Raw genomic sequence first — 115,343 nt, forward strand, 5'->3', positions numbered from 1 at the left:
AAATGGCAGGTTAGTTCAATAAAAAATCACATAATTATGGTAAAATATACCAAAGAGGTGATGGGAAATTATGAAAAAGAATTATACAGTTTTCTTTTTGTTATTGTTTGTTGCATCTATTGCTGGGGGTATGGCACTTAAAGATTATTTAGATTATTCAATGATTATAGGAGTTGGATTAGCTATGATATTTCTTTTTGCTTCAGTTTATTCTCTCGGAAAAAAGAATAGGGATAATAACTTTAATAACTAAATAGTTTATGCAATTAACGCAGTGCCTTAGTTGTATATCGGTAGGGGTTCATAATTTTACTAAATAGGGGTGAGAAAGTGGATAATATATCTTCATATTTTATCAGTTTATTAATTCCTTTTCTTATGGTTATTATTGGAGTTGTAAATAAAGTAAGGGCTCCCAAAAAAATCAATCATTTTTATGGTTATCGCACTTTTCGTTCTATGGCATCACAAAAAGCTTGGGATCATGCTCAAAAATTGTTAGGTTATTATTCCGTTAGATTTGGCATCTGTAATATTGCGATTGTGATATTACTTTTGTATCTTTTACCTTTTTCAGTGGATGTAGTTACGTTTATTAATATGGGGTTAAGTATAATTTTTTTATTTATTCCTATTTTCTTTATCGAAAAAAATTTAAAGAAAAACTTTCAGTAACATAACTTAGATTTTAAAAGTTCTTATTCAACTAAAGCATGCGTTAGTTGCATAAGGAAAAGCAAAGACCACAAATTTTTGTGGTCTTTTTTTCGCTCAAAAATCAACAATTTGCTATAACAGAGCTAAAAAATAAAAAAGAAAACGTAAAAGATAATCTATCTAATACGTTTTCTGTATTTAAACTTTATTTATTATTGATCACAAGCAATTCCGTCTCGATCACGATCTAACTTAGTACTATAACCTGGTTCTCCTCTATGAATCGGTGCTGCTCCAGCTGCTTCTACAGCCGAACAGTTAGGATAATAGACATCAGCTGCTGCTTGAGCAGCTTCCTCTTCTTTTTGACGCTTTTCTTCTGCAATTCGGGCTGCTTCTTCTTTTTTACGTTTTTCTTCTGCTATTCGAGCTGCTTCTTCTTTCTGACGTTTTTCCTCTGCAATTCTTACTTCTTCTTTTTTACGTTTTTCTTCTGCTATTCGAGCTGCCTCTTCTTGCTTTTGTTTTTCTTTATCTATATCTTTAGTTGATGTTGATGTCTTCTCACTTGAGGCTTCTTTAACTTGAGTAGTATTAGAATCTTCACCAAAGATCATTGTTAGAATAATTAGTAATGAAAAAGCATAGAAGACTGATGCAATTGATTTCTTCCATATTTTACCACTACGGAATCCAAGTATTTTTTGATACCATTTACGTTTTTTAATAATAAAATTAATATCATCGCTTGATAGGGTTGAAACAAAATCTTTACCTGAGTTAGTAAAAATCAGCTTACCCTCACCCGTTACAATTTCAGTCTTCATCGCAAAATAATCTACAACCGAATTATTAAACTTTGCTAATGGCCATGATAATATTTTTTTAGCTTTTCGTCCTGAATTATCATATTCATATAGCCATACAAGTTTGTCAACGACAATAAAATTACCCTTCTTTTCCTTTTCATGATAAGTAGCTTCTAAGATTAATTTACTTTCAGGGTGTTTTTCTTGAAGTAATCTAGTACCATTTTTGGAGAATCCCATATTATCACGTTTAATAAGGTTTTGAGTTGTTTTAATATTATTTTTTTGAAGATCTGCTAACTTCTCAGCATGTAAAAAACATTGGAAATTATGTGTTACAGTAGTTAAAAATTCTTGTTGAGGATTGTGGATTTTTTCCTCTAGAATATCAAAAAATTCCTGAGCATCATTGTTTTTCTTAATGTCATCAAAGCTTCTATTTGATCGCTTTACAAAAAGTGTTAATCGCCACTCATCCTTATCTTTACCATCAGTTTGTACATTAACGTCATTTATATCTGAATAAACAATTGAAGTATGTTCATATTTAGAGATAAAAAGTAAACGACTATTTGTTAATACAAGTATCCCATTAATTTCTTTACCGCTTTTTTTGTCAAACTCCGCAGCTATACTCTTCAACACTACCTCATCAGCAGACAATATATTTTGCTGAGCATTAAGCAATGTTGTTTCGTACTTTGACTTCAATGATTTTTGTGATGAAGTCGGGTTATTTCCAATCCATTTTTCCATGATGTCCTCCAAAGATAGTAAAATAGTAAAATAATTTTAAAAAACATAATGTGGCAGAATAATAATTTAGTTAAAAACAGATTAAATTTATTAATTTTCCGTAATAATTATAACGTTTCGACCTTTTCAGTACAATATATTAGTAAATTTACCTATAAAATGTATTCTTTGATTTTTTTTGTTATTCCCTTACTTTACTAACTCTTAACAATTCAATTTTTAACTATACATGCTATCTATCAGAATCAACGGAAAACCTCTACTCCCTTCCCTTTTTCAATTGCCAAAAGAGATAACAAGGAAATCCTTATGTTATTGCCTAGAAAAAAGACGCCTATTTTAAATAGTAAAGGCCCTCCTAGTGATTAACTAAGAGAGCCTTTTCATGTGAACTATTACTTGCTTACTTTTTCAGCTAACATTCCTGGAATTGAAATATCCCAAACTGACACAACATCACCTTCTACATAATCAGTTACACCAGGATACTCAACGTAGATTACATCATCATAATTATAGCCGTAGCTATCTTTTGTAACAGCGATGCGGATATTTGAGTAGTTGTCATCTTCCATAATTTGAATGATTTCACCAGTGTATTTTACAAATTCGCCTTTGTAGCTATCTGGATTTTTCTTAAGGTGAGGATAATCAATTGGTTTTGCATTAGCAAACTTTTGAGCTTTTTCTTTTGCTTTACGTTCTGCTTCCGCTGCCATTATGTTGAATAAGTATTAACAAAATTCTGGTCAGAATTTCAATTTGCGATTTTTTGTTTTTTAGAACAAAGGGGATGAGGAATACACATACAAAAAAACCACCTATTAAAGGTGGTCTAGATATACTTCCGATGAATATTCTTCCCATCATAACTAAACAAAACAGACTTATTCTCAATATTCGTCTCTAAATGAACCCCTCTACCCCACAACTGATGAATATAAGGCATCACCTTTTCAACATACTTCACATCAAGTTCCATATGTTCATAGGAATGCTTCAAATAAAGCTCACCATTTTTTAAATAATCTCCTTCTTGAACAACGATATATGGGAAACCGCCATTTACTCGACTAACTACAAGTTGATCTCGTACATTTTCCCATGCTTTATCAGTAACTTTATATTCCTTACCTTGTCTTTGGAATAGATACATATCTTCACGCATGACAAGATCTTTCGTTAAGTAGTTTCGTATAAATGAACTATCAGATTCTAGCTCACGTACTTCAAACATTTTTTCTCGACCACTGCCTGGTTTAACACCTAATTCTTTCATTTCTTTCGTTGGATTATTATATCGCTCTTCTATATCTTCAAACATTCTTAATCCTAAATAATACGGGTTAATGCTTGTTTTTGACGGCTGAACTACTCCTGCATTAAGCTTTGCGTACTCAATTGCTTCATTTGAATCAAGATTTAATTCACGCATAATTCTTATATGCCAATAACTTGCCCAGCCTTCATTCATAATTTTCGTTTCAAGCTGTGGCCAGAAATAAAGCATTTCTTCTCGTAACATAGTAAGGATGTCACGTTGCCATTCTTCTAGTTCTCTAGAATATTCTTCGATAAATAATAAGATATCTTTTTCGGGTTGTGGTGGGAATTGTTTACGTTTAATCGGGATCAAGTTTGAATCATTTTTCTTTTCTTTACTTTGATCCATATTCCATAAATCGTCATATGGTGTAACTCTTTTTTTCTCTTTCATTGGGAAATCACTTTCTAAATCATAAGCTAGTTTTGGTCGCATCAATGAAGGATCAATATGCTCTTGAATTGAGAGTACTGCATCTAGGAAATTTTCTACTTCTTGTTTTCCGTATATATGTTCATAGTGTTTAATTCGTTCAGCAGTAGCTGCCATACTTTCAACCATATCTCTCTTCGTATTTGAGAAACGAATATTATTTTTAAAGAAGTCACAGTGTGCTAAAACGTGTGCAACGATTAATTTATTTTGAACGAGAGAGTTTGTATCTAATAAAAACGCATAACATGGATCAGAGTTGATTACCAATTCATAAATTTTGCTTAGTCCCAAATCGTAATGAAGCTTCATTTTATAAAACTGTTTTCCAAAGCTCCAGTGGGAGAATCTTGTAGGCATACCGTAAGCGCCAAATGTATAAATGATATCTGCAGGACAGATTTCATAGCGCATTGGGTAAAAGTCTAGCCCAAATCCTCTCGCAATCTCTGTAATTTCGTCAATAGCATATTCCAACGCTCTATAATCACTCGCCTTCATCACACTCTCCTCCTGTCTCTTCTTATATTATTCTATGAACTAAAAATTGAATTAATGTAAAAATAGTCATATCCAAACTATATTCATTTATCTAATTCGAAATTTTTCAAAAAAACATAAACACAAAAAACGTATGAAAAAAATTCATACGGTAGTTCATTTTATTTGTGCAATGTGATTGATATAACTTCATTTTTGAATTTTTTTTTGATTAAGAAAATCTAATTAGTTTGGAGTACATAGTTTCTCCAGATTGCTTATTATTTTAATCTTATTATCCCTGTTTCAAATAAAAGTATACTTAAGTGTTGGAAAAGATTTTATCTGTAGGGGAGAATTCAGATTAAATCAATAGGAGCAATTATATTCCGGGAACCGCAATTAATTTCCGCGAATCGCATTAAATTCCGGAAATCGCAATTAATTTCTTCGAATCGCAATTAATTTCCGCGAATCGCAATTAATTTCCGCGAATCGCAATTAATTTCGCGAATCGCAATTAATTTCCGTGAATCGCAATTAATTTCCGCAAATCGCAATTAATTTCCGTGAATCGCAATTAATTTCCGTGAATCGCAATTAATTTCCGCAAATCGCAATTAATTTCCGTGAATCGCAATTAATTTCCGCGAATCGCAATAAACTCCAGGAATAGCAATTAAAACTCCAACCTAAATACAAAAAATAACAGTAATCAATATATTTTGGGCAAATTTCATCTATTTTGAGTTCCATTTAACTTAAATTGATCAAAACCAATAAAGTATTGCTAAAATACGAAAAATCATAACACTTTACTTCCTGTTTCCCCTTTCATTCTTGCACTTAACCATCCTTTTTTTACCTAACCTCTACCGTAACCTTTTGTTAAATTCTCTCATGGCTAATTAATTTTTTTCGCCATAAACTATGTGTACCCTCTAAAAAGGAGGTTCACAATGCAAGTACAATCCGATTATGATTTAGCATTGTATTACACTTATTGTTGTCAATGGGATAAGCTTCTCGTGTTAATGGTAAATACGAAAGACGAACTTTTTTCAAAGCGTATCGAACATTTTCTACATGCCTTTAAATACGAGAGGGATTTAGCGATCATTGATGAAAAACTAAAAGGTATGTTCCAGCATATTGAGCATGCCACTAGAGAAGAAAGCGCAGAGGAACAATCTTTTATCTCATCATTAGAGCTTTAACTAAAAATAAATGAAAAGAGCGACTAAATAGTCGCTCTTTTTTTAGACTAATACTTCAATTTTTTCCATAAATGCTTGTTGTAAACTATCCAATTTTTGGATGCTATCTTGACGAGATTGTCCAACAATTCCAAAATAGAACTTGATTTTTGGTTCAGTTCCAGATGGGCGTAAGCATACCCATGAACCGTCTTCAAGTTGATACTTTAATACGTTTGATTTAGGTAGAAGTATTTGCTCTTTTTGTCCTGAATCTAAAGTCGTTTTCTCTTGAAGTTTATAGTCTTCAACTGTAACAACTTTTAGACCATTTATATCAACCGGAGGATTTTGACGGTAATTTGTTAAAATCGATTGGATTTTTTCTGTACCTTCAATCCCTTTTAATGTTAATGATTTTAGTCCTTCTAGGTAATAGCCATATTGCTCATATAGGCTATTTAGGCCTTCATATAAAGTCATACCTTTTGTTTTGTAATAAGTAGCAATTTCTGCAGCAAGTACTGTTGCTTGGATTGCGTCTTTATCACGAACAAATGGTTTAATTAAGTAGCCATAGCTTTCTTCATAACCGAATAAGAATGAGTATTCGTTCGTTTGCTCATATTCTTTAATTTTTTCACCAATAAACTTAAATCCAGTAAGTGTATCGATTGTTTTAACACCTAATTTTGATGCGATTACTTGACCAAATTCAGATGTAACGATTGTTTTAAGTAATAGAGCATTTGAAGGTACATCTTGTTGGCTTAATAAATAATGAAGCATTAATGCTCCTGTTTGATTTCCAGTTAGGACTACATATTCGCCTTTTTCATTTTTCGTAGCGATTCCTAAACGGTCAGCATCAGGGTCAGTTGCAATTAATACATCTGCATCAATCTCTTTACCGTAACGAATTGCATATTCAAATGCTGCGTGTTCTTCAGGGTTTGGTGATTTTACAGTTGTAAAATTTGGATCTGCTTTTGCTTGTTCTTCAACAATTGTTACATTTTCAAAGCCAACTGCTTTTAATGACATTGTTGCAGGTAGTAATGCTGTGCCATGTAATGGAGTAAAGACAATTTTTAAATCCTTACCATGTTCTTGAACTAATTCGTTATTAACAACAACAGTCTTTAGTTGCTCTACATATAATTTGTCCATTTCTGCATCTAATCTATGTATTAAGCCTTTATCAACTAATTCTTTTTCAGAAGATACTTCAATTTCTAACTCATTTTCAAATGAATTAACATATTCAATTACTTGATCAGCAGCAGCTGGAGGTAATTGTCCACCGTCATCACCATAAACTTTAAATCCGTTATATTCAGGTGGATTATGACTAGCCGTAATGACAATTCCACCGAAGCAGTTTAACTCACGTACTGCAAATGATAATTCTGGTGTAGGACGTAATTCATTGAAGACATACGCCTTAATACCATGGGTCGCAAGTGTTTTTGCTGCTTCCATTGCAAACTCAGGACTTTTATGACGAGAATCGAAAGCAATTGCAACTCCACGGTTTTTTGCTTCTTCTCCAAAGCTTTCAATATATTTTGCAAAACCAGCAGATGCTTTACGGATAGTATAAATGTTCATACGATTCGTTCCAGGCCCGATTTCCCCGCGCATTCCACCAGTTCCAAATTCTAAATTTTGATAAAAGCTTTCCTTAAGTATAAGGTGATTATTCTCAAGATTAATTAATTGTTCTTTTAGTTCTTGATCTAATGTCGGTGATTGAATCCATTTCTCATAAGTTGTTTCCCAATTCATATTGTTCTCCTCCTATACTTAATCAGAGTTTTGATTCGATAAAAGTCTTACGAACTCCTTCTATATAACAAAAGTTTACAATATTCTCACTAAAATTTCTATAAATGCACTATTTTAATCTGAATGAGATTGAAAAGTATGTAGAAAATAAAAACTAAAGGAGGGTGAGTTCATGCCAGAAATTAGATGTAGTGTTGCAAATTGTAATTTTTGGGGGCAGGGAAACTTTTGCCAAGCAGACTCAATTCTTGTTCAAACCGAAGCATACGAATACTCAAATGACTTTGATTTAACGATTCAAAATGCAGTCTTAGACGGTGAGATAACTACTTCTGCTGTACATAGTGGTGAAACTTGCTGTCATACGTTTCGACCTAAATATTAATGAAATGGTGCCATTTACATTTTCGTATATGGCACCATTTTATTAGTTTATCCGTTCACAATTACTCCACCATTAACATGAATGATTTGTCCTGTAATAAAGGAAGCTTCATTGCTGGCTAAATAAAGATATGCCGGTGCGAGCTCTACTGGTTGTCCAGCTCTTTTCATAGGAGTTGTGCTACCAAACTTTGCTACTTCTTGTTCATCAAAACTTGCTGGGATCAATGGTGTCCAAATTGGCCCAGGAGCTACACCATTAACACGAATTCCCTTTTGAGCAAGATTTGTAGAAAGTGAACGAGTAAATGTAACAATCGCTCCTTTCGTCGCAGAGTAATCCAATAATTGATCATGTCCTTTATAAGCAGTTATTGACGCAGTATTTATAATAGAGTCTCCTTGCTTCATATGTGGAAGGCAAGCTTTTGATAAAAAGAACATTGAAAAAATATTCGTTTCAAATGTTCTTTTCAATTGCTCTTCAGTAATGTCTTCTAAATTCTTTTGTGGATATTGAACAGCAGCATTGTTCACTAAAATGTTAATTTTCCCGAAGGTTTGAATTGCATTTTGAACGATTTGTTTACAAACTTCCTCTGTTCGAATGTCACATCTCATTATTTCACAATTTCCACCTAAATCATTTATAAATTTCTTTGTATCTTGTGCATCAACATCCTCATCGAAATACGGAATAAAAACTGATGCCCCTTCTTTTGCAAAAAGTATTGCAACAGCTCTTCCAATTCCACTATCTCCCCCAGTAATAATGGCTACTTTTTCCTTTAATTTACCACTTGGCGTGTAGTTTGGATCATCTGATATAGGTATTGGCGTCATTTCCTTTTCGATACCTGGTTGCTTATTTTGATGTTGCGGATCAAATTTAGTCGGAAACTGTTTCTGATTCATTTACTACATCCTCCTTTAAAATAATTCAGATTTAGCATACCCAAATCGTACTTTTAGGAATACTAAACATAGTTGAATTTGTTAAAAGCTGTAAAATTCACAAAAACTATTGCACTTTCACAATAAAACGAATAATATTAATAACTGTTGAGTATATCATTCGTATTTTTTAACAAGGAGAACTATTATGTTTAAATTAAAAGAAGCTAACACTTCAGTTAAAACAGAAGTAATAGCTGGTTTTACCACTTTTTTAACAATGGCTTATATAATAATTGTTAATCCTATAATTTTATCTGCTGCTGGCGTCCCATTTGACCAAGCATTTACTGCAACAATCATTGCAACTTTAGTCGGAACATTATTTATGGCATTGTTCGGAAACTATCCAATTGCAATTGCTCCCGGAATGGGAATGAATGCATATTTTGCTTATTCAGTTGTTTCAAAAGCACATGGTATTTCATATCAATTGGCTTTCTCAGCTGTATTCGTTACAGGTATTTTATTCGTAATTCTATCTTTAACTAAATTTAGAACTCATTTAATAGAAGCAATTCCAAATACATTAAAACATGCAATTAGTGTTGGAATTGGATTATTTATCGCTTTTATAGGTTTACGTCTTTCAGGTATAATCGTTGCTAACAAAGATAATCTTGTAGGATTAGGCGATCTTCATTCGCCTGGAGTAGTTCTTACTCTAGTCGGAATTGCCATTACAGTGATCTTATTTGCCTTAAATGTAAACGGAGCTTTATTCTTCGGAATGGTTTCAACAGCAATCATTGCGGGCTTTGCTGGAAAATTACACATTAAAGGAAGTATTTTCTCTTTACCTAAATTACCTGAGCATATTATTGTTGCTAATCCAATAACTGCATTTTCAGATGTCGTTCATTATGGATTATATTCAGTTGTCTTTTCGTTTTTATTAGTTACAATTTTTGATACGACAGGTACATTTTTGGGTGTAGCTTCACAAGCTGGTTTATTAAATAAGAAAGATGAAAAACGTACTGGTCGTGCGATGCTTTCTGATTCACTTGGTACAACAATTGGAGCTATGTTTGGTACTTCACCTACAACTGCTTATATCGAGTCTACTGCTGGTGTTGCAGCTGGAGGTAGAACTGGTTTAACGGCACTTGTTGTTGCATTACTATTCGTTTTTGCAGCATTCTTTAGCCCACTTGTTAATTCAATTTCTGATGTAGCAGCAATTACATCACCGTCATTAATCGTAGTAGGTTGCTTAATGATGGGTAGCGTTCGTCATATTGAGTGGGATAACTTTGAAGAAGCATTCCCTGCATTTCTAGTTATTATCACAATGCCACTTACATCAAGTATTGCTACAGGTATTGCTCTTGGGTTTATTACCTATCCATTATTAAAAGTCGTTAAAGGGAAAGCAAAAAATGTTAAACCAGTTATTTATATATTTGGTATTTTATTCTTAATCCAAATGGTTTTTTTCCCACATTAATATTAAATATTTCAAGGCACATGATCTTTAAAAAGATTAATGTGCTTTTTTATTTTTTTTTTAGGTACTAGCCTTTCCTTGATGGGACATCTATGCATATTTTGTTTATGTAGATTATTCAAGGAGGTGTTCTACGATGTGGAACAACCAAGATCAAGTCAACATGAACTCAAGTAGATGTAGACGTAATGACTGTGATTGTGACGATTGCAGAAGAAGACGTTGCGACTGTGATGATTGCCATCGAGATCGTTGTGATTGCCATAACCATGATTGTCACTGCAGATGCCGATGCTGTTGTACTAGAAGAAAAAGTAACTGTGGCTGTATGAATCCGTGTTTAGGTGTCGATATGGTAATGTTTGAAATGATGATGAAAAACATGATGAACAATAATAACAACAAAAATAATAATAATAATAAGGATTAATCTATCTTCTCCCTCCCCCAAAAAAAACAACCTGAATTTAACAGGTTGATCAAACTGATGCAAACGCTCGATTTCTTAGTGTTTCGCTTTTATAATATGCTTCGTACTTTGAAAGACAAGCGTTTTCAATCAGTCTAAATAGTTTAATTTTCAACATATTAAAACGACCTGATTAACAGGTCGTTTTTTCATACGATATAAAACCTAAAATTTGTTCACGAAGCCGCTTAGCATCTTCATATCCTTCTTTATAAAGCTCTAATAAACGTTCTTTTTTCCGTTCGATTCGGCTAACCTTTAACTTTTGTATAGGACGAATGACTAATATATTTCCAGCTTTTTCTTGCTCCTCAATATATTCAAGTTGCTTATTATAAACTTCATACCTATTTAGTACTGCTTGAACAAGCCCTGAATAATCCTTATACTTTCTTTGCAAATACCAAGTTCCTTTTGATGGTTTTTTACGATAACCAGCATTTCTAGTCAAAACAACTATATTTTTACTGTTGCCATCTGCTTCAGATTTACCGATTGGAATCGGATCTGCAATGCCACCATCCATCAAGAAATGATCATTAAACTTAATGATTGGAGCCATTAACGGTAAAGAACTTGATGCCCGAATTATATTTAACATATCTGTTGATTCTACAATTTGATCTTTATCAAAATAGACAGGTTCTCCTGTAACACAATCAGTCGTACCAACTACAAATTTTTGCTCAGCATTATAAAACGAATTAAAATCAAATGGATCTAACTCATTAGGAATAATATCAAATAATAAGTCCATACCAAAAAGCTGCTTATTACGAATTAAATTTTTAAAAGAAATATAATCTGGATGCTGTAAAAATTCCGTATTTACTCGTTTATTACGACCATGTTGTTTTGATAGATAAGAAGTACCCATACAAGCACCCGCAGAAACACCTATCACATAAGGAATTTCTATATTTTGTTCAAGAAAATAATCAAGAACACCGGCAGTATAAATCCCCCTCATTCCTCCACCTTCGAGAACTAACCCCATTCCATTCATTTTCACAGCCCCCCTTTATTCAATTAGTTTAGGACAATCTATTTAAATATTTTATTATATGAGGTGTCGAAAGGGAAGAAATTAGAGTTGAGTACGAGACAAGGTGTGCAATTTTGATTTAACTTTTAAGGTGAGAAATTCCTCGAAGCTGCAATTAAATTTCGGATATCGCAATTAAATTCTGGATATCGCAATTAAATTCTGGGTATCGCAATTAAATTCCAGGAATCGCAATTAAATTTCGGATATCGCAATTAAATTTCCGGTATCGCAATTAAATTCCAGGAATCGCAATTAAATTCTGGGTATCGCAATTAAATTCCAGGTATCGCAATTAAATTCTGGGTATCACAATTAAATTCCAGGAATCGCAATTAAATTTCGGGTATCGCAATTAAATTCCAGGTATCGCAATTAAATTCCAGGTATCGCAATTAAATTCCAGGTATCACAATTAAAGTTCGGGTATTGCAATTAAATTCCAGGAATCGCAATTAAATTTCGGGTACCGCAATTTAATTGCGGGTATCGCAATTAAATTCCAGAAATCGCAATTAAATTCTGAGAATCGCAATTATAATACTCAAATTCCCCGCTCATCTCATAAAATTAATTCGTTTCCACCCTTCTTATTCAATTTTTCAAATTATTGGTTGGTTTCATTAAAAAATGCTATATAAATCACTACATTCTCACTTCTCAAACAAAAAAACAGACCCCATAAAGGTCTGTCCTCTATACTTCCTTCTTACTTCTTTTTTGTTTTTCCCGGTACAAATATTTCTTTAACACCTTCAACACTTTTCAAAGATGTAGTATGATATGTTCCTTTTGCCCAATCTTCCATTTGATCACTATACCATTTGCTTCCGAGGTTTCCGGATTGTCCTGGTCCAACTACGTTTACTGATTTACTTAAATCTGCAAAGTCTACAACAGTTCTCCATGATGCACCATGGTCTACGATTCCTTGGTCATCATATCCTGCTGCTTTAACTGTAGTTGAGCTGCCTCCTACTGGGATTGGATCTCTTGCATTAAAGAAATAGCTTAAGATTTTAATACTAGATAATGGGTGTTCGAAAGCAACTTTATGGTGATCCCCCCATTTCCACTTAGCTGCATTTTCACCGTCTGTTTTGCTAATATTTTTAATTGTTGATTTGAAGGTTTTTAATAAAAGTTTATCAATTCCGCCTTGTTCATCAACCCAGATTACTTTTTTCCCATTTAAGCTGTCACGTAGCAATTGATCGACTACGACTTTGCGGTCTCCAAATAAATCCATCATATCGTTTGAAATTTGTTGATCGAACAATGCTTTATTTATTTCAGTCATCCACAATTGGAATATGAGAGGTGAAGCTTCATCTTTATCATCTATAAAATTCCATTTTTCAAGTTCCTTTAAAGCTGATTTTTCAACAGATGATAATTGATCTTTATTTTGTTTTATTGACTTAATAAACTTCGGTGCATGCTCCTTCGCCTGTAAGTTCATTTCGTCCATTTGTAGCTTTTGCATATCTTTAACAGTCAGTTTGTCATTCTTTTTTAATACTTCCTGAATGCGTAATTGACGGTAAGGCTGTGCCCATGAATTTGAAATATGGTATGGATATGAATCATCCACTACTTTATTATTTGCAGATGAAATAAAGCCTTCCTTTGGGTTAACGATTGTTGGTAGTTCATCGTATGGAATGTATCCTTTCCAACCATAATCACTAGTCCAACCTGGGACTGGCATTAGCCCATCACCTTTTTTACGGATTGGAATTTTCCCATTCGCTCGGTAGGCAATTGTTCCGTCATCCGATGCAAATACGAAATTTTGAGCAGGAGCTTCAAATAAAGCTAATCCTTCTTTAAACGAATTCCAATCCTTTGCAACATCAAACTTTAAAACGGCTTCTAGCTCTGTTGTTGGTTGTAGTGCTGTCCATTGTAAAGAGAATACAGTATCTTTTCCAGCATCACTCGCAAATTCCGAGATCACTGGACCATGTCTCGTAATCATAACAGGTAAAACTTTATTCTTTTTACCTTTAATTTTGATCGTTTCATTTATAACCTTTGCCTTTTCCCATTGGCCATCATATAAAAATTCGTCTGATTTATTTGGATTTCGTTTTTCAATATATAAATCTTGTACATCTGGTCCTACGTTTGTTACTCCCCAGGCAATATGTTCATTATGACCAACGATGATTCCCGGCACCCCTGCAAAAATTACACCACTTACATTCATATCACCAGATTTTAATTGAGTTTCATACCAAATTGCCGGTGTCGCCAATCCTAAATGAGGATCATCTGCCAATAACGCTTTACCGGACTTAGTTTTAGAACCACTCACAACCCAATCATTACTACCATTCCAAACTGGGGGAATAACTGCACTTGCAAAGCTCTTTTCTACGTCTATTTTTGAAGTATTACTTGGAATAATATACGGATCTATATCATTATTAGCTGGGAATAGCTCCAAAGCCTTATCCTTTGGAAATTTATTCATAGCATAATAACGAAATGCTTGTTCATTCCAGTGACCGCCTAAATCAAATGCCATATATTTACCAATTACTAGTGAGTCAATTGCTGACCATTCAGTTGGTTTATATTTTAAAATTTTAAATTCAACTGCTAGTTTATTTTCTTTTATTGCGTATTTTATGTACGCATTTACGCCTTCTGCATACCAATTTAATACATTTTGTCCATTTTTATCGTATTTGCTATAAGAAGCTTCAGCAGCTCTTCTTAAACCAAGCGTTCGAAAATATGAGTCGCGCTCCACTGTTGCATCACCAATTATTTCACTTAATTGTCCGGACGCTTGCCTCCTGCTTAAATCCATTTGAAATAATCGATCTTGTGCAGTTACAAAGCCTTGCGCAACATACAAGTCATGCAAACTTTTAGCACTAATATGGGGTACTCCTTTATCATCCCTAACTACCTCAACTTTATGGTTTAACGTACGGATCGTTAAATTTCCTTTAATGCTTGGTAATGATTTTTTGGTTAAATACAAGCCAGTGCCCGCAACGATTAAGACGATAACGATTACGATAGTTGATGTAACTTTAATCCACTTTGGAAAGCGCTTCCGATTTTTTGAGATTTCAATAGGCGCACTCATTTTTCTCCCTCCTGCTTAAACTGCATATAAAACATATACTGTATAATAATTCTGCAAGTCTTTTTGCATTCCTTCTTATGACGAATGGGGTATAATACTATTTATTAACTTTAAAGGAGTGTATGGAAATGTCATTAAATTCTTGGTTCGAAAAAGGCATGACTTTTGAAGAATATGTGGAAGCAATGAATGTAAATAAAGAAGAACTTCTAAAGATCTATAATGAAGTAACGATTCCTGAAAGTACACAAGCAAAACTTGAACAATTAAAGAATCGTCATTGGAAGGTTGTTACTTTAACTGCAGATTGGTGTGGAGATGCATTACTTAATGTACCAGTTATTCAGAAAATGATGGAAAAAGCAAATATAGATACTAGATTCCTAATTCGTGATGAAAACCTAGAATTAATGGATCAATATTTAACTAATGGTAAATCTCGTTCTATTCCAATTTTTGTTTTTATGGATGAAAAAGGGAATGAAGTAAATGTTTGGGGTCCACGTTCTGCGGAGATTGAAGAAATTGTAGTTGAAATGAAAAAAGAGCTTCCAGATAAAGATGATCCAAATTTCCAAGAAAAACAAACTGCTGTTTTTAAAGCCATTCGAACAAACTTCGTTGAAGACAAAAAATACTGGAATTCGGTTATTAATAGTGTAGAAGAAAAACTATTCTCATAAGAAAAAGTACTGGTTATTTAGTTGAAAGAATTTTTCAATTAAATAGCCTTTTTATTTATCAGCTTAACAAAAAATTATATCGTAAAATTCTAATAGATTTTCACTGTAAAAATAACTTACTACTCCACCCATTGCGATGAATGGACCAAAAGGAATCGGATTTCGTTGCTTTAATTTTCCGGACAATATTACGACTAATCCGTAAATACTGCCTGAAAAACATGCAATTATAAATGCAATGAGAGTTAATTTCCAGCCTAAAATTATGCCTAGCACACTAAATAACTTTATGTCTCCTCCTCCCATACCACCTTTACTAATCAGATTAATTAGAAGCAAAACCACGAATGCTCCTATTGCTCCTACTATACTACTCCACCAAGGATCCAATGGAATTAAGATTCGTTCAAAACTAAAAATAAATAAAAAGATTAGTAGAATACGATTAGGGATAATCATATAGTTCACATCCGAAACAACAATAATAACTAATAAAGATATTATCGAAAGAGCAATCATTAACTCTTTATGAAAACCAGTTTCATAGATGGAAAAAACAAATAACATACCTGTTAGTATTTCAACTAATAAATATTGTTTGGAAATAAGACTACCACAACTTCGACATTTCCCTCTTTGGATTAAAAAAGAAAATACAGGTATTAATTCTAGAGATCTCAATTTATGTCCACAATTTGAACATGAGGAACCTGGTGAAATAATCGATTTCCCACTTGGAACTCTTAACCCGACAACATTAAAAAAAGAACCAAATACTAAACCAAAAACAAAAAAAGTAAAGTAGACTATTGCTATAATTACCAACTCCCTTAAAGTCATGTAACTAGTTTAGTTAAGGGTCATTATATCATTCGATCATAATCTACTTATTTATTAAAAATGAAAACTTTATGAAAGATAAAGAAAACTCAGCGATAGGTGGAGGCAAAGACGTAGTTGCACTTATATTTTATTCCTAAAAAAGTGCAAAAAAAAAGCAATCTACCATTCTTAAGAAAAGTAAATTGCATTTATTATTATGTTTATTTAATTACGCTACCTGAGCCAGCGAATTTTGGTTTCCAATATGTATTAGAAAGACTTACTACAGCTACTCCCTTACTTGAAGTCGCTGAAATAAATGTATTATTTCCCATGAAAATTCCTACATGGCTAATACCTTTTTTGTATGTATTTTTGAAGAAAACTAAATCACCAGGAACAGGCTTTTTAACAATTGAGCTGACAGTATACATCGACGAAGCAGTTCGAGGTAATGTAGTACCGACTTTTTTGTATACATACCCTACGTAACCTGAACAGTCAAAACCTTTAGTAGATGTACCACCAAAACGATATGGCACTCCAGTATATTGTTTAGCGATTTTTGTTACCTGATTTTTCTTTGAGTATGGGTTATATGTAGATGCTGCTTGTGATTTAGTCGTAAAAAATACCATGCTCAGTAAGCATACGAAAGCTATAAGGACTTGCTTTTTCATCTCTTTTCTCCCCCTTCATTGATAATGTAAGTCTAACAAAATATAATTTTGAAAGCCATTACAGGAGTGTTACAAATTGTCGAAGTGTTTGTAATACTATAAAACCTTGTAGGTTTTTGCCAAAAATATGCAGCAAAAAATGACTATCATTCGACAGCCATTTTTTAGGATATTGAGAAATTCGAACATCCATTGCCCCATTGCATAGGGCTGGTCTTACTTAATTTTTACGGTAAAATCTTGTTTCGTAGCCCTATTTGCGGTTTTCATAGTTTATATTGCAGCTTTGACTATTTTATTTGAAGATTTGCCAAATTTAATTGCAGTTCTGGCCATTTTATTTGCACTTTTTGAGATTTAATTGCAGTTTCAGCTTTTTTATTTACACTTCCACAGATTTCCCCCATGGAAAGCAATCATCCTGTACAAAGTGAAAACAGACTGTCATGTGACAATCTGTTCAGTAAATACCATATAAAAAAATTAAATTAAGCGATAAACTCTAGCTTCAAAAGGTTTAAATTCCATATTTTCAACTAATTGATGATCTGTTAATTCAATGTTCGTTAAGCTTAATTGTGCATTCTTTTTCGTAAGTTCTTTCGGTAAAGTAAATGTTTGTTTCTCTGATGATAAATTAGTAATCACTAAGAATGTTTCTTTTTCACCATTTCGAGTGTATGCATAAACAGGTTCATTTTTAACGTCTAAATATTCATACGGAGCATAAACTAGTGCTTTATTTTCTTTGCGTAATGTAATCATCTTTTTATAGAATGATAAAATAGAGTCTGCATCTTTTTCTTGGATTTCAACGTTGATTTCATTAAAGTTATCATTCGTTTTAAGCCAAGGTTTACCCGTTGTAAATCCAGCATTCTTTGTACTGTTCCATTGCATAGGTGTGCGAGAATTATCACGGCCTGTTTTCCATAAAATGTCCAGAACATCTTGTTCAGTTGAACCATTTTCAATCATTGTATTATACATATTTTTTGCACTTACATCATTATAATCGTTGATTGATGTGTAATGAACATTTGTCATTCCAATTTCTTGCCCTTGGTAAATGAATGGTGTTCCTTGCATAAAGAAATACATTACTCCAATAGCTTTTGCTGAAATTTTCCAAAATGCTTCATCATCGTTTCCTAATGTACTGACTGCTCTAGGTATATCATGGTTCTCTATAAATAATGCATTCCATCCATATCCTTCTAACCCAGTTTGCCATTTAGTAAGTACTTCTTTTAAATCAGCGATCGAAGTTTCAGATTCATCGGTTTTCTTCCAAAGATCTAAACTTTCGAATTGGAAAATCATATTGAACTTACCTTCTTTTTCTCCAACCCATAGGTGTGCATCTTTCGTTGTTACACCGTTTGCTTCACCAACTGTCATGATGTCATATTTATCAAATGTTTCACGTTTTAGTTCATCCAAATATTTGTGAATTCCTTCTTGATTCATGTGCATATCAAAGCTTGCAACATACTTCTCTTTCTTTGGATTAGGCATATCTGGAAAACCTGGTCGTTTTCTTATATGACTGATCGCGTCTACTCGGAAACCGTCGATTCCTTTATCTAACCACCAATTAATCATGTCATATACTTTTTGTCTTACTTCTTTGTTCTCCCAATTTAAATCAGGCTGCTTTTTTGAGAATAAGTGTAAGAAATATTCATCCGTTGCTTCGTCATATTCCCATGCAGAACCACCGAAAATACTTTCCCAGTTATTTGGCTCATGGCCTGATTTTTTTCCTTCTCTCCAAATATAGTAGTCTCTATATGGATTATCTTTCGATTTTTTAGATTCTAAAAACCAAGGATGCTCATCACTTGTATGATTGACTACTAAATCTAAAATTAACTTCATTCCTCTTTCGTGAACATTCTCTAATAACTCATCAAAATCAGCCATTGTGCCAAACTCATCCATAATGTCCTGATAGTCTGAGATATCGTAACCATTATCATCATTTGGTGATTTGTAAAAAGGACAAATCCAAATTACATCTATACCGAGTTCTTTTAAATAATCTAATTTCGAAATTACACCTCTTAAATCACCAATTCCATCACCATTTGAATCCATAAAGCTACGTGGATAAATTTGGTAAGCAACCGCTTCCTTCCACCAACTTTGATTTGTCATAATCTCTCTCCTCCAAATACATAAAAGCGTTTTCATTATCGACTATATTAGAAGCCTTCAAAAAAATTAAGTACAATATCATTGCAACCGTTTGCACATTATTATCTTAACATTCAACTAACTATAGTTCAATAACTGAAATTAATAGCCAGCTTACACTTTATTAGAACTTCCTATTTTAACTCCCTTATGCTGCCTTATTCAAAAACCGTTTTCCCAAAAAGCAAAAAAAAAGCAACTTAGGATATCCCTTAAGCCGCTTATAGTTCTAATTTCTTTACATCCTTTACCTTTGCTGAAGGATGAATTTGAACATCTTCTGTATATTCAACTAGGTCAATTACACACTTTGGTCCAATTGTTACAGCATCGCCTCGTACTACACTCGCTGTCGTATAGTCAATCTTTACAGCACTTCCCTCAATTACATCTGATTTGAAGTTCAATCGATTGTTAAAAAGTTTAGTAAAAACACGTGAAAATATATTATTGTCATCAAATCGACTAATTTCAATTGTTTCTCCACCAATTTCAGGTATATAGCTAAATCCATTATGAGGTAAATAGCCAAATCCCCCATGGGTAATTTTTACATTTTCAGCATTTAATAAACCATTCATTGATAAGTGACCTTTAGCTGTAAATACTTCACATTCAGATCCTTTTTCTGTAGAAAGTGACCCTTTTACAGTAATTACTTCAGCTTTCACTATTCCTGTCGTTTTCATTGAGCCTGAAACATTAATACTTTGAACATTTAAGTCGCCCTTTGTTTTAAAGCTACCGCTAACATTTACATCTCCACCAGAAACTTTTCCATCAATCGAAGCCGAGCCACTGACACTCATTTTTTTTGCATCAACATCACTTAAACATTTAGCGCTCCCACTGCAATTAAAATAATCAGTTTCGACTTTTCCATTGAATTTTGCTGAGCCACTTACTTTCACTTCATGACAAAAAATATCACCAAGTATACGTCCGCTTCCACTTATTCTAACGTCATCATATTTGCCAGTACCAATTGTTCCAGAACCGTTAATAATTGCATTCTGCTTTGATTGAACGCTCACTATAATCTCTCCTCCATAATTTATTTAATCGATTTATTTAAATAGTTCGAGAGAGTAACATTGATTAAGATCGAATCCTTTTGATCAACAAACGTCTCATGTTGATTTCCAATAATCCATGTACCCATACCAAATTTTCGAATATAAATGACAGTCGCTTCATCCAAGTTAATTTGGTTTTTATGCGTCTCAACCAAATTTAAAAATTGTTTTATTTCTTCTATTGTTACACTACCATTTGAAAGCCACTCGTTTACAAAAAGTAACGAACATAGTTGAACCGTACCTAAATGCTCTAATTTAGTATTTGGAAAAAGTGATTGATATATTTGTACGACTTGTTTAGGGATTTGCTCCAAAAATATAGTAGCATTCCCACGATCAGAAACGATTTCTTCATTGACTGAAAACACTCTAGCAATATCATCTAATGATTGATCATCCTTCAACTCTTTTATTTTTTCAATCCGATCCAAAATTCTCTGTTTTGGAAAAAACGTTTCCTGTCCAGTAAAGCTTGATTTTTTCATAAACCACTCTTCCGGAATGATGTTTTTCCTTTTCCAACGATAAAGCTGTCCGTACGATATGCCTGTAAGTTGTAGTAAATCTTTTTTGGAAATTAATTCTTCACCCATATGACATTCCTCCTGACATGAGTATAACAAAACAATGTTTTATTGTAAAGTGTTCCATCGTAACACTTTCGATACAACATTTAAACAATTTCACAACAATATTATGCGTAACAATGTTTTAATTATAGTCATTTTTGAAAAAAAAATACCCAAAATCCATTTATTAATGAATTTTGAGTAGTAATTTCGTTCTAAATCTATCTAGTTAGAATTAGCCTTTTCCTTAGATCCTAAATTAAATCCACATCTTCTTTCTCAAGAACTACATTTACTTGATATTCCTTCAGGTTAATTGTTCTCTCGCTCGTAAATTTAACCCCTTCATTTTGGAGGAACTGCTTTTGTCTTAAAAATCCTTCTTCATCTTGAATTCCTATTTCACCTTTAGCATTTATAACTCTATGCCATGGCAATTGGTATTTTTGACCCATCGAGTGTAAGATTCTTACAACCTGCCTAGCTCCTCTTGGACTTCCGGCCAATTTTGCAACTTGGCCATATGTCATTACTTTTCCTGGTGGTATATTTTTAATAATTTCAATCGCTCTACTTGTAAAAGATTCCATTTTTTCCCCTTCTAATATTTACATTTTGGGCTATTTTATATTAATTTTACCACACAACTTATTATGCCTATTTATTAATAAAATAGTGTCCATTCTTCTATTAAAGAATAATCTAGTTAGTAGATTTAAATATAATTGGGAGGATGATAGTGAATTGAATGCTAATTTTTTAATAGCTTTACGAGAAGGCCTTGAGGTTTCCTTAGTAATCGGATACTTATTCATTGCATTAATTCAGAGTAAAAAAGAGCATTTAATTAAGTCAGTAGTCTACGGAACAATACTTGGAGTAGTAGTTAGTATTTTTGCTGGATTTTTCTTATTTACAACATTCAGTGAACTAAATGGAAATGTTGAACATACTATTGAAGGTGTAATCCAATTAATTGCAGCATTGCTAATCTTCTATTTTATTTACTGGTTAAGTAGTCAAAGTAGCATGAATATTTCAGATAAACTAAAATCAGAATTTAAAATTATAGATAGTAGTATTTCATTATTTTTCATGGCAAGCGTATTTGTGATTCGCGAAGGCTTAGAGCTAGTTCTGTTTGTTTTATCAAATGCACATACAATCGCCTTCGTTGGTATGATTTCTATTTTTTTAGGAATTATTGCAGCTATTTTAATTGCATATTTATTTATCAAAACTACAATTAATTTAAATATTAAAGTGATTTTTACTTTGCTGGGTATTCTATTAATTTTCTTTGGCGGTAAAGTATTCTCTGAAGGTCTATTCTCCTTTATTGATGCTACACCACTAGTTGAACAAATCGTCTACTATGGATTCGTCGTCGTTTCACTATTTATTTTATTTAAAAACAGCATCCTATCTTTTTTCAAAAAATAAGATAGATTTATCTAATACGCTCGTCTTAAATATAGAAGAAAGCCTGTTTGATCTAGGTTTTCTTCTTTATTCTAGTTACACTTTTTGCACTTAACATCACTTTTCTGTATAGTTTTTCACATTCATACTATAATATTTTTATAAGATAAAGAAAGGTCGGTTACAATGAAAATTAAAATTTCCGAAGATGCATTAAAATGGTTTCAAGATGAGATGAATGTAAAAGAAGGAGATACAATTCGTTTTTTCGCGCGATACGGGGGAAATAGTACAATACATAAAGGTTATTCTTTAGGTGTTACAAAAGAACAGCCTGTGGACATCGGGGAATCAATTACGGTTGATAACGTAGTCTATTTTATAAACGAAACAGATTTATGGTATTTTAAAGATTATAATTTAAGTGTAATTGTAAATGAAAATAATGAATTACATTTTGATTATGAACCTAAATAATAAATGGAGCTTAGGTAGCGTTTGTGCCTAAGCTCTTTTTTTATTTTTGGTTCTGTTGAAGTAGACTGTTATAAATTTGCATTAAAAGAAATTTTGATATTTCATCGCAAAATAATAAACAAGAGTTAAAAGAGCTAAAATCGAAAAGTTATAAAAGCTAAACCTTATAAGGTACATTTTACTTTTTTGTGGATCTCTCTTTATAAAAAATTTAAATGAAATTACACTTGCAAGGGAAGCAACAATCGTACCAAGTCCACCTAAATTCACACCTACTAATAAAGGCTGCCAATTCACCGAGAATTTTGATAAAAAGATCGCAGCTGGTACATTGCTTATTAGTTGGCTTAAAATGATGGAACTGAAAAAGATTGATGTGGGACTTTTGAGATTTTCGCTGGCAAATGTGTGTACTACATTTAATTCCGATATGTTTCCTATAAATATAAAAAAACAGATAAAAGTAAGAAGCAATAAATAATCAATTTTCTTCAATAATTTTATATCAAGTATACATGCGGTTGAAAGTGCGATGATGAACGCAAGTTTGTAGCTTAAAAAACCTAGTATGGATACAGATATAATGCCAAATAGTATTCCCCATAATGTTGCCTTTTTTTTATTTTTTATAGGAATATATGGAAGATCCATTTCCAATTTTTTACTATTTAATCTCTGATTAAAAAAGAATAACAGAACAATTCCTAGCACCACTAATAGAATAATTGTTGTAAAAAATTGTATTGGCCTTATTCCATAGTAAGTAAATATGAAAAGATTTTGAGGATTTCCCATTGGAGTTAGGCTGCTTCCGATGTTAGCCGCAATTGTCTCTAATATAATAGTATCTAACATAGAAGTTTCTATAATCCTACTAATTATAAGTGTTAATGGTACAAATGTTATTAATGCCACATCATTCGTTACAAGCATGGAACTAAAAAAGCATAATAAAATTAGGATCGCTGAAACACTTTTACTATTATGACATTTACTCAGTATAGAAATGGCGAACTTATCCAATAACTTAAGTTCTTCCAGAGCCTTAACTACGAGCATAAGATTAAATAAACTAACTAATACTTTAAAATTTATATATTCTAGTTTTGGTGGATGGAATAAACAACTTACAATTGCTAACAAGAGTGATATGGTAAGTACAATGTCTTTTTTTAAAATTCCAAAATTCAATTTCAATTTTTTTTCGGTTTCCACATATATAGATTCTTTCATAATCCCCCTCCAGTACTATCAATTCTACTACACACCCATGTTTCTTGCATTTGAAACTTCATTGCACTTAAAAAATACCACCTTTTCCATTAAATTACAGAAAAATTGGCGTTTTTTTTGTTGAGGTGGTATTGATTTGTTTTTGACTTGATTCGCATGTATTGGAGCAATAGGAGATATCGTATTATTAATAAATGGTACTTTTTATGATTAACTCTGATACGCTTCAAAAGGGTGGAATTAGTAAGGTATTTCCCTAAAGGTTGTCTTATAAGACAGCCTGTTTTTTAGTTTAAATACAAAAGAGTGCCCCACTATATGTGTGAGGCACTCTTCTTCAATTATTCTTCAATCTTTTTCTTTTTGCTTACTAATTTATAAATAACTGGAATGATGATTAGTGTTAAGAATGTTGAAGTTGTTAAACCACCAATTACAGTTACTGCTAATCCTTTCGAAATTAAGCCTGATGTTGAATTTGAAAGGGCCATTGGTACTAAAGCAAGAATTGTCGCTAATGCTGTCATTAGGATTGGACGTAATCTTGTCTTTGAAGCCTCAATTAATGCGTCAGTTACCTCTAATCCATTTTTACGGTTATGTTCAACTCGGTCTAATAATACAACCGCATTTGTTACTACTATACCGATCAACATTAATAGTCCGATCATTGCACTCATTGAAAGTGTTTGCTTACCAATAAATAGCGCTAAGAAAGCTCCGACTGGTACGAAGATTAAAGAAGTTAAAATAACAAACGGTGTTCTTAACCCACCAAATGTCATGCTCATGATTAAGAATACTAATCCGACAGCAACTACCATCGCTATTCCTAAACTGCTAAATCCATCTGAAATCATATCTAAACCGCCGCCAATTTTCATATCGACGCTTTTTGGTAAATCAATTTTATTTAAATGACTAGTTACATCTTTTGTAATTGCTGCAGTATCTTTACCTTTTACTTCTGCGCTTACTGATGCAAACATTTTTCCATCATCATGGTTGATTGAAACTGGTGCATCCTTTTTAGAAATAGTTACATAGTCTTTAATTTCTTTCGGACCTGTTGCAGTCATAAACTTAATTTTTTCAATATCTTCTTTTGAAGTTGCTTTAGTTTTATAACCTACAGTAAGCTTATTTGTTTCGCCGTTTAAATCGTAATCACCGATTTCAACGTCGTTAATTTTTTCATTAATAGCTCCCATAACTTGGAACATTGAGATATTTTCATCGCGTGCTTTATCGTTTAATGTAATTTCTAATTTAGGTTGTACATCTTTTAAATTATTAGAAACATTTTTCAGACGATCATCACTATTTAATTCTTTTTCAATTTTTGAAGCTGCATCTTTTAAATCATTAAAGTTTGCAGAATATAAATTTACATCAATATTGTTCCCTGTTGGAGGACCATTTTGAGAAAGTTCTTTTGCTGTAATTGTTGTACCTTTTACTTTCGCATCAACAATTGAAGGAACTTCTTTATTGATTTTTGAAAGTTCTTTATCCATGTTCTTTCCGTCTTTTAGATTGATTTGGAAGATTGCTTTATTTTTGCCACCATCCATATTCATCATAAAGTCACGTTTACCACCAACAGTAGCTTGTACACTGTCAATTTTGTCTGAATTTGCAAAGTATTTTTCTAATTCTTTAGCTACTACATTTGATTGATCCACCGTACTATTTGATGGAAGAGTTGCTGTCACTTGAAGTGTTTTATTTACACTACCAGGTAAGAACGAGAATCCTAATAAAGGAATCATCGATAATGAACCAGCTAATAAAACGATAGATAATAAGATAACAATCCATTTACGTTTTAATGCCGAACGAAGTAACTTTTCGTAACCTCTCATAAAACGAGTATCATTACTGTGTTCTTTTAACGGTTTTGATAAGAATTTTGCTCCTAATGTTGGAATTAAAATGATCGCAACAATTAGAGAAGTTAAAATCGAAACGACTACTGAAATAGCAAATGGTCTAAAGAATTCTCCAATAATACCACTTACAAATGCTAAAGGTAAAAATACTACTACTGTAGCAAATGTAGATGATGCAATGGCACCAATTACTTCTTTAGTTGCATATAATGCCATCTCTTTTTTCTTATATTGATTACCTTTTTGTTGTTTCCATCTGTATATATTTTCAATTACAACGATACTATCATCAACAATACGTCCAATTGCAACAACTAGACCACCTAAAGTCATAATGTTCAATGTATAACCTAATGAATTTAATACTGATATTGTTGCAAAGATTGAAATTGGTAATGATAAAATTGAAATGATTGTCGCTCTAATGTTTCTTAAGAATAACAGAATAACGACTACTGTAAATAACGCACCTAATAGACCTTCTTTAATTAAAGAACTAACGGATTTCTCGATTTCTTTACCGTTATCCATAATGACATGCGTTTCTACATTATTGTCTTTCTTAAATGATTTAATTTCTTTTTTAACTGATGTTGCTACATCCGCTGTATTTGAATCTTGTGTTTGAGAAACTGATAAAATATAACTTTCTTTACCATTATATCTAGAAATTTGGTCTTGAACCGAAACTACTTTTACATCTGCAATATCAGCAACAGTAACATTTTTTGGCGTTACTGTTTGTGCTTGTCCAGCACCTCTACCTAGTTGTGCACCTTGAGTCATCGTACCCATTTGTGTACTTTGGGCAGCTGCACTAGATAAAACTGTTTTTTTGATTTGATCGACTGAGTTTAATGTACCTTTCATTCGAACAGAAACTGTTTTTCCATTATTCTCAACAGATCCTAATGGCACTGCATAATCTAGACCTTGAATTGCCGTTTTAATTGTATCTAAAGATATCCCTTTTTCTTCTGCTTTTTTATTATCTACAACAATTTGAATTTCTTCATCCTTTGTTCCTTGAAGACTTACATCACTAACACCAGTGATTTTTTTAATTTGAGGAAGTAAATCTTTTTCTATTGATTGTTGTAAATCTTTTACTTGACCGTTATTTGCAATTGCAACTTGATAAATAGGAGCAGAATCCATCGCAATACGTTGAACTGTCGCTTCTGCTTTATCAGGTAACTTTGTTTTATTGATTACATTATCAACGTCTTTTTCAATTTTATCCATATCCGTTCCAAAAGGATAAATCATAAAGATTGAAGCCATATTTTCACTTGAAGTACTTGTTAACTGATCATAGTTTTCAAGCTTCATTAAACCTGATTCGATTGGTTTAGTGACCTCAGTTTCTATATCCTCAGATGATGCACCAGGGTATACTACCTGTACTGCAACAGCTGGAAATGAAACATCAGGAAATGTTTCAATTTGTATTTTTTGGGCAGAATATATTCCCCCTATCAAAACAAGAACACTTAATATAATAACTGATATTGTGTTCTTCAAACTTAATTTCGTTAAGCCTGCAAACATAATGTATCTATTTCCCCTTTCGATTCGTTACAATTCTAATACGTGATTAGTTTATCAAATCTATATGAACAGAATATGAACAATTAAGAACATAATTTGAACTTTTTAAGTTTACAAGTTTTTCGGAAGGATAATCGTAAAGCTAGTTCCTTTTCCAACAACACTTTCAACTTCTATTTTCCCATGATGTATTTCAATAATTTTTTGTACAATCGAAAGCCCAAGCCCGGTTCCTTTTTTATTTCTAGAACGGTCAGCTTGATAAAAGCGTTCAAATATCCGATCAATATCATCTTGACTTATTCCTAGCCCACTATCGCTTATGAAGACGTGAATAGTATGATCTAGTTCTAAAACATCTACTTTAATATACCCAGCTATACTTGAGAACTTAATCGCATTTTGAAGTAAATTAATCCATACTTGTTCAAGTAGTAAACGATCTGCTACTATTTCTGTTTGTGGTAAATTTAAAACTAATTGAAGCTTTTTACTTTCCCAATGTGGCTCTAATGCCAAAATAATTTTTCGAATTTGTTCATCTAATTTGTAAGTCGTTAGCTGGAATGGGTGTTGCTCAGAATCTAATGAAGCTAGCTTTAATAATCTTTCACTCATCATAGAAAGACGTTCACTCTCTTCTTCAATAATGGATAAATAATGTTCCTTTTTCTCTTCAGCTAACTGCTTATTTCTTAAAACCTTTGCAAAACCCTTAATCGATGTTAACGGTGATTGAATTTCATGAGAAACATTTGACACAAATTCACTTCTCATTTCTTCTAGATTGTTTAATTTATTCGTCATCAGATTAAAGTTTGAAGCGAGTAGTCCAATTTCATCCTTACGTTTAATCGTTACTTGAACGTCATAGTTGCCTTTAGCCAGTTCTTTTGTGGCACGTATTAGCTCTTTAACTGGCTTTACTAGTAACTTAGCAACAAATAAAAATGTTACTGACCCAATGATTAAAGTTGTAAGCAAACTAAAAAATAAAACTCTCCGCATTTTAAAGAACCCACGATCAATATTGGGCTGAATAAATAAAGCATATCGATGACCATCTTTTTCAAAAGGTAGACCGATGAGATATCCTTTTGTTTGAACATCTCTTTTGTTTAGTACACTTAATATTTGTTCTTTTTTTATGTTCTTCTTTTTTAGTGCGGTATTTTTCAAAACAATTTTACCGGACTCATCATACAGTGATAGATAAAAATTTTTACTAAGAATTTGTAAGGTCGCATCTACTCCATTTTGATTATCTTGTTTAGAATAGATGGAAATAAAATTTTCTCCAACATCAATTAAATCACCTTGTACCTCTGTTTCAACATGTTTTATAAAGTATTTTGAAGCGATAAAAAAAGTAATGACTAAACTCAACAAAATAACTGAAATAAAGATTAAAACCAATCTTGTATACATGCTTTTCATGCGTGATTTTCCTCTAATTTATAACCTAAACCTCTTATTGTAACGATTTCGACAGTAGCCTTTATCTCTCTTAGTCGCTCACGTACTCTTTTTATATGCACATCAACTGTGCGTTCATCTCCTTCATAATCCAGTCCCCATATTTGCTCAATCAAATCATTTCTCGTAAAGATTCTTCCAGCTTGACTTGCAAGCTTCAACAATAATTCGAATTCCTTTAATGGTAATGTAATCGATTGATCATTCGCCGAAATTTCATATTTAATTTGATTGATCGTTAAATTACCTACAAAAATATTTTTATCAGATAGCAATTGAAATCTTCTTAATAGAGCTTTTACACGGGCTACGATTTCCAAAGGATCAAAAGGCTTAACAACATAATCATCTACTCCAAGATCAAAGCCTTTTAATTTATCTTGAGATTCACCTTTTGCAGTAACCATTAAAATCGGAATATCATAATACTTTTTAACCTCTTTAGTCAGCTCATAACCATCTACTTCAGGCATCATCACATCAACTACTACTATTTGAATATTATTTTCTTCCAATAATGTTAATGCTTCTTGACCATTTTCAGCCTCAATAACTGTATAGCCTTCACCACTTAAAAATATAGAGATTAACTCCCGAATATTTGCATCATCATCGACAACCAATACATTTACATGATTCAATAAATTCACCTACTTACATTTACAAATAATTATGTACATATTATATAAACTCATTATGAACTAAATATGAATTATGAAACCTAAACTAACTATATAAAAAAGAGAATGGCTTAATTGACCACTCTCTTAAGGAAGTTTCCTATTTAAATTCGCGATTTTCTACAATACTAATCAATCTATTCTCACGACTTTACCTGATTTTCTCTCTCTAACGATTCTCTTCCTATTCCCGGACTTTCCACATTTATATTTTCCATTTTCATCATCTACTACAGAATCCTTACGAGTCATAAATACTGCTATTAACATAGTTAAAATAAGAATCCCGCCAAATATATACATTTCTAGCATTTCATAACCCCCACTTACTTTATCAAAATTGAATGCAAAAAAGACACTAGGAAAATCTCCAGTGCCTTAATAAGACATCATTTTGGAAACCTTCTCCCTACACGCCTACGAGGTTAGCTGTCGGATTCGGACCTAAAAAGTAGCCCTACCTAAAAAGGATTCACCCCAAAGTACAATTGCACAAAAATTGGTTCCCCCGCTTCAAAATTGAATGTCCTCAATAATAGAAGAAACACTCAACTAAAACTCAGCGATCTATGGTCATTTAATTTTATGTATATTACTTAAATTACAATTCAACTACTAAATTGTAAACTATTTTACTACTTAAAGAAACTAATATGTCTTTTGATTAAAAATGCTGGGCCAAAAAATGACCATTATGATGTTCTCTTCCTAGTTGATTTTGAAAAGCAAGTTGTTCAATATTACTTGCTCATAAAGGGGGCATGAGTCAATCTCTGTTATGTAACCCTACTTCAGTTGCTAGTGTATGTAATCGTTGACTATGGTCCTTTAAAATAAGTAATAACGCCCATTATTAAATTTAAAGTGACATATAACAATAAGATAGTTACAACAATTCTTCCTGTGCTTTTATTCTTTTTCTTTGCAAATTTATTAATTAAGAAGACAATAATAGCTATTACAATAATAAGAATGAAAAGTGGCAAAAAAATAAATAAGTCTGACATAGTTTTCTCCTTTAGGTAATCACTTAATATAGAGTTACTAAAAACTAATATTCTATGGAGAATCTTTTTATACCTTGTTAAGCTAAAATGCCTATTTGTACAAAAAAGAAAAAAGGATCGCCGCAGCAACCCTTTTTTATCTCAGATTATTTCTCCCAAAGTTCAACCAATCTACCTTCTGGATCTTTAATCCAAGCAAACTTACCATAATCACTAATCTCTTTTTCCTTTGCTAGAGGTACACCCACTTTTTCAAGATGCTTAATCGTCTCGTCTAAATTATAAACTTGGAAATTTAACATCACTTGCTGTTCTGTTGGAAAATAACTGTCTTCTTCCGTAAAGAACGAAAAGATCGTTTCATTTTCAGAGTCCGGTTTAATAATAGTCCCATTCCAATTTTCTATTTCTACATTCAGCACTTTACTGTACCATTTTGTTAAAGCATCCAGATTTTTAGTCCTCCAAAATATTCCCCCGAAACCTTTTATCATCATAGATAACTCCCTCACTTTTTATAAATGAATTAAAAAGCACTTTTTGTTTACTTACTTTGCATAACCTTCTCAATTCGACGATCCGGTAATAACCACATAATTGCCACGATTACATAAATTATTTGAGCGAACCAGGGCCAGATTAAAGACGTGCAAACTGCAGATAAGTAACAAACCACTGAAGCTTTTCCTTTCCAATCATTACCTACAGCCTTTTTTAACTTTGAATTCTTTCCCTCTTTTTGGATAATTATACCTTGTAAAATGAAGTAAGCTATTGCGGCCATTAAGAGTATTACACCATAAAGCATTGTTGGATAAGGCTTATAATGGTTTTCTCCCATCCAACCAGAAGCAAAAGGAATTAAGGATAACCAGAAAAGCAAATGTAGATTTGCCCACATAATTGATCCTGTCACCCTTTGTAAAGTGTGTATCATGTGATGGTGGTTGTTCCAGTAAATACCAACATAAATGAAACTAAGTAAATAACTAAGAAAGGTTGGGAAAAGTTGTAATAAGTCTTTTATATTTGGACTGTGAGGAATTTTAATTTCTAGGACCATAATTGTAATAATGATTGCAAGTACACCATCACTAAAAGCTTCCAACCGGTTTTTATTCATTGTTTACTCCCTATTATTATTTGTCTTTTTGTTTTATTTAAATTTCTATCTATATTAAATTCCTTTTTTCTCGTAAACCTAAAATTTTTATATAGGTTAGTTTAAAGAATGCCTGTCACTTAACAAGCCTTTGTTCTAATTCATTTTTTTGGCGCAAGTGATGACGAAAATGCATATAAACCAAATCATACCATTCCCTTGCATTTAGCCAACCGAACCCTCCATGCTTGACTTTATAATTAGGATTTATACTATCCACTTTCGATTCCCATTGGCTCAACCTTAGAATTACTTGATCAATTCTGCCAATAAGCTCGTCCTTGCTATCTGAATTATTAGGTGGATCATTTAGTTCATCTGGTAATCTGATTTTAATCGGTGGAAATCCCCCAATCTTATATAACTTCTCACCAAATTCCGTTTTTCCAAGTGGTTGTTCATCATTTAAGGTGGCGCAAATTTCCATGTTATCTAGATATTCGTGGGCACAAATAATTAAATGGTCATACATTTGACCAATAGACCAAACCTCTTCTTCAGATTTAAACCTTAACTGTTCTATAGAGTAATTTTGAAGCTCGTTTTTGTATGTATTAATCAGTTCAAGTTCGCTCAAGGTAGATTCCTCCTTCGTATTGATTTAAATCTAAAATTTTACATTTTTTGCATATGTAACTAATCATTCAATATTCGTTTACAAATACCTTCTTCAAAATACCTACCATTTTTCTCATTTAAAAAATCAATTTTGCAGTCGATTTTTTTTGTACATCTAAATTATACTTTACATACGTACTATAATAGAGTCCTAATTACTAAATGAAGAATTATTTATAAAACACAAAAAAAGGAATCTCCTAAATTAATGATTCCTCAAAAAATTCTCTTTAGCTATGATAAAAATAACTTTTTTAATTTTAATATGGAGTAGGTGTAGGCGTTCCCGGTGGTCTCCACCATGATTCAACAGTTTTCCAAGCAGTATTATAATCGTAACCTTTTCCCATCAAATAACCTATAGCAACTGCTTCTGTTAATGCATGTTGATAACCAAGTTGTTGTGCTTCTTTTAATCCATGGCTAACAGCTGGATTTATTAATGTTAGAATTTGTTGTGGATTTACAGCTTGCTGTGGATTTCTATAATAATCATTATAAGGTACATGGTTGTAGAAATTCATATTAACCTTCCTCCCTTTTGAATAACGTATTTAGCAATCTTGGGCTTTTGAATCTTTATAATATATGTAGACTTGGGAGTTTGCGGAATAGGCTATAAGCACGGCTTAAAAATTTTCAGGTGAAAATTATCTTTTATCCAATCGTTATACCGAAGTGTCTTCTTTAGTCTAATAAAATAAATGGAGGGCACTGACTAGGTCAGCCCTCTATGCGACTACCTGACACACAAAAAGACTACCTAAGTAGTCTCTCATTGTTCAACTATTATGATAAAGTCCGATCTAGCACCGAAAAATACGTTTTAAAGGTACTATTTTTAATCTACTTTTTCTACCAATGATTGATAAATTTCCTTCAGTGACCACACTTTCCCTTTTTCATCTTTATAAACGACATGCTCACTTTGAAAGTGGGCAGGGGAATCCAATCCTGCGGCGGCAGCTAACCGAAATAAACCTTCACGCATTGATATTAGATAATTTGCTGTTCGATATTTTTTTTCATCAATGACGAGGGCTTTTTGTAAATCAGGATCTGTTGTGGCTACACCGACTGGACAAGCATTGGAGTGGCATTTTAATGCTTGAATACAACCAATCGTAATCATAAATCCTCTTGCAATATTAACAAGGTCAGCCCCCATTGCAAGTGCAATTGCTACTCGATCTGGGGAAAATAATTTTCCTGAAGCTATTATTTTAACTTGGTCACGTACGCCATATTTTCTTAAAGCATGATCCATTAAAGGTAATGCAGATTTAATTGGCAAACCTACACTATCCGCCAGTTCCTGGTATGTCGCACCTGTCCCCCCTTCACCACCATCTACAGTAATAAAGTCAGGACCCTTCCCAGTACTTTTTATATGTTTTGCTAATTCATCAGCTTCGTGACCACTTCCAATAACTACTTTCATTCCTACTGGTTTTCCAGTTTGTTCTCGAATTTGTTCCATAAAGTCAAACAAGGAAGGAAAGTCATGAAACTCTCGAAAGCGATTAGGACTATCAATAGATTTATATGGTTCTACCATTCTTATCCTTGCAATTTCCTCTGTTACCTTTTCCCCATCAATATGCCCACCACGTGTTTTTGCACCTTGAGCTAATTTAAGTTCAAAAGCTTTCACTTCAGGAATTTTACTTTTTTCTTTCAAGGCATCCCAATTAAAATTCCCCTCTTTATCTCTAACCCCGAATAAACCTGGGCCAATTTGCATGATAATATCAACGCCACCCTTTAGATGGTATTCAGACAAACCACCCTCACCTGTATTCATCCAAGTCCCTTTCGCAATTGCTAATCCTTCTGAGAGTGCAGTAATAGCATTTTCACCTAAGGAACCATAGCTCATAGCAGACATACCAATCTGGCCTTTTACAATAAAAGGATACCTCGTGTTTTTACCTATCACAATTGCATCACTATCATCTAACAAAAATGCAAGTGAATCATTTTTCTCTAATCTTTCTTCCTTCTGTGTAAACAAAGGCTCTTTAATCAATAAATATCGGTTTGTTGTTACGTTTATTTGCTGGTCCATCTTTAATTCTTCTGACAGTTTTGGAAACATTGAATTTCTAATATAATATCCTTTTTCTTCAAAGTCTCTTTTAGACCCAAACCCAAGGACATCCCGTTTATATTTTGCTTTTTTGACAATATGCTCATATTCTTCTCTAGAAAAAGGTTTACCTTCTAGGTCATTGTTAAATAAATACTGACGTAGCTCAGGACCAATAGTTTCTAAGAAGTACCTAACTCGTCCTATTACTGGATAATTACGGAGTATTGGATGCTGCTTTTGTCTTCGATCTATAAAAAACAAATAGAGTGTACCTATTATTAAAACTAAAAGTAGTAAGGCAAAAAAAATGAATCCAAGGATAATTAAAACATTTGTTATATTCAATTATATTCCCCCTAGAAAAAGTTCCGTAACATAGCGATCAAGTTTATTATAAAAATACTTCATTCTTACTCTCCTTAATCGAGTGTATATTTTATTCTTTACATATTTCCTTCCAATTTATACAATGCTTGCATCATCGAATACACTCTTATTAAGCTATAAAGTCATCTAGCAAAAATTTAGGGTTAGAGATCCAATCGTTATTATTTAACAATTTCTTTTATGAAATCATTTGAATATTCTTCAAGAGAGGTTTGAATTTCTTTTCTCTTCCAAATAAGAGGTCTCCCTTTTTTATATAGAACCAATTTAATATTTTCATTTATAAATATTCAAAAAATCATAAAATAAGTCCTCTCATAATTGAATTTTACTGCCCCTACTCCAATGGAAAATGGAAGTGTATTAGGTCTTCTCCAACGAAAACGAGTGGAAAGCTCTTTTTCTCATTAATACTAATCGCAAAATAGGTTTGAAAATTAAAATCTAATTAATTTTTTATCTCCAAAATAATAAGTTATTAAATTTTCTAGGACCTGATAATAATCTTCTTGTTAAATAGTGGAATAATATGGAATACTAAAGCTAATAACTATTATTTTATTTGTTGAATAATAACTTCAGGAGTGTCTTATGAATAAGATTCGGATTAGTAAAGTAGGTTTATTTAAACTATTTTTCATTTCAATATTACTAGTTACATTTATATTTGTTGGAAAAAACGTACTTTTAAACTTCGACTTTAAAATGTTCTTTAACTATATGGAGTCTCTTACATTAATACAGTACTTTTTAATTTTTGCATTAGGTATTTTAGCCGTATCTCCAATGTTTTTATATGATTTCGTACTTGTAAGACTATTAAAATTAGACTTTAGTTTTCGAAAAATATTAATGGTAGCTTGGCTAGCGAATACTTCCTCAAACCTAATTGGTCTTGGTGGGGTTGCAGGTACCACCATTCGAACTCTATTTTATCGAAAAGATCGCACCGGACCCGAAATTGTTAAAGCAGTGAGTAGTGTAACGATATTCTTACTTTCTGGATTATCGATATTGAGCTTAGTTTTATTTACTGGAATATTTGATTTATCATTTTTAAATGAATATAAGTATCTATATATCGCTATTATCATTGCAATTTGTTATTTCCCGGTAATGTTTTTAGTCGTTTATTTAAAGCGTAATTTTTTCTCGGAGAATTTTTCCGCAAAATATATGCTTTCCCTGGTTGTGATTTCCTTATGTGAATGGTCTTTTATTTTATTATTCATTTACTTCATTTGTTTATTTTTACATATCGACATTTCAATCATAGAGGTATTGCCTGTTTTTTTAGTAGCGTCAGTCGCAGCACTTTTAAGTATGATTCCAGGCGGTCTTGGATCTTTTGATTTTATTTTCCTACTAGGTTTTACATACTTTGGAATCGATAAGGAAACGACACTTCTTGTTTTATTGATTTATCGTTTCAGTTATTTCTTTTTCCCGTTTGCTTGCGGTATTATTTTAGCTCTGAAATTATTATGGAATAAAATCAATCAATCATTTAATAATATTCCAAATCAAATTTCAACTTATTTGGGGCATAAATTTTTAACGATTTTGGTATTTTTATCTGGCGTTATTCTATTAGTTTCTGCTGCTGTGCCAAGCATGCTTTTAAGAATAAGTCTTTTAAATTTAATTTTACCTTCGACAATCATTAATATTTCACATTTAATTTCGGTCACAGCGGGTTTTACATTGTTAGGACTGTCTCGTGGAATTGATTATAAAGATAAAAGAGCATGGTATATTACACTATTCATGCTAATTGTTGGGGCAGTTACAACCTATTCAAAAGGATTAGATTATGAAGAAGCACTTTTTGTATTAGCAGTTGCATTTATATTATTTATTTCAAAGAAACAATTTTATAGAGAAAGCTTCGTTTTAACTTGGGGTAAGCTCATTGTTGATAATTTTATTTTATTCTTCTTTTTAGGTAGTTATTTACTTATTGCTTATATCAATCTACCTACAACAAATGTCAAAATACCTGCTAAATATTTACCTTATATACTTGTTAATTCGAGAGATATCGTGATTAGTGCAGTTCTTGGTTTTGTAGCTGCTTTACTATTTTTTTATATCGCATTTTTTAAAGTTAAAAGAAAACAATTTGAATTTATAAATACGAAAGCTGAAGAAGAAAAAATAAAAGAACATTTTAATAAGTATGGTGGTACAGAACTTTCACATTTGGTTTTTTTACATGACAAATATTTATTCTGGGCTCAAGATGAGACTGTATTATTTATTTTTCAGCCATATGCAGACAAATTAGTTATTTTAGGTGACCCGGTTGGTGAAAAATCTCGTTTATATCCTGCTATTGAGGAATTATTAAACTATGCTGATCAATTTGGGTATACACTTGTCTTCTACCAAGTAAACTCAAATTCACTATCCTATCTACATGAAAACGGATTTGATTTCTTTAAACTTGGTGAAGAAGGATTCACCGATATCTCAACGTTCTCTTTATCAGGAAAACGTAATAAAGGTATTCGTGCACTCTATAATAAATTTGAACGCGAAGAATATAGTTTTGAAATTATTGAACCACCTTATTCAAATGAATTCTTTACGGAATTAAAGGAATTATCACAAGAGTGGTTGAAAGGGCGAAAAGAAAAAGGGTTTTCACTTGGCTATTTTGATGAGGATTACATCAAACTTGCACCTGTAGCTATTATTAAAAATAATGAAAATAAAATGATTGCTTTTGCATCCATTATGCCAAACTATAATGATCATACGATTTCAATAGATTTAATGCGCCATAAAGTTGATGCTCCAAAAGGAATTATGGACTTTATGTTTGTTAACTTAATTGAATGGTTTAGGTCTAGAGATTTTCATTATTTTAATGTCGGTATGACACCTTTAGCAAACGTTGGTCTATCTAAGTATTCATTTACAAGTGAAAAGATTGCAGCGCAAATTTATCAATATGGACAATTTTTATATCACTTTCAAGGTTTAAGAAGCTTCAAAGAGAAATATGTGAATTCTTGGACGCCTAAGTTTTTGGCATATCATAAAAAAACATCCTTACCAATCACAATGCTACAAATAACTTCATTAATTTCTAGGTCTAGAAAAAATTAAATTTACAGCCAGTTAATGTATTGAACATTGACTGGCTTTTTTATTGTGAATAAGCTGATTACCACTTCAAATCTACTCAATTAATAATCAAAATTGAAAAATTGGTAAAAAATAATAGTAATTATTACTTGCAAAACTATTTCTCATCAATTATGATTGTGTCATATTAAATTGTGCACAACTAATATAAAAGGATGTTGATCCAATGAATAAAGAAAATCAGCTTTTGCTTGAAAATCAATTATGCTTTTCAATTTATGCTACTTCTCGAGAAATTACTAAATTATACCGTCCAATCTTAGATGAGATTGGTATAACGTATCCGCAATATCTTGCATTGCTTTCACTTTGGGAAAAAGACCAACAAACTGTAAAAGAACTTGGGGAAACGCTTTTTTTAGACTCAGGAACTCTTACACCAATGCTAAAACGGATGGAATCTGCGGGACTAATTTTCCGTAAACGTGATTCAAGTGATGAGAGAAAAGTATTTATTACATTAACTGAAGAAGGTACTAAATTAAAAGAAAAAGCTTTCTGTATACCTGAGAAGTTTTTCAAGGAAAGTAATACTACTCAAGAGGAATTTTTAACAATACTAAATCAAACAAAGGCATTATTAAAGAAAGTTCAAGCTGCTAATGAAAATAAAAAATAGATAACTTATATTAAGGAGAGATCGTAATGGAAAAATTATATACTGCTACAGCAACTGCAACAGGTGGTCGTGACGGAAGAGTTATTTCATCAGATGATTTTATTAATTTATCACTTAAACCACCAGTTGAATTAGGCGGACCTGGTGGAGCAACAAATCCTGAACAACTTTTTGCCGCAGGCTATTCAGCTTGCTTTGACAGTGCATTAAATTTAGTAGCCCGCCAGCAAAAAATTAAACTAGAATCTACATCAGTGACTGCAAACATAACAATCGGTAAAGACCCTGCTGATGGAGGATTTAAATTAGCTGCTCAACTTGATGTAAAAGTACAAGGTGTTCCAACAGAAGTAGCCGTTGAACTAGTTAAAGCAGCCCACGGAGTATGCCCATATTCAAAAGCAACCAAAGGAAACATGGATGTACAATTAAGAGTAATCGGATAATATTTAGCAAAATGGGAGAAGGAAAAGTCCCTTCTCCCTCTATCATTATCCTTGTTCTATTATCGTTTCATATTTCAATGAATCGTCTTTTGTGAAGAATTTTCTATAGGATAGAAGTGTTGAGGAGAATACACTAATTGCAATTGCGCCAATTAAAATACATTCTATTAACAATTGATATTTAATCGCATATAAAGGACTTATGCCAGCAAAAATCATTCCTGTCATCGAGCCTGGTAAAGTAACAATTCCTACAGTTTTAGCTCGATCAATTGATGGAATTAAGGCAGCTTTAATTGAATTTTTTATAACATTATTTGAAGCTTGTTTAGTTGTTGCCCCTAAGCATAATGCAGCCTCAATCTGATTTTTACTTGCCTGAATTTCAGCCCTAAGTCTCGTTAACGCTAAGCTATTTGCATTCATTGATGTGCTAATAATCATACTTGATATTGGAACAACATATTGAGCCTTCAACGCAATTTTGTTTGCTACCAAAACAACTCCTAATGAAATCATGACGCCTAGCAAAATACTAATAAATGAAATAAAAAATGCGCCTTCAATTTGTTGTGATCTTTTACTCGAAGTATAAGCACCGAATAAAATCATACAAAATAAAATAATGATGACAAGTAAAAAATGCTCAATTTGCAATATGAATTCAAGTACATAACCCATGATCATTAATTGAATGACGGTCCTTACTGAAGAAACACCAATGTCTTTTTCAACACCAAGTTTCTGATAATAGGATAATGCGATAGCAATAATAATTAATAAAAATGTCAGAGACACTCCTGTAATATGCAAATTCCCTTCCATCATTTCACCTCTTTAAGCAATTGTAGAAAGAAAATTTTTTCCTAATTCTGTGGTTGGATTATTAAAAAATTCATTAACTGGACTCACTTCTACTAATTTACCGTCAATCAGTAACCCAACTCGATCAGCTATTTGTTGAACTAGATCCATATTATGTGTAACAAGAATAATCGTTAAATTTTCTTCTCTTTTTAAAGTTACCAGAAGCTCCTGAATATGTAGAGTCGATTGTGGATCTAATGCTGAAGTAATTTCATCACATAATAAAATAGTTGGTTTCATGGCTATTGCTCTTGCGATTGAAACTCTTTGCTGTTGACCAACCGAAAGTGTTGAAGCATTCCGATCAAGTAATTTCGTCTCTAATCCTACTTTTTCTAATAAAGATCTCGCAACTGTTTTCGAATCTGTCTTATCATAGCTACCGTTTAATTTGACTCCAAACAAAATATTATCCTCAACAGTCCCTTCAAATAATGAAGGAGTTTGTAGGATCATTACTGCACTTTTTCTTAAACTTTGAGGTGTCATTTTGTATATTGATTGTCCATTTAAATGAATTTCACCTTTACTTATCGACTGTAATCGATTTAACGCCCGAAGCAATGTCGATTTCCCCGCTCCTGAAGTTCCAATTAGGCAAAAAATTTCACCCTTATTAGTTTGAAAATTAATGTTTTTAAGGATCGAACTACCAAGAATATCTACACTTATATTGTTAATTGATAAAGTCATTCTATCTCACCTCTTAGTAAATGAAAGGTGCCCTATTTTAGGACACCTTTTTAAAATTAATTAAATTATTTTTCTTCCTCGCCCATGAGGTATGCAAAGTGGAGTTCCAAATAATGGGTCCTTCACAATATCGCAGTTCATACAGAAAACGTCACAAATTAAGTTCTCATTAATGATGTTTTCTGGGTCTCCTTCTGCGTATACTTCACCATTTGAAATTGCAACAACGTTGTGTGCGTAACGACATGCTAGGTTTATATCATGTAGTACCATAACAATTGTACGCTGTTCTTTTTCATTTAATTCGTAAAGTAAGTCTAATATCTCGATTTGATGTGTTAAATCCAAATAGGTTGTTGGTTCATCCAATAAAATTGTATCTGTGTCCTGAGCCAAAGTCATCGCAATCCAAGCACGTTGACGTTGTCCACCAGATAAAGAATCGACTAATTGATCCTTTAGTTCAAACATATTTGTAATTTTTAAGGCATGTTTTACTTTTTCTTCATCTTCTTTTGACCATTGTTTTAACCAAGTTTGATACGGATATCTTCCTTGTTTTACTAATTGAAAAACTGTTAAACCTTCAGGCGCAACAGGACTTTGAGGCAGTATTGAAAGATTGCGTGCAATTTCCTTTGTAGGTCGCTTACTAATTTCTTTTCCATCAAGTAAGATGGTTCCACTTTTTGGTTGAAGTAATCTTGCAAGTGAACGAAGTAGTGTTGATTTTCCGCAGCCATTAGCTCCAATTAAAACCGTGATTTTTCCTTTTGGAACTTGAAAATTTAGCTCGTTTATAATTGTACGATCATCATACGATAACGTTAACTTTTCTGTTTCGATTGCGCTCGTTGACATCTTATCACCTTTTTCCAGTCTTAAATAATAAATAAATAAAATATGGTGCACCAATTACGGCAGTAAATACACCAGCAGGTATTTGAATTGGACTAAACACCGTTCTTCCAATTGTATCAGCCACTAATACCATGATCGCACCGATTATTCCAGATAAGGGAATCAATGCACCGTAAGAAGCACCAACTATTTTCCGAGCAATATGAGGTGCAATTAGTCCAACAAATGCGATTGCTCCTGCAAATGCAACTGCACCTGCCACTAATGCAGTACTTATAAATAACAAGATTAGTCGATTTTTTTCTACTTGAACTCCTAAGCTTGTTGAAACTTCATCTCCAAGTTGCTGAGTATTGATATGTCTTATAAACGATAAAGCTAACACGATAAAAACTAGCGTCCAGACTGTTATAATTTTAACTTGTTCCCAGTTCGCTCCATATACACTCCCTGTTAACCACATATTCGCTTCTGTTGCTCTAAAAATAGGTCCAATAATCATAAAGAATGAAGTTGTGCTCTGAGCTAATGCTGAAAATCCAACCCCTACTAAAACCAATCTTAATGGCTTTAATTCCCCATCCTTATATGCAAAAACATAGACAAATACTAAACTTATGATGGCACCGATAAATGCAGCTAATGGTAGCCATTTTATACTCACTGTTAATTGATTCGTACGATTATCACTAAAAATAGCTAAAAATAATACAACGGCAGCTCCTGCTCCACCTGTTATACCAAGGATATCTGGAGAGGCTAGTGGATTTCTAACTAACCCTTGGAGAACCGCTCCTGCGATCGCTAAAGAAATCCCAGCAAAAATTGCAATGATAATTCGGGGCATTCGAAATGCTTGAATAAACAATTCATCAATTTTTTCCCCTTCACCAAAAATAACAGATATTACTTTTGGAATAGAAATATAACGGTCACCTAGCGTTAAGCTCACTATAAATGAACTAATGAGTAAAAGAAGTGCAATTATTAAAACGGAAAACGATCGTTTATTAAATAGTAGTGAAAAGTACTTGTTTCTTAATTTGATCATGTTCATTTTACTGTACCGCCTTTTCTTGCTAAGTAAATAAAAAATGGTGCTCCAATAACGGCGGTCATAATACCAACTGGCGTTTCTTCTGGCATTAAAATGTAACGAGATCCCACATCAGCTAAAAGAAGTAAAATTGCTCCAAAAATACCACAAAACGGAATCATCCAGCGATAATCATTTTTAACGAACATTCTAACTATTTGAGGGACAATTATACCAACTAATCCTATTGGTCCTGCTATACTTACAGCACCACCGGCTAGAATGATGACTAACACGACTAATGTCGTTTTTAATAAAGCTGTATTTTGTCCTAAAGCTCTAGATACATCTTCTCCTAGCATGAATGTATTAATCTTTCCACCAAGTGCAAGTGAGACCACCCAAGCTATGACGATATATGGTAATACCATATGTAAAGAATCAAGTGAGCGCCCTTGAACTGAACCCGCTAGCCAAAATAGGACTTGCTCTAATGCCACTTCATTAGTAACTAGTAAGCCTTGGGTTATTGAGCTAAACATGGCTGCAATTGAAACTCCAGCTAAAGTAATTTTTAATGGTGTCGCTCCATCTCTCCCTATTGAACTTAGCCCAAATACAAATACGGCTGATAATGTAGCTCCTATAAATGAAAGCCATATAGTCGCATTAGGTGATTGTAAATGGAAAAAAGTGATACTAAGTACAATTAACATCGAGGCACCAGCGTTTATTCCTAGAACGCTTGGTGATGCTAGAGGATTTTTAGTTAAAACTTGCATAAATAAACCAGCGATTGCTAAACTTGCTCCTACTATTGAAGCAATGATCGCTCTTGGTAATCGAACATTTTGAATAATTAATTGTTCATTAGACCCATCAAATTGTGTAAATGAATGGATTAAACTTGTAAAACTAGTATCTGTATATCCTAGTAAAATACTAGAAAAAAAACAAATGACTAATAATAAAATACAAGCTACTAATACGATAATTCTTGATCTTGGGTGAATTAGCATTTTATATCTCCTACTATTCTATTCTCTACTAATAGTCTAAATGATATGAATTATCAAGTCAATGAGAATGATTTTCATTTTCTTATTGACTTCTAATCAAATCTTAATTTATAATACTACTTGTCGAGAGAAATGATAATCATTATCAACTAAAAAGGGAGACCATTCTATGAAAAAACTTAAATTTTCCTCACTAATTGCTCTTTTCATTGCAGCAATTATGGTATTAGGTGCTTGTGGCACTAAAAAATCAGACGAAGCTTCTGGTAAAGAAAGTAAAAAAGCGAATACAATTACGATTGACCATGCAATGGGTACGACAAAAGTTCCTGTTAATCCAAAAAGAGTTGTTATTTTAACAAATGAAGGAACTGAAGCTTTACTAGCATTAGGTGTGAAACCAGTTGGTGCTGTTAAATCATGGACAGGAAACCCTTGGTACGATCACATTTCTAAAGATATGGATGGCGTAGAAGTTGTAGGTGTGGAAAGTGAAGTTAACCTTGAGAAAATCGCTGGTTTAAAGCCAGATTTAATCATCGGTAATAAAATGCGTCAAGAAAAAGTGTATGAGCAATTAAGTGCAATTGCACCAACAGTTTTTGCTGAAACATTACGTGGAGACTGGCAAGAAAATTTCAAATTTTACGCAAAAGTTTTAAATAAAGAAGAACAAGGTAATACAGTAATAGCTGATTATACAAAACGTGTTGATGAACTTAAAGGTGAATTAGGCGATAAAGTAAATCAAAAAATTTCAATGGTCCGTTTCATGGGTGCTGATGTACGAATCTATCACCAAGATACTTTCTCTGGTGTCATTCTTAAACAGTTAGGTTTCCAACGTCCTGAGGAACAAAATGCCCCTGATTTTGCTGAAAAAGGTGTAACAAAAGAACGTATTCCAGCAATGGATGGAGATTACATTTTCTACTTTACATTTGATGACGGTAAAGAGTCTGGATCTCAGCTTGAAAAAGAATTTACAGAAGATCCTTTATTCAAAAAGTTAAATGCTTCTAAAAATGGACATGTCATGAAAGTAAATGATGTAACTTGGAACACTGCAGGTGGAATCAAGGCTGCTTACTTAATGTTAGATGACATTGAAAAGACTTTTACTAAATAATAGAATTTAAAAAGGTTTACCTTTATTGTCAGATTGGACAATTTAGGTAAACTTTTTTTTGTACCACGCCTGCAATACTTGCTTACCCTGCTTTCCCTGCTTCTTCAGCATTTCCTGCAATTAACGTAAGCATCATATGCTCTTGGTCCCAATATTCATTGTTAAATTTTAAACTATTAGGGGTTTTCGCAAATGTTTTGAATCCTAGTTTTTCATATAGTTTCTTTGCTGTTTCATTACCTTCTACGATATTTAATGTAAGTTGTTCAAGTCCAAAGCTCTTTGCTAAGTGGATCGCTTCTTCAATTAGAAGATGGCCTGCCCCCATTTTTCGAGCGCTAGGAGAAACATAGACAGACTCAATTTTCCCTTTATGCTCTGCTTTAACTTTTTCAAACGTTTTTAAAGTTGCTACTCCAATTAATTGACCTTTGTCAGTAAATGCACCGATCGTATAATTTTTATCTTGATCCAATATTTCTGCTTTGTATTCAATAGGGTCATCTTGATCAAGTATTTCATCCATAGTTGTAATAAAAACTTCAGGATTCTCTTTTAAACCTTCTAAACGAATATTAAGATAGATTTCTGCATCTTCTTTTGTTAATAAACGTATTTTCATACCTATCCCTCCGTAGTTCTTGCAAAGTATATTTTATATAACAAATGGAAGGTTTTCAACGCTTTCAAAAACTAGAATCTAGTAAACTCACATTGTCATAAACTTGTAAAAAACTTAAAAAAACGCTTGTATACCAAGCGTTTAGACGATTCTTTTTTCATGATTTTTCACAATTCCTGTTACAGAAATGTTAGGTTTGTCATAGTCATTAAGTAAACTTTACTAAATCAAATAATCTAGTTTTTTATCAAATAAACTCTTTCTGGCCTGCCAATCGTTCCATACGCTAAATCCGCTAATACTTTTCCTTCAGATACTAGATATTCTAAATATCTCCGGGCAGTAGTACGACTAACGCCAATTTCCAGTCCTATATTCTCAGCAGTCATCCCGTTATGAACTTCATTTATCACAAATAACACCTTATCTAAAGTAAGTTTATCAATGCCTTTAGGGTATATACTTTGTTCTTCAATCACCGAATTATTTTTACCGATTAGACCGTCTATTTCTTCCTGAGTTAGATACGCACTTTTTGATTGTAGGCTTTGCACTTTATTTGAATAATTTACATAACGAATTAAAGACTTTTTAAAACGATCAAAAATAACTGGCTTAATAATAAAATCAAATACACCATAATGTAAGGCCTTATTAACTGAATCGATTTCTTTAGATGCTGTAATCATAATAACATCTGCCAAAATTGAATTTTTCTTCATCCATTGTAAAAAATCTAAGCCATTCATATCCGGAAAATAAACATCTAGTAATACTAGCTGCGGTTTTAGAATCTCAATTAAATCAACTGCTTCTTGGTAATTTGTCGCAATACCAATTACACTAAACCCATCTATTCTTTCAATAAATCGCTGATGAATTTCTGCAATTCTACTATCATCTTCAACTATTAACACTTCTATTAAATTCTTTTTCATCGTATCTGTTACTCTCCTTTTGGCGTTTCGGAATGGCAACAATAAATGTAGTTCCCCCATGTTCGTTTGAATGAAAAGTAATTTGTCCGTTTAATTTATGGAGCAATCTCTGGACTAGATGAAGTCCGATCCCTGAGTTTTTAGATTGCTCCTTAGTAGAAATACCATATTCAAAAATCTCATCGATTAATTCCTCAGGGATACCATTTGCATTATCCTCAATTTCAATCACTAAATCTTCACCTAAATCAGTAAGAAATAGTGAAACAAGCTTTTCTGATTTATTTGTTTCTAATACTGCATCGAATGCGTTATTTAATAGATTTCCGATTATCGTTATTAAGTCTTCCCTATTTATTTCTTTTGGGACATCTGCAAAACTACTATTATAATCAATGTTAAAGTCTACTTTTAACTCATTAGCTAAACTTATTTTGCCTAAAAGAAGTCCTGCAACCACTGGGTCTGAAATTTCTTCCATAATAAAATGGATAATATTTTGAGTTATATTTGATTCCTTTGAAATTAATTCAATCGCTTCTTGATAGGATTCAAGCTGTATTAAGCCTAAAATTGTATGCAACTTATTCGAATATTCATGTGCCTGAGCTCTAAGGCCTTCTGAATATGCTTTTATTTGCGATAGTTCATTTAGCAATTTATTCAATTCTGATTTTTCCCTAAAGGTTGTGACTGCTCCAACAATTTTAGAATTCACTCCAATTATCGGTATACAATTAATAATCATTACTTTTTCATTTATTAAAAACTCTAAATCATAAATTGGCTTACCAGTTTCAACTACTTTCTTCAGATGCGAATTATGCAATATATCTTCTATTTTCAATCCTCTAAGCTTTATATTATTAGGAATAGAAAGGACTTTATGAGCATTTTCATTTACTACCGTAATCTCTCCGTATTCATCAATTGCAATAATCCCTTCATGAATCGATTCCAAAATTGCGTGTTTCTCTTTGTACATCCTTCCAATTTCTTTCGGCTCCAATCCGAAGATCGATTTTTTTATATTAAATGAGATTAAAAAAGCTACACCTATTCCAAGAAGTAATATGACAATACTATTTTTTATTAGTTTTTTACTAAACGTTTGTGCCTCATGATCAATATCTTTTATTAAGTAACCTACAGAAACAACTCCAATTACGTTACCATTATCATCAAAAATAGGAGTTTTTCCTCTTAAAGAAGGGCCAAGTGTACCAGTTGATTCTGATACGATTTCCTTTCCCTTAAATACTTTATCATTATCTCCTCCAACCATTTTCTTCCCAATTAGGAATGGGTTTGGATGTGAATAGCGTACTTCATTTATATTTCCAACAACGATAAACTCCGCTCCAACTTTCTTTCGAATTTGTTCAACGATTGGCTGAATGATTCCTGATGGATTTTCACTTGAAAATGCTTCACGAACTTCTGGCATATTTGCCACAGTTTGAGAAATAGCTAAGGCCTTTAATCCCTTTTCATGTTTAAGGTTTTTTAGAAACATTTCTTGAGATACTATTTCAAAAACACTACTAATAACTAAAATGAGAACAGAAATAAAGATGATTAACTTATAATGTAAACGCATAAAATTTCTCCTTATATTTTTATAATAATCAAAAAACTCCTTTAATAAAAGGAGTTTTGTTAGAATATTTTAAGCTTCTACATTAATAACTACTTCTTTACCCTTCAATTTAATAATAATTGGAATGAGGATCCAAAGTACTCCAATTATTAAAAATACTAATGAAATAGGATGAGTAAAGAAAATACTATAATCACCATTTGATACAGTTAAAGCTCTTCTTAAATTATTCTCAATCATTGGACCTAAAACGATACCTAATACTAGTGGTGCGATTGGAAAATCATTTTTAGAAAGGAAATATCCAAAAATACCACATGCTATTAATAGAAGTAAATCATTTACTGATACTTGTACGGCATAAACACCAAATATTGAAATGGCTACAATAAGTGGCAATAAGTATTTCTTTGGCGTTTGAATAATTTTTGCAAATATTTTCACTAGAGGCATGTTTAAGATAATAAGCATTACGTTACCAATAAACATACTTGCAATTAATCCCCATGCAACATCAGGATGTTCATCGAAAAGCAGTGGTCCCGGTTGTATGTTATACATCATTAAAGCACCCATTAGGATTGCTGTTGTTCCTGAACTTGGGATCCCTAAAGTTAATAAAGGAATCATCGCTCCGCCAGACGCGGCATTATTTGCTGACTCAGGAGAAGCAACCCCAGCAATTGTACCAGTTCCAAACTTTTCTGGCGTTTTACTGACTTTCTTTTCTAAAATATAAGCAAAAAATGAAGCTAAAATAGCACCCGCTCCCGGTAATAAACCGACGAAAAATCCTAAAACAGAGCCCCTAGCGATCGGAGCAATACTTTCTTTTAATTCCTCTTTAGATGGTAATAAATTATTAATCTTTGCCATCTCGCCATCTTCAACTTCATTTTCAATAATTGTTTTAAATACTTCCCCTAGCGCAAATAATCCTACCGCTACTGTTAAAAATTCTAGCCCTTGATATAGCCATGGAATGTCATATGTAAAACGAGAAACTCCTGATACAGAATCAATTCCAATTGTAGCTAGTAGTAGTCCAAAGATCGTCATAATTAATGCTTTTGTTACTGACTTTCCTGCTAGTCCACTTACAGCACATAAACCAAGAAGCATTAATGAAAAATATTCAGCTGGACCGAACTTTATTGCTAATGCCGATAATGGTTTTGCTAATACGATCAGTGCAATAAGAGTAAAAATACCTGCCACAAATGAACCAATTGCTGCAATTGACAAAGCACTTCCTGCTCTACCTTTTTTAGCCATTTGATAGCCATCTAATGTCGTCACTACTGATGAGGATTCGCCTGGAGTATTTAATAGAATCGAAGTAGTAGAACCACCATACATAGCACCATAATATACACCAGCTAATAATATAATTGCACTGCCCGCTGCTTGCTCAGGTCCTAAAAAACCAGTTACCGAAGCAGTAACAGGTATTAGTAAAGCGACCCCACTCATTGGCCCAATACCAGGTAATACCCCTACTGCTGTACCAATTAATACGCCGGCAAAAGCAAACAATAAGTTGTACCATGTAAATGCAGTTTCAAATCCCTGCATTAAATATTGAAAAGTACTCAAGTTAATAACTCTCCCTTCTTTTTTCTAAAACCAAATTGACCAAACCGGTAACGTGCCTTTTAAAACATCGACAAAAATAAAATAAATAATGAGTGAATAACCTAATGAAATCGAAAGTGATTTTATCCAGTTTCCTCGCTCCATTGTTTGGATTGCTACAATTAGGAATAAAAACGAACTAATAATAAAACCGATTTTCTCAAGTAAAAGTGCGTAAAGAATTGCTGAAGCTAGGATGATAAAAAATTGCTTATAATTATATTGAACTGCTTCCTGCTCTTTTCCCTTATAAGAAAATGTTTCGTAAAATAACCTACAGCTTAATAAAGAAAGCGCACAGCCAAGTATAAATGGAAAAACGTTCGGACCAACTACACTTCCATAAGCAGTAGCTGCTATACTCCGACTTTCTAAAATAAAAGTAATACCTGTAATAAGAAAAATGATTGCTGCTAATCGATCAAATTTTTTATTCATAATCTCACCTCTTTAGTTCAGTAATGGAAAAGAAGGAGTGTGATCCCCCTTCTTTATTTCAATTATTTATTCATTCCTAATGCTTTTAATAAATCTTGAACTTGTGTTTCTTGTTCTGATAAAAACGAATTAAATTCTTTACCATCTTTATATTCTGGCTGCCAGCCTTGCTTTTCTACTTCTTCTTTCCATTCTTTTGTTTCAACTAATTTTGAAATTGTTTTCTCCCAATATGTGTATGCATCCTTAGACATTTTCTCTGGTCCAAAAATCCCACGCCAAATGATAAACTCAGCATCAATGCCTTGTTCTTTAGCTGTTGGAAACTTAGACAAAACATCTCCTTGTAAACGTTCAGGTGATGTTACTGCTAAAACTTTAACTTTACCTGATTTAACAAACTCAAGCGTACTAGAGACATCAGTCGAAATGACATCCGCATTATTACCTAATAATGCTGTTATTGCCTCTGAACCACCATCATACGATACATACTTAATTTTCGTAGGATCAATACCGTATTTATAAGCAGGTAAAATTCCGACTAAATGATCCATTGACCCTGGAGCAGAACCCCCAGCTAAAGTAATATTCTTCGGATTCTTTTTAATATCATCTAAAAGTGATTTTAAATCTTTATACTTAGAATCAGCCTTTACAACGATTGCACCATAATCCTTTGTTAGCTGTGCTAATGGAGTACTATTTTTATAGCCATAAGGACTATTTCCTTCTTTTTTCAAGTTGTTAATAATAATAGGTGGTGAGTTTACAAATAATTTTTCATTATTAGCTTTATCTTGAGTAGCATACTCGGCCATGAATACCGTACCGCCACCACCTGGCTTATTTTCAACCGTCATAGGTTCTTTAACAAGTTTTGTTTCACTTAATACTTTAGTAAACGATCTAGCTGTTAAATCCCATCCGCCGCCTGCTCCTGATGGTGCTACAACCGAAATTGCCTTATTAGGATAAGTTGAGTTATTGCTTCCCGTTGTTACACTACTACTTTTACATGCTGCAAGACTCACAGTAATTAAAGAAGTCATTACAAACAAACCAGTCTTTTTAAATTTCACCTATAGTTCCTCCCTTTTTTGGAAACGCTTTCTAATACAAGTATTATAGTTTAATAATTCTGAAAAAAGTTTTTATGAACGTTAAAGACGTAAAGTCCATTAAAACCATTTTGTTCATAAAAACCACGATAAAGAAAACTTTCCGATTGGTGAGCCTTTAGGTGGAAACAGAGGCGTAGTTTGGATTTTGTAATTTACTTACTCATACGGGATCATGAGGAACTATTTACGCTGGATTTCGTATATTACTTCCTCATAACGGGGTCATGAGGAACTATTTACGCTGGATTTTGTAATTTACTTACTCATAACCTGCTCATGAATATGTAAAAAAACAAGAAGACAAAAAGATCATACTCATGAAAAGCTATAACCGAAATTAACCAATAGACTAATTGAATAACTCATTTTTCGGTGCAGTCTATAAAAACAAAAAAAAGAATACGAGTCTGAATTTATATCAGACTCGTATTCTTTTATCTTACTTATGAATCCAAACAGCACCAGCTGAATTATCTTTTGCTTCTCCAATTACTTGGAATTTTAAGCCGTAGTTAGGTACTTTTCTTCCTGCATCTGGAATTAAAGTATTTTGGTAACTATTTGAATCATTGAATTCTGTTACACCAGATAGTCCATCATAGTCAAAGATTCCACGAGATGGTGAATTAATATAGAATTCAGGTGATTTGTCGTAACTAAAAGCAGCGTCAGCTACTTGGTAACGTGTACTTTGTGATACAGATGGTTTACCATTTAATGTACCAACCATAGCTTCTGGATGAGCATCTACAACACCTAAGAAACCTTCACCAGGGTGAACACCTGTCCAGTTATCTGTGTAGCTATCATCACCATACCATACTACTAAACCAGTATTATACTTAACCCCACGAGCATATTCTAATGCTTTATCAGAGCCAGCATAGTTTCTCCACTCTAAGTAGTAGTAGTGATCTTTAAAATCAGTACCATTTGATACAGTTGCTTTGTCTAATGTAAATGCTGGAGTTCCTTCCGCACCATCAGTAAATTTAACTGCACCGTCAACAGTTAATTTTGCTTCGTCGAAAGCAAATCCTTCAGGAGCTAGTCCACCATCAGTTACATATTCAAATTGAACTTTTACATTTTTGCCTTTGTATGCAGATAAGTCATAAACTTTATCTACCCAAAGTCCTTTAGATGTTTCAAGTCCACCTGCAGTATTTTCATCACCAATCGTATCAATTGTTGCAAGTTTAGCACCTGTTGCAGCATCTAATACATTTACATACAGATAGTCATAATTGTATTCAACTTCATAGTTTGCTTTTACAGCGAAGCTTGCATTTGTAGCTGCTGTTAAATTAAATACTGGTGAAGTCATCGTAGTATGAAGGTTATCACCTTTTGTACTAAAGTAATACTTAGCACCAAATTGAGGTTGAATTTTACTTTTTACTTCTTTCTTTGGTAAGTTAACTTTTACCACACCTGGGTTATTTGATTTAGTAACACTTTGATCGATAATAGCAGCAATACCTTTTTCATCAATATCCTTATAGTCTACTTCAGTCATATTTGCCCAGTTTCCACCATAAGTTTTTTGGAAGTACTCTTTGTTTTGTGGTGAGAAACTTGTAGGTGTTGTACCTGCGATTGCACCGTTCCAACTACCACCACTCATGATTGACCAAGAAGCAACTGGTTCACCATTTCCAGTGTACCCGGTATCGTACTCATCTGGTAATCCTAAATCATGACCGAATTCATGAGCGAATACACCAACTGCTCCATCTTCTGGCTCAATTGTGTAATCATATGCAGCCATCAATCCGTTCCAATTTGTAGATTTTGATTTTGTTCCGGAGAAAGTAGTTACTCCATTTAAAGTCCAACGATGTGACCAGATCGCTTTATCTCCTAATTTACCGCCACCAGCTTCTTGACCAGTTCCAGCATGAAGAACCATTAAGTGATCCACTAATCCGTCAGGCTCATTAATATTTCCATCGCCATCAAGGTCATAAATATCTAGATCATCAAAATCAGCTAAATTAATACCTGAATTAATTGCAGCACGTAGTGATTCTTTAACTAGATCACGAGGACCTTTTGGTGCTAAGTTATCATGTCCACCAGTTGGGCTATCATCGCCATAATCAGCTGCATTACCAGCAACTGTTAACCAGTTTGTAACTGTACCCTTAACAGTATAGCTCCCACCAGATTGCTCTTCATAAAATTGTTTAAAAGTTTTTACTTTAGAGCCATCGTGTAAAGTAAATTCTTTATCTCCGAAAAGCATGTCTTCGTAATGTTTTTTGCTGAAATCATCAGAGTACATGTACCCATTTTGTTTATCAATATTGTTATGTTTGAAATCAGCGAATTCAGTTAAAATTACTAATACCTTATCTTCACGAACTCCGCCGTTATAGCTAGCCTGTTTAGCAGAATCAACTTTTACTACACCAGTTGGTTTGCCTTTTTTATAGTTTTCGTGTCCTTTATTTAATTGTGATAAAAGTTGAGCTTTTCGTTTTTCTAATGTTGCTCTTTGTTTATCAGCAATTTCTGACTGAGATTGTGCTTGTACTTTCTCTTTATATTCACCTTGTTTTTCTTTTATGTATGCTTGTACTTTTTCTTTAGCTACTTCAGCACTATCAGAATCTTTGATCACGCCTCTGTCTCTTAAAGCCTTTTCTAATCTTTCTTCATCCACTACGTTTAAATCTAAATAAGGACTTTCTACTAACTGCTTACTTTCACTTTCAGTAGGAATTGCTGCTTTTGAAGTAACTCCAGTTGAAAAAATGGACATACTTAATGCTGCAGCAAGTGATACACTCGATAATACCTTCCAGTATGATGGTCTTGCCATAAATCTACACCCCTTTTCAGAATCTTCCAACAAATTAAATAGTACTAGCTTAAGGGGCATTGTACAATGAGTAATTATGAATAATTTCTAATGATTTACTTAATCTATTTAATCCATTTTTAATGTTTTTTTAACATTAGGAATAGGTACATATTCTTATTTCAGTGACAAGAAAATACATTTTCTCTTTTTATTAATCAAATTTCGAGGAGTTTATTATGAATTCGACAATTAAAAAAGATTTCTTTTTAAAACCAACTTTACAATTAGCAAAGGAGCTATTGGGCTGTATCTTAGTTCATCGTACTGATGAATTGGAACTTTCTGGAATGATCGTAGAGACCGAGGCATATATGGGCCCAGATGATCGTGCTGCACATAGTTTTCAAAACCGACGTACGAAACGGACAGAAATTATGTTTCATGAGCCAGGATTCATCTATACTTATCAAATGCACACTCATACCTTAATAAATGTTGTTTGCGGGGAAGTTGGCATTCCTAATGCAATATTAATTAGAGCACTAGAACCTGTAGACGGGATTGAAAAAATGATCGAATTTCGAAAAAATCAACCCATTTCTAATTTAACGAATGGACCAGGTAAGCTTACAAAAGCATTGAATATTACGATGGAATCTTATGGAAAACCAATTTGGCTCCCTCCCGTTTACATCAAAGAAGGAATTAAACCAGAACATATTAGTAGTGGACCTAGAATCGGTATTGAAAATACCGGTGAAGCGCGGGACTATCCATGGAGATTTTGGATTACGGAAAATAAATTTGTTTCAAGATAATAAAAAATACCCAGGCTGTTGACGAATTCTCGCTTTCAAACAGTCTGGGTATTCTTAATTTCGGAACCTATTTTAAACATCATTCATCAGATGAAGAAACTGCATTTTTTATTTGCTCTTCCAATTCCAAACGATATTCTAAAATTTGGTACTTATTCCAGCTTAATCTATTCGCCATATAACGAATCACTTCGTCTTTATACTTATTAACTAGATCAATTTGAAAATATAAAAATCCAGTTCTCCTAATAAAAAAGTCGACTGGCTTTACAATCATTTCGTTTTGAATTCCATATTCTAATTGTAAAAATAATGATAGTGGTAGATTAGAATCATTTTTCAATTCACTAAATGATATATTCATTAAATGTTCTATATTCGATCCGTATATTTTACTTAATCTTTTATATTCCGATTCATTTAATCCAATTGCAATACCAGCAGATGAAAATCGTTTTTTAAAATAATTAAAACCTTTTGATCCCCCAACATCGCCACCGGATATTGGTAAAGTTTTAGTCTGACATTCTTTAAATCTATTTTCTTTATCTTTTGTAATAAGGTCTACAATTGTCTCTGCCATTTTCCGGTAGCCTGTTAACTTTCCCCCAGCTATTGAAATTAACCCAGAGGATGATTCCCAAATCTCATCCTTTCTTGAGATTTCAGAAGGATCCTTACCTTCTTCCAAAATTAAAGGACGAATGCCAGCCCAACTTGATTCAACGTCAGTATCTTCCAGCTTTATTGTTGGAAACATATACTGAACGCAATTTAATATATATTCCCTATCATCATTACTTACTTTTGGATTAGCGGTATCTCGATCAAAAAAAGTATCTGTTGTACCAATATAAGTCTTTCCATCTCTTGGAATGGCAAAGACCATCCGACCGTCCACCGTATCAAAATAGACAGACTGATTTAAAGGAAACTTTTTATGATCAATTACTAAATGAACCCCTTTTGTTAGTCTAAGATTTTTATCACTTTCTAATCGTTCCATTTCCCTAAGTTGGTCAACCCATGGTCCGGTTGCGTTAACAATCCTCTTTGCCCGAATTGTAAAAGGTACTTTCGATATTAAATCGATTGCTTTGACTCCTACTATTCTATTATTTTCATAGATGAAATCTGTCACTTTTACATAATTGATTGCCTGTGCTCCGTGTTCAACTGCTTTTTTTATAACTTCTATTGTAAGGCGAGCATCATCGGTTCGATATTCAACGTAATATCCTCCAGCTTTAAGCCCCTCTCTTTTAATTAATGGCTCCTTTTCGATCGTTTCTTTTCGATTTAACATTTTCTTTCGTTCATCTTTTTTTACACCAGCTAGGTAGTCATATAATCTAAGGCCAATAGAAGTAGTAAACTTACCAAAAGTCCCACCCTTATATATGGGAAGTAGCATTCTTTCAGGTGTAGTCACATGTGGACCAATTTCATAAACAATTGCACGTTCTTTGCCAACCTCTGCTACCATTTTAAATTCATACTGTTTTAAATATCGTAAACCACCATGAACTAGCTTAGTAGAACGACTAGATGTACCCGATGCAAAATCCTGCATCTCAACTAGGGCCGTACTCATCCCTCTAGTAGTAGCATCAAGTGCAATACCACAACCTGTTATTCCTCCACCAATCACTAATAAATCGAACTCTTTTTCAGCTAATGTTTTCTTAATCCTTTTCCTATTTAAACTTGAAAATTGTTCGTCCATTGTAAAACCTCACTTCAACAAATTTTCTAGTTGTCATAAAAAAGCGACACAAAAAAAATCAATTTAAAATGAAAAAGGACCGCTACAATTACATCTGCATGTAGAAAGGTCCTAGAGTTTCGAATTAAAAAATAGTTAAGCCGTTTACTTATTTAAATGCTAAAGTTGCATGAACTGCTTTTTTCCAGCCTGAATATAGCTCATTACTTAATTCAGTTGTCATTTGTTGTTCCAAGCATCGATCCATTTGCCATTGTCCGGCTATTTCTTCTCGGTTTTTCCAAAATCCGACTGCTAAGCCAGCTAAATAAGCTGCACCTAAGGCTGTTGTTTCATTTATTAAAGGCCGCTCGACAGGTACATTTAAAATATCACTTTGAAATTGCTTCAGCCCTCTAAACAGGTCAAGGAAAAATAGGAACTAGATTTTTATATAATCTTTGTCTTAATTTCTGTGAATAAATTGTGTTGATTTCCACTACAAGAATCGCTTTCCACGGGGCGCGACTTAAGCCTCCTCGTTCCTGCAGGGTCTCAGGCTTCCCGCATTTCCAATAAAAATTATACTTATATTCACTTAAATAAATATTCTATTTAACATATAATGATTCCTTTCTTACTACAAATAGCTTAATTTCATTTATTAAGGACAGCTTTTTCTTGATTATTTCTTCCCTATCCAAATAAAAAAACCTACTAATATCATAGTAGATTTTCTTACTTAGTATAAAATTCTTCATTAAATCTATTTTATAATTAATTTATTGTAGTTTAACGTTATTTCTTAGGAAATAATGTCGGAAATATACTTTATCTTCTTGGGGAAATCACCAAATGACTTTCTTAAGTGGCTACGATAGCTTGGCATTTAACTGTTTTTTGAAGAGGTCATAATTGGTAAAGATACTTCAAAACTAGTCCCTTCTCCTTTTTCACTTTGAACTTTGATTTTCCCACCATGTTCTTCAACAATCCATTTTGCAATTGATAAGCCAAGTCCAATTCCATTTTTGGATGTACGTGAAACATCCTCCTGGAAGAAACGGTCAAATATTCGAGGAAGGTTTTCTTCTTTAATTCCGACTCCGCTATCTATAACCTTAATTAGAAAGTTATTTTTCACCTGTTTACAGCTAATTTGAATCGTATCATTTTCGTTTGTAAATTTCATTGCATTATCAATTAAAATCACAAGTAATTGGTGAATTCTTTCTTGATCACCAAAATAAAAATACGTATCTTTAATTGATAAAAATATTTCTTTACTTTGAAATGAAATGATTTCAGTGAAGTGTGAAACAACTTCTTCTAGCAATTCATTTAAGGAGAATATTTTTTTATTTAATTGTATTTGCCCTGAATCTGATCTAGCTAAGGTTAATAAGCTTGCTACTAGTTTGGAAAGTCGCCTATTTTCTTTTAACATAATTGAAAAGTCTTGTGCCTTTTCTTCGATTGTTGCATCTGGCTCTCTGAGCAATAACTCCAAACGAGACTGAATTACAGTTAAAGGTGTTCGAATTTCATGAGAAGCATCTGATACGAACTCTTGTTGTTTTTGCCACGCATTTGTTATTGGTACTAAGGCACGTCCAGCCAAAATATACCCTGCTACAACTGATAATGCACTTCCCAAAATCCAACCAACGATTAATATGATTAATAATGTATCAACTAAATCCTTTTCCGAGTCGATATTACGTAATATTTGCAGTGTAATTTTCCCTCGATTTGTTTCACCTTGAATTGAGATCGTTCGATAATTCATATCACCGATTTTATCATTATAAATTTCGTTTATTTTTGTAGGATACTTAAGTTCATCTTGTAAAATAATCGCATTCATACCAGGCATGGGATTTACTAATTTTTTATTTTCATCCCACATGATCATTAAAACGCGTGGATCTCGATTTGAAATTGGTAAACGGTTTGGATTATCACTATTTTGTATACGATTAATATTCCATAAAAGTGATTGATCAACTTCTTTATATAAACGATTATTTGTATATGAATAAATAATTAATGAAAGGATTCCTATTATTAAGATAAATACTACTGAATTTATAATCGTTAATCGAATTTTGGTTTTCTTAAACATCTCTTCACCTAGTCATCTTTCATAATATATCCGATTCCTCTGACAGTCTTAATCATACTACCATAATTAAATGGTTCTAGTTTTTTTCGGAGCTGATGTACATATACTTCAACGATTGCAACAGTAGTATCAGAATCAAATCCCCAAATTCTATCAAAAATTTGTTCTTTCATTAAAATCTTACCTTGGTTTTGAATGAAGTATTCTAGTAACTCATATTGTTTAATTGTTAAATGAATCGATTCATTATTTATTTCAACAGGATGCTCTTTTCCTTTTAAAATAATTCCTTGATACTTCAATGAACTATCAATTGTTAATTTACCACTTCTTCTAAGTAAAGCGTAGATTCTTGCTAGTAACTCTGGCCCTTGAAATGGTTTTACTAAATAATCGTCCGCTCCTAAGTTTAATCCTTCAACACGATCTTCTAGTGAATCTTTGGCAGTTAGAAAAAGAACTGGTGTATGTACCCCTACTTTTCTCAAATCCTTAACAATTTCAAAACCATTTTTCTCAGGCAGCATTACATCTAATACAATCACATCATATATGTTTTGCATCGCTAAGAAAAAGCCTTCTTCCCCTTCTAACGCCTTATCTACTTTAAAATCATTTGATAATAATTCAACGATTGAATTTAAAACTTCTATATGATCCTCTACAACTAAAATTCTCACTTTTTTGCCTCCATTAGACTAAAAAAAAGCGTTCATCGTATAACAACGCTCCCCTTTATATATTCAAATCGTACTGCTTGAATTGGTCTCATATTTGAAGTTCTACAGGGTCTCTAAAAAAATCACCCCAACTAATAGAGAAAATGTAATGATAATAATTGAATACAGTTTTATTACGCTTACACTTATCATACCACCAAATAAGCTAAGTACGAATGATTCGATTAAAAATTGTAATTGTATATCTGTTTCTTGTTCATGTTTACCGATTATAGCTTGTAAGTTTTATCATCCTTAATATGTGCAATAACTCTGGCTTTTCCTTAATTGCTGCTACCTGATGATCCTCCTGGTTGTTGATTGAAATAACCTCCGCCACCATTTTGTGGGAAGCCTCCTCCATTTCGGAAGTTTCTCATCATTTCCGTTCGATTATTATTTTTATAACTTAAATAACCAACTCCAATTAACGTAAAAATGCCAATTACTAAATTGATAACTAATAAAATAGAAATGACTTTAGGCGAAAACGCACCCGTAGTTGAACGGTTCTTCAAATTCGCTTTTTGTTTTTTTTCTACTAAATTTGATTCTAAATCTTCCATCACTAATCCCACTCCTTTATATTGTTTAATTACATTATGTAATAGAATCCTTAATTTTTACTTAATAACTTATCTGAAGCATATAGTAAAAAAAGAACCACCTTTATGGTGATTCCAAATTTTAAGAAGTTAGTTTTTAACTAGACTAGCAATATGTCGATTTTTAGGTATTTGTAAGCCTAAATTACCTCTCAAAGTAGAAGATTCGTACTCTTTGCGATAGATTCCTCTTTCTTGTAATAGTGGAATGACCTGTTCAGTGAAATCCTTTAATGCACTTGGAATTGCAGAATAAATCATTAAACCGTCAGCTGCTTCTTGTTCATACCACTCTTGAATTAGATTAGCAATTTTTTCAGGTGTGCCAATAAATGCACTTCTAGGAGTAGCAGCCTGTAATGCTACCTGTCTAAGTGTTAGCCCTTTCTCTTTTGCTTCTTTCTTGATCTTATCAGTATTACTTCTAAAACTATTTTTCCCTAAATCACCGATGTCTGGGAATGGCTCATCTAATGGATATTGAGAAAAGTCATGGTGCTCAAAAAATCGCCCTAAATAATCCAAGGCATTTTCAATACTAGTTAGATTAACAAGATCTAAATACTTTTGCTCTGCCTCTTCTTCCGTACGGCCAACTATAGGAGCAATTCCAGGGAATATCACAATATCATCTTTTGATCTGCCGTATGCTACTGCACGATCCTTTACATCTTTATAAAATTGCCTAGCTTCTTCTATATTATCATGACCAGTAAACACTGCGTCAGCTGCTTTAGCAGCTAATTCCTTACCGCTCTCTGAAGATCCAGCTTGAAACACTACTGGTTGACCTTGTTTAGAGCGTCCGATATTAAGAGGACCTTCTACTTGAAAATACTTCCCTTCATAATTTAATCTGTGTAGCTTTTTTGGATCAAAAAATACACCTGATTCTTTATCTCGAACAAACGCGTCATCTTCCCAAGAATCCCATAAACCTCTAGTTATTTCTAAGTGCTCTTCTGCAATTTTATATCGATCATCATGTGAAGGGTGACCATTTTTACTATAGTTTTTAGCAGAGCCTTCAAGTGGAGAAGTAACTAAATTCCATCCTGCACGCCCATTACTTATATGATCAATTGACATGAATTGTCTCGCTACAGTAAATGGTTCACTATAAGTAGTTGAGAGCGTACCAACTAGGCCTATATTCTTTGTTACTCCTGCTAATGCCGATAAGATGGTAATTGGTTCAAAGCGATTTAAAAAATGTGGTATCGACTTTTCTGTTATATATAATCCATCTGCAATAAAAACTAAATCAAATTTTCCATTCTCAGCTAATTTCACTTGCTCTTGGTAATAGGAAAAATTTACACTTGCGTCCGTTTGAACCTCTGGATGACGCCAGCCAGACATACTGCCTCCTACTCCATGAACTAGTGCTCCAAGCTTTAGTTTTTTTCTTTCTGTCATTTTTTTCCCCTCCATTAATTCGCTAATATTGCCGTATCTTTAATATTAAGTTCGTAGCTCTTAACGAATATATTTCCATTCATAAACTCATATTGTTTAGCCCGTTTAAACCCTATTTTTTCATATAACTTTATGGCAGATTCCATCATATCTGATGTGTGAAGAACGATTCGTTCAGATCCCCACTCTAATGAAAGATTGCAGCTTGCTTTTATTAATTCTGTTGCAATCCCTAATCCTCTTGCTTTAGGGGAAACACCTATTAAGCGAATAATAGGGTAATTAATCTCTAACTCAGGTAATCCATATGCTTTTTCAGCAGAGTCATAGATAAAACATGCACCTAATAGAACATTATCGACAATCGCAACAAGCTTTGTCTTAGTGTGGCTGTTATCAGTTGCATCAATAATACTATTTTTATAGTTTTCCCATTGTTCTTTTGAAAGAATAGCAGCATATTGTTCATATGCATCGATTAACACTTTTTTTATTTTATCTATTTCATTTGGTTGGGACTCTCTAATAATTAAACGATTTGAAGACATAGCCTACCTCCTCTAATTAAACTAAGCTGTATTCATACAAAATACGTTGTATTTGTTTTAAATGAAGATGAACATGTGACATAAAAGATTTAATTATGTCTTCAACTGTAACGATTGCATTTTGAGGGTTTATTCCGCTCTTCTTCCAATCATCACTTGTTAGTCTTTTAAGCAATTGACTATTGTAATATAAAATAACACGGTATGTTTCTAGTACATCTGCAATATTTCCATCGTTTGCATATTGCCCTGCAATCCATTTATCTTGATTAAAAGCAGGTAATTGAACACTTGATCCAGCTAAAACTTCCCTTAGTCGAAAGTTCACTACAAATGCATGATCTACTAAATGAGTTAGCACTTCTAAAATACTCCACGATCTTTCATTTTTCTTCCAATGCAGTTTCTCTTTTGAAAGATTGAAAGTTTTTTGCGATAGTAAATCATAAAGTTGATTAAATTCACTTATTTCAATTGATAAAGTACTCATGTATGTCCTCCTATATTTTGACTACACTTTTTGAAAGTTCATTCAGTATTGTGATAGAAAAATCTGTAAAAAATCTTATACTTAACGGGATTGCTTTTTCATCAAGATCAAATTTAGGATGATGCCACTCATATCTTCCTGAAGTTCCAAAAAATACGAATAAACCTGGAATCTCTTCTAAATAATAGGAAAAATCTTCACTTGCTGCAGATACAGACGGTTCAATTACACGTAAGTCTTGTTTAGTTGCTACATCTCTTGCAATTCGTGCTAATTTTTCATCATTAACAACAGGGGGTGGACCAGGATTCCAATTTGTATGAACATCTGTTTTAAAAGCAACACCAACAGACTTACTAATTTCATTTAATCGATTTTGAATGGTCTGTCTGACTTCATTCTTAAAAGTACGAACCGTCCCACTAAAAACCGCTTTGTCAGCGATCACATTTGATGCTTTCCCACTATAGAATTTTGTTACACTTACAACTGCATTTTCAAGTGGACTAATATTACGGCTCACAATCGATTGAAGCGACGTAACAATATGGGATGCAGTAAGAATTGAATCTAGCCCAGCCTCCGGTACCGCTGCATGGCTCGATTTCCCATTTATTTCAACAGTAAATCCGTCAGCAGCTGCCATTAAAGGACCTGATTTTATCCCAATGGTTCCAACTGTTAAATCAGGTTTATTATGCATACCAATAATCACTTTTGTATCCTTTAATACATTTGTTTTAATAATTTCTAATGCACCTTTTCCAATTTCTTCTGCAGGTTGAAATATAATCTGTACTTTTCCCGGCAGCTCACTCTCAATTTCCTTCAATAAAATGGCTGTACCTAAGATTGCAACTGTATGAAAATCATGTCCACAAGCGTGCATCTTATTCGGATTTTTTGATGAAAAAGGTAATCCTGTTTCCTCCTGAATTGGAAGTGCATCAATGTCTGCCCTAATTGCGATTGTAGGACCTTTGCGATCATCACCGATTTCTGCAACAAGACCAGTTTTTAACGGTAAAGTTAGGATTTGTATGTTATACTCTGTTAAAAGTTGAACAAGTGTCGCTGTTGTTTCATATTCTTCAAACGCTAACTCTGGAATTGCATGTAAACTCCTTCTTATTTGAATTAGCTTTTCAAGTAGCGCATCAGATATTTCAAATTTCATGGTTTCAACTCCTAAACTGTTAAGTCAAACTGTTATTTCTGTAAAAGCCTCTTTAATTAATTGAAGTGAGCGAACTCTTCTTTCAAAATCTGGAATTAATGATGTAAAAATAAATTCATCAATACCGAATTCATTTTGATATTCAAAAACCCTTTTTTGAAAAGTTTCTTTTGTTCCCTTAAGAACGTCTGCCTCTCGAACTTCTGTAGTATAGGTTTGGCCAGCTTGTTTAGCGTAAATCTCTGCTTGCTCAAGCGTGCCGACATTTACAATTTGCCCATTCCCTAATGTAACTCGCACAGTTTGTAATTGATCTGATAATTTTAGTGCTTCCTCTTTCGTTTCAGTTACAATCGTAGACAAGGCTATAATAAACTTTGGTTTTCTACCACTTTGATGATTAAAGGAATTATTATAAGCCTTGATTGCTTCCTTTGCTGCCACTGGGTCATTATTTATGAATAATGCAAATGCATATGGATAGCCCTTTTTAGCCGCAAATTTAGCACTTGATACACTTGTTCCTAATAAAAATAGCGGAACTCTAATCTGTGGTAATGGAGAAGCATGTAAAGAATCAAACGAACTTACTTCTGATGCATCCTGATATAAAAAATTTTCTAGTTCATCAATTTTCTCTTCAAGAGATTGAGGTTCTTTCAAGCTTTTTTGGAGTTCTTGGCTAGATTTTGGAAATCCGCCCGGTGCTCTTCCTATGCCAAGTTCTACTCTACTTGGTGACAAATTAGCTAATACATTAAAGTTTTCTGCTACTTTATACGGACTATAATGCTGTAACATTACCCCACCTGAACCAACAGAAATTCGTTCAGTTTTAGCAAGAATATGTGAAACAAGCACTTCTGGAGATGATCCAGCAATTCCTTGTGAATTGTGGTGCTCTGATACCCAAAATCGATTAAATCCTAATCTTTCAGCTTCTTTTGCTAGATTTATAGTGTTTATAAGTACTTCATTTGCAGTTTGACCAGGAAAAATAATACTTTGATCTAAGAATCCATATTTAAGTCCCATATTCTTTCCTCCATTTTTTTAAATATAGTACATGTCTTCCTCTGAAAATCGTTTTAAAAACTGAATTGTTCTTTCTTCTTTAGGTGATTGAAAGATAGTCTTTGGATTCCCTTCTTCAACAATTATGCCGCCGTCCATAAACACAACATGATTAGCAACATCCCTAGCAAATGCCATTTCATGTGTGACGATAATCATTGTAATTCCTTCTTTTGCTATTTTTCGTATAATCGCTAGTACTTCACCTACTAATTCAGGATCTAAAGCAGAGGTTGGTTCGTCGAATAAAATGACCTCTGGATTTAAAGCAAGCGCCCGAGCAATTCCAACTCTTTGTTGCTGTCCGCCGGATAACTGTAGAGGGTAAGAATCTAACTTGTTTCCTAAGCCTACTTTCTCAAGTAATTCAGCGCTTTTTTTGTATGCTGCTTCCTTGGACCATTTTTTAGCTACTACTAATCCTTCCATTACATTTTCAACTACTGTTTTATTTTTAAATAAGTTAAATTGTTGGAATACCATAGCTGTTTTCTGGCGCAATGAAAGAATTTCGGTTTTTGAAGCTTGACTAAAATCTACTTTAAAATCGTCTATTGTAATTTTTCCTTTATTTGGTTTTTCTAAATAATTTATACAACGAAGTAAAGTTGTTTTTCCTGATCCACTAGGACCTAGAATTGCGACGACTTCGCCTTTATTAACAGTTAAATCTATACCTTTTAAGACATGATTTTTTCCAAAGGACTTTGTTACATTCGTTAAAGTAATCATTTCACTCCCCCTCGACTAAAGACGCTAAATCTCTTCTCTAATAAACTCGTCATTCTTTCAATGACTAATGTAATTCCCCAGAATATTAGTGCTGCTGCAATATATGCCTCAAAAAACTTCCAATTTGTAGAAGCTACAATTTGTGCCTTTGCGTTTATATCTACAACAGAAACAATAAATGCCAAAGTTGATCCATGCAGCATTCCAATAAATGTATTTGATAAATTTGGTAAACTTACAGCGAAGGCTTGTGGAAATACAATTCTTCTTAGTGCTTGTGTTGTTGTCATACCAACCGAATAAGCAGCTTCAATTTGTCCTCGATCGATATTTGTAATTCCAGCTCTAACCACTTCAGATAAATACGCACCTGCTGTAATAGAAAAGGAAATAATTGCAAAAGCTGTCATAGGAATTGATGATGAATTAAAAGCAAAATGATAATGTTTAGAAAGTGAATCTAATAGCATTGAGATTGAATAATAAATAATTAACAAGTGTGTAATCATCGGTGTTCCTCGAATAATCGTAACGTAACTAGATGCTGCCTGACTTAATATTGGAACCTTATAAATACGAACAATAGCCGTATAAGTTCCTATTACAAATCCAATAAGGACTGACAAAAAAGTTATGATCAGTGTAGTTGGAATTGCAGGTAGTATTTGTACTAATGCCTCCCAAATAAATGAGAAATCTAGTTTCATAATCTCGTACCCTCTTTCACAACAACGACATCGCGATTCATTTTTCCAAATAAGTTACGGATTTTAAAAGTTTTTTCTTTCTTTTCAACACTTGTTCTTTCATATTTTCCAAACCGGTTTTCTAATAAGATAAATCCTTTTTCAAGAAAGGCACTTAAAATAAAATAAACGAGAGCAAGTGCAAGATAGGATTCAATAAAATGACGATTTAGTAAACCTAATGTTTGTGATTGCCCTGTTAACTCTATTACCCCGAGAGTAAATGCTAATGATGTATCTTTTAGTGTTCCTATTAATAAGTTTCCTAAAATAGGGATCCATATAGCGAATGCTTGTGGTGCTAGGATTCTCTTAAAAGCCTGATATCCGTCCATTCCAACAGAATAAGCTGCTTCAATTTGCCCTCTATCTACAGCACTAACTGATGCACGAATACCTTCTGAAATAAAAGCCGCACTGTGTAATCCGTATGTTAAAATGACAAAATATAAAACATCAATTCTACTAACATCTACATCTACTAGTTTTAATAGCTCAGGTACGCCATAATAAATTAAAAATAATTGAATTAAAATTGGAGTTCCTCTAAAAAATGAAACATATATTTGCGAAATTCTTTGAAAAATTGGTACCTTATACATTCTAGGTAAGGCTACAAGTAAGCCAAAACCTAACCCTACTAAAATAGAACTCCCTACAATGATTAACGAAATCTTTATAAAAGGTAGTAATTTAATAAAATATTCAAAGATCAATCCAGCTTTAAAATCAGCACCCATTCCTTCTCACCCTTTGGTTTTAGCTTTAATTTTCTGTAAAATCAGCACCTAACCACTTTTTGCTTAAGTTAGCAAGTGTTCCATCTGCTTTTATTTTTAATAGTGCTTCGTCAATTGCATCTGCTAATTTTTGATCTTTTGTATCATTTTTTCTAAAGGCAAATAATACATCAGCCTCAGTCAAAGCTGACCCTACTGTTTTCAATTCACCTTTTGGATCAATCAAAGATAAGGTAAAATCTGCAGCAACTGTAGCATCTACACGCCCTGAAGTAATTTGCTGTACAGTATCATTTGCTCCACCATTCTGATAAACAATTTTAATAGCGTTATTATGCTCTTTATTATAGTTTTCAAGAATTTGTGCTTCTGCACTTGTAGCGGATGTTAATACCTTTTTGCCTTTTAAGTCATCAATTGATTGAATTGAATTATTCCCTTTTGCAACAACTATTTTATTTTTCCAATGCGCATAAGCTTCTTTGTTAAATAAATACTTCTCTTCCCTCTCTGGATTTTTTTCAATTTCATGAGCAACAAAATCTATTTTCTTAGTTTCTAGACTTAACAATAAGCTCGAAAATTCATATGTTTTTAAATCAAACTTGTATTCTGGCAATCTTTTATCAATTTCTTTTACAAGTTCAACATCAAAACCAGTTAAATTTCCATCTTTATCGATAAAGCACACATTAGGAAATTGTGTACCAGTACCTACAACAATTCTTTGAACTTTTGAATCAGTAGCTGTTGCTGCCTCTTTATCTTTATTTTTTAAAGCAAATGTAATGATTAAAACTACGACTGCCAAGGATACAAATGTAATCACAAACTTTTTCATTCCCATTTCCTCATTTCTGAATAATTTTTTTAGGGTCTTACTGCTAGCCAAATTAACTCTTCTGATAATTCTTCAGCTGCTTTATTTAATCTCTCTGTTAATTCATTAGATAATGAAAAATAATTTTGATAATCTCTTATTACCCAATCATCAATTGCATAAACACCAGTAACAAAATGATTTCCCCCAAGAACAGAGAGAACTGGTTTTAATGCATAATCTAAACTGAGTAAATGGGCAATTGTACCACCGATGAAGACAGGAAGGACAACTTTATTTTTCAAGCCATTCTGAGGAATTAAGTCTAAAAATATTTTTAATAAACCTGAATAGGAGGCCTTATAGACTGGTCCTGCAATAACAACCCCGATCGAATTCTCAATTTTATTAAGGGCTTCTTTAATTTCTTCATTACTAAAATCGCTCTTAATTAAAGCTTCTGTTGGCAAATCCCCAATATTTACTTGGCATACTTTAATACCTTCATTAGTCCACTTTTCTTTTACAAATTGGAGTATGCCATTCAATCTTGAGTTTGGTGATGAGCTAGCAGAGATAATGACAATATCCTTCAACGTGTTCCCCCCTTTTTAAAAAACCAACATTCCTTATAGGTTAACTAGGAATTAATTGTTATAAACTTTATCACTGACAGAATATTTAGTCAACGTAATTTCCAATAGAACTTTTCTATCGTTTTATTAAATATTTGAATTAGCTCATTAATTTTATTGATCCCTTAAGCACAATCTAGTTGATTGTCAATTGAGGATACCCCCAAATTCTTATATTTGGTTATATTTTTAGCTTGTTAAAAAAGAAAAAAGAGTTGGCTATTTCACCAACTCTTTGCTTAATTCAACTATTTCATTCATTAAATCTGTATACTCTCCACGATTACAGAAAATATTTGTTTGCAGAAAAATTCCCTTTGTTTCTTCAATATGTATTGGAAATAGTATTCCTTCTTTAGCTTCTTTTTTCACACTGATACTAGGCAAGAAAGCAATTCCAAATTGTTCTATAATAAGTTTTTTTGCCATCTCCGAACTATCAGTATGAATCCTAATATTTGGAGGAGCCTCTAGATTTTCAAATAAACGATGAATTCTAAGCCAATCTAATGAACCGCATTCAAAGAAAATAAGATTTTCCTGAGCGATATCTTGAATTGTGATCGATTTTTTTGAAATAAACGGATGGTCTTTATAAACATAAAGCGTAATTGGATCTTCAAATAATTTAATTGATTGTAAGCTAGGGTGACTAGTTTTCCGAACAAAACCTATATCAATTTCATTATTTAACACTTTACTAATTAATTCATCACTCTTACCCGTAATAACTTTATAATGTAAATCTTCATTTCTTACCGAAAGTTTTGGCAAAACTTCTGAAATAACATAGTTTGAAACCGAAACAGTGCAGCCAATTTTCAATTCATTATTGTGTGATTTTTTTTGATTAACGTGCATCTTCCCTTTTTCGTAAATATGAACTAATTGTTGAGCATACGGTAAGAAGCGCTTCCCCTCTTCTGTTATATTAACTTGTTTACCGGAACGGTGAAAAAGCTGGCAATTTAATTCTCTTTCTAAAGATTGAATTCTAGCTGTAACAGTTGGTTGTGATAGAAAAAGTGATTCTGCAGCTTTGTTAAAGCTACCATAGTGAATTACATGGATGAACGCTTCTATATTTTCAATATTAATTTCTTTCACATCCTTAAATAACAGTTTAGTTATATACATTAACTATTCATCTTTATTCAATTTGGGATTTAATCTTACTACTTATTTTTTTAAAAAATTATCATTAAGGAAGTCTATTAGAAAATATTATTTTTATATTTTAATCTTTAAATATTCTTTGAAGCTTCATAAAATCCTTTTTTATTTACTACATTCTAAATAGTTGATTATACATTTTTCTAAAATGAAAGTTTATTTTACAAAATTATATAAAACTATTTAAGATGATTAAAAGAAAACCCAAGTTCTTATATAGAACTCAGGCTTTTAGCATAGAATCATTGTTTTATTAATATAATTTCAATTTTGGACTGATAGAACGAAGATTATACTTTAATTTAAATAACCCGCTACTAGTCGATAAATCAGTTTTTTAAAATAATAAACGTATAAACAAAATAAGTACAAAAATAATAGTGGAACTCTAAATCATTAGTTATTATTAAATAAAAAATTACGATAATTTAACTTTTCGTACTACTTGGATCTTGACGTGTTTAGGTATATCACCTTTAATCGTCACTTCTCCATTTGATAAAGGAATTTTTGCTCCCCATCCATTTTTGAATTTTTTAATTTTTACTTGAAGTAATCTTATTTCCACCTGACCTAATCCAGATTTGTTTTTTACTTCTAATTCTGGTGTTTTTGCATTACCAATATTATGTAGAAGTAGTTTTACTCTAATTAGAGGTTCTTCATCGCTTTTTACGATTACATACGCGTTCCCTTGTTCATCCTCTTTAAATTGGTCGTAGGTTACTGAAAAACCTTTTGTACTTAAGTAAATTTCTCCATCATCATTTACTTTGTAAACTGGTGAAAACATATGTCTCTTCTCCTTGCCGTATATTCATAATTATGTAAAATAAAGAAAACTTCGATTGACCAGCCTTTTTAGGCGAAGTCTAGAGACGTAGTGAATTGCCTACTACGCCAGATTATATTTCATAAAGTGCAATAAAAAATTGACGATGAAATAATTAAATTATTTTTACGTCAATTCTAATATTAGTATGGCTTAACTATTAAAAAATGTTCTTTCCAATATTTAATATGTTTAAAATATGATTCTTATTACATCAGACAGATTATTCTAGTTTATTAAAAATAATTATAAATTGCAATTTTTAAACTCTGAAATAAATAGCTAATTTATGGAAATTCCCATTCAAAATAAAGCCATTATTTTACATTTAAACTTAGTTCTAAAACATAGAATTTAATGAATAAATATGCTATTGTTCTAATGAATTATTTAAAAATTTAAAATAGAATTTTTTATCTAAATTATGAAATTAAAAAAGGAAGAAGGAACGTCAGTTGATTTACAGTAAACAAGATGTGCTACACAATGAAACCCAAAGCATTAAAAATGGAGCTGCATCTACAATCGCAATTAGTTTATCAAATAACTATTTTATATTGTTTGCTATTGCAATTTTAGGTGCTACCAATTATCAAGTTGGTTTAATTTCTTCCTTACCTTCAATTGTCGGAATGGCCGCAATGCTCCCAGCTGCTTTTATGGTTAATAAGTTAGAAGAAAAAAGAAAGTTCACTGCCTACTCTATTTTCTTTACACGTTTTTTTCTATTAATAATGGTTTTTCTTCCATTTATTAAATCAGAGCATATCGCATGGTTTTTTGTTATTTTAATTGCATTAATGAATTTCCCTGGCACATTTCTAAATTTAAGCTGGCAAGCATTTATTGGTGATTTAATTCCAGCTGATCGTCGGAACACATTTTTTGGCAATCGAAATAGAATACTAACATTTACGGGTATGATTGTAACGCTTGTAGCAGGAATATGTATGAAGTCCATTAGCCCAAAAAGTGCCCTTCCATTTCAATTACTTTTTTTATTTGCATTTATATTCGGAATGATTGAGTTCTTTTATATATTGAAACATAAAGAGGAGAAGCAAAAAATTGAAATTTCGAATCATTATTCTCCTTTTTCAAAACATCTCTTTCAGTATAAACCCTATATAACATTTTTAATTTGTGCTCTATTTTTTAACTTCGCGTGGCAAATGGCATGGTCTTTATTTTCGATTTATCAAATAAGATTTGCTCATGCAACTGCTTTTTGGATTAGTTTATTTACTGTAAGCAACCAACTTTCACAAATCGTTAGCTTTCGTTGGTGGGCAAAGATGGCAAATCGTTATAGTAATACTCAATTATTAATTTGGATTTCAATCGGAATGGCATCTGCACCTATTTTAAATATTTTTTCAACAAATTATGTATACTTATTTATCGTAAACTTTACATCAGGATTTTTTGTATCTGGTACCGTATTAATATTATTTAATAGCTTATTAGAAGCTACTGAAGAAGAACATCGAACTTCTTATATTGCTAATTATAATTTCCTACTTTCAATCGTTGCCTTCGTCGCTCCACAATTTGGTGTTTTTTTACTTGAATCATTCAGTATGAATATTGCTATGATTATTTCAACGATTTTCAGAGGATTGGCGGGAGTATTATTTGGCGTGATGGCCTATAAAATGGCACATCCAAAACAATTAGATTATAAGCAAAATAAAATATCTCTCTAGAATAAATCTAAAGGAGTTCAAAATATTGAACTCCTTTATTTATGGCTTTAAAACCACTTTATTTCAATTATCTTCTTTATTATTAAAAATATGATAAGCATGATTTATTTGCACTTTTCAAAAAATTAATTACACCTTTTAATCAAGCCTTCAAAACTGTACATTACTTACAAATATCGTTTTATTAAAATTATTCATTTTAATCAATGCTCTTTTTATAGGCAACAGAATGACTATAAAATCATACTTTAATTAATGTGATATTTATTAAATTAACACTATTAGAAGTTACTGTTATTTTTTAGTAAAATTGGCTATTCTTAAAGATTCAAATCCAAATTAATTTGATACTATAAAATTAGTACGATTTAGGAAAGGATATTGATATGACTATAGATTATCGTTTTTATGAGAGTCCAACAGATCTTGATTTGCAGTATGATTTTTGGAATAAGATGACCGAATCTCTACCATATGCTTGGAAACCAACTTTATCTCCAAAATTATTTGAACAACAATCTGAGTTTAATGAAAAATCTAGATGCTTTGCTTTTGACGGGGATCAGCTTGTCGGTTATATGAGTTTCTCTGGTAAAGGAGAGTTTGTTTCATTAGGCTATCCATGGGTATTACCTGAGTATGAGGATACTGTGCGGGATGAATTGTTTGAAAGAGTTTATCAATTTGCTGTTAGTGAAGAATACGGTGGAAAATTATTTGCACAGCGATTTAGAGTACAGTGGTCAAAACAAATAGATTATTTCTTATCAAAAGGCTTCAACATTACCAATCGTACACAAATAGTTGGTGCTCATTATCCACTTCTTATAAAAACAATTCACAGTATTCCTGGATTTTCGTATGAGATAAAAGATCAATTTCAATTTAATGTTTGGAAAGATTTAAAAATGAAGCAACAAATTCTTACAAATGAACAAGTTGCCATGATGAATGAGTATTATAGCTCAATTGAATTCGACTATGCAGTTGAATGTAAGCTTGAAAATCAAGTCATTGCTTATTTCGGTATGACAATACGACCAGATACTGGTTATTCAGAAATATTAGCTGTAGCTTATACTGATGCTGCTATACCTTATTTTTATGATATAATGTCGATCATCCATAATGAAAACAACAATCGAAAAGTTAAAGCAGTTACGATTACTAAATCACAAATTCCTAAAAGTGTATTACAAGAAAAACTTGGCTTTACTCCATTAACTGAAGATGTGATGATGCACAAGAGACAGGGTTAAATGGCAGAAAAGATTCATTTAAAAAAAGAGATTCCAAAAAGATTGGAATCTCTTTTTTAGCTTACTGTAAAGTCATAAGTTCCACTTTCCACTCCATTGATCAGTATTGTGATGCTATGTTGGCCTGGGTAGTGCTTTCTTGTTGATAAGTTTTTGAATGAGTGTGTTTTGTTATATGATAATGTTTTGTCATTTTCTATTGTGTTTTCGGATATTTTAAAGATTTTTCTTGTACGGTTACCTTTTGACTTTACATAATCAATTGCGAATTCGATTCTAAGTTTTGTAGTGGTCGGTTCGTTACTATGAATCGTAAATGAAAAGTTCAAGTCTCCACCAATTTCGATCTTGTCTGATTGTAATTGGAATTGGTCTATATGGATTGCTTTAGTCGTTTGGAATCCAAAAATTGTCAAAGCTTCTATATTACCCTTTTTTAATAGGGTTCTACATGCGTGCTTTATAATCCAATTAGTATGTGGATTTTTACCGTACCATTCTTTCGCAATCTTTAATACTAAAGTTGGGTGATCTTTTGAAATATCGTTTAAATTATTCGCTACACTTTTGCGTACATATAATGACTCGTCTTCTTTTAAATTTTCTAGTATAGGAAGAATTGGAGTTGGGTCGTTTTTTAGACTTTTTAGAACCATCCCCCATGGTAACTTTGGACGACATCCTTCACTTGCAAGTCTTCTTACATGTTCGTTTGGATGAGTAGACCATTTTATCATTTGCGTCATCATTCGTTCTTGGTCTTGTACAATGAACGGTCTAACAGCAAATTCTGCTGTTGAGTGCTGTGTAAATATTTCTAGGGCTTCTATTGATTTTTCCCAATGATCTAACCCGTACACTTCAACATAATCAGGAAAAATAATACTACTTAATTGGCCCCTTGGAAATTTATCTAATATACTACTTAAAATCTCTATTGATTTTTCAAATTTGTTTGGAAGTGTCTCCCCCAAACAAATCGTAATATGTCTCATTCTTTCCTTTAATGTTTTTTCTGTCCAACTTTCATCGAAAACCTTATCCACAAATGTTTCACGATTAAAATCTGTATAAACATTACTGATTTCATTTGCAATTTTTGAAATTAACTCGTAGTTATATAGATCTTTTAATGCGTCTGCCATATTAATTCTCCATATTTTTATTTCAAAAGATTCATTAAATTATCTCACCTAATAAAGTAAATGGCTGTAAGATTTGCCTTTTTAATCCTTCAATCGCATCCTTTTTAATAATTGCTAGAGCACATGTCGCGGGACCTGCTGATTTATGTAATGGGATACTAGATTGATTTACTAATTTTATATCGATATTATTTGTTTCCATTAATAGATTCAATTCATACAAAACGCCTTTTGAACCGATAGGTAATAGATCTGCGACATCTTCGCATTTAATTAATTGCTTTAATGAATTAAAATTGATGATTTCGTTTTTATTTTCATTTAAATCCTCTAATACTTCATTTCCTACTTTTGGATAACCAATTAAAATGACAATATCACCTGAAATGACTTCTCTTCTATTAAACGGATTATAAATTTCTCCCATTAAAGTAATACCTAAACCTGTTTGTTTTGTTGGAATATTTTCTTCTGTACTTCCAGTAATATTTATTTCTAAGTTGTCTTCATAAAAATTAGCTTCATTATATTCTTTTATCGCTTTTTCAATCCCTTTTATTATTCGCTTACCTCTTCCGTTCATTTCTACACATAAAGTATTAATTAAAACAGTAGGCTTAGATCGAAATGCTAATGTTTCAACTAAACATAATTTTGCCGTTAAATACCCTACAATTTCTTCATCAACTTTTATGAAATCAAGCTCACTCATCCCAATTCCACCGCAGCTATCACAAGCAATTGTAAAATAACGCTCCTTATCAATATGCATTAAAGTTAAATCTCTATATTTTGAAATTTGCACGTTTCATCACCTTTTGAAGTATAAATGCTAAAACAATATTTGCCGCTGAAGCTAAAGTCAATGGCACAACCATTAAGATAAAAAAACTACTAATCGTCTTTGCCGTAAACGAGTGATTCAAATAAGCAATTAATAGACCACTTAATAATGTTGCCACCGGACCATTTAAAATAATTGCTACGACCATTGCGATGTATTGATTCATTTTTTTAAATAATACGCCAAAAATCCAAACAATCACAAGCATTTGTATTGCGATAAATAGATGCACTGGTACTGTAAATGGAAATCCAGACGTAATTGCTGTTAGAAGATGACCTAGTGCCCCTACAATCCCGCCTGCTATTGGTGAAATCATCATAGCAGCTAGAAAAGCCGGCAATGAATCAAATGCAATAGAATAGACTATTTTTATATTAGATAGTACTGCACTTAATGCGATAAATAATGAAAGTAAAACAATTCTTTTTGTGTTCAAGTTTCTCCATCCTCTTAATTTAGTTGAATGATATTTTTTAAAAATCCAAAACCATCATTATGCTCAATTTCAATAATACATCCATTACTCGTATAAAATTTCCAGAAATGACTTAAATCTAAATGAAGTAAATTTAAGAGTAGTAGCTTCATAATTCCTCCATGTGATACAACTATTACATCTTCGTTTTTTGATCTAATGTCATGACAAAATTTATTAACTCTTTCTGCACACTGCTTTAAGCTTTCCCCATTCGGAATTTGAAAATGAATCAAATCTTTATTCCACTTTTCTAAAACTTCAGGCACTTCATTTAAAAGATCAGAATATGTTTTCCCTTCAAATTGCCCAAAATTTGTCTCTTGTAACCGATAATCAACTATTTTCGATTCTCCTATTAAACCTTCAATCGCATCACTTAATAAAGTGCATCTACGAAGTGGACTAGAATACAAAGTATAGCGTGAAGTAGGCTCAATCATCTTCGTAAACTGGGTTATCACACTATCTATTTGACTTAAACCTTTTTCTGTTAAATCAAAATCAGTCAAACCTGCGTAAACCTTTTTTCTATTTCCAATGCTTTCTGTATGTCTAATTAAAAATATTCTCATACTAATCTCTCACCTATAACCGCAAAAATTAAAAAGCATAATTGAGAAACTTCAATTGTAAATCCAATTACATCCCCTGTAATGCCATCTAGTTTCTGATTGATTCTTTTCGTTACAAAAGTAATAAAAATAAACGTGACACATACAGCAAAAATAATGGCTATTTCATTGATTAAAATACTGCCTACACAAATAAGTAATAGATAGACAATTAGAACAAATAATGAATTAGATTTTTTGGCTTCGATTATAAATTGGCTTCCAAATCCTTCATTTCTAGCATAAGTACTGATTCTGCATGTAAATAAAGCAATGCATCTTCCAATAATCGGAAATAAAAAAATAACAAATGTAGTACTTTTTGATAAAAATAACCAATCTCCTAAAAATAAAACAATTAAGGAAATTACCCCAAATGCGCCAATGCGACTATCTTTCATAATTTCTAGTATTCTTTCTTTTGGACGATAACTAAAAATTCCATCTGACGTGTCAGCTACTCCATCAAAATGTAATCCACCTGTTAAGAATAAATAGACTATTAAAATAAGAAATGCATTGGCTTCTTTGTCCAATATCAGTGAAATTCCACTATTCAAACTAACAAGGATTAAACCAAATAACACACCTACTAATGGAACCAATCTAATTCCTTTTCCTAGTTCGGCTTCAATAAAAACGTAATTTTTAACCGGGATGGTTGAAAAAAAACTGACGATCATTTTAAAACGATTCATATTGGTACTCCTACTTTATTCTTAATGGTATACCAGCTGTAACGAGTATAACTTCTTCTGCTCTCGAAGCAATTTTTTGATTTATACGCCCAGCAATATCTCTAAAAATCCTTCCTAGTCGATAAGATGGAACAAGTCCATAACCTACCTCATTGGATACAACTATCAATGTCTTACCTTGCTGATCACAAACGCTTACCAACTCGTGCACTTCATTTTCTATATCTATTTCTAGTTTATTTATTTGCTCATTATTAATTGTTTCAAAATCAATATCAGTATAATAATCAAACATTAAATTTGTAATCATAACTGTCATGCAATCTAAAATAACATACTTAGATTGTAAAAATGCTTCATTCATTTTTAACTGATTAAATTGTTTATATCGTTCAACAGTATGCCATTCAATCGGACGATCATCTTGATGTCTTTTAATTCTTTCATTCATATCTCCGTCAAATGGTATGGCAGTCGCAATATAAACTACGTCATTTGCGTTTGTTGGTAACTCTTTTACTCGTCTTTCTGCATAGGAACTCTTTCCACTACGAGCTCCACCAATTACAAGAATCACTCTCTTCACTCCTTTTTTGAGATCTTAATATCTAGGTCTATTTAACCTAACTCTCCAATTACAAATAAACCAACTAATAAAATGAGCATTAATATAACTGACCTAATTATTTTCTTAAAACTAGGTCTCGGACCATCTTTTAAAACTCTTATGCCTAGTGGTACAAGTGCAATACAAAGTGCCAATGTAGCTAAAATCGAGAATGGAGTTGTACCTTTTAGTACGCCTAATGGTAATGAACTCATAAGTCCTAACATTACGGAACGAATTAACCCTAACACTTTAGCGCGATATGAGCCAATTGCTAAAATAATCCAGCCAAACATGATCAGAGGAGAAAAACTATGGAATATATGAAACGCTCCATAAGTTTGCTCCATAACTTTTGTTGTCGTGTCCACACCTAAAATTCGAACCATTTGAAAAGCTAGATGGTCAACCCCAGCATGAAAAGTACGAGCAAAAAGTCCAAATATCGCAAAACTTCCTCCCCATACTGCCCAATTTGGCTTCTTAATACTGATTAATTTACAAAGTGAAATTACTGCTGGCCACAATAAAACGTTCCCAGCAATAAAGAAACTATAAGAAAAAAATAATAAAGTTGGATGAGCTTTATATGCTTCTAGCTGGTCAGGGAAGAAGAAATGAAACTTACTTCTTAAAATAACACCTATAAGCATAAAAATCGGGCCTACTATTAGAGAGAACCCACCTAACCAACGACCTGGAAACCAAATATCTTTTACTCTTTCATTCATAGCCCTTCTCCTTTTATTCAGTTCCTTTCTATCATAATTCATTTTTGAATAAAAATGAGTATAAAAAAGGAGGTTTAACGATAAAAATCAACCTTCTTTTTTATACTCTTTCATCGTTTATAGGCCTTACTTCCTAATATACGTACATGTACTTTAATATCTTTGATTGAATCCATATTTACATCGTTCATAGCTTTAATAGTCCAATCATGTCGATTAAAACGGTACGGCTTTTCTGAAATATTAAGAAGATCTGCTTGGAGCTCTTCCCCCTTCTTAATCGTTTTTAATATTTCATTTTTTATCTTTTTATTCGCTTTAGAACTAATTTCTTTGTTACTTAAAAGATTCTCATTTTGAGAAATTGCTACTTCTGTCTTTACTTTGATAATATATTTTGGCTTTTTACCACCCTTGATAACTTTAACTGACCCTTTAGAGTTTCTGACTTCTAAATTAACTTTGTCTTTCTTAAGCAAAAGAGTCGTACTGTAATTTTCTTGCTTCATATAATTAAGTGAATTTAAATCTTTTAACGTTAATTGACCTTTAAATTTTTTCTGGGATATGGCAAAGGCACCATTTATAAAAGCCACTTTATCATTTTCTTCTTTTTTTTCTTTAAAAACCTGTTCATCAATATCTAATAATGGGATTAAAATTGTTCCGACTGGTTGAGTATATCTTGAGATAAATTGATGAAACTTTAGGCTAAGTAAAATCAAACTACCTCTACTTCTTTCATCTGGATTATCTACGACAGTATATAAAAATGGTAAATTGAAAAAACTTTGGCTTGCGAAAATATCTTTTATATTTCTTTCTGTTCCATAAATCCACACTGTATATCTTAATAGAGGACGTCCACTAATAAACGAATTGACTTCATTCATCTTATTTTCAATTACTGATTTACTTAAAATAATACTACTGACATGACCATAGTATAACGGGATGGGTGACCGTTCCTCTATAATATTGAATGCTGACTGAATCGTTTTTCCTTTTGCTTGCCCTATTAATGGAGGTGCTGGGACTTGTACTGCTCCTCCTTCTTGTTTTGCAATATTTGAAAAGTTAAGTGCTTGTACCGTTACAATATACTGATTATCTTTAAAATCAATTCCAAAACCTGTAATCAATGTTTGATCGATTATCGTCCGGTCACCCCAGCAACCTGTTAATATGAATAATTGAGAGAACATCAATAGAAAGATTAGTAATTTTTTCATTCTATTCGTCACTCCTTCTGACGGTCTATATCTACTGGATGGAGTGATTGATTTCGCTTTTTCTTATATTCTTGTGGAATTTTAATCAATACACTAAAAAAGTCTGAAATACTTGGTACCGAAAATAGTGTGATATATGGTTGCCCTATACTTTCTAATGAAACCATCATTGTAATAAGTAGAAAAAAGCCTGTAAAATAGCCAATTAATCCTAATGTTGATGATAAAAATAAAATAAAAAAGCGAAGGAATACTATATTACCTGCAATATTTTGATTGATTAATGTATAACCAGAAATAACAGTAAGTGCCACAATTACAAGCATAGCTGGAGAAGTTAGTCCTGCACGAATTGCAGCATCACCTATAAATAATCCACCTAATACCGCTACTGTTTGTCCCACTGCCTTGGGTAAACGTATACCTGCTTCTTTAAATAATTCAAAAAATGTTAGCATTAAATAAGCTTCAAGTGGTGTTGAAAACGGTAATCCATTTCTAGACATCGCGACCGTAGCGAGAAAAGGATATGGTAATTGATCCATATGATAGGTCACCAATGCAATATAGAATCCTGGTAAAAATATTGTCGTTAACATCGCAATTATTCTAAGATAGCGAACCACATTGACAAAATAAAAACTCGTATGTATATCTTCGGGCGAATAAACAAGTTGGTTTAAATTGGTGGGACCGATTAAACATGTCGGATTACCGTCAACAAGTACCGCAAACCTACCCTGATTTAAGGATTGAACAACGAAATCAGGTCTACCAATATTATCAAGAAGTGGAAAAATAGAGAATGGCTGGTCATATAATGCCTCTTCTATTTCATAACTACTAACAACCACATCTTTTTCTATTGAACTTAGCCGTTTTTTTACTTCCGATAGAATTGCTGGATTTATAATATCTTCAATATAAACTAGCAATACCTTCGTCCTACTCCGTACACCGATATTAAACTCTATACTCTTTAAAGTCGAAGTCTTCAGTCTTTGACGAATTAATGCCATATTATCAGAAACGTTTTCAACAAAACCGTCTCTTGGTCCACGAATCGAATTTTCCAAATTTGATTCTTCTGGAGCTCTTTTAGGTGGATTCGCCACAGGAATAAAGAAAATCTCATTGTAGTAAGAATTAAAAATGACTAGATTACCTGAAAATAGATTTTCTTCCACTTCTGACTTTATATTAACTTCGGATCTTAACTTTTTAGCTTCTACAATATTACTTAGTAACTCAAAGTTGAATTGATCTTCCTTATGTATCATATCAAAAATGTCGGTAATAATTTTGTTACTATATTGAATATCAATCAAATTTGGACAAAACATTATAACTACAACATGCAATTTTTCGCCATCTTTGAATTTTTTTGTTCTAAAAGCTATATCTGATGAATGATTAAAAGATTCAAGAAACACTAATAAATCATGTTGATCCGTTCTAGTTGATTCTTTTTTCATGCTGAATCACCTTTTAATTTTGACATGATTAATAAAATGAACATCATACAAAGTAAAAAACATAAATTAAATTTGAAAAAATAATTTTGTAAAAAATTAGTAAAGGAAGTTGCATTCCAAGGAATCATTGCCCCAACTAGTAAAATAAGTGAAAGGACTGGTAAACTCCATTTTTTTCGCCCAGTATAATTAATAATATGGTTTGCAAGAAATAGATTTAAACTAATTCGAATAAAAGCTCCAGACAGCCACTGAAAAATCGATAAAAAATCTAGTCTAGTAATATTTTCTCCTAAAGTTAGTAGCTTCCATTGTTCATAAACTGGATTTCTCATTTTTTCTGCTTCATGCGGTCCAAATTCCATTATAGCTCCTGTAAGTGGACCTAAAATTAACATTAATAAGATTAGGCCAACCAGGAATAACCATTTTGATTTAACTTTGTCTTTCAAATATGAGTTTAAAAATAAAATAAAAATGATTTCAAAAAAACCTGAGCACGAATAAATAAAACCATGAAAAAAATCATGATATCCATGTTCAAATATAGGAAATAATAAAGCGTAATTTTTATTCTTTACATTCCCCATTCCGACAGTAAATCCAAACAAGCTAACGATTGGTAATATGATAAAAGCGATTGTACAAATCGAACGAATACCAGTATATGCGGCGTAGAAACATATAACAGAAATTAAAAACACGACAACGAACAAGGGAATGTCTTGAGTATAGTTTGTATAAGCCCAAATAAGAGTAAAGCGAAAAGTTATAAAAGCAGTCATTAAAAAGTAAATGACGAAAATGATCGATAATAAGTAAGAAATTGGTTTATAAAATACTTTAAACATGACAGATAAAATGTCTTCATTTTTAAACTTTTTATATAAATAGAAAACTAAAGCAATCCAAATCATAAATGGGATTACGCTAGTAACTGTTGTTACCCATGAATCTCGATGTGAAGATGTCAATATACTTGGAATGATAAATACATGTAGCATAAATCCTGTTGACATGATGAGTAATACATAGATATGAACTGAATGAATTAACTTTTTATTCATAAACAATCTCCCTATAACTCCTTATTCATTTAAATTAACCCAACGACATATCCATTATGTATATTTTTCCCAATTTATTTATAAAAAAATAATTGTCTTAAAAGTAAGTAAAAAAGCCTTCTCCCAAAAAATAATCGGGAGAAGGCTGCTTAATAAGCTTATAAAATCTTATTACTTGTTCAATCCTAACTCTGTAAAAATACTATCTAATGTAGCACCTTTATATGATTTTTTTGCTTTTGGAGGATTTGGAACTGTTGAATTCTGTAATCCAAAATTCTTCACTACATAATCCATATCTTTTGCATCAACTACTTTATCAAAGTTAAAGTCAGCAGATGCTTTGTTTGTACCCCAGTAAGTTTGTACAGCTAATGCATCTAGTACATCGATTACATCGTCTTTATTTGCATCACCAGCAGGTGCAATATCTAATAAATATCGTAACTGCTTACCGATTAAATCACCGCGGATATTATCAAATAAATTATCCATTGTTTTATTCATTGTAAAGTGACCTGGTACATCTACAGATAATGTGTAAGGTTTATTGTCTAGTTTAACACCATCAAATGCATAGTCACCTTGTTTTGATGTGATTGGTGCTTGTAAAACAGTTTTTCCATCATACGATGTTAATGTAATTTTTGCACCTAATTTACTTTGATCAATCGCATAGTTTGTTTCACCTGTTAGAGGGTTTTTTGCTCCTTCAACTTGGAGTGTCCCTGTTAGTTTTGAAACTGTAGGTTTTACATTGTAGCCCTCAATATAAGTGTAGACGTTTTTCGTTTCAACATTTGATGTATCGATTGTAGATGTACCGTTACCTGAGAAGTTAATCGCTGGACCTGTTGTAAATGATTGATCGATTGTTTTTATATCGAAATTAAATAATTGAGTATCCTCTGGTAACTTAGCTGAACCTGAGTAAGTAAAAGTAAAGTCATATTGCGTAATATAATCCCAAGTAGTAGGAGATGTTTTTACTGAAACTTGTGCGTCTCCATATTTTTTAACTTCATCATTTACTAGAATATTGTCAATGATCCCCTGTTTATTATTCAATTGAAGAGTTAATTTAGTAGTTTTTAAGTTACTAATATTATTTGCTTTTACAGAGTAGTTTACAGTATCACCAGGTACAATGTTTTGCTTATTCGCTTTTAAGTAATAATACGGAGTTGTATTTTTTACAAAAGCAATTCTAATTTGTGCAGTTGGATTTAATGCAGCATCCATTCCATAGAATGTTAAAGGTAATACTGAATATTTACTATCAACTAAAATTTGATCAGTATAATCCCCATTTTTATCTACGTTAATCGGTAATGATGGGAAGAAAGAATTATAAGTATAAACAATTGTGTTATCTGATTGATCAGCTTTAATACCGTATTTTTTCGCTTCATCAATTTCTGGATCATTTACATTAATGTTGAAGTCGTATAACATTTGTCCATTTTTATCTAGTTGACTATCACTATACTCAATAACCTTTTGATCTAACTTGTCAAAGCTTGAAGTCATATTCGGAACAGCATATTCCAACATAAAGTCTCTAGCTTCAGCAAATGTTTTTCCACTTTCACTCACACCAACTAGTCTTAATTTGTAGTGACCTGGTTTAAATAATTCATATTTACTGCTAATTGGGTTTGTCGCATCTCCAGTGAATGGGAAATAATATGCACCAACAAGTCGTCCAATATTGTACACTACATCTTCTTTCATTACTGCTGTATTAAATGAACCAATAATCCCTAAGTCTTGACCTGTTGTTGGATCTTGAACGATAACATCTAATGATTTCATATGTGTTTTTAGAGAAACACTTCCATCAATAAATGGATACGCATAAGTTGGATTCGTAATTTTATTTGAATAAAGTGGGTTGAATAAATTAAATGATTGGATCCCCTCTTCAACTACACGAACACCAAACGGAATTTGATATTGTTCAGTTGGATCCAATGTATTCGTGAATGTAACATAACCTTCATATGTTCCTTTTTCAGCAGTTTTTGGAATGTTTAAATTAAACTTAATTGATTTCGAGCTAATTCCATTTAACTTAACTGATGTAGGTCCTGAAAGTGTAACATTATTAGAAGCTGCATCCTTAGATCCTCTTAATCCAGTTTGATATTTCACGTCAACACTAAATGTTTTTGCTTTTTCACTACGATTTTTTAAAGTAACACTACGAGAATCTGCAATATCAATATTATCAAATCCATATGAACCAAAGCTCATCCCACCGGTTAACTCATTAATTAGTTTTTCTTTGCCATTTACGATCGTTGGTGTTTTATCAACAACTTCTAATTCTACATTTGAATGAATTGCTTCATATGCATCTACACGTCCACTACCTACTTCAAATACACTATAAGCTTTTGATAGGGGATCAGCAGTATTCATTAGGATTGATTTGATATCTTCTGGTTGTAAGTCTTTATTTGATTGAAGTAATAGTGCAGATACACCTGCTACATATGGTGTTGCCATTGATGTTCCAGACATACGCTCATATGCATACTTATAATCTTCAGGCTTTGATCCATCACCTGTTTTATTATTTACATAAAATGGTACACTTGAAAGAATCGAAACACCCGGAGCAGTCACTTCTGGCTTGATATCATAGTTTACACGTGAAGGTCCTCTTGAACTAAATGTCGCTAATTCATCTGAAGCTGTTTGTAGCTTAGTATAATCACCAAAAGAAACTTCATTTTTACCTGTTTTAACCGCTGCTGTGATTTTTAATCCCTCTTCATATGATACGGAGAATGAAGGAATAGCATCTACTGATTCACCTAAGAATGCTTGGATTGCTCCTTCACTTTGGTTATCAATATTATTAGCCATTAATACACCAACTGCGCCAGCTGCTTTTGCATTTTTAATTTTATCAATCAAAGCAATCGTTCCACGTTGTATGTAAGCAATCTTGCCTTTTAAGTCTTTTCCTGTAAAATCAGTTGGATTTGCTAACCCTACGTCAACGAGTTGATAGGTTTTTCCTTTTAATGTCGTTAAATTATCAGAATAATTTTGAGCTAATTGTCTAAAGTTGTATTTGTTTCCATCCTGTGTTCCATTAAATTGATAAAGATCAATGGCAACAGATGAAGCTCCAACAGTTAATGCTAATGCAGCCGCTCCTGGTGAACCTAACGTGTCCATTTTGTCTCCATCATTTCCTGCAGCTACGACAGTCGTTACGCCACTTAATACAGCATTGTTAACCGCGATAGAAGTTGCATAAAGCGGGTCATTTAACGACGCACCTAATGACATATTAATCACATCCATGCCATCTTTTACTGCTTTATCAATACCTGCGATAATAGCTTCACTTGTTCCAACCCCACCAGGTCCAAGTACACGATATGAATAGATATCAGATTCTGGTGCTGCACCAACCTGTTTGTATTCACTATCTGACGCGCCACGTCCACCAATGATACCTGCTACATGAGTACCATGCTCAGTATAATAATCAGCTCCATTTGCAGAACCTGGTTTACCAGCTTTTACCCAATCAGCATAGGTAGTCTCCATTGGATCATTATCATTATCTACAAAATCATATCCACCTTTGAATGCGCCTTTTAAATCTGGGTGGTTGTAATCAATACCTGTATCAAGAATACCAACTTTAATGCCCTTTCCTGTATAGCCCTCAGCATGTAGCTTATCCAAGCCATCATATGGCGTATAGTTTGCTACTTTCGATTCGTCTGCTTTTAACTCGCTATTCTTATCTGATTCCTTTGGAGGGTCAATAGAGAACTTCTCGTTACTCCAAACAGTCTTAACTGCTTTTGATTTTAATAGATTCTTAATTTGATTTGCTGGTAGACTCATTGAAACGCCGTTAAAGGCATTTTTATATGAATGTTTAATTTTAAAATCTACCTTTTTATTATTCTCATCTTTAAGAACTTGTCCCACTTCTGCAGTAAAAGTAGCATGATCTTGATCAACTAATTTCCCTGCTTGTGTCTCAGTTAATGATTTACCTTCTACTTGCGCCTCAATTTTTGCCACTTTCGCAGGCTTATTTGCAAACTCTACAATAACTGAGGTTTGTTTGGTAGTCGTTTGATCTATGTCTGAGGAGATTTGAAGCCCTGTCGATTCATTCGTTGAAATTTGTTTTAATGCAGTTCGTTGCTGGGAAGTTAAATTTGCAAGTATTGTTTCTGTCTTCGTTTTCCCTGCTGCCTTTGAAACATTTGTTACATGTGCAATCGGTGCAACAACAACACTAGATGATAGAGCTAATACGGTAAAGCCTGATACAAACTTACTTTTCTTTACTCTTTTCCCCATTCTTCTTCCTCCTGGCTTTTTCTTATCTAAAGTAATATTCAATGAAAATCATATTACCTTTTTACATCAAATTTACTTTCTACATTTATTATCATTTTTTTCCAATTTTCGGTCAATTGGGTTATCCCTCCCCTAATTTACCAATAGTTCGAAATATCGCTCTCTACATTCGACAGGATTCTTCTAAATTCTCCGGTGAAAAACAATCGAAATAACCCAATTTTTCTATCATTTTAAAAGAAATAGTTAGTTATTTGAAAACGTTTACTTTTTAAATGAACTTTAATGGTTTTAAATAAACCTCGGGATGATCGCTTTTTCTTACTAATTGAAAAAAAAAACTATTTTACAATATTTTATTCCATCATTTATTAGGGCTGTTTTTCATTTAAAATGGTCATAAATTAACACATTTTTTGTGGAAAGTAACGAGAAAGGAAAAAGGCGGGGTTATCTTTAAAAGGTAAAGAGTAACGAAGAAAACGAATGTTTGTGACAATCTAAAAGAATGCTTTTTGACTTCTCAATTTGTACTTTTCGATTGTTTCATTGGACGTTACTTCTGTTTTTGGTCATTTTGAATTTATCTTTTTACTTATCTATGATTTTTCACTCAATTTAATTAAAATTTATGGCTTTATATGCCGTTCCACTGTTTTTATTTGCAGATTGGACTTTTTTAATTGTAGATATGATAATTTTATTTGCAGTTTTCGAATATTTATTTGCACGCTCCCCAATTTATTTGCAGATTTCGCTTTTTTAATTGTAGTTCCATACTTTTTAATTGCAGTTTTCACTATTTTAATTGCACTTCATTACTACATCATTCCACGTATATTCCGATAACATAAAAAAGAGAAGCCAATCTAGCTAGCTTCCCTCTTCTAAATTATTATTGATCTAAACCTAAATCTTTTAAAATACTATCTAAAGTTGCACCTTTATAAGTAGTCTTTGGTTTTGGTGCGTTATCAACAGTAGGATTTTGTAATCCAAAGTTTCTAACAACATAGTCCATATCCTTTTTATCTACTACTTTATCAAAGTTAAAGTCTGCTGTAGCCTTATTTGTACCCCAATACGTTTGTACAGCTAGTGCATCCAACACATCGATTACATCATCTTTGTTAACGTCCCCTGCTGCAGCTGTTAATAAACCTAAATTATATCTCTTTCCTAACGTTTCTCCACGTACTTCATTTGATAAAAGTACTTGTCTGTTCATTGTAAAATGTCCAGGTACATCAACTTTATAAGTATAAGGTTTTGTATCTGCTTTTAAGCCTTCAGCGCTGTATTGTCCGCTTTTGTTAATTGAAGGTTGAACAGTTGTTTTTCCATCATAAGATGTAACTGTAACTTTTGCACCAATTACACTTTGATCAAGCGCATAATTAGGGCTTCCTGTTATTGGGTCATATGCTCCTTCTAAATTTAATGCTCCATCAATTTTAGAATAAGTATTTTTAACTTTATAAGATTCCATGTACGCATACACATCTTTTGTCTCAACATTAGATTGATCAATTGTTGATGCAGTCATTGTGTACCAATCATTTGGGATGAAATTTGTATATTTCTCTGCTGTTTTCATATCGAAATTAAATAATTGTAAGTCTTCTGGTAAAGCTTTTGTTCCATTGTAAGTAAATGTAAATGTATAAAGCTGACTTAATCCAGAAGGTTTTGAAGTTACTGAAACTTGTGCATCACCATATTGTTTTACTGCATCATTTACAACGACATTTTGAATTGTTGCTAGATTTGGATCAACACTGAAATTAATTTTAGTAGTTTTTAAGTTTTTAATATTGTTTGAACGAACACTATAATTAACAGTATCACCCGTTGTAACTGTTTGTTTATTTGCTTTTAAGTAGTAGTATGGGAAATTTTGATCTACGAATACTAGTCTTAACATATTTGTTGCATTTCCAGTAAAGTTTCTTGCTGCATCCATACCATAGAATGAAACTTGTAATGGTGTAGAACGCTTCTTAACTAAAATCTGGTCTGTATAATTTCCGTTCTTATCTGTTTTAATTGGATTAGCCGGGAACGGGCTATCGTGAAATGAAACTACTGCATTAGTTGACTGATCTACTGGTAAACCTAAACGGTTAGCTTCAGCAGTTTCAGGATCATTTAGATTAATATTAAAGTCGTATAAGAATTCGCCTTTTGAATCAAATTGACTATCTTTGTATTCAATTACTTTTTGATCTAATGAATCAAAGCTCGAAGTCATTTTAGGTGCTGCAACATCATAAACAAAGTCAGCAGTTTTTACGAATGTTTTACCTTTTTCATTCGTACCAACTAATTTTAATTTATAGTTTCCTGCTTTTGCTATTACTGGATCATAACTAATTGGATTTTTTGAATCACCAGTAAATGGATAGTAAATTGAACTAAATCCTCTTCCAATAAAGTAATCTTGATTCTCATTCAATCCGATTGGTGTAAAAGAACCAACTAAACCAAGATCTTCACCCGTTGTAGCATCTTGTAATAATACATCTAGTGTTTTCATGTGTGACTTTAATGATAGATCGAATGATAAGAACGGGAAGGCATTTGCTGGCCAGCTCGTATCATTACCAAACATTGGGTTGTCGATTTTAAAATAATCGATTCCTTCATCGACTACGCGACCACCAAATGGAATTTGATATGTTTCTGATGGATCTACGGTATTTGTAAATGTAATAAAACCTTCATATGTTCCTTTTTCTGCTGTTTTTGGAATATTTAAGTTAAACTTAACATTCTTTTGGCTAATTCCATTTAATTTTACAGATGTAGGGCCAGTTAAAGTTACATTGTTCTTAGCTGCATCTTTTGATCCTCTTAGTCCAGTTTGGAATTTCACATTAACATTGAATGTTTTTGCTTTTTCGCTACGATTTTTTAATGTAATATTGCGAGAATCTGCAATATCTTGATCATCGAAACCATAAGATCCGAAGCTAATGCCACCAGTTAATTCTTTAATTGATTTTTGCTTGCCATTAATATACGTTGGCGTTTGATCTACTACTTCTAATTCTACATTCGAATGAATTGCTTCATACGCGTCAACACGTCCACTACCTGCTTCAAATACACTATAAGCTTTAGATAACGGGTCAGCTGTATTCATTAGAATTGATTTGATATCTTCTGGTTGTAAGTCCTTATTTGATTGAAGTAATAATGCTGATACACCTGCTACATAAGGTGTCGCCATCGATGTACCTGATAAGCGCTCATATGCATATTTGTAATCCTCAGGTTTTGACCCATCACCAGTTTTATTATTTACATAAAATGGTACAGTTGAAAGGATCGCCACACCAGGAGCTGTTACTTCCGGTTTAATATCATAGTTTACACGAGATGGACCTCTTGAACTAAATCCTGCTAATTCATCTGATGCAGTTTGAACCTTTTTAAAGTCACCAAAAGTGAATTCTGATGCACCAGCCTTGATTGCAGCTGCAATTTCAATTCCCTCTTTATTTGAAACAGAAAATGCCGGGATTGCATCAACTGATTCACCAAGGAAGGATTGGATTGCACCTTCAGCTTGATTTGTTTCGTCGTTGTACATTAAAACGCCAACTGCACCTTTTGCTTTTGCATTTTTAATTTTATCGATTAATGCAATCGTTCCACGTTTAATGAAAGCAATTTTCCCATTTACATCTTTACCATTGAAATCTGCAGGATTACCTAAGCCAACATCAACTAACTGATATGTTTTACCTTTTAATGATGTTAAGTCATCAGAATAATTTCTAGCTAATTGTCTAACTGAATAGTTTTTACCATTATTTACTCCAGCATATTGATAAACATCTAATGCGATTGACGATGCACCAACTGTTAATGCTAAAGCTGCTGCACCAGGTGAACCAAGCGTATACATTTGATCGCCGCTATTTCCTGCTGCAACAACTGTCGTTACACCGCTTAAAACAGAGTTATTTACAGCAATCGATGTTGCATAAAGCGGATCATTTAAGCTTGCACCTAATGACATATTAATAACATCCATACCGTCTTGAACAGCTCGATCGATACCTGCAATAATGTCTTCCTCAGTACCTGAACCATAAGCTCCTAACACTCGATAAGAATAAAGGTCAGCTTCTGGTGCCGCACCAATTGTTTTATATTCACTGTTTGCTACACCGCGTCCACCAATAATACCAGCTACATGCGTACCATGCTCAGTATAATAAGTTGATGTTCCACTGATTTCAGGTTTTCCTGATTTTTTCCAATCCGCATAAGTTGTTTCCATTGGATCATTATCGTTATCAACGAAATCATATCCACCTTTATAAGCATCCTTCAAGTCTGGGTGATGATAATCCATACCTGTATCTAGAATCCCTACTTTAATTCCTTTACCCGTAAACCCTTCTGCGTGTAAGCGATCTAACGCATCATATGGAGTATAGTTTGCAACATTTGATTCATCAGCTTTCAGTTGATCATTCTCTTTCGGTGGATCAATTGAAAATGTTTGGTTGCTCCATACTTTTTTTACAGCTTTAGATTTTAATAGATTCTTAATTTGATTTGCTGGTAATGTCATGGAAACACCGTTAAATGCGTGCTTATATGAGTGATTAATTTTATAATCTACTTTTTTACTTTTACTAGTTGTTAACACTTTACTAACATCTTTTGTAAAAGTTTCATGGTCTTGGTCAATTAGATCTTCTGCATCTGATTTCGTTAAAGTTTTACCCTCAACACTCGCTTCAATTTGAGCGACTTTCACTGGTTTATTAGCAAACTCTACAATGACACTTGTTTGTTCAGTAGAGTCCAAATTAATATCTGAGGAAACTTGCAGCCCAGAATCTTCACTAGTAGAAAGCTGCTTAAGAGCTGCTCTTTGCTCTGAACTTAAACTTGCCAAAATATCCTCTGCCTTACTTGGACTTGCTGCATTTGATACATTTGACACTTGTCCAAGAGAACCTAAAATAAAACTAGATGTTAAAGCTAAAACAGTAAAACTTTTTAAAACTTTACTTTTTTCTCTCTTTTCCCCCATTTTTCTTCCTCCAGTTCATTTTTCTTCTTAGTTTGCCTTTTACGTTAATTACTAGATATAAGTTTTTTTGACAACTTCTTCAAGTAATCAACAAAATAGAATGACAATTGTCGTTTTTTTCTATTAATTATATTATTGAGAATTTTCTATTTTTAATCAATTGGGTTATAACAAACCCTGATTTATCAACGTTTACTCAATACCCCTTAAGAAAATCGACAAATTACAACATATTTCAACTTCAGATTAAACCAATTTTAGGTAATTTAAATTCACTAAAATAATAAATGCACTTTTTCTACCCTAAAAAAGACAAAAAAATACATAGACACGTTACTTACGTTGTCTATGTATTTTCTTTTGTTACATGCTAACAAATGTATGTTCAATTGACTCATATAACTCGGCAGCTTTTTGATACTCTTTGATCTCTATATAGTATTTATATAATTTCTTACCGAACTGTTCGATATAAAATTTATTATTAGTCGAATAAAAGAATGGGAGTGCCTCATCCGATAGATATTGATAAAATTTTTCACGGGCTCCCTCAGCCTTAAGCTTAAATAGTTTAATTAATGTAATATGTACTGGGCTTTTTAACATTTTTGCTAATGCTAATGCTCTTTTCATCACACTAAGAAGTATCTCTTTTTCTAATAGTGTGCCTTCCGTACATGTCTCTAAATAATTGCACAAACGTCTTAAATAATTGATTGATTTTTTATTTTCAGTTTCATTAATACTTTCCTCAAAATAATACAGTGCAGTTTCATATTCTTCTCTCTTAAAGTACTTCACTCCGAGATTATTTAATAAAATGGCCTTGCGTTCGCGATCACCTAATACTTCACAGTTATGAATCAAATCTTTATAGCGTTCAACAACTTCACTAAAATTCATCTCTAGTTCACTTCCGTACTGCAATAGCATAAGGGTTTCGGAACTAATTGCAAATAAGTAGTTGTTTGTCTTCTGAAAAAACTTAAGTGCCATTTCGGCATATTTATACGCTAAGATTTTTGAACTTCCAAAATGATAGGCGATTGCTAGATGGTGATAATATTCTTCATTTCGATACTCATCAATATTAATCATCTTTAATACTTTAATTGCCTTTTGATGATCTTCACTACTTAGGCTAGTATAGTTCGATATATAGTACATACCTTGAAGATGATAGAATAAATTTTTCTCGAAAGGAGATAAATTACTAAATTCTTTTTTTACATAAGTAAGTATTTGTTTAACCACATCTAAGTTTTGATTATGAAAATAATATCTTGCTCTTAGTAAATTATAGTGGGCTGCATATTGTGAATAGTCAATAAAGGGCATTTGTTCAAGTTCTGCTTTATATTCTTCTATTTGAGCTTCTTTTTTCATGATTAAAGCATCATGCCATAGATGTAATTTTTTCTCTAAATTATAAAAAGATTGGACTTCTTGATTAATATTGATTCCTAAACGATCTGAAAATAAAGCAATAATATCAGGTGAATAAGCCGTCTTACCTCTTTCAATTTTACTTACATGAGTAGTTGTACATATACCTTCTCCAAGCATAGCTTGAGTTAACCCCATTTTTTCACGATAAAACTTTATGATTTCCCCCTCAATCATATGCACCCTCCTCTATCTCTATAACCATATTTATCTAACTATTCTTTACTAAATTTTAATATCCTTTTAAGGAAAAAACAATTAATGATTTATACCTAGTACTAGGAAATTTTCTTTCAAATTCAATACAATATAACTAAAAAAAAGATGGAATTTGAAAATGAAATCCTATCTTAAAGACTAATGTATTAATTTTTACTTATTCTTAAAGACCTATTCAGTTAACTATGTTTATTTTCATCTTTCTTCATTTAAAGCAAATAATATTCCCTTTTCTCTTTATCACGTAACCCATTTATTTTGAAAATTTGCTATACTAAATATGTGTGAAAAAAATTTTTTTGACAAAAATGATAATATGCGAAATAATTTTCTTGTGAAAGGGTTTTCATATTATTATTAAAAAAAACTCTTTTTTCCTATATAATAATTATTAAGTAAATAATAATGCTTTTCTAAATCTTTAAAATACAAACAATTTCAATTTAATACTATATTAAAAATTTATTTTTTCTAAAAATCAATTTCCTGAGGAAAGGTGTAAAGAATATGGAACAAACGAACAGCTTAGGTAAAATTCGTTCTTATTATGCGCGATTAAGTGATAAAGAAAAAAAAATAGCTGATTATATATTACAAAACCCAAAGCATATTATTCACAGTACGATTACAGAAGTAGCTGAAGACTTAAACGTTGCGGATGCAACTGTTTTTAGATTTTGTAAAAGGATTGGATTTAAAGGATACCAAGCACTTAAAATTGCATTAGCAACTGAAATTATGACGCCGATTCAGCAAATCCACGAGGAAATTAACGAAAAAGACGATGAAATAACAATAGCAAATAAAATATTTCAATCTAATATTCGAACACTCGAAAATACTGCCCAAATTCTAGATGGTGCCTCGATTAAAAAAGCAGTAAATCTTATATTAAAAGCAAATAAAGTTGAATTATACGGTGTAGGTGGCTCGTCTGTTATTGCAATGGATGCCTTCCATAAATTTATTCGTACAGGAATAAAAGCGAACTCGTATACAGATTCTCACTTTCAATTGATGTCAGCTTCTCAATTGACAAAGGAAGATGTGGCAATCGTGATCTCACACTCAGGCTCAAATAAAGACATCCTTCGTATTTTGCAAGTACTAAATGAAAACGGTACCAAAACAATTGGAATTACAGGTTTTCCAAAATCTCCTCTAAGTCAAAATGTTGATGTCTCACTTTACACATCTTCTGAGGAAACAGAATATCGACCAGAGGCACTTGCTTCAAGAATTGCACAATTAAGTATTATTGATGCATTGTACGTAAACTTAATGATCTTGAACTCTCACAAAGCTAAAACATCATTTGAAAAGGTAAGAACTGCAATATCAGAAACAAGATCTTAATATTATTAGGAAAAAAGATGTCTCAAATAAAAGTTGAGACATCTTTTTTCTTGCATATATTATTTAGCGATTTGACTAACAAATTTCTTCATAAACTTCAAAAGCTTCATATGCATGATTGCCATTTCTTCAGGGGTAATTGGTTCTTCTTTTTCTAGCCATTGTTCCATAAGTCCAAAGAATGCCGATGAAATAAATGCGGTTGTGTATTCATGTGGAATTTCAATCATGTATTCTTCTTCTAATAAATCCACTAGTTTTTCATAAATCGACTCTTTAATATGTTCCTTCATTTTCTTCGGAAAAGCTGGGTCACCTTTTGTACTGATTAAAATTTTTATAAACCTTTGATTTTCTTTTAAGTAGTGATATACATTAAGAATAGGTGGATAGACCGTATCATTTGAATAAAACTCATTCATTTCTTTAGGCTTTATAAATATAAGTCGATCCTGTAATCCGTCCAATACCTCATTTTGACTTTTTTCCATTAAATCATATTTATCTCTGTAATGAAGATAAAATGTACCGCGATTTAATCCTGCTTTTAAAGTAATATCTCTAACTGAAATAGCTTCGAATCCTTTTTCTTCTATTAAATCTAACAACGTCTCTTTTATTAACTTCTTAGTTTTTTCAACTTTTATTTCTCTCAATGATTGACTCATTTTTGGATCATCCTTCTGGAATATAAGTTCTAACTAAACAAATTTGATAAATGTGTTTAGCAATGAACACATTTGTATGATTTGCTTATTGTGATTTATTAAAACTCATTGTAATATCTTCACATAACAATAGTCAACACGTTGTTCAGTTATTTTATTAAAAGAATTAGGAGGTTATTAAAATGAACTTATTTAAACAAAAACAAGCTATATTAGCTCCTATACTAGTACTAGTTGTTGCGATTATATTCAGTCTAACATTAGCATCATCCGTTAATCCTACACCTAAAAATCTTCCAATCGCGATCGTAAACGAAGATCAAGGAACTCAAGTACCTTCAAAAGGTAATGTTAATATAGGTAATATGATGGTTGCAAAAATAAATGCACTATCTAAAACGAAAAATGGTGAAAAACCAGCGATTAAGTGGATTCAAGTATCAAGTGAAGAAAAAGTACGTAAAGGCCTAAATGACCAAAAATACTATGCTGCCCTTATTCTCCCAAAAGATTTAAGTAAAAATCAGGCTTCATTAAAAACAGCAAATCCTTCACCAATAACGATTAAAATTTTAGTTAATCAAGGCAAAAATGCAAATGGATCAACGATGGCTAGTCAAATGCTAACTCATTTAGTAGAAAATCTTAACTTAACGATTCATACTGAAGTTTTTAATGAATTAAAGAAAAGCGTGAGCCAAATTTCAGTAAATCAAGCTGAAGTATTATCAAATCCAATCATAACGAAGGTTGAAAATGTAAATGCAATTGGAACTCATACAGCAAATGGAAATGCTCCAGTAAGTTTAATCACACCACTTTGGATGTCTAGTTTAATAGGTGCCGTAATCGTCTTTTTAGCGAAAAAGAAAACAGAAACATCAAATTCAATTAGTAAATTAAAGGTTATTTTTGAACAATTACTATTAGGAGTAATCCTATCCTTCCTAATCGGTTTCGGTATAACTATAATGGCAAAGTGGATTGGCTTCACACTTCCAAACTTCTTGGTCGTTGCACTATATTTAACGATTGCTTATTTCTGTTTCCATATCCTAATTTCTGCTGTCATGTCTTGGATCGGCTTTGGTGGCGTAGGAATCTTTGCCCTAATCTTTTTCTTCTCGGGTTCTTTAATCGGAATGCCAAAAGAACTTTTACCAACTTTTTCAAAAGACTGGATTTACTCATGGGTTCCAATGCGATTTGGTGCAGATGGATTAAGAGAAATCTTCTATTTTGATAAAGGATTATCAATGAGTCATCCAATGAGTATTATTATTTGGATTGGTGTAATCTCTCTACTCGTTTTATCTTTATCTGCCTTTAAGCCGAAAAAAGAAGAACTAAATCAAACTTTAACAATGAAATAAATAATAAATCTAACCACAAAAAAGGGAAACCAACTCATTTGGTTTCCCCTTTCTTGTTATTGACTTAATCCTAAATCCTTTAAAATACTTTCTAAAGCCTTTCCTTTATAGGTAGTTTTTGGTTTTGGCGTATTATCAACTGTAGGATTTTGTAATCCAAAGTTTTTCACAATATAGGACATATCCTTTTTATCTACTACTTTATCAAAGTTAAAGTCTGCAGTGGCTTTATTTGTCCCCCAATACGTTTGGACAGCTATTGCATCTAAAATATCGATTACATTATCTTTATTGACATCTCCAGCTGCTGCTCGTGTTAAATTCCAATTCATTCTCTTTCCTACTATTTCACCACGTACATCATCTGCTAGATTCATTTTTCTAGTCATTGTAAAATGGCCTGGCACATCAACTTTTACAGTATAAGGTTTTGAATCAGCTTTTATACCTTCAGCAATGTATTGGCCACTTTTGTTTTTAATTGATGCATCTACAGTCGTTTTTCCGTCATACGAGGTCACGGTTACTTTTGCACCGATTGCCGTTTGATCAATTGCATAGTTCAATTGATTAGTTGTTTGATCAATTGTTCCTTCTAATTGTAGGAAAGCATCTACTCTAGAATAAGCATACTTAAGCTTATAAGATTCCATATAGGTGTAGATATTATTTGTTTCTACATTTGATTGGTCAGTTGTTGATGCTGTCACTGTACTACTATCAAAAGGCATACCCTTTGTCCACTTTTCTGCTGTTTTCAAATCAAAATTAAATAGTTGTAAATCCTCTGGTAAAGCATTCGTTCCTTTATAAGTAAACGTAAATGTATAAAGAAGTGCACCACTTGCAGCAGGTACTGAAGAGACAGAAACATCCGCATCCCCATACTGTTTTACTGCATCATTTACAACCACATTTTGAATTGTTGCAAGATTCGGATCAACTTTCAAATTGATTTTCGTTGTTTTTAAATTTTTCACGTTATTTGAACGTATACTATAATTGACAGTATCACCTGTTGTAACGGTTTGTTTATTTGCTTTTAAATAGTAATATGGTAAATTTTCACTTACAAATGATACTTCTAACATATTTGTTGCGTTTCCAGTAAAGTTTCTAGCTGCATCAAATCCATAAAACGCAACCTCAAGTGGTTTAGCACTCTTCTTAACTAAAATCTTGTCAGTATAGTTGCCGTTTTTATCTGTATACTTTGGCTTTGCAGGGAACGGGCTATTGTAAAATGATACAACTGCATTGCTAGATTGATCAACCGGCATACCTAAGCGATTTGCTTCTGTAGTTTCCGGATCATTTAAATTAATGTTAAAGTCATATAAAAATTGTCCATTCGAATCAAATTGACTGTCTTTGTATTCAATTACTTTTTGATCTAAATTATCAAAGGTAGTCGTCATAGTTGGCGCACCAGCTTCATAAATGAAATCAGCTACTTTTGTGAATACTTTACCTCTTTCATTTGTTCCAACCATTTTTAATCTATATTTCCCCGCTGTTGCATTAATCGGTTCGCTACTAATTGGATTTTTCGCATCTCCCGTAAATGGATAGTAGACCGAATTAAATCCTCTTGAATTTGTATAAGTTACGTTTTCATTCAATACAATTGGTACAAATGAGCCAACTAAACCTAAATCCTCGCCAGTCTCTGCATCTTGTAACACTACATCTAACGTTTTCATATATGATTTTAATGAGTAACTAAAACTTAAAAATGGATTTGCATTTTCAGGCCAATCTGTATTTGTGCCAAACATTGGATTGTTAATTTTTAATGTATCGATACCTTCATCGACAAAACGTCCACCAAATGGAATTTGATATGCTTCAGTTGAATCTGCTGTATTTGTGAATCTAATATAGCCTTCGTATGTACCTTTTTCAGCTGTTTTTGGAATGTCTAAGTTAAACTTGATATTCTTTTGGCTAATTCCGTCTAATTTGACAGATGTAGGTCCAGTTAAGGTTACATTGTTCGCTGCCGCGTCTTTAGATCCTCTTGTTCCAGTTTGGAATTTCACATCAACCTTGAATGCTTTTGCTTTTTCACTGCGGTTCTTTAATGTAATTTTACGAGAATCCTGAATGTCTTCATCATTTGATCCATATGAACCGAAGCTAATACCACCTGTTAATTCTTTTATTGATTCTTCTTTTCCACCAATAATTGTAGAAGTTTGATCCACGACTTCTAATTCTACATTTGAGTGGATTGCTTCATAAGCATCAACTCGTCCACTGCCTACTTCAAAGACGCTATAAGCTTTTGATAAAGGATCAGCTGTATTCATTAAGATTGATTTAATATCCTCTGGTTGTAAATCTTTATTTGATTGAAGTAATAATGCTGATACGCCTGCAACATACGGTGTTGCCATAGACGTTCCCGATAAGCGTGAATATGCATATTTATAATCTTCAGGTTTTGATCCATCTCCTGTTTTATTATTTACATAGAATGGTACAGTTGAAAGAATGGATACACCGGGTGCAGTCACTTCTGGTTTAATATCATAGTTCGTACGAGATGGACCTCTTGAACTAAATGTTGCTAATTCATCTGATTTTGTTTGTATTTTTGTATAGTCTCCAAATGTGAAATCTATTGCACCAGCTTTAATTGCAGCGGAAATTGCTAATCCGTCTTCATTTGAAACAGAGAACGCCGGAATTGCGTCAACTGATTCACCAATAAATGCTTGGATTGCACCTTCAGCTTTATTCGTTTCATCATTGTACATCAATACTCCTACAGCACCGTTTGCTTTTGCGTTTTTAATCTTATCAATTAAGCCAATCGTTCCACGCTTAATAAACGCAATTTTCCCCTTTACATCTTTTCCAGTAAAATCGGCAGGATTTCCTAAACCAACATCAACTAACTGATATGTTTTTCCTTTTAAAGATTTCATATCATCTGAATAATTTTGTGCTAATTGCCTTACTGAATAATTCTTACCATTATTCACTCCTGCGTATTGATAAACATCTAATGCAATAGAAGACGCACCTACTGTTAATGCTAATGCCGCAGCTCCAGGTGAACCGAGGGTATACATTTGATCACCAGTATTTCCTGCTGCTACTACGGTTGTAACACCACTTAATACTGCGTTGTTTACTGCAATTGACGTTGCATACATTGGATCATTTATTGTTGCTCCAAGCGACATATTAATAACGTCCATTCCGTCTTGAACAGCACGATCGATACCTGCAAGAATCGAATCAGTTGTTCCACTTCCATATGGTCCAAGTACTCGGTAAGCGTATAGATCTGATTCTGGTGCTGCCCCTAACGTTTTATAATCACTATTTGCTTTACCTCGGCCACCAATGATTCCTGCAACATGTGTACCATGTTCAGTGTAATATGCTTCTGAATTACTAATTTCAGGTTTACCCGACTTTTTCCAATCGGCATAAGTCGTTTCCATTGGATCATTATCATTATCAACGAAATCATATCCACCTTTATAAGCATCCTTTAAGTCTGGATGGTTATAATCCATACCTGTATCTAAAATCCCTACTTTAATACCTTTACCTGTAAATCCTTCCGCATGTAAACGATCTAACGCATCATATGGCGTATAGTTTCCAATATTCGCTTCATCTGCTTTTAACTGATCACTTTCTTTTGGTGGATCAATCGTAAATGTTTGGTTACTCCAAACTTTTTTTACAGCTTTTGATTTTAGTAGATTCTTAATTTGATTTGCTGGTAACGACATGGAAACACCATTAAATGCATTTTTATATGAACGATTAATTTTATAATCTACTTTTTTACTTTTTTCACTATTTAATACTTGAGCAACATCTTTAGTAAACGTATCGTGGTCTTGATCAATTTGTGCTTCAGCATCCGATTTAGTTAAGATTTTCCCTTCAACACTCGCTTCGATTTGAGCAACTTTAACAGGTTGACTCACAAACTCTACAATGACACTAGTTTGCTCTGTAGAATCTAAATTAATATCAGATGAAATTTGAAGCCCTGATTCTTCATTCGTCGAAAGCTGCTTCAGGGCCGCTCTTTGCTCTGAAGATAAACTGGCCAGGATATCTTCCGCTTTACTTGGACTTGCTGCATTAGAAACATTTGATACTTGTCCAAGAGAACCTAAAATAAAACTAGATGTTAAAGCTAATACTGTAAAACCTTTCAGAACTTTACCCTTCTCTCTGTTTTCCCCCATTTTTCTTCCTCCAGTTCGTTTTCAACAATTTACCTAATACAATTAATTACAAAAATTATCTTTTTCTGACAAAGTTCATTGTAATTAATCGTTAAAAATGAACAACTTTCGTTCATTTACCTTAATTAAATTATCGTGAATATTCTGTTTTTAATCAAATGGGTTATTAAAGGCCTTGATTTCTCAGTGTTTATACCATTATTTAAAAAATACGACATAATTCTACATTTCTTTCAATAAAATTAACATGATTTTTAACAATTTTAGGGATTCGATTAATCGTTTAATTAACTTATTAAAAATTTTTAATTAAAATATAGAAATAAACTCTAAGTTAATTTAAACGCTAGAATGTTCCCAAGTAACGTTTCTAAAACACAAAAAAGAACCAATTAAATTTGGTCCTTTTTTCTACTATTAACTGTCATTTAAGTATCAAATAAAGTCCCATTCAATGCTTCAATATATCTTTTAGCCGAATTATGGACAACGAGCTTTGCATTTTCTTTTACAATCCCATGAAATGCATTATAAATCCGATCAAATGTTAACTTCTCTACTGCTAACGATATCTCTTTTACTTTTTTGGCTGGTAATGGAATTAAATTAGGATAGCTATACATAAAACTTACCCAATTTGGATCTGCAACAACTTGAATTATATCTCCCGTTAACAGTATTCCTTTTTGCTCATTTCCAGCTTTCCATTCTAATACTGCCCCACCTTTAAAGTGCCCGCCTAATCGATGAATTTGAATTCCTTTGTTAAGCTCTAACGATTCACCAGACCAAAAAATAATCCTATCGCTTTTTCTCGTAACCCACTCTTGATCATCTTCATGTATGTATAGAGGTACATCAAATCTTTCAGCCCATTCAATTTGACTAGAGTAATAGTGTGGATGTGATAGAGCAATCGCATTGATTCCTCCTAACCTCATAATTTCTTCAATCGTCTTCTCATCTAGATAAGTGACACAATCCCATAATAAATTAAATCCTTTATTCTTAATGAGATATGCAGTTTGACCAATCCCAAACTTAGGGCTCGTTACAATACTATATAAATTTTCTTCTTCAAAGCGAATAATATTTTGATAGTTTTGTTCTTTCATTGATTGTAATGTTGTCCAACTTTGACCACTTGGATTGATGTATTGTCTTTCTTCAGAACAAATTATGCAGTACTCAGGAGGATCAATTGACTTGTTATACTGAACGCCACAAGTCGTACAAATAAATTTAAACATTTACTTATTCATCTCACTTTCCCTCTAATTTAATCTGACGTATTTCAAATGAATCCCGAGGTAAGAATTTCCAATATAAATAGGCACATTTAAGTATAGTAAATCAAAAACTGATTTATTACACTTGAATGTGCCTAAATGATTTAAGTTCTATTATTTAATTTTTACTACTTTACCTTTTGTCATTTCAATTAATTCATTTGGTGTTAACTGAAAAATTGCTTTTGGATGACCCGCAGCAGCCCATATTTCTTTATACTGTAATAGATCCTCATCAATAAATGTAATTACTTGGTTTTTATGACCGATTGGTGAAACTCCTCCAATTACAAACCCTGTTTGTTCACGTACAAAATCAGCATCTGCTTTTCCTAATTTATCATTTAGTATTTTCTCGATTTGTTTCTCATTTACTCGGTTTATTCCACTTGCTACTACTAGTACAGCGCTATTTGAACTTTCTAATTTAAATATAATCGACTTTGCTATTTGAGCCACTTCACAATTTAATGCATCCGCCGCTTCCTTAGCAGTTCTTGCACTATTTGGTAATTCAATCACTTTATTTGAATAACCTAAATCAAAAATTAAATCTTGTACTATTTTTGCACTTTCTTTTAATGCTTCCATTTACATCACTTCCCTAAAAAAATTGATTTTTTATTTATTCAATATTAAAAGGTACAATCCTGCTGTTTTTAAAATAAAAAAACTATTTCCACCAAATTGAATTAGGATATTCACCTGTACTTATATTAATTGTTTCTCCAATTTTGGGTGTGGCATACTTTACCCCATTTTCTTTAGCAGCCTTAACAGCTCGTTCAATTGGGTCATTCCAGTCATGAAATGCTAATGTAAAAGCACCAAAATGAATTGGAACAAGAACTTTACCTTTTACATCAACAAAAGCCTGAACTGTTTCTTCTGGCAGCATATGGATTGCAGACCATCGTTTATCATATTGACCACATTCCATTAGCGCAAGATCAAACGGTCCATATTTTTCCCCTATTTCCTTAAAGTGAGGTGCATAACCGCTATCTCCACTAAAGTAAATTTTCTTTGTCTCACCAATGATGACCCATGAACACCATAATGTACTGTTACGATCAGTTAAGCTTCTCCCTGAAAAATGTCTTGCTGGTGTACAAGCTAATGTTAATTGATCAAATTTAAATTCATCCCACCAGTTATGTTCAGAAATACTCTCTTTCGGTACTCCCCAACTCACCAAGTGACTCCCTACACCAAGAGGAACAATAAATCGATTAACCTTTTGTTTTATTTTTTTTATAGTACCGTAATCTAAATGGTCATAATGATCATGCGATAATATGACAGCATCTATTTTTGGTAATTCATTGATCTCAATTGGTAAACCTCCACTATATCTTTTACCACCAAATTGAGGAAACGGGGTGGGTGCGTTCCCAAACATTGGATCAATTAAAATATTTTTTCCTTCGATTTGAATTAATAAAGCTGAATGTCCAAACCAAGTAATTTTTGTGTCGTTATTTTTCGAATGCAATAATGAAACATCGATTTTCTCCATTGGAATCCCATCTTTAGGCGTACGGTTCGGATTTTTCTTAACAAAGTCTCTAATCATAGAAATATTTGTTTTGAAATCCATACTCATACTCGTAGGAACTTGGTTTATAAACTTACCATTTTTATAATGATCCAAAGCATAAAATGACTCCATTTGATCCTTTGAATATTTCTTCCCAAAATGAGGATATGTATTTAAAAAAGTTATGATAAAGATAACTAACAATACTAAAATTAGTAAAAATAACATTTAATTTCTACCTCCAAATAAAGCTTTACTAAATTTTACACTACCACAATTTTATGAGATTAAACAAATATTCAGATTGCTTTTCTACATAAAAAATAACTTTCATTTGATAAAAAAATAAAAAAAAGAGAGGTAAAATTCACCTCTCCTTAACCAGTTTCTTCTATTATATATGCACCTAGTTTAAAGTTCTTAATAAATTAGCCATTTCAATTGCCGAAATACCAGCATCCCAGCCTTTATTACCAGCTTTCGTGCCCGCTCTTTCAATCGCTTGTTCAATATTTTCTGTCGTTAATACACCAAAAATAACAGGGATCCCAGTTTGTAGGGTAATAGCAGCGACACCTTTTGCTACCTCGTTACATACGTAATCATAATGAGTAGTTGACCCACGAATAACTGTTCCTAGCGTAATGACCGCATCGTATTTTTTTGAATCTGCTAGTTTTTTTGCAACTAATGGAATTTCAAATGCTCCTGGTACCCAAATAACATCAACGTCTGATTCTTCTACACCATGACGATATAGAGCATCTTCTGCACCACCAAGTAGTTTTGATGTAATAAATTCATTAAAACGTCCTACGATTACTGCAACTTTAAGTCCTGATCCTACTAAATTTCCTTCGAATTTCATAATTATCTCTCCCTATTAATAGTGTAATAAATGTCCCATTTTTTCGATTTTAGTAATTAAATATTTTTCGTTTTCTGTTTTCATTTCGGTTTGAATTGGCACTCGATTATTAATCTGTATTCCGTGAGATTTTAACGCATCAATTTTAACTGGATTATTAGTTATTAAATCTATACTCTCAATGCCTAAATCTTTTATAATTTGAGCACTTATCGCATAATCTCTTAAATCTGAATCAAATCCTAAGTTTAAATTTGCTTCAACAGTATCAAAGCCTTCTTCCTGTAACTTATATGCTCTTAACTTATTAAGTAAGCCAATCCCTCTGCCTTCTTGTCGCATATAAACAATTACGCCTTTGCCTGCTTCTTCAATCATCGATAATGTTGATTGTAACTGAGGTCCACAATCACAACGACATGAGCCAAATACATCACCTGTTAAACATTCCGAATGAATACGTACAAGCACTGGTTCACCATCGTCAACTTTACCTTTTACAATCGCAATATGCTCTTTACCGTCGATCTCATTTGTATAACCAATCATCTTAAAATCACCAAAATCAGTTGGTAATTTAATTTCAACTTCTCTATTTACAAGTTGTTCAGTTTCTCGTCTATAATGAATTAAATCTTTAATTGTTATCATTTTTAAATTAAACTTGTTTGCGATTTTGATTAAATCAGGTACTCTTGCCATTGTTCCATCATCATTCATAATTTCACAAATGACACCAACTTCTTTCGATCCAGCCATTCGAGCTAAATCTACTGCAGCTTCAGTATGTCCCGGTCTCTCAATAACGCCTCCGTTTTTAGCGACTAAAGGAAACATATGACCAGGTCTTCTAAAATCTGCTCCAGTTGATTTATCATTTAACATTTGTAAAACAGTATGTGAACGCTCAAATGCTGAGATACCAGTAGTAGAATCGATATGATCAATACTTACAGTAAAGGCAGTTCCATGTGAATCTGTATTGTTTGTTACCATGTCATATAAATCTAGTTTTTTCGCTATCTCTTCAGAAACAGGTGCACAAATTAAACCGCGGCCATGTGTTGCCATAAAATTTATATTTTCAGGAGTTGCAAATTCACCGATAACAACAAAATCTCCTTCATTTTCTCTATCTTCATCATCACAAACAATAATAATTTTTCCATTTTTTAAGTCTTCAATTGCTTCTTCTATTTTAGAGAACATGATCTTACTCCTTTATATATAGCCATTTTGAGATAAAAATGAAGTTGTTATTGCAGAACTCTTTTTCGTCTCATTCATACCAAGCATTTTTTCAACATACTTACCTAATAAATCAAACTCAATATTAACAACGTCTCCCGTTTTTTTACTGCCTAAGATCGTATGTGAGCGGGTATGAGGAATTAAAGAGATTGTTACAATATCATTTTCAACTTCAAATATTGTTAAACTTGTACCATCAATCGTTATACTGCCTTTATGTAGGCAATATTTAGCAAACGAACTTGGAATAGTAATTTTATACATTACTGCGTTTTCCATTGCATTTACAGATATAATTTTACCTGTGCCATCAATATGACCCGATACAATATGTCCACCAAACCTTCCATTTGCAGCCATTGCCCGCTCTAAATTTACTTTTTGGTTTGAAACCAAAGTACTTAGATTCGACGCTTGAAACGTTTCAGGCATGACATCAACAGAAAATTCATTTTTAGTAAAATCTGTAACGGTTAAACACACTCCATTTACAGAGATACTATCTCCTAAATGAACATCCTCTAAAATGACTGGTGCCTCAATTGTTAGCAATAAAGTTTTACCTTTTTTTATGATATTTTTTACTGTTCCTATTTCCTCAACGATTCCAGTAAACAAGTTTTTTCACCTCATTTCGAAAAATCATTTTACACTCAAGCCCGATAAATGACTTTGTAAGATCCATCTCAAATTTCATAAATAGTTGATCCACCTTATCACACCCTCTAATTCAAATTAATTTGAAAAAGTGAAAAGCCCCTTAGAAAACTCCTAAGGGGCAATAGATGTTTAAGAAAGGAAGCATACTTAAATAAACGCTAGTTCAAAATAAGTCTATTTAAAGACAGTACTATATCGCGTCTATTGTTGTGCATACAAAATATGCACAACCAACTAAGCCTATACGGATAGTATTTTTGAAAAAACAAATAACCATACCATATATGCACTCCATCCTTCTCCCATCCAGACTATACTGTCGGCTCTAGACTCTAACTAGATCAGCAACATATAAAAAATCTATATGAAGCTCACGGGCTTAGTATAAAAATATACAACACCGCCGGTTGGGAATTTCACCCGACCCCGAAGGACACTAATTATCAAATTTGGTTTCATTATAACTAGCAATTATTTGATTGTAAAGATTTTAAGATTCTATTTCTTTTAAAACGATCTAATAGAAAAGATAATTTAAGCGAAAAAACCTTATAAAATATGGAAAATTCCACACTCTATTTAGTTAAAAAATTTATTATTTTTTTCTACCAAATTTAATCACCTTGCTATATATATTTTTTTGCAACCAATACAAAAGTGTATAAATATTAATATTAAAGTAACTTCAGAAAATATTAATTCATGCAATTAATGTAGACATTAAGACTTACAAATTCCAGAATTACATTAATTTAGATTAATTAATAATACAATCGAATAGTTTTTTCATTTAGATAAAATCAGATTTTTCATTATGTTTATTTATAGCAAGAAGTAATAAACTCCACTTAACAATGCTCCTAGAATCATTAGGAAAACATTTTATTAAGCGTTTCTCTTTATATCAGAAATAGAAAGATGTAAACCTGATAACTACAAAAAAAGATTTAATTCTAAAATAACAAAAGGCCTTTCATCTGCACTAAAAAAGTAATAGCTTCATCGTATACCAATCTGAAAAAAACGTGTAAAACTTGAGTAAATATCCATATAAAAATAATAATAAATATACAATAAGTAGAATTATTATTATTATTATAAAAATTTACATTTCAAATAAAGAAACTTCTTTTAATAGAAGTTCCCTCTCTTATCCATTATTCATTTCCAACTTGTAAAATTTTTTCATGTTGTTTTAAATCTCTTTTTTGTAGCCAAATAAAGTACACTGAAACTAATATGATCAATATTAATATGACTGGTGAAGAGAATAAAAGTATTCCTAAAAAGCAAATTGCTAGAATACATGAACCCATTTTAAAAAATATGGAATCAAATAATCGCAAACATGCCAATACTCCTAGTAAGGCGTTGCATAGGAAGAATGCATTTGCAATCGCTACAAGTGTTTGAATGTTTAGGAAGTCATTAAAATAGAGAATAAATACAATTATGTGAATGCCAAACAAACTAAATAATGATCGAGTTGCAACATTATTTTTATTTTTAAAAGAAAGCCATGAAGGTAATAAACCGTTTTTGGCTTGATCGGCAATTAGCCTTGATACTGCTCCTATTACTAGCAGAACCGTACTAATACAAAGAGCAATTGTAATTGTTGAAATAATTGGAGTTGACCAACTTCCAAATAAACTCTGAAGTAACGGTGCTAATGATTGATCCATCATACTTCCATTTTTAGAATGAATCCACTGGAAAGCAAATGCAACTGTTAAACTTACTATTGCTATAATCGAGAAACTTAAGACTACTGCTTTAGGAATTGTTCGTTCTGGAGTTTTTACTTCTAAAGAATAGCTACCGATGACCTCCCACCCGATTAATGCCCAAAATAATAAAAGTAAACTTTCTCCAAAATCAGAAACAGTAATTGGCTTCGATAAAGTAAAGCTCCCATCAACTGTAAATAATGTATGAATACTGCCAACTATAAGTGTCACTACAATGAAACTAGACATGAAAAAGGCAAATTTTCCAACATCGGCAATGCTTCTAGTTAAAATGATATAAACAAAACATAGTATTCCTAAAGCTAGCCACTTTTCATTGAAGAAGCTTTGATTCGTCAGTAGTTGTAAGTAATGCCCTGCCGTTCCTGTAACTGCAATTGGTCCAAAACAAACTGCAAGTAAAAAGAAAATAGCTGAAAGGTTTTTTATTTGTGTACCAAAAGCACGCTCAACTGCCAATGGCACTCCAGAATCTCCTGGAATCAACAAACTTAGCTTACCGAACATTAGTGCAAATATTAAACTTAAACCAAGCATAAGAACCCAAGCAAAAATAGCATAATTTCCAGTAGTTACATACACTGCAGGTGGTAAAATAATAATTCCTGAACCTAAAATAGGTCCAATCATTAACCCGCTGAGCAAAAGAAAACCAATTTTTCGATTCCTCATTCATATCCCTCCAATAGTTATTGAAACAAATTGTAATTTCGTATAATTTAATTATATGAACCAATCTAACATCGGTAAAATGAATAGTTATGATATAAACTATCGGAAAATCCGATAGTTAGGAGGCAATTATGGAAATCCGACATTTAATTACATTTAAGTCAATTGTGGATATGGGCGGGTTCTCTAGAGCTGCGATCCATCTCGGATATGCACAATCTACAGTTACTGCACATATACAAGCACTTGAGCAAGAGCTAGGAGTACCTTTATTTGACCGATTAGGTAAAAAGGTACATCTGACTGAGGTCGGTGAGAACTTTTTAGTTCACGCAATCGAAATGATTCAGCTCTATACAAAAGCAAAAGATGTATTCCAAATGGAAAATGAAGAGGTATCTACATTAAAAATTGGCGCTCCAGAATCTTTAACAATCTATCGTCTTCCACTAATTATCCAAGCATTTCGATCACAAAACCCGAAAGTAAATATTATGATGAAATCTGGTTCATGTTGGGAATTACAAGATGAATTACGTCGAGGCGATCTAGATATTGGCTTCTTCCTGCAGGCTCCATTACCGGATTCTGATTTATATACGGAAACACTAATTGAAGAACCACTTGTCATTTTGCTACCTCCATCTTCTGATACTAGAACACTTTCATCGTTTACACTAAATGCGAATGAAAATATAATTCTCACAGAACAAGGTAGTTATCGTGATTATTTTGAAGCATTTTTAAGAAGTAAAGGAATCGCAACTGAGACTGGAATGGAATTTTGGAGTGTTGAGGCAATTAAACAATGTGTTATGTGTGGACTTGGTATATCCATACTCCCACTCGTAGCAGTTCAAAATGAAATGCAGCAACAAAAACTAAAAGTCATAAAATGGGATACAAATTTAGGAAGTGTATCTACGATCATGTCTTGGCATAAAAACAGATGGCAATCCCGTGCTGCTAGAAAATTTATGGAAGTTGTTAGAGAACAGTCACCTTTATGGGATCAGTCTATCAAAAGCTAGTTTTATATTAGTTTTTACTTTGGAGTTATAGTCCGGACATATAGTTTAACTTTATTGATTAAATTTTATTGAAATAATTCGGCATAATCCTTGAAAATTTATTGTGTAATAATATTGGTTTTACTGGATTTTATTTAATTTTAGCTGTTTCTCAGTCCATTTTTAATGTTATTTCTTCTATTTTTTTAATGCATTTACTCTATACAATCATGTTTCAAGACTTTATTTGCAGTTATGCTGATTTTTATTGCAGATACCAATTTTTTATTTGCACTTCCCCAGATTTATTTGCAGTTTCAGCTTTTTTTGCACTTCCCCATACAACGTCACGAAAAAAAGCTAGCCCCTGACTAGCTTTTTTATTATACCGTCTGCCGCTCAATTAATTTAATCGCTATCTCCTCTTGATTAATTACAGAATCAATCGCTTGTATAAAAAGTTTCTTCCCTATTTCTCGTAATGGAATTTCGACTGTTGTTAACTTCATTACTTTTGCAATTGGTTGATTATCGAACCCAATTATCGCTAGATCATGAGGAATAGCTATTCCACGATCATTACAGCAAGTCTGCACACCCGCTGCCACTTGGTCACTTGTTACTAACAAGGCTGTTGGTCTCTCTTTTAAATTTAATAAAGATTGGACGATTCTTTCACCATCTTCAAAATAGTAACAATTCTCGAATACGAAATCGTTATTTAGAGATTCATTATATTTATTATGAAAATCAATATAGGCAGATTCTCTTTGTTTACTATTCTTGCCTGTTCTACGGCCAATACTATAACCGATTTTCCGATGTCCCTTTTGATATAAATATTCTAATGCAATCATGAAGCAATTGTATTGATCGATAAATGTTGAGGAAACCCCCGTATTTCTCGTATCTTCAAATAATACTATTTGTCCATATTGCTTATAATGCTCGATCATTTCAATCGAACAAATTCTAGAACAAATAATGAGCGAATCTATTTGTTTATGCTGCAGCATCTTTAAAGCCTCAATTTCTCTCTTCTCCTCATAATTTGATTGAAATAGTACTAACTTATAATTATTTTTTATCGCTTCGTTAGCAATTCCATCAATTAGCAATCCAAAGTACGGATGTTGCGAGAACGGAATAACCACTCCAATTAGATTCGTTTTTCCTTTACTTAAATTGACTGCATTTTGATTTCGTTGATAATTTGTTAACTCAATTGCATTTAAAACTGCTTTTCTTTTTTCCTCACTAACGTATGGTTCATCATTTAAAACTCGTGAGACTGTTGTAACCGAAACGCCGGCAATCCTCGCAATTTCTTTAATATTAGACATTTTCTCACCTTTTCTAAACTTTTTCTTGCTCTGAAACTAGTTCCATACTTTACGATGTTCTAATCATAAAAAGGAGGTACGAATATGCAAATACTTTTTGGTTTACTTTGTTTACTATTTATGTGTAGTTCAATTTTATTTTTCGCTTTCTTTGCTATCATACAACAAGAAAAGAAACGAGTTAAGTAATGCAGGCAAAACTTAAAACAATCGCTTCAACAATTACCCTCCTTGTCCTATATTACATAATCCTTTAAAAAAGCTCCTATTTTCCATGAATACTCTAACTTTACTATGTAAATAATAAAATAGGTTAGTAATTAAAGGAGGTATTATGATGGATACTGAAAGAGCCTTAGAAATCGTAGCTGCACCTGGTATGATTAATGTAACATGCGATGGAGTACCTGTTTATATTCAGCATGTTAATAAAAATGAGGGGACAGCAAGAATTTATCCTCTTGATCAACCGCAAAATGATAAAGAAGTATCATTAAGTCACTTAAAAGAACAATAAATGATAAAAAAGACCCGAAAATAAACCTCTATTATGGAGGTTTATTTCATTTTTGGGAAAAAAGCCCAATTATATAACTATTTAGTCTGATTTCATCTGAAACCTTTAGGAATATAATGCTTTATGAGTGCAGTATTACTTATGGCATAACTATCAACTAGTTTATTTTTACCAAACGACTAGGTATTGGGTAATAAGTCTAATTTACTACTTATTTTTAAAAAAATTGAAAAAAAAGTCGAAATATTGTTTGAATATTTTTATAAGTGTGTTATCATAAAAATCACTTAAGGGAGACAAACTGTAATATTACTTCGTAGCTAATTGTCAGAATTTTCTATTTTTTAAGGTCAAATTAGAAAATACTAAACTTTCTTAATAGAAGATTAAAAAACTACAAAAAAAGATTAGAGGAGGCTCATATGAATTTATTTCGAAAAAAATCGGTTACAAGCAGTTCGCCTAGTTCACTTAAACAAGTTCTAGGGGCGTTTGATCTTACAATGTTAGGTATCGGTGCCATCATCGGTACAGGTATATTCGTTTTAACTGGTGTAGCAGCAGCTGATTATGCAGGTCCAGCACTTGTTCTTTCATTTATTATCGCAGGTTTAGCTTGTACATTCGCCGCACTTTGTTACTCTGAATTTGCTTCTATGATTCCAGAGGCTGGTAGTGCTTACACTTATAGTTATGTTGCTTTTGGTGAAGTTATTGCTTGGATATTAGGTTGGGATATGGTACTAGAGTATGGACTTGCATCTTCAGCAGTAGCAAGTGGATGGTCTGGATATTTCCAAAGTTTATTACATGGTTTTGGAGTAAACCTTCCAACAGCTTTAACAAGTGCATTTGATCCATCTAAACATACTTTTATTGATTTACCAGCAGTAATTATTGTTTTACTTGTAACGTTCATTCTTACTAGAGGTGTTAGAGAATCTGCAAAACTTAACACGATCATGGTAATTGTAAAATTAGCAGTAGTAGCACTTTTCATCGTTGTTGGTGTTTGGTACGTTCAACCGCATAACTGGACTCCATTTATGCCAATGGGATTCCATGGGGTAACAGCTGGTGCTGCAGTAGTAGTATTTGCTTACTTTGGATTTGATGCAGTATCAACTGCAGCTGAGGAAGTTAAAAACCCTCAACGTAACTTACCAATCGGTATTATCTCAGCTTTAACAATTTGTACAATCTTATATATTGTCGTTTCATTAATTCTTACTGGTATCGTTCCGTTTGATCAATTAGGTGTTAAAGACCCTGTTGCTTTTGCACTAGCATTTATTCACCAAGATTGGGCTGCTGGTTTCATTTCACTTGGCGCAATCATCGGTATTACAACTGTATTAATCGTAATGATGTTTGGACAAACTCGTCTATTCTATGCAATCTCTAAAGACGGTTTATTACCAGGTAAATTATCAAAAGTTAATAAGAAAACTTCAGTTCCTGTAACAAGCACTTGGGTAACTGGCGGATTAGTTGCTTTATTCGCTGGCTTAATTCCATTAAACAAATTAGCTGAATTAACAAATATCGGTACGCTATTCGCTTTCTCTGCTGTTTCTCTTGGTATTCTTGTATTAAGAAAAACTCGCCCAGACTTAAAGCGAGGATTCAAAACTCCTTGGGTACCTGTAGTACCAGTATTAGCTGTTGTATTCTGTGTATATTTAATGCTACAACTTTCATCATTTACTTGGAAAGGTTTCGTAGTTTGGTTAGTAATCGGTTTAGTAATTTATAGCACATACGGATATAAAAATTCTAAACTAAACGGTAAAAATAAGTTTGATAAGGATTCAAATCAAACTGCATAAGTAAGCAAATCCCACTATAGTAACCTATAGTGGGATTTTTTTGTTAGTTACATATTTTCCACAACAACAAACTTTACAAAAACAGATTTACTTTATGATATGATACGACTTAGGAAATTTTATTTTCGAAGAACAGGAGCTGTTAAAATGTTCCCATTAAAAAATTATTATGAATCATTTATTAAAAAAGATCTTATTGGAGTGAAAAGAGAGATTGCATTAAAACGACTAAGTAATTTACTTGCTTGTCAAAAGATTAGTAAAGATACGAAAGAAGTTGTACATATTCGTTATTTTACTTGTACCGAAACACTTCAGCCTACTGACACTTATTTAGGTACAATTGCTGTGAAGTTTCAAAATGGTTATGTAGTTGAAACTGCAATTTCACTTCCTAAGGAAAAATAATTCATTTATTAAAACTTACGTCTAGGTATAAGCCTAATTACATTATAGACTAGTTTCATAGTTGGCAAAAAAACATACGATACATTATCCACCTCTCCTAATTGTAATTTTCAATTAGTTACATGACCCTAAGGGAGTTTCCCTTAAATATCGTATGAAGGAGGTCACATGTATGAGTACTGGACATCACGGTCACCATCTTAACGGTTTTGCTTTAATCGTTGTTCTATTTATTTTATTAATCATTGTTGGAGCAGCTTGCTGGTCTGGATATGACGGATATGGATATGGACATCACTGGTAATCTTTAAAAACTATAAAACTCCTGTTAAATTTTAACAGGAGTTTTTTTATTATATATTAAGAAGCCTGAGCTTGCTTTGAATGAATTGTATTGATATGTACTGAACTTTTTAAGACGAACAGTTTTTCTATTCCAAGGTAACGATCTAAACTTAACACGTAAACTCGATTTAAAGAAAGTAAAATTCCAAAAGCGCTTGTATATAAGGTTAAACTTATTAAGTTCATATTACCTGAAAGAATGAAATTAATATGCATAAATAGACAAAATAATACAGAAGGAAGAATGAATAAACCCATTATTAATAGAATGCCAATTAAAATTTGAACTACAGGAATCGTGTAATTAAAAAATAAGTAATGCTTCATTGCAAAATGTTGAATGAAATATTTATAAAACTCAGGGACATTTGGCTTTTCAATGGCCAAAATAAAATAGGTTTTAATAAAAGTCCCAGGTTCACTATACCAACGCTTCTCAGTAATTTTCGTAACCCCAGCAAATAACCAACCAATTCCAAATAGAATTCGCATTAAAGTAAATAAACATTGAAAAGCATTATTTTTTAGTTGCTGAATGAATAATTCCATTTAAATAAGTTCTCCAATTCTTTATAGTAAGAAATTCTAAATTCTCACTAATATCATGTGTTTTTTTTAAAATTGATATTTAATTCTCAAAATTGATTATCCTCGATAAATTCCACCTCCTTTGCATTTTATTGAAAATAGTTATCATTATCAATTACCGTTTACAATCGTAGCAGTAATGATAATCATTTTCAATGGTAATATTTGTATATAAGGCCTCTTTGCTTGATTCTTCCTATTCCCTTTTACTTCATTTCTTTACCTTCAGCATTTCTCTTAAAAAACAATAAAAAAAAGACCTTCTCTCAAATTTAAGAGCGTAAGTCTTTATAATGCGGCATGCTTTTTAAGAAAAATTTTAAATGAATACCCAATCACCCCACGGTTAATAATATGTTAGGTTTCTATTTTTAATTAAGAGGAGGTTCACTATGAATAAACAACGCGCTCAAGAGATTGCTTCTTCACCTGAAATGGCAAATGTGACGTATAATGGAGTACCAATTTACATTCAACATGTTGATGAAACAAATGAAACTGCTAG

At 32.5% G+C, this 115,343-nt stretch carries 100 protein-coding genes, 1 pseudogene and 2 riboswitches (1 of these 103 running past the window's edge); of the genes and pseudogenes, 24 read left to right on the top strand and 77 right to left on the bottom strand.

Annotated elements, in window-relative coordinates; all coding sequences use genetic code 11:
• Positions 1-70 precede the first annotated feature (70 nt).
• Both BM319_RS16980 and BM319_RS16985 read left to right on the top strand, forming a co-directional pair.
• Positions 71-253, top strand: coding sequence for a hypothetical protein (locus BM319_RS16980; protein WP_069033017.1), 183 nt, complete (start codon positions 71-73; stop codon positions 251-253).
• A 77-nt stretch (positions 254-330) separates the two neighbouring features.
• Positions 331-675: an SdpI family protein gene (locus BM319_RS16985; RefSeq protein WP_091023754.1), complete on the top strand. Its 345-nt coding sequence runs from the start codon at positions 331-333 to the stop codon at positions 673-675.
• A gap of 194 nt (positions 676-869) precedes the next feature.
• Here BM319_RS16985 and BM319_RS16990 read toward each other — a convergent pair whose 3' ends face one another.
• From BM319_RS16990 to BM319_RS17000, 3 genes are all read right to left on the bottom strand, one after another.
• On the bottom strand, positions 870-2,222 hold the full coding sequence (locus BM319_RS16990; RefSeq protein WP_091023756.1) for an excalibur calcium-binding domain-containing protein: 1,353 nt from the start codon (positions 2,220-2,222) through the stop codon (positions 870-872).
• Positions 2,223-2,617: 395 nt separating this feature from the next.
• Positions 2,618-2,941 (bottom strand): hypothetical protein, encoded by a 324-nt coding sequence (locus tag BM319_RS16995; protein WP_091023758.1) that lies wholly within the window; start codon positions 2,939-2,941, stop codon positions 2,618-2,620.
• Positions 2,942-3,057: 116 nt separating this feature from the next.
• Positions 3,058-4,479 carry a SpoVR family protein gene (locus BM319_RS17000; protein ID WP_091023760.1) on the bottom strand — a complete coding sequence of 474 codons (1,422 nt, stop codon included), beginning with the start codon at positions 4,477-4,479 and terminating at the stop codon, positions 3,058-3,060.
• A 938-nt stretch (positions 4,480-5,417) separates the two neighbouring features.
• Between BM319_RS17000 and BM319_RS17005 the strand changes: the two genes are divergently transcribed.
• A complete protein-coding gene (locus BM319_RS17005; RefSeq protein WP_069032872.1) occupies positions 5,418-5,675 on the top strand; it encodes a YhdB family protein in 258 nt (85 codons plus the stop codon).
• Positions 5,676-5,717: 42 nt separating this feature from the next.
• Here BM319_RS17005 and BM319_RS17010 read toward each other — a convergent pair whose 3' ends face one another.
• The gene (locus BM319_RS17010) at positions 5,718-7,442 is read right to left on the bottom strand and encodes a phospho-sugar mutase (protein ID WP_091023762.1); all 1,725 of its coding nucleotides are present in this window, start codon (positions 7,440-7,442) and stop codon (positions 5,718-5,720) included.
• A 172-nt stretch (positions 7,443-7,614) separates the two neighbouring features.
• On the opposite strand from BM319_RS17010, the gene BM319_RS17015 reads away from it, so the two are divergent.
• Complete coding sequence (locus BM319_RS17015; protein ID WP_056471273.1) at positions 7,615-7,827, top strand: DUF1540 domain-containing protein; 213 nt, start codon at positions 7,615-7,617, stop codon at positions 7,825-7,827.
• Between the two features lie 47 nt (positions 7,828-7,874).
• On the opposite strand, the gene BM319_RS17020 is transcribed toward BM319_RS17015, so the two are convergent.
• Entirely contained in the window at positions 7,875-8,741 is an 867-nt protein-coding gene (locus BM319_RS17020; protein ID WP_091023764.1) for an SDR family oxidoreductase, read from the bottom strand.
• A 187-nt stretch (positions 8,742-8,928) separates the two neighbouring features.
• Here BM319_RS17020 and BM319_RS17025 point away from each other — a divergent pair, with 187 nt between their 5' ends.
• The gene (locus BM319_RS17025) at positions 8,929-10,230 is read left to right on the top strand and encodes an NCS2 family permease (RefSeq protein WP_069032869.1); all 1,302 of its coding nucleotides are present in this window, start codon (positions 8,929-8,931) and stop codon (positions 10,228-10,230) included.
• Positions 10,231-10,366: 136 nt separating this feature from the next.
• Positions 10,367-10,660, top strand: coding sequence for a hypothetical protein (locus BM319_RS24930; RefSeq protein ID WP_139116344.1), 294 nt, complete (start codon positions 10,367-10,369; stop codon positions 10,658-10,660).
• 172 nt (positions 10,661-10,832) lie between these two features.
• Here BM319_RS24930 and BM319_RS17030 read toward each other — a convergent pair whose 3' ends face one another.
• Complete coding sequence (locus BM319_RS17030; protein WP_091023766.1) at positions 10,833-11,705, bottom strand: patatin-like phospholipase family protein; 873 nt, start codon at positions 11,703-11,705, stop codon at positions 10,833-10,835.
• Between the two features lie 748 nt (positions 11,706-12,453).
• Entirely contained in the window at positions 12,454-14,850 is a 2,397-nt protein-coding gene (locus tag BM319_RS17035; protein ID WP_091023768.1) for a penicillin acylase family protein, read from the bottom strand.
• 128 nt (positions 14,851-14,978) lie between these two features.
• Between BM319_RS17035 and BM319_RS17040 the strand changes: the two genes are divergently transcribed.
• Complete coding sequence (locus BM319_RS17040) at positions 14,979-15,533, top strand: thioredoxin family protein (protein ID WP_091023770.1); 555 nt, start codon at positions 14,979-14,981, stop codon at positions 15,531-15,533.
• A gap of 63 nt (positions 15,534-15,596) precedes the next feature.
• Here BM319_RS17040 and BM319_RS17045 read toward each other — a convergent pair whose 3' ends face one another.
• From BM319_RS17045 to BM319_RS17070, 6 genes are all read right to left on the bottom strand, one after another.
• Positions 15,597-16,373: a prepilin peptidase gene (locus BM319_RS17045; protein WP_091023772.1), complete on the bottom strand. Its 777-nt coding sequence runs from the start codon at positions 16,371-16,373 to the stop codon at positions 15,597-15,599.
• Between the two features lie 203 nt (positions 16,374-16,576).
• Complete coding sequence (locus BM319_RS17050) at positions 16,577-17,035, bottom strand: C40 family peptidase (protein ID WP_069032864.1); 459 nt, start codon at positions 17,033-17,035, stop codon at positions 16,577-16,579.
• A gap of 483 nt (positions 17,036-17,518) precedes the next feature.
• Positions 17,519-19,195 carry a glycoside hydrolase family 13 protein gene (locus BM319_RS17055; RefSeq protein WP_091023774.1) on the bottom strand — a complete coding sequence of 559 codons (1,677 nt, stop codon included), beginning with the start codon at positions 19,193-19,195 and terminating at the stop codon, positions 17,519-17,521.
• A gap of 260 nt (positions 19,196-19,455) precedes the next feature.
• Positions 19,456-20,268, bottom strand: a complete 813-nt coding sequence (locus BM319_RS17060) for a polymer-forming cytoskeletal protein (protein WP_069032861.1) — start codon at positions 20,266-20,268, stop codon at positions 19,456-19,458.
• 20 nt (positions 20,269-20,288) lie between these two features.
• Positions 20,289-20,906, bottom strand: coding sequence for a DUF4004 family protein (locus BM319_RS17065; RefSeq protein WP_091023776.1), 618 nt, complete (start codon positions 20,904-20,906; stop codon positions 20,289-20,291).
• Between the two features lie 230 nt (positions 20,907-21,136).
• Complete coding sequence (locus BM319_RS17070; RefSeq protein WP_091023778.1) at positions 21,137-21,472, bottom strand: MGMT family protein; 336 nt, start codon at positions 21,470-21,472, stop codon at positions 21,137-21,139.
• Positions 21,473-21,626: 154 nt separating this feature from the next.
• Between BM319_RS17070 and BM319_RS17075 the strand changes: the two genes are divergently transcribed.
• Both BM319_RS17075 and BM319_RS17080 read left to right on the top strand, forming a co-directional pair.
• Entirely contained in the window at positions 21,627-22,325 is a 699-nt protein-coding gene (locus BM319_RS17075; RefSeq protein WP_175495633.1) for an FTR1 family protein, read from the top strand.
• Positions 22,326-22,490: 165 nt separating this feature from the next.
• Positions 22,491-22,781: a HesB/YadR/YfhF family protein gene (locus BM319_RS17080; RefSeq protein WP_091023781.1), complete on the top strand. Its 291-nt coding sequence runs from the start codon at positions 22,491-22,493 to the stop codon at positions 22,779-22,781.
• An 81-nt stretch (positions 22,782-22,862) separates the two neighbouring features.
• Here BM319_RS17080 and BM319_RS17085 read toward each other — a convergent pair whose 3' ends face one another.
• The 11 genes from BM319_RS17085 to BM319_RS17135 all read right to left on the bottom strand — a co-directional run bounded on the left by BM319_RS17085 (position 22,863) and on the right by BM319_RS17135 (position 34,837).
• A complete protein-coding gene (locus BM319_RS17085) occupies positions 22,863-24,014 on the bottom strand; it encodes an SLC13 family permease (protein ID WP_091023783.1) in 1,152 nt (383 codons plus the stop codon).
• Between the two features lie 341 nt (positions 24,015-24,355).
• Positions 24,356-27,457 carry an efflux RND transporter permease subunit gene (locus BM319_RS17090; RefSeq protein WP_091023785.1) on the bottom strand — a complete coding sequence of 1,034 codons (3,102 nt, stop codon included), beginning with the start codon at positions 27,455-27,457 and terminating at the stop codon, positions 24,356-24,358.
• 111 nt (positions 27,458-27,568) lie between these two features.
• Entirely contained in the window at positions 27,569-28,894 is a 1,326-nt protein-coding gene (locus BM319_RS17095) for a sensor histidine kinase (RefSeq protein WP_091023787.1), read from the bottom strand.
• Positions 28,891-29,574, bottom strand: a complete 684-nt coding sequence (locus BM319_RS17100; protein ID WP_069032853.1) for a response regulator transcription factor — start codon at positions 29,572-29,574, stop codon at positions 28,891-28,893. The genes BM319_RS17095 and BM319_RS17100 overlap by 4 nt, the downstream gene beginning before the upstream one ends.
• Before the next feature lie 171 nt (positions 29,575-29,745).
• Entirely contained in the window at positions 29,746-29,925 is a 180-nt protein-coding gene (locus tag BM319_RS17105; RefSeq protein ID WP_069032852.1) for a hypothetical protein, read from the bottom strand.
• Between the two features lie 88 nt (positions 29,926-30,013).
• Positions 30,014-30,151, bottom strand: a riboswitch (cyclic di-AMP (ydaO/yuaA leader).
• A gap of 280 nt (positions 30,152-30,431) precedes the next feature.
• Positions 30,432-30,620, bottom strand: coding sequence for a hypothetical protein (locus BM319_RS17110; protein WP_069032851.1), 189 nt, complete (start codon positions 30,618-30,620; stop codon positions 30,432-30,434).
• Between the two features lie 146 nt (positions 30,621-30,766).
• Positions 30,767-31,114: a VOC family protein gene (locus BM319_RS17115; RefSeq protein WP_069032850.1), complete on the bottom strand. Its 348-nt coding sequence runs from the start codon at positions 31,112-31,114 to the stop codon at positions 30,767-30,769.
• 50 nt (positions 31,115-31,164) lie between these two features.
• Positions 31,165-31,743 (bottom strand): TMEM175 family protein, encoded by a 579-nt coding sequence (locus BM319_RS17120; protein WP_091023789.1) that lies wholly within the window; start codon positions 31,741-31,743, stop codon positions 31,165-31,167.
• A 115-nt stretch (positions 31,744-31,858) separates the two neighbouring features.
• Complete coding sequence (locus BM319_RS17125; protein WP_091023791.1) at positions 31,859-32,359, bottom strand: DinB family protein; 501 nt, start codon at positions 32,357-32,359, stop codon at positions 31,859-31,861.
• A gap of 301 nt (positions 32,360-32,660) precedes the next feature.
• Positions 32,661-32,924: a hypothetical protein gene (locus BM319_RS17130; protein WP_091023793.1), complete on the bottom strand. Its 264-nt coding sequence runs from the start codon at positions 32,922-32,924 to the stop codon at positions 32,661-32,663.
• 317 nt (positions 32,925-33,241) lie between these two features.
• Entirely contained in the window at positions 33,242-34,837 is a 1,596-nt protein-coding gene (locus BM319_RS17135; RefSeq protein ID WP_091023794.1) for an FMN-binding glutamate synthase family protein, read from the bottom strand.
• 633 nt (positions 34,838-35,470) lie between these two features.
• Between BM319_RS17135 and mprF the strand changes: the two genes are divergently transcribed.
• The 3 genes from mprF to BM319_RS17150 all read left to right on the top strand — a co-directional run bounded on the left by mprF (position 35,471) and on the right by BM319_RS17150 (position 39,097).
• Entirely contained in the window at positions 35,471-37,993 is a 2,523-nt protein-coding gene (gene mprF / locus BM319_RS17140) for a bifunctional lysylphosphatidylglycerol flippase/synthetase MprF (RefSeq protein WP_091023796.1), read from the top strand.
• Positions 37,994-38,198: 205 nt separating this feature from the next.
• Entirely contained in the window at positions 38,199-38,651 is a 453-nt protein-coding gene (locus BM319_RS17145) for a MarR family winged helix-turn-helix transcriptional regulator (RefSeq protein ID WP_091023798.1), read from the top strand.
• A 26-nt stretch (positions 38,652-38,677) separates the two neighbouring features.
• Positions 38,678-39,097: an organic hydroperoxide resistance protein gene (locus BM319_RS17150; RefSeq protein WP_091023800.1), complete on the top strand. Its 420-nt coding sequence runs from the start codon at positions 38,678-38,680 to the stop codon at positions 39,095-39,097.
• Positions 39,098-39,142: 45 nt separating this feature from the next.
• Here BM319_RS17150 and BM319_RS17155 read toward each other — a convergent pair whose 3' ends face one another.
• Genes BM319_RS17155 through BM319_RS17175 form a run of 5 tightly spaced genes read right to left on the bottom strand, consistent with a single transcriptional unit; the run spans position 39,143 to position 43,573 of the window.
• The gene (locus BM319_RS17155; RefSeq protein WP_175495634.1) at positions 39,143-39,922 is read right to left on the bottom strand and encodes an ABC transporter permease; all 780 of its coding nucleotides are present in this window, start codon (positions 39,920-39,922) and stop codon (positions 39,143-39,145) included.
• 12 nt (positions 39,923-39,934) lie between these two features.
• Positions 39,935-40,657 (bottom strand): phosphate ABC transporter ATP-binding protein, encoded by a 723-nt coding sequence (locus tag BM319_RS17160; RefSeq protein WP_091023802.1) that lies wholly within the window; start codon positions 40,655-40,657, stop codon positions 39,935-39,937.
• A gap of 60 nt (positions 40,658-40,717) precedes the next feature.
• Positions 40,718-41,518, bottom strand: coding sequence for an ABC transporter ATP-binding protein (locus BM319_RS17165; protein WP_091023803.1), 801 nt, complete (start codon positions 41,516-41,518; stop codon positions 40,718-40,720).
• A gap of 4 nt (positions 41,519-41,522) precedes the next feature.
• Positions 41,523-42,575 carry a FecCD family ABC transporter permease gene (locus tag BM319_RS17170; protein ID WP_091023804.1) on the bottom strand — a complete coding sequence of 351 codons (1,053 nt, stop codon included), beginning with the start codon at positions 42,573-42,575 and terminating at the stop codon, positions 41,523-41,525.
• Positions 42,572-43,573 carry a FecCD family ABC transporter permease gene (locus tag BM319_RS17175; RefSeq protein ID WP_091023805.1) on the bottom strand — a complete coding sequence of 334 codons (1,002 nt, stop codon included), beginning with the start codon at positions 43,571-43,573 and terminating at the stop codon, positions 42,572-42,574. The genes BM319_RS17170 and BM319_RS17175 overlap by 4 nt, the downstream gene beginning before the upstream one ends.
• A 169-nt stretch (positions 43,574-43,742) precedes the next feature.
• Here BM319_RS17175 and BM319_RS17180 point away from each other — a divergent pair, with 169 nt between their 5' ends.
• Positions 43,743-44,702, top strand: coding sequence for an ABC transporter substrate-binding protein (locus tag BM319_RS17180; RefSeq protein ID WP_091023806.1), 960 nt, complete (start codon positions 43,743-43,745; stop codon positions 44,700-44,702).
• Positions 44,703-44,784: 82 nt separating this feature from the next.
• On the opposite strand, the gene BM319_RS17185 is transcribed toward BM319_RS17180, so the two are convergent.
• The 7 genes from BM319_RS17185 to BM319_RS17215 form a co-directional block, all read right to left on the bottom strand.
• The gene (locus BM319_RS17185) at positions 44,785-45,324 is read right to left on the bottom strand and encodes a GNAT family N-acetyltransferase (RefSeq protein ID WP_091023807.1); all 540 of its coding nucleotides are present in this window, start codon (positions 45,322-45,324) and stop codon (positions 44,785-44,787) included.
• Positions 45,325-45,560: 236 nt separating this feature from the next.
• Complete coding sequence (locus BM319_RS17190; protein ID WP_091023808.1) at positions 45,561-46,262, bottom strand: response regulator; 702 nt, start codon at positions 46,260-46,262, stop codon at positions 45,561-45,563.
• The gene (locus BM319_RS17195; RefSeq protein WP_091023809.1) at positions 46,228-47,862 is read right to left on the bottom strand and encodes an ATP-binding protein; all 1,635 of its coding nucleotides are present in this window, start codon (positions 47,860-47,862) and stop codon (positions 46,228-46,230) included. Before BM319_RS17195 ends, BM319_RS17190 begins: the two co-directional genes overlap by 35 nt.
• Positions 47,863-47,931: 69 nt before the next feature.
• Positions 47,932-49,437 carry a tripartite tricarboxylate transporter permease gene (locus BM319_RS17200; protein WP_502686157.1) on the bottom strand — a complete coding sequence of 502 codons (1,506 nt, stop codon included), beginning with the start codon at positions 49,435-49,437 and terminating at the stop codon, positions 47,932-47,934.
• A 45-nt stretch (positions 49,438-49,482) separates the two neighbouring features.
• Positions 49,483-49,935 carry a tripartite tricarboxylate transporter TctB family protein gene (locus BM319_RS17205; protein WP_069032832.1) on the bottom strand — a complete coding sequence of 151 codons (453 nt, stop codon included), beginning with the start codon at positions 49,933-49,935 and terminating at the stop codon, positions 49,483-49,485.
• A 62-nt stretch (positions 49,936-49,997) separates the two neighbouring features.
• Complete coding sequence (locus BM319_RS17210; RefSeq protein ID WP_483295426.1) at positions 49,998-51,017, bottom strand: Bug family tripartite tricarboxylate transporter substrate binding protein; 1,020 nt, start codon at positions 51,015-51,017, stop codon at positions 49,998-50,000.
• 481 nt (positions 51,018-51,498) lie between these two features.
• A complete protein-coding gene (locus BM319_RS17215; RefSeq protein WP_069032831.1) occupies positions 51,499-53,886 on the bottom strand; it encodes an immune inhibitor A domain-containing protein in 2,388 nt (795 codons plus the stop codon).
• 218 nt (positions 53,887-54,104) lie between these two features.
• Between BM319_RS17215 and BM319_RS17220 the strand changes: the two genes are divergently transcribed.
• The gene (locus BM319_RS17220; RefSeq protein ID WP_091023811.1) at positions 54,105-54,686 is read left to right on the top strand and encodes a DNA-3-methyladenine glycosylase; all 582 of its coding nucleotides are present in this window, start codon (positions 54,105-54,107) and stop codon (positions 54,684-54,686) included.
• Positions 54,687-54,765: 79 nt separating this feature from the next.
• Here BM319_RS17220 and BM319_RS17225 read toward each other — a convergent pair whose 3' ends face one another.
• The 17 genes and pseudogenes from BM319_RS17225 to BM319_RS17305 form a co-directional block, all read right to left on the bottom strand.
• Positions 54,766-56,412, bottom strand: coding sequence for a glycerol-3-phosphate dehydrogenase/oxidase (locus BM319_RS17225; RefSeq protein ID WP_091023812.1), 1,647 nt, complete (start codon positions 56,410-56,412; stop codon positions 54,766-54,768).
• 148 nt (positions 56,413-56,560) lie between these two features.
• A pseudogene (locus BM319_RS17230) lies at positions 56,561-56,803 on the bottom strand (glycerol kinase); the annotation flags it as partial.
• Positions 56,804-57,280: 477 nt separating this feature from the next.
• Positions 57,281-58,516: a sensor histidine kinase gene (locus tag BM319_RS17235; RefSeq protein WP_069032828.1), complete on the bottom strand. Its 1,236-nt coding sequence runs from the start codon at positions 58,514-58,516 to the stop codon at positions 57,281-57,283.
• A gap of 8 nt (positions 58,517-58,524) precedes the next feature.
• Positions 58,525-59,196 carry a response regulator transcription factor gene (locus tag BM319_RS17240; protein ID WP_091023813.1) on the bottom strand — a complete coding sequence of 224 codons (672 nt, stop codon included), beginning with the start codon at positions 59,194-59,196 and terminating at the stop codon, positions 58,525-58,527.
• A gap of 323 nt (positions 59,197-59,519) precedes the next feature.
• Positions 59,520-59,801, bottom strand: a complete 282-nt coding sequence (locus BM319_RS17245) for a hypothetical protein (protein WP_091023814.1) — start codon at positions 59,799-59,801, stop codon at positions 59,520-59,522.
• Between the two features lie 129 nt (positions 59,802-59,930).
• The gene (locus tag BM319_RS17250; RefSeq protein WP_069032825.1) at positions 59,931-61,259 is read right to left on the bottom strand and encodes an LLM class flavin-dependent oxidoreductase; all 1,329 of its coding nucleotides are present in this window, start codon (positions 61,257-61,259) and stop codon (positions 59,931-59,933) included.
• Positions 61,260-61,273: 14 nt separating this feature from the next.
• Complete coding sequence (locus BM319_RS17255; protein WP_091023815.1) at positions 61,274-61,807, bottom strand: GNAT family N-acetyltransferase; 534 nt, start codon at positions 61,805-61,807, stop codon at positions 61,274-61,276.
• Between the two features lie 16 nt (positions 61,808-61,823).
• Entirely contained in the window at positions 61,824-62,297 is a 474-nt protein-coding gene (locus BM319_RS17260) for a DinB family protein (protein WP_091023816.1), read from the bottom strand.
• Positions 62,298-62,307: 10 nt separating this feature from the next.
• On the bottom strand, positions 62,308-63,474 hold the full coding sequence (locus tag BM319_RS17265; RefSeq protein WP_091023817.1) for an amidohydrolase: 1,167 nt from the start codon (positions 63,472-63,474) through the stop codon (positions 62,308-62,310).
• 24 nt (positions 63,475-63,498) lie between these two features.
• Positions 63,499-64,509, bottom strand: coding sequence for an LLM class flavin-dependent oxidoreductase (locus BM319_RS17270; RefSeq protein WP_091023818.1), 1,011 nt, complete (start codon positions 64,507-64,509; stop codon positions 63,499-63,501).
• A gap of 18 nt (positions 64,510-64,527) precedes the next feature.
• A complete protein-coding gene (locus BM319_RS17275; protein ID WP_025569200.1) occupies positions 64,528-65,280 on the bottom strand; it encodes an amino acid ABC transporter ATP-binding protein in 753 nt (250 codons plus the stop codon).
• The gene (locus BM319_RS17280) at positions 65,277-65,987 is read right to left on the bottom strand and encodes an amino acid ABC transporter permease (RefSeq protein WP_091023819.1); all 711 of its coding nucleotides are present in this window, start codon (positions 65,985-65,987) and stop codon (positions 65,277-65,279) included. Before BM319_RS17280 ends, BM319_RS17275 begins: the two co-directional genes overlap by 4 nt.
• Positions 65,984-66,766, bottom strand: a complete 783-nt coding sequence (locus tag BM319_RS17285) for an amino acid ABC transporter permease (RefSeq protein ID WP_091023820.1) — start codon at positions 66,764-66,766, stop codon at positions 65,984-65,986. Before BM319_RS17285 ends, BM319_RS17280 begins: the two co-directional genes overlap by 4 nt.
• A gap of 25 nt (positions 66,767-66,791) precedes the next feature.
• Positions 66,792-67,607 (bottom strand): transporter substrate-binding domain-containing protein, encoded by an 816-nt coding sequence (locus tag BM319_RS17290; protein ID WP_091023821.1) that lies wholly within the window; start codon positions 67,605-67,607, stop codon positions 66,792-66,794.
• A gap of 29 nt (positions 67,608-67,636) precedes the next feature.
• Complete coding sequence (gene ssuE, locus BM319_RS17295) at positions 67,637-68,182, bottom strand: NADPH-dependent FMN reductase (protein ID WP_091023822.1); 546 nt, start codon at positions 68,180-68,182, stop codon at positions 67,637-67,639.
• Between the two features lie 258 nt (positions 68,183-68,440).
• Complete coding sequence (locus BM319_RS17300; RefSeq protein WP_091023995.1) at positions 68,441-69,319, bottom strand: LysR family transcriptional regulator; 879 nt, start codon at positions 69,317-69,319, stop codon at positions 68,441-68,443.
• A 493-nt stretch (positions 69,320-69,812) separates the two neighbouring features.
• Positions 69,813-70,187 carry a hypothetical protein gene (locus tag BM319_RS17305; RefSeq protein WP_091023823.1) on the bottom strand — a complete coding sequence of 125 codons (375 nt, stop codon included), beginning with the start codon at positions 70,185-70,187 and terminating at the stop codon, positions 69,813-69,815.
• A gap of 494 nt (positions 70,188-70,681) precedes the next feature.
• Here BM319_RS17305 and BM319_RS17310 point away from each other — a divergent pair, with 494 nt between their 5' ends.
• Together BM319_RS17310 and BM319_RS17315 are read left to right on the top strand one after the other, a co-directional pair.
• Entirely contained in the window at positions 70,682-71,932 is a 1,251-nt protein-coding gene (locus tag BM319_RS17310; RefSeq protein WP_091023824.1) for an MFS transporter, read from the top strand.
• A gap of 386 nt (positions 71,933-72,318) precedes the next feature.
• Positions 72,319-73,191 (top strand): hypothetical protein, encoded by an 873-nt coding sequence (locus tag BM319_RS17315; RefSeq protein WP_091023826.1) that lies wholly within the window; start codon positions 72,319-72,321, stop codon positions 73,189-73,191.
• Positions 73,192-73,247: 56 nt separating this feature from the next.
• On the opposite strand, the gene BM319_RS17320 is transcribed toward BM319_RS17315, so the two are convergent.
• From BM319_RS17320 to BM319_RS17380, 13 genes are all read right to left on the bottom strand, one after another.
• On the bottom strand, positions 73,248-74,336 hold the full coding sequence (locus tag BM319_RS17320) for a DNA alkylation repair protein (RefSeq protein WP_091023828.1): 1,089 nt from the start codon (positions 74,334-74,336) through the stop codon (positions 73,248-73,250).
• 34 nt (positions 74,337-74,370) lie between these two features.
• Positions 74,371-75,141 carry a hypothetical protein gene (locus tag BM319_RS17325; RefSeq protein ID WP_091023829.1) on the bottom strand — a complete coding sequence of 257 codons (771 nt, stop codon included), beginning with the start codon at positions 75,139-75,141 and terminating at the stop codon, positions 74,371-74,373.
• Positions 75,122-75,619 carry an ECF transporter S component gene (locus BM319_RS17330; RefSeq protein ID WP_025568888.1) on the bottom strand — a complete coding sequence of 166 codons (498 nt, stop codon included), beginning with the start codon at positions 75,617-75,619 and terminating at the stop codon, positions 75,122-75,124. Before BM319_RS17330 ends, BM319_RS17325 begins: the two co-directional genes overlap by 20 nt.
• 14 nt (positions 75,620-75,633) lie before the next feature.
• Positions 75,634-76,233 carry a histidine phosphatase family protein gene (locus BM319_RS17335; protein WP_091023831.1) on the bottom strand — a complete coding sequence of 200 codons (600 nt, stop codon included), beginning with the start codon at positions 76,231-76,233 and terminating at the stop codon, positions 75,634-75,636.
• Positions 76,230-76,970 carry an adenosylcobinamide-GDP ribazoletransferase gene (gene cobS / locus BM319_RS17340; protein WP_091023833.1) on the bottom strand — a complete coding sequence of 247 codons (741 nt, stop codon included), beginning with the start codon at positions 76,968-76,970 and terminating at the stop codon, positions 76,230-76,232. Before cobS ends, BM319_RS17335 begins: the two co-directional genes overlap by 4 nt.
• A 10-nt stretch (positions 76,971-76,980) precedes the next feature.
• Positions 76,981-77,547 (bottom strand): bifunctional adenosylcobinamide kinase/adenosylcobinamide-phosphate guanylyltransferase, encoded by a 567-nt coding sequence (cobU, locus tag BM319_RS17345; RefSeq protein WP_217648352.1) that lies wholly within the window; start codon positions 77,545-77,547, stop codon positions 76,981-76,983.
• 41 nt (positions 77,548-77,588) lie between these two features.
• Positions 77,589-78,308: a hypothetical protein gene (locus BM319_RS17350; RefSeq protein WP_286143814.1), complete on the bottom strand. Its 720-nt coding sequence runs from the start codon at positions 78,306-78,308 to the stop codon at positions 77,589-77,591.
• 110 nt (positions 78,309-78,418) lie between these two features.
• Positions 78,419-79,540, bottom strand: coding sequence for a Ger(x)C family spore germination protein (locus BM319_RS17355; RefSeq protein ID WP_091023837.1), 1,122 nt, complete (start codon positions 79,538-79,540; stop codon positions 78,419-78,421).
• An 8-nt stretch (positions 79,541-79,548) separates the two neighbouring features.
• Positions 79,549-81,015, bottom strand: a complete 1,467-nt coding sequence (locus tag BM319_RS17360) for a spore germination protein (protein ID WP_091023840.1) — start codon at positions 81,013-81,015, stop codon at positions 79,549-79,551.
• Positions 81,012-82,082 carry a GerAB/ArcD/ProY family transporter gene (locus tag BM319_RS17365; RefSeq protein ID WP_091023843.1) on the bottom strand — a complete coding sequence of 357 codons (1,071 nt, stop codon included), beginning with the start codon at positions 82,080-82,082 and terminating at the stop codon, positions 81,012-81,014. The genes BM319_RS17360 and BM319_RS17365 overlap by 4 nt, the downstream gene beginning before the upstream one ends.
• Before the next feature lie 171 nt (positions 82,083-82,253).
• Entirely contained in the window at positions 82,254-86,426 is a 4,173-nt protein-coding gene (locus tag BM319_RS17370) for a S8 family serine peptidase (RefSeq protein ID WP_091023845.1), read from the bottom strand.
• Between the two features lie 895 nt (positions 86,427-87,321).
• Entirely contained in the window at positions 87,322-91,482 is a 4,161-nt protein-coding gene (locus tag BM319_RS17375; protein ID WP_091023847.1) for a S8 family serine peptidase, read from the bottom strand.
• Between the two features lie 363 nt (positions 91,483-91,845).
• Positions 91,846-93,105 (bottom strand): helix-turn-helix domain-containing protein, encoded by a 1,260-nt coding sequence (locus BM319_RS17380; protein ID WP_069032806.1) that lies wholly within the window; start codon positions 93,103-93,105, stop codon positions 91,846-91,848.
• Positions 93,106-93,654: 549 nt separating this feature from the next.
• Here BM319_RS17380 and BM319_RS17385 point away from each other — a divergent pair.
• Positions 93,655-94,503 (top strand): MurR/RpiR family transcriptional regulator, encoded by an 849-nt coding sequence (locus tag BM319_RS17385; RefSeq protein WP_025672344.1) that lies wholly within the window; start codon positions 93,655-93,657, stop codon positions 94,501-94,503.
• A 59-nt stretch (positions 94,504-94,562) separates the two neighbouring features.
• Here BM319_RS17385 and BM319_RS17390 read toward each other — a convergent pair whose 3' ends face one another.
• On the bottom strand, positions 94,563-95,171 hold the full coding sequence (locus BM319_RS17390; protein WP_069032805.1) for a TetR/AcrR family transcriptional regulator: 609 nt from the start codon (positions 95,169-95,171) through the stop codon (positions 94,563-94,565).
• 182 nt (positions 95,172-95,353) lie between these two features.
• On the opposite strand from BM319_RS17390, the gene BM319_RS17395 reads away from it, so the two are divergent.
• Positions 95,354-96,544 (top strand): YhgE/Pip domain-containing protein, encoded by a 1,191-nt coding sequence (locus BM319_RS17395; protein ID WP_069032804.1) that lies wholly within the window; start codon positions 95,354-95,356, stop codon positions 96,542-96,544.
• Between the two features lie 56 nt (positions 96,545-96,600).
• Here the strand turns inward: BM319_RS17395 and BM319_RS17400 are convergent, their stop codons facing one another.
• From BM319_RS17400 to BM319_RS17435, 8 genes are all read right to left on the bottom strand, one after another.
• Positions 96,601-100,767 carry a S8 family serine peptidase gene (locus BM319_RS17400; protein ID WP_069032803.1) on the bottom strand — a complete coding sequence of 1,389 codons (4,167 nt, stop codon included), beginning with the start codon at positions 100,765-100,767 and terminating at the stop codon, positions 96,601-96,603.
• Positions 100,768-101,195: 428 nt separating this feature from the next.
• Positions 101,196-102,017: a hypothetical protein gene (locus tag BM319_RS17405; RefSeq protein WP_069032802.1), complete on the bottom strand. Its 822-nt coding sequence runs from the start codon at positions 102,015-102,017 to the stop codon at positions 101,196-101,198.
• Positions 102,018-102,170: 153 nt separating this feature from the next.
• Positions 102,171-102,647, bottom strand: a complete 477-nt coding sequence (locus tag BM319_RS17410) for a YbaK/EbsC family protein (protein ID WP_091023849.1) — start codon at positions 102,645-102,647, stop codon at positions 102,171-102,173.
• An 82-nt stretch (positions 102,648-102,729) separates the two neighbouring features.
• Positions 102,730-103,728, bottom strand: coding sequence for an MBL fold metallo-hydrolase (locus tag BM319_RS17415; protein ID WP_502686158.1), 999 nt, complete (start codon positions 103,726-103,728; stop codon positions 102,730-102,732).
• Positions 103,729-104,002: 274 nt separating this feature from the next.
• Positions 104,003-104,464, bottom strand: coding sequence for a 6,7-dimethyl-8-ribityllumazine synthase (gene ribH, locus BM319_RS17420; protein WP_069032800.1), 462 nt, complete (start codon positions 104,462-104,464; stop codon positions 104,003-104,005).
• Between the two features lie 15 nt (positions 104,465-104,479).
• Complete coding sequence (locus tag BM319_RS17425; protein ID WP_091023853.1) at positions 104,480-105,673, bottom strand: bifunctional 3,4-dihydroxy-2-butanone-4-phosphate synthase/GTP cyclohydrolase II; 1,194 nt, start codon at positions 105,671-105,673, stop codon at positions 104,480-104,482.
• Between the two features lie 12 nt (positions 105,674-105,685).
• Entirely contained in the window at positions 105,686-106,333 is a 648-nt protein-coding gene (ribE, locus tag BM319_RS17430) for a riboflavin synthase (protein ID WP_091023856.1), read from the bottom strand.
• Between the two features lie 332 nt (positions 106,334-106,665).
• Positions 106,666-106,813, bottom strand: a riboswitch (FMN riboswitch).
• Between the two features lie 719 nt (positions 106,814-107,532).
• The gene (locus tag BM319_RS17435; protein ID WP_091023858.1) at positions 107,533-108,798 is read right to left on the bottom strand and encodes an APC family permease; all 1,266 of its coding nucleotides are present in this window, start codon (positions 108,796-108,798) and stop codon (positions 107,533-107,535) included.
• A gap of 131 nt (positions 108,799-108,929) precedes the next feature.
• On the opposite strand from BM319_RS17435, the gene BM319_RS17440 reads away from it, so the two are divergent.
• Positions 108,930-109,829 (top strand): LysR family transcriptional regulator, encoded by a 900-nt coding sequence (locus BM319_RS17440; RefSeq protein ID WP_091023860.1) that lies wholly within the window; start codon positions 108,930-108,932, stop codon positions 109,827-109,829.
• 362 nt (positions 109,830-110,191) lie between these two features.
• On the opposite strand, the gene BM319_RS17445 is transcribed toward BM319_RS17440, so the two are convergent.
• Positions 110,192-111,151 carry a LacI family DNA-binding transcriptional regulator gene (locus BM319_RS17445; RefSeq protein ID WP_091023862.1) on the bottom strand — a complete coding sequence of 320 codons (960 nt, stop codon included), beginning with the start codon at positions 111,149-111,151 and terminating at the stop codon, positions 110,192-110,194.
• Positions 111,152-111,488: 337 nt separating this feature from the next.
• Between BM319_RS17445 and BM319_RS17450 the strand changes: the two genes are divergently transcribed.
• The 4 genes from BM319_RS17450 (at position 111,489) to BM319_RS17465 (ending at position 114,209) form a co-directional block, all read left to right on the top strand.
• Positions 111,489-111,668, top strand: a complete 180-nt coding sequence (locus tag BM319_RS17450) for an H-type small acid-soluble spore protein (RefSeq protein ID WP_025672332.1) — start codon at positions 111,489-111,491, stop codon at positions 111,666-111,668.
• Positions 111,669-112,090: 422 nt separating this feature from the next.
• Entirely contained in the window at positions 112,091-113,497 is a 1,407-nt protein-coding gene (gene bcaP, locus BM319_RS17455) for a branched-chain amino acid transporter BcaP (protein WP_091023864.1), read from the top strand.
• A 147-nt stretch (positions 113,498-113,644) separates the two neighbouring features.
• A complete protein-coding gene (locus BM319_RS17460; RefSeq protein WP_056467548.1) occupies positions 113,645-113,905 on the top strand; it encodes a hypothetical protein in 261 nt (86 codons plus the stop codon).
• 172 nt (positions 113,906-114,077) lie between these two features.
• Positions 114,078-114,209 (top strand): YjcZ family sporulation protein, encoded by a 132-nt coding sequence (locus tag BM319_RS17465; protein WP_088014171.1) that lies wholly within the window; start codon positions 114,078-114,080, stop codon positions 114,207-114,209.
• A 56-nt stretch (positions 114,210-114,265) separates the two neighbouring features.
• Here BM319_RS17465 and BM319_RS17470 read toward each other — a convergent pair whose 3' ends face one another.
• Positions 114,266-114,799, bottom strand: a complete 534-nt coding sequence (locus BM319_RS17470; RefSeq protein ID WP_069033240.1) for a DoxX family membrane protein — start codon at positions 114,797-114,799, stop codon at positions 114,266-114,268.
• A gap of 431 nt (positions 114,800-115,230) precedes the next feature.
• Between BM319_RS17470 and BM319_RS17475 the strand changes: the two genes are divergently transcribed.
• A protein-coding gene (locus BM319_RS17475; protein ID WP_056467551.1) for a small acid-soluble spore protein H crosses the window boundary here: on the top strand, positions 115,231-115,343 show its 5' portion. Its footprint extends 67 nt past the window's final position; 113 of the gene's 180 nt are visible here — the first part of the coding sequence; its start codon is at positions 115,231-115,233; its stop codon lies beyond the right edge, outside the window.

Source organism: Bacillus sp. UNCCL81, from assembly GCF_900112535.1.
GTDB classification, from domain to species: Bacteria; Bacillota; Bacilli; order Bacillales; family Bacillaceae_G; genus Gottfriedia; species Gottfriedia luciferensis_B.

Excerpts from the sequence above, each read along its gene's own strand:
- BM319_RS17410 (WP_091023849.1), bottom strand. The coding sequence starts at position 102,647 with ATGGAAGCATTAAAAGAAAGTGCAAAAATAGTACAAGATTTAATTTTT.
- BM319_RS17150 (WP_091023800.1), top strand. The coding sequence starts at position 38,678 with ATGGAAAAATTATATACTGCTACAGCAACTGCAACAGGTGGTCGTGAC.
- BM319_RS17380 (WP_069032806.1), bottom strand. The coding sequence starts at position 93,105 with ATGATTGAGGGGGAAATCATAAAGTTTTATCGTGAAAAAATGGGGTTA.
- BM319_RS17200 (WP_502686157.1), bottom strand. The coding sequence starts at position 49,437 with ATGCAGGGATTTGAAACTGCATTTACATGGTACAACTTATTGTTTGCT.
- BM319_RS17225 (WP_091023812.1), bottom strand. The coding sequence starts at position 56,412 with ATGGACGAACAATTTTCAAGTTTAAATAGGAAAAGGATTAAGAAAACA.
- BM319_RS17375 (WP_091023847.1), bottom strand. The coding sequence starts at position 91,482 with ATGGGGGAAAAGAGAGAAAAAAGTAAAGTTTTAAAAAGTTTTACTGTT.
- BM319_RS17305 (WP_091023823.1), bottom strand. The coding sequence starts at position 70,187 with ATGTTTTCACCAGTTTACAAAGTAAATGATGATGGAGAAATTTACTTA.
- BM319_RS17250 (WP_069032825.1), bottom strand. The coding sequence starts at position 61,259 with ATGACAGAAAGAAAAAAACTAAAGCTTGGAGCACTAGTTCATGGAGTA.
- BM319_RS17160 (WP_091023802.1), bottom strand. The coding sequence starts at position 40,657 with ATGACTTTATCAATTAACAATATAAGTGTAGATATTCTTGGTAGTTCG.
- BM319_RS17460 (WP_056467548.1), top strand. The coding sequence starts at position 113,645 with ATGTTCCCATTAAAAAATTATTATGAATCATTTATTAAAAAAGATCTT.
- BM319_RS17320 (WP_091023828.1), bottom strand. The coding sequence starts at position 74,336 with ATGGCAGACGCATTAAAAGATCTATATAACTACGAGTTAATTTCAAAA.
- BM319_RS17215 (WP_069032831.1), bottom strand. The coding sequence starts at position 53,886 with ATGGCAAGACCATCATACTGGAAGGTATTATCGAGTGTATCACTTGCT.
- BM319_RS17065 (WP_091023776.1), bottom strand. The coding sequence starts at position 20,906 with ATGGGTGAAGAATTAATTTCCAAAAAAGATTTACTACAACTTACAGGC.
- BM319_RS17350 (WP_286143814.1), bottom strand. The coding sequence starts at position 78,308 with ATGAATGAAAGAGTAAAAGATATTTGGTTTCCAGGTCGTTGGTTAGGT.
- BM319_RS17220 (WP_091023811.1), top strand. The coding sequence starts at position 54,105 with ATGAATTCGACAATTAAAAAAGATTTCTTTTTAAAACCAACTTTACAA.
- BM319_RS17105 (WP_069032852.1), bottom strand. The coding sequence starts at position 29,925 with ATGCTAGAAATGTATATATTTGGCGGGATTCTTATTTTAACTATGTTA.
- BM319_RS17335 (WP_091023831.1), bottom strand. The coding sequence starts at position 76,233 with ATGAGAATATTTTTAATTAGACATACAGAAAGCATTGGAAATAGAAAA.
- BM319_RS17050 (WP_069032864.1), bottom strand. The coding sequence starts at position 17,035 with ATGAAAAAGCAAGTCCTTATAGCTTTCGTATGCTTACTGAGCATGGTA.
- cobS (WP_091023833.1), bottom strand. The coding sequence starts at position 76,970 with ATGAATCGTTTTAAAATGATCGTCAGTTTTTTTTCAACCATCCCGGTT.
- BM319_RS17355 (WP_091023837.1), bottom strand. The coding sequence starts at position 79,540 with ATGAAAAAATTACTAATCTTTCTATTGATGTTCTCTCAATTATTCATA.
- BM319_RS17285 (WP_091023820.1), bottom strand. The coding sequence starts at position 66,766 with ATGGGTGCTGATTTTAAAGCTGGATTGATCTTTGAATATTTTATTAAA.
- BM319_RS17370 (WP_091023845.1), bottom strand. The coding sequence starts at position 86,426 with ATGGGGAAAAGAGTAAAGAAAAGTAAGTTTGTATCAGGCTTTACCGTA.
- bcaP (WP_091023864.1), top strand. The coding sequence starts at position 112,091 with ATGAATTTATTTCGAAAAAAATCGGTTACAAGCAGTTCGCCTAGTTCA.
- BM319_RS17040 (WP_091023770.1), top strand. The coding sequence starts at position 14,979 with ATGTCATTAAATTCTTGGTTCGAAAAAGGCATGACTTTTGAAGAATAT.
- BM319_RS17030 (WP_091023766.1), bottom strand. The coding sequence starts at position 11,705 with ATGAATGGAATGGGGTTAGTTCTCGAAGGTGGAGGAATGAGGGGGATT.
- BM319_RS17015 (WP_056471273.1), top strand. The coding sequence starts at position 7,615 with ATGCCAGAAATTAGATGTAGTGTTGCAAATTGTAATTTTTGGGGGCAG.
- BM319_RS17055 (WP_091023774.1), bottom strand. The coding sequence starts at position 19,195 with ATGACAAATCAAAGTTGGTGGAAGGAAGCGGTTGCTTACCAAATTTAT.
- BM319_RS17260 (WP_091023816.1), bottom strand. The coding sequence starts at position 62,297 with ATGAGTACTTTATCAATTGAAATAAGTGAATTTAATCAACTTTATGAT.
- BM319_RS17315 (WP_091023826.1), top strand. The coding sequence starts at position 72,319 with ATGACTATAGATTATCGTTTTTATGAGAGTCCAACAGATCTTGATTTG.
- BM319_RS17395 (WP_069032804.1), top strand. The coding sequence starts at position 95,354 with ATGAACTTATTTAAACAAAAACAAGCTATATTAGCTCCTATACTAGTA.
- BM319_RS17175 (WP_091023805.1), bottom strand. The coding sequence starts at position 43,573 with ATGCTAATTCACCCAAGATCAAGAATTATCGTATTAGTAGCTTGTATT.
- BM319_RS17010 (WP_091023762.1), bottom strand. The coding sequence starts at position 7,442 with ATGAATTGGGAAACAACTTATGAGAAATGGATTCAATCACCGACATTA.
- BM319_RS24930 (WP_139116344.1), top strand. The coding sequence starts at position 10,367 with ATGTGGAACAACCAAGATCAAGTCAACATGAACTCAAGTAGATGTAGA.
- BM319_RS17275 (WP_025569200.1), bottom strand. The coding sequence starts at position 65,280 with ATGATTACTTTAACGAATGTAACAAAGTCCTTTGGAAAAAATCATGTC.
- BM319_RS17435 (WP_091023858.1), bottom strand. The coding sequence starts at position 108,798 with ATGAGGAATCGAAAAATTGGTTTTCTTTTGCTCAGCGGGTTAATGATT.
- BM319_RS17165 (WP_091023803.1), bottom strand. The coding sequence starts at position 41,518 with ATGTCAACGAGCGCAATCGAAACAGAAAAGTTAACGTTATCGTATGAT.
- BM319_RS17195 (WP_091023809.1), bottom strand. The coding sequence starts at position 47,862 with ATGCGTTTACATTATAAGTTAATCATCTTTATTTCTGTTCTCATTTTA.
- BM319_RS17025 (WP_069032869.1), top strand. The coding sequence starts at position 8,929 with ATGTTTAAATTAAAAGAAGCTAACACTTCAGTTAAAACAGAAGTAATA.
- BM319_RS17405 (WP_069032802.1), bottom strand. The coding sequence starts at position 102,017 with ATGTTTAAATTTATTTGTACGACTTGTGGCGTTCAGTATAACAAGTCA.
- BM319_RS17425 (WP_091023853.1), bottom strand. The coding sequence starts at position 105,673 with ATGTTCTCTAAAATAGAAGAAGCAATTGAAGACTTAAAAAATGGAAAA.
- BM319_RS17390 (WP_069032805.1), bottom strand. The coding sequence starts at position 95,171 with ATGAGTCAATCATTGAGAGAAATAAAAGTTGAAAAAACTAAGAAGTTA.
- BM319_RS17185 (WP_091023807.1), bottom strand. The coding sequence starts at position 45,324 with ATGAAAATACGTTTATTAACAAAAGAAGATGCAGAAATCTATCTTAAT.
- BM319_RS17120 (WP_091023789.1), bottom strand. The coding sequence starts at position 31,743 with ATGAATAAAAACCGGTTGGAAGCTTTTAGTGATGGTGTACTTGCAATC.
- BM319_RS17400 (WP_069032803.1), bottom strand. The coding sequence starts at position 100,767 with ATGGGGGAAAACAGAGAGAAGGGTAAAGTTCTGAAAGGTTTTACAGTA.
- BM319_RS17090 (WP_091023785.1), bottom strand. The coding sequence starts at position 27,457 with ATGTTTGCAGGCTTAACGAAATTAAGTTTGAAGAACACAATATCAGTT.
- BM319_RS17190 (WP_091023808.1), bottom strand. The coding sequence starts at position 46,262 with ATGAAAAAGAATTTAATAGAAGTGTTAATAGTTGAAGATGATAGTAGA.
- BM319_RS17085 (WP_091023783.1), bottom strand. The coding sequence starts at position 24,014 with ATGAAAGAATCTATATATGTGGAAACCGAAAAAAAATTGAAATTGAAT.
- BM319_RS17365 (WP_091023843.1), bottom strand. The coding sequence starts at position 82,082 with ATGAATAAAAAGTTAATTCATTCAGTTCATATCTATGTATTACTCATC.
- BM319_RS17070 (WP_091023778.1), bottom strand. The coding sequence starts at position 21,472 with ATGGAATCTTTTACAAGTAGAGCGATTGAAATTATTAAAAATATACCA.
- BM319_RS17000 (WP_091023760.1), bottom strand. The coding sequence starts at position 4,479 with ATGAAGGCGAGTGATTATAGAGCGTTGGAATATGCTATTGACGAAATT.
- BM319_RS17415 (WP_502686158.1), bottom strand. The coding sequence starts at position 103,728 with ATGGAGTCATTTTATGCTTTGGATCATTATAAAAATGGTAAGTTTATA.
- BM319_RS16990 (WP_091023756.1), bottom strand. The coding sequence starts at position 2,222 with ATGGAAAAATGGATTGGAAATAACCCGACTTCATCACAAAAATCATTG.
- BM319_RS17110 (WP_069032851.1), bottom strand. The coding sequence starts at position 30,620 with ATGTCAGACTTATTTATTTTTTTGCCACTTTTCATTCTTATTATTGTA.
- BM319_RS17385 (WP_025672344.1), top strand. The coding sequence starts at position 93,655 with ATGGAACAAACGAACAGCTTAGGTAAAATTCGTTCTTATTATGCGCGA.
- BM319_RS17095 (WP_091023787.1), bottom strand. The coding sequence starts at position 28,894 with ATGAAAAGCATGTATACAAGATTGGTTTTAATCTTTATTTCAGTTATT.
- BM319_RS17360 (WP_091023840.1), bottom strand. The coding sequence starts at position 81,015 with ATGAAAAAAGAATCAACTAGAACGGATCAACATGATTTATTAGTGTTT.
- BM319_RS17440 (WP_091023860.1), top strand. The coding sequence starts at position 108,930 with ATGGAAATCCGACATTTAATTACATTTAAGTCAATTGTGGATATGGGC.
- BM319_RS16995 (WP_091023758.1), bottom strand. The coding sequence starts at position 2,941 with ATGGCAGCGGAAGCAGAACGTAAAGCAAAAGAAAAAGCTCAAAAGTTT.
- BM319_RS17245 (WP_091023814.1), bottom strand. The coding sequence starts at position 59,801 with ATGGAAGATTTAGAATCAAATTTAGTAGAAAAAAAACAAAAAGCGAAT.
- mprF (WP_091023796.1), top strand. The coding sequence starts at position 35,471 with ATGAATAAGATTCGGATTAGTAAAGTAGGTTTATTTAAACTATTTTTC.
- BM319_RS17450 (WP_025672332.1), top strand. The coding sequence starts at position 111,489 with ATGGATACTGAAAGAGCCTTAGAAATCGTAGCTGCACCTGGTATGATT.
- BM319_RS17155 (WP_175495634.1), bottom strand. The coding sequence starts at position 39,922 with ATGGAAGGGAATTTGCATATTACAGGAGTGTCTCTGACATTTTTATTA.
- BM319_RS17255 (WP_091023815.1), bottom strand. The coding sequence starts at position 61,807 with ATGTCTTCAAATCGTTTAATTATTAGAGAGTCCCAACCAAATGAAATA.
- BM319_RS17170 (WP_091023804.1), bottom strand. The coding sequence starts at position 42,575 with ATGAACATGATCAAATTAAGAAACAAGTACTTTTCACTACTATTTAAT.
- BM319_RS17270 (WP_091023818.1), bottom strand. The coding sequence starts at position 64,509 with ATGGGACTTAAATATGGATTCTTAGATCAAAGTATTATTTTTCCTGGT.
- BM319_RS16980 (WP_069033017.1), top strand. The coding sequence starts at position 71 with ATGAAAAAGAATTATACAGTTTTCTTTTTGTTATTGTTTGTTGCATCT.
- BM319_RS17205 (WP_069032832.1), bottom strand. The coding sequence starts at position 49,935 with ATGAATAAAAAATTTGATCGATTAGCAGCAATCATTTTTCTTATTACA.
- BM319_RS17180 (WP_091023806.1), top strand. The coding sequence starts at position 43,743 with ATGAAAAAACTTAAATTTTCCTCACTAATTGCTCTTTTCATTGCAGCA.
- BM319_RS17470 (WP_069033240.1), bottom strand. The coding sequence starts at position 114,799 with ATGGAATTATTCATTCAGCAACTAAAAAATAATGCTTTTCAATGTTTA.
- BM319_RS17080 (WP_091023781.1), top strand. The coding sequence starts at position 22,491 with ATGAAAATTAAAATTTCCGAAGATGCATTAAAATGGTTTCAAGATGAG.
- BM319_RS17290 (WP_091023821.1), bottom strand. The coding sequence starts at position 67,607 with ATGAAAAAGTTTGTGATTACATTTGTATCCTTGGCAGTCGTAGTTTTA.
- BM319_RS17265 (WP_091023817.1), bottom strand. The coding sequence starts at position 63,474 with ATGAAATTTGAAATATCTGATGCGCTACTTGAAAAGCTAATTCAAATA.
- BM319_RS17005 (WP_069032872.1), top strand. The coding sequence starts at position 5,418 with ATGCAAGTACAATCCGATTATGATTTAGCATTGTATTACACTTATTGT.
- BM319_RS17280 (WP_091023819.1), bottom strand. The coding sequence starts at position 65,987 with ATGAAACTAGATTTCTCATTTATTTGGGAGGCATTAGTACAAATACTA.
- BM319_RS17465 (WP_088014171.1), top strand. The coding sequence starts at position 114,078 with ATGAGTACTGGACATCACGGTCACCATCTTAACGGTTTTGCTTTAATC.
- BM319_RS17235 (WP_069032828.1), bottom strand. The coding sequence starts at position 58,516 with ATGTTTAAGAAAACCAAAATTCGATTAACGATTATAAATTCAGTAGTA.
- BM319_RS17035 (WP_091023768.1), bottom strand. The coding sequence starts at position 14,850 with ATGAGTGCGCCTATTGAAATCTCAAAAAATCGGAAGCGCTTTCCAAAG.
- BM319_RS17130 (WP_091023793.1), bottom strand. The coding sequence starts at position 32,924 with ATGAATTTCTACAACCATGTACCTTATAATGATTATTATAGAAATCCA.
- ribH (WP_069032800.1), bottom strand. The coding sequence starts at position 104,464 with ATGAAATTCGAAGGAAATTTAGTAGGATCAGGACTTAAAGTTGCAGTA.
- BM319_RS17445 (WP_091023862.1), bottom strand. The coding sequence starts at position 111,151 with ATGTCTAATATTAAAGAAATTGCGAGGATTGCCGGCGTTTCGGTTACA.
- BM319_RS17115 (WP_069032850.1), bottom strand. The coding sequence starts at position 31,114 with ATGATAAAAGGTTTCGGGGGAATATTTTGGAGGACTAAAAATCTGGAT.
- BM319_RS17045 (WP_091023772.1), bottom strand. The coding sequence starts at position 16,373 with ATGACTTTAAGGGAGTTGGTAATTATAGCAATAGTCTACTTTACTTTT.
- BM319_RS17145 (WP_091023798.1), top strand. The coding sequence starts at position 38,199 with ATGAATAAAGAAAATCAGCTTTTGCTTGAAAATCAATTATGCTTTTCA.
- BM319_RS17020 (WP_091023764.1), bottom strand. The coding sequence starts at position 8,741 with ATGAATCAGAAACAGTTTCCGACTAAATTTGATCCGCAACATCAAAAT.